This is a genomic window from Arthrobacter sp. IK3 (assembly GCF_051337705.1).
Taxonomy (GTDB): Bacteria; Actinomycetota; Actinomycetes; order Actinomycetales; family Micrococcaceae; genus Arthrobacter_B; species Arthrobacter_B koreensis.
In genome coordinates, this window is record NZ_JBPPSW010000001.1 from 448,323 (window position 1) to 546,150 (window position 97,828).

96 protein-coding genes (1 of these 96 running past the window's edge) are annotated in these 97,828 nt (G+C 65.4%); 75 read left to right on the forward strand and 21 right to left on the reverse strand.

Annotated features, from left to right (window positions below):
- The 7 genes from rplR to map all read left to right on the forward strand — a co-directional run.
- A protein-coding gene (gene rplR / locus ACSLGO_RS02160) for a 50S ribosomal protein L18 (RefSeq protein WP_091602676.1) crosses the window boundary here: on the forward strand, positions 1–132 show its final stretch. The gene continues 252 nt to the left of window position 1, outside the view; the window shows 132 of its 384 coding nt (coding positions 253–384); its start codon lies off the left edge, out of view; it ends in the stop codon at positions 130–132.
- 29 nt (positions 133–161) lie between these two features.
- A complete protein-coding gene (rpsE, locus tag ACSLGO_RS02165; RefSeq protein ID WP_176697540.1) occupies positions 162–836 on the forward strand; it encodes a 30S ribosomal protein S5 in 675 nt (224 codons plus the stop codon).
- On the forward strand, positions 836–1,048 hold the full coding sequence (gene rpmD, locus ACSLGO_RS02170; protein WP_091603746.1) for a 50S ribosomal protein L30: 213 nt from the start codon (positions 836–838) through the stop codon (positions 1,046–1,048). Before rpsE ends, rpmD begins: the two co-directional genes overlap by 1 nt.
- Position 1,049: 1 nt before the next feature.
- Complete coding sequence (gene rplO, locus ACSLGO_RS02175) at positions 1,050–1,505, forward strand: 50S ribosomal protein L15 (RefSeq protein ID WP_091602681.1); 456 nt, start codon at positions 1,050–1,052, stop codon at positions 1,503–1,505.
- 252 nt (positions 1,506–1,757) lie between these two features.
- Positions 1,758–3,071 (forward strand): preprotein translocase subunit SecY, encoded by a 1,314-nt coding sequence (gene secY, locus ACSLGO_RS02180; protein ID WP_377955339.1) that lies wholly within the window; start codon positions 1,758–1,760, stop codon positions 3,069–3,071.
- Positions 3,068–3,640 (forward strand): adenylate kinase, encoded by a 573-nt coding sequence (locus tag ACSLGO_RS02185; RefSeq protein WP_091602687.1) that lies wholly within the window; start codon positions 3,068–3,070, stop codon positions 3,638–3,640. The genes secY and ACSLGO_RS02185 overlap by 4 nt, the downstream gene beginning before the upstream one ends.
- A 20-nt stretch (positions 3,641–3,660) precedes the next feature.
- Positions 3,661–4,482 carry a type I methionyl aminopeptidase gene (map, locus tag ACSLGO_RS02190; protein ID WP_226802297.1) on the forward strand — a complete coding sequence of 274 codons (822 nt, stop codon included), beginning with the start codon at positions 3,661–3,663 and terminating at the stop codon, positions 4,480–4,482.
- On the opposite strand, the gene ACSLGO_RS02195 is transcribed toward map, so the two are convergent.
- Positions 4,460–5,380: a cytochrome c oxidase assembly protein gene (locus tag ACSLGO_RS02195; protein WP_436399787.1), complete on the reverse strand. Its 921-nt coding sequence runs from the start codon at positions 5,378–5,380 to the stop codon at positions 4,460–4,462. The two genes, map and ACSLGO_RS02195, sit on opposite strands and share 23 nt — an antisense overlap.
- Positions 5,380–5,847 (reverse strand): DUF2243 domain-containing protein, encoded by a 468-nt coding sequence (locus ACSLGO_RS02200; protein ID WP_263127421.1) that lies wholly within the window; start codon positions 5,845–5,847, stop codon positions 5,380–5,382. The genes ACSLGO_RS02195 and ACSLGO_RS02200 overlap by 1 nt, the downstream gene beginning before the upstream one ends.
- Before the next feature lie 191 nt (positions 5,848–6,038).
- Between ACSLGO_RS02200 and ACSLGO_RS02205 the strand changes: the two genes are divergently transcribed.
- The 14 genes from ACSLGO_RS02205 to glmM all read left to right on the forward strand — a co-directional run bounded on the left by ACSLGO_RS02205 (position 6,039) and on the right by glmM (position 17,837).
- The gene (locus ACSLGO_RS02205; RefSeq protein ID WP_436399788.1) at positions 6,039–7,031 is read left to right on the forward strand and encodes a carbohydrate ABC transporter permease; all 993 of its coding nucleotides are present in this window, start codon (positions 6,039–6,041) and stop codon (positions 7,029–7,031) included.
- Positions 7,028–7,963, forward strand: a complete 936-nt coding sequence (locus tag ACSLGO_RS02210; RefSeq protein ID WP_436399789.1) for a carbohydrate ABC transporter permease — start codon at positions 7,028–7,030, stop codon at positions 7,961–7,963. The genes ACSLGO_RS02205 and ACSLGO_RS02210 overlap by 4 nt, the downstream gene beginning before the upstream one ends.
- Before the next feature lie 74 nt (positions 7,964–8,037).
- Entirely contained in the window at positions 8,038–9,423 is a 1,386-nt protein-coding gene (locus ACSLGO_RS02215) for an ABC transporter substrate-binding protein (protein WP_091602701.1), read from the forward strand.
- Positions 9,420–10,169, forward strand: coding sequence for a glycerophosphodiester phosphodiesterase (locus tag ACSLGO_RS02220; RefSeq protein WP_386916992.1), 750 nt, complete (start codon positions 9,420–9,422; stop codon positions 10,167–10,169). The genes ACSLGO_RS02215 and ACSLGO_RS02220 overlap by 4 nt, the downstream gene beginning before the upstream one ends.
- 210 nt (positions 10,170–10,379) lie before the next feature.
- Positions 10,380–10,601: a translation initiation factor IF-1 gene (gene infA, locus ACSLGO_RS02225; protein WP_055239372.1), complete on the forward strand. Its 222-nt coding sequence runs from the start codon at positions 10,380–10,382 to the stop codon at positions 10,599–10,601.
- A gap of 72 nt (positions 10,602–10,673) precedes the next feature.
- Entirely contained in the window at positions 10,674–10,787 is a 114-nt protein-coding gene (rpmJ, locus tag ACSLGO_RS02230) for a 50S ribosomal protein L36 (protein WP_012397712.1), read from the forward strand.
- A 177-nt stretch (positions 10,788–10,964) separates the two neighbouring features.
- Positions 10,965–11,342, forward strand: a complete 378-nt coding sequence (rpsM, locus tag ACSLGO_RS02235; RefSeq protein WP_055239373.1) for a 30S ribosomal protein S13 — start codon at positions 10,965–10,967, stop codon at positions 11,340–11,342.
- 67 nt (positions 11,343–11,409) lie between these two features.
- Positions 11,410–11,811, forward strand: coding sequence for a 30S ribosomal protein S11 (gene rpsK / locus ACSLGO_RS02240; protein ID WP_055239374.1), 402 nt, complete (start codon positions 11,410–11,412; stop codon positions 11,809–11,811).
- Between the two features lie 183 nt (positions 11,812–11,994).
- Positions 11,995–13,005 (forward strand): DNA-directed RNA polymerase subunit alpha, encoded by a 1,011-nt coding sequence (locus tag ACSLGO_RS02245; RefSeq protein WP_055239375.1) that lies wholly within the window; start codon positions 11,995–11,997, stop codon positions 13,003–13,005.
- Positions 13,006–13,069: 64 nt separating this feature from the next.
- Positions 13,070–13,624: a 50S ribosomal protein L17 gene (gene rplQ / locus ACSLGO_RS02250; protein WP_263127408.1), complete on the forward strand. Its 555-nt coding sequence runs from the start codon at positions 13,070–13,072 to the stop codon at positions 13,622–13,624.
- Positions 13,625–13,661: 37 nt separating this feature from the next.
- On the forward strand, positions 13,662–14,591 hold the full coding sequence (locus ACSLGO_RS02255) for a tRNA pseudouridine synthase A (RefSeq protein WP_436399790.1): 930 nt from the start codon (positions 13,662–13,664) through the stop codon (positions 14,589–14,591).
- A 278-nt stretch (positions 14,592–14,869) separates the two neighbouring features.
- Positions 14,870–15,313 (forward strand): 50S ribosomal protein L13, encoded by a 444-nt coding sequence (gene rplM / locus ACSLGO_RS02260; RefSeq protein ID WP_055239378.1) that lies wholly within the window; start codon positions 14,870–14,872, stop codon positions 15,311–15,313.
- Between the two features lie 39 nt (positions 15,314–15,352).
- Positions 15,353–15,850: a 30S ribosomal protein S9 gene (gene rpsI / locus ACSLGO_RS02265; RefSeq protein ID WP_091602713.1), complete on the forward strand. Its 498-nt coding sequence runs from the start codon at positions 15,353–15,355 to the stop codon at positions 15,848–15,850.
- A gap of 616 nt (positions 15,851–16,466) precedes the next feature.
- A complete protein-coding gene (gene glmM, locus ACSLGO_RS02270) occupies positions 16,467–17,837 on the forward strand; it encodes a phosphoglucosamine mutase (protein WP_152273694.1) in 1,371 nt (456 codons plus the stop codon).
- A gap of 18 nt (positions 17,838–17,855) precedes the next feature.
- On the opposite strand, the gene mscL is transcribed toward glmM, so the two are convergent.
- Together mscL and coaA are read right to left on the reverse strand one after the other, a co-directional pair.
- Entirely contained in the window at positions 17,856–18,284 is a 429-nt protein-coding gene (gene mscL, locus ACSLGO_RS02275) for a large conductance mechanosensitive channel protein MscL (RefSeq protein WP_091602719.1), read from the reverse strand.
- A gap of 51 nt (positions 18,285–18,335) precedes the next feature.
- Positions 18,336–19,316 carry a type I pantothenate kinase gene (gene coaA, locus ACSLGO_RS02280; protein ID WP_263127402.1) on the reverse strand — a complete coding sequence of 327 codons (981 nt, stop codon included), beginning with the start codon at positions 19,314–19,316 and terminating at the stop codon, positions 18,336–18,338.
- A 114-nt stretch (positions 19,317–19,430) separates the two neighbouring features.
- On the opposite strand from coaA, the gene glmS reads away from it, so the two are divergent.
- The 18 genes from glmS (at position 19,431) to tsaD (ending at position 38,387) form a co-directional block, all read left to right on the forward strand.
- Entirely contained in the window at positions 19,431–21,308 is a 1,878-nt protein-coding gene (gene glmS, locus ACSLGO_RS02285; protein ID WP_091602725.1) for a glutamine--fructose-6-phosphate transaminase (isomerizing), read from the forward strand.
- 33 nt (positions 21,309–21,341) lie between these two features.
- Positions 21,342–21,692: a holo-ACP synthase gene (locus ACSLGO_RS02290; RefSeq protein WP_091602728.1), complete on the forward strand. Its 351-nt coding sequence runs from the start codon at positions 21,342–21,344 to the stop codon at positions 21,690–21,692.
- A 10-nt stretch (positions 21,693–21,702) separates the two neighbouring features.
- Positions 21,703–23,241: an NAD(P)H-hydrate dehydratase gene (locus ACSLGO_RS02295; RefSeq protein WP_386916987.1), complete on the forward strand. Its 1,539-nt coding sequence runs from the start codon at positions 21,703–21,705 to the stop codon at positions 23,239–23,241.
- A gap of 54 nt (positions 23,242–23,295) precedes the next feature.
- A complete protein-coding gene (gene glgX / locus ACSLGO_RS02300; protein WP_325785795.1) occupies positions 23,296–25,482 on the forward strand; it encodes a glycogen debranching protein GlgX in 2,187 nt (728 codons plus the stop codon).
- Positions 25,479–27,785 carry a malto-oligosyltrehalose synthase gene (treY, locus tag ACSLGO_RS02305; RefSeq protein WP_325785794.1) on the forward strand — a complete coding sequence of 769 codons (2,307 nt, stop codon included), beginning with the start codon at positions 25,479–25,481 and terminating at the stop codon, positions 27,783–27,785. The genes glgX and treY overlap by 4 nt, the downstream gene beginning before the upstream one ends.
- Positions 27,782–29,548, forward strand: coding sequence for a malto-oligosyltrehalose trehalohydrolase (treZ, locus tag ACSLGO_RS02310; protein ID WP_263127394.1), 1,767 nt, complete (start codon positions 27,782–27,784; stop codon positions 29,546–29,548). Before treY ends, treZ begins: the two co-directional genes overlap by 4 nt.
- A gap of 48 nt (positions 29,549–29,596) precedes the next feature.
- Positions 29,597–30,643: an L-glyceraldehyde 3-phosphate reductase gene (mgrA, locus tag ACSLGO_RS02315; protein ID WP_263127392.1), complete on the forward strand. Its 1,047-nt coding sequence runs from the start codon at positions 29,597–29,599 to the stop codon at positions 30,641–30,643.
- Positions 30,644–30,651: 8 nt separating this feature from the next.
- Entirely contained in the window at positions 30,652–31,158 is a 507-nt protein-coding gene (locus ACSLGO_RS02320; protein WP_436399791.1) for an N-acetyltransferase family protein, read from the forward strand.
- A 34-nt stretch (positions 31,159–31,192) separates the two neighbouring features.
- On the forward strand, positions 31,193–32,398 hold the full coding sequence (gene alr, locus ACSLGO_RS02325; RefSeq protein WP_436399792.1) for an alanine racemase: 1,206 nt from the start codon (positions 31,193–31,195) through the stop codon (positions 32,396–32,398).
- Entirely contained in the window at positions 32,395–32,937 is a 543-nt protein-coding gene (gene tsaE, locus ACSLGO_RS02330) for a tRNA (adenosine(37)-N6)-threonylcarbamoyltransferase complex ATPase subunit type 1 TsaE (protein WP_263127390.1), read from the forward strand. The genes alr and tsaE overlap by 4 nt, the downstream gene beginning before the upstream one ends.
- A gap of 91 nt (positions 32,938–33,028) precedes the next feature.
- Positions 33,029–33,343: a DUF6507 family protein gene (locus tag ACSLGO_RS02335; RefSeq protein ID WP_091602755.1), complete on the forward strand. Its 315-nt coding sequence runs from the start codon at positions 33,029–33,031 to the stop codon at positions 33,341–33,343.
- On the forward strand, positions 33,340–34,503 hold the full coding sequence (locus tag ACSLGO_RS02340) for a hypothetical protein (RefSeq protein ID WP_091602759.1): 1,164 nt from the start codon (positions 33,340–33,342) through the stop codon (positions 34,501–34,503). Before ACSLGO_RS02335 ends, ACSLGO_RS02340 begins: the two co-directional genes overlap by 4 nt.
- Complete coding sequence (locus ACSLGO_RS02345) at positions 34,482–34,823, forward strand: hypothetical protein (protein WP_091602762.1); 342 nt, start codon at positions 34,482–34,484, stop codon at positions 34,821–34,823. The genes ACSLGO_RS02340 and ACSLGO_RS02345 overlap by 22 nt, the downstream gene beginning before the upstream one ends.
- Positions 34,824–34,828: 5 nt before the next feature.
- Positions 34,829–35,269, forward strand: coding sequence for a hypothetical protein (locus ACSLGO_RS02350; protein ID WP_436399793.1), 441 nt, complete (start codon positions 34,829–34,831; stop codon positions 35,267–35,269).
- Positions 35,262–36,077, forward strand: coding sequence for a hypothetical protein (locus ACSLGO_RS02355; protein WP_436399794.1), 816 nt, complete (start codon positions 35,262–35,264; stop codon positions 36,075–36,077). Before ACSLGO_RS02350 ends, ACSLGO_RS02355 begins: the two co-directional genes overlap by 8 nt.
- Positions 36,078–36,139: 62 nt before the next feature.
- Positions 36,140–36,808 carry a tRNA (adenosine(37)-N6)-threonylcarbamoyltransferase complex dimerization subunit type 1 TsaB gene (gene tsaB / locus ACSLGO_RS02360; RefSeq protein WP_377955350.1) on the forward strand — a complete coding sequence of 223 codons (669 nt, stop codon included), beginning with the start codon at positions 36,140–36,142 and terminating at the stop codon, positions 36,806–36,808.
- 26 nt (positions 36,809–36,834) lie between these two features.
- The gene (gene rimI / locus ACSLGO_RS02365; protein ID WP_436399822.1) at positions 36,835–37,314 is read left to right on the forward strand and encodes a ribosomal protein S18-alanine N-acetyltransferase; all 480 of its coding nucleotides are present in this window, start codon (positions 36,835–36,837) and stop codon (positions 37,312–37,314) included.
- A complete protein-coding gene (gene tsaD, locus ACSLGO_RS02370) occupies positions 37,311–38,387 on the forward strand; it encodes a tRNA (adenosine(37)-N6)-threonylcarbamoyltransferase complex transferase subunit TsaD (protein WP_263129022.1) in 1,077 nt (358 codons plus the stop codon). The genes rimI and tsaD overlap by 4 nt, the downstream gene beginning before the upstream one ends.
- 615 nt (positions 38,388–39,002) lie before the next feature.
- Here tsaD and ACSLGO_RS02375 read toward each other — a convergent pair.
- Both ACSLGO_RS02375 and ACSLGO_RS02380 read right to left on the reverse strand, forming a co-directional pair.
- Positions 39,003–41,030 carry a DUF222 domain-containing protein gene (locus ACSLGO_RS02375; RefSeq protein ID WP_436399795.1) on the reverse strand — a complete coding sequence of 676 codons (2,028 nt, stop codon included), beginning with the start codon at positions 41,028–41,030 and terminating at the stop codon, positions 39,003–39,005.
- Positions 41,031–41,856: 826 nt separating this feature from the next.
- Entirely contained in the window at positions 41,857–43,005 is a 1,149-nt protein-coding gene (locus tag ACSLGO_RS02380) for a glutamate--cysteine ligase (RefSeq protein WP_091602779.1), read from the reverse strand.
- A 151-nt stretch (positions 43,006–43,156) separates the two neighbouring features.
- On the opposite strand from ACSLGO_RS02380, the gene ACSLGO_RS02385 reads away from it, so the two are divergent.
- Positions 43,157–43,969: a shikimate 5-dehydrogenase gene (locus ACSLGO_RS02385; RefSeq protein WP_436399796.1), complete on the forward strand. Its 813-nt coding sequence runs from the start codon at positions 43,157–43,159 to the stop codon at positions 43,967–43,969.
- Here the strand turns inward: ACSLGO_RS02385 and ACSLGO_RS02390 are convergent.
- Complete coding sequence (locus ACSLGO_RS02390; RefSeq protein WP_436399797.1) at positions 43,966–45,192, reverse strand: THUMP-like domain-containing protein; 1,227 nt, start codon at positions 45,190–45,192, stop codon at positions 43,966–43,968. The two genes, ACSLGO_RS02385 and ACSLGO_RS02390, sit on opposite strands and share 4 nt — an antisense overlap.
- Positions 45,193–45,303: 111 nt before the next feature.
- Between ACSLGO_RS02390 and ACSLGO_RS02395 the strand changes: the two genes are divergently transcribed.
- The 5 genes from ACSLGO_RS02395 (at position 45,304) to ACSLGO_RS02415 (ending at position 50,068) form a co-directional block, all read left to right on the forward strand.
- The gene (locus ACSLGO_RS02395; protein WP_436399798.1) at positions 45,304–46,452 is read left to right on the forward strand and encodes a MalY/PatB family protein; all 1,149 of its coding nucleotides are present in this window, start codon (positions 45,304–45,306) and stop codon (positions 46,450–46,452) included.
- A 116-nt stretch (positions 46,453–46,568) separates the two neighbouring features.
- Positions 46,569–46,931 carry a DUF6507 family protein gene (locus ACSLGO_RS02400; protein ID WP_091602790.1) on the forward strand — a complete coding sequence of 121 codons (363 nt, stop codon included), beginning with the start codon at positions 46,569–46,571 and terminating at the stop codon, positions 46,929–46,931.
- On the forward strand, positions 46,931–48,163 hold the full coding sequence (locus ACSLGO_RS02405) for a hypothetical protein (protein ID WP_436399799.1): 1,233 nt from the start codon (positions 46,931–46,933) through the stop codon (positions 48,161–48,163). Before ACSLGO_RS02400 ends, ACSLGO_RS02405 begins: the two co-directional genes overlap by 1 nt.
- Positions 48,164–48,257: 94 nt before the next feature.
- The gene (locus ACSLGO_RS02410; RefSeq protein ID WP_263127372.1) at positions 48,258–48,653 is read left to right on the forward strand and encodes a hypothetical protein; all 396 of its coding nucleotides are present in this window, start codon (positions 48,258–48,260) and stop codon (positions 48,651–48,653) included.
- On the forward strand, positions 48,650–50,068 hold the full coding sequence (locus tag ACSLGO_RS02415; RefSeq protein ID WP_436399800.1) for a hypothetical protein: 1,419 nt from the start codon (positions 48,650–48,652) through the stop codon (positions 50,066–50,068). Before ACSLGO_RS02410 ends, ACSLGO_RS02415 begins: the two co-directional genes overlap by 4 nt.
- 6 nt (positions 50,069–50,074) lie before the next feature.
- On the opposite strand, the gene ACSLGO_RS02420 is transcribed toward ACSLGO_RS02415, so the two are convergent.
- From ACSLGO_RS02420 to ACSLGO_RS02435, 4 genes are all read right to left on the reverse strand, one after another.
- Entirely contained in the window at positions 50,075–50,833 is a 759-nt protein-coding gene (locus ACSLGO_RS02420) for an iron ABC transporter ATP-binding protein (RefSeq protein ID WP_436399801.1), read from the reverse strand.
- Positions 50,830–51,810: an iron chelate uptake ABC transporter family permease subunit gene (locus ACSLGO_RS02425; protein WP_436399823.1), complete on the reverse strand. Its 981-nt coding sequence runs from the start codon at positions 51,808–51,810 to the stop codon at positions 50,830–50,832. The genes ACSLGO_RS02420 and ACSLGO_RS02425 overlap by 4 nt, the downstream gene beginning before the upstream one ends.
- Before the next feature lie 28 nt (positions 51,811–51,838).
- Positions 51,839–52,879 (reverse strand): ABC transporter permease, encoded by a 1,041-nt coding sequence (locus tag ACSLGO_RS02430; RefSeq protein WP_386885129.1) that lies wholly within the window; start codon positions 52,877–52,879, stop codon positions 51,839–51,841.
- 80 nt (positions 52,880–52,959) lie between these two features.
- On the reverse strand, positions 52,960–53,913 hold the full coding sequence (locus tag ACSLGO_RS02435) for a siderophore ABC transporter substrate-binding protein (protein WP_436399802.1): 954 nt from the start codon (positions 53,911–53,913) through the stop codon (positions 52,960–52,962).
- A 376-nt stretch (positions 53,914–54,289) separates the two neighbouring features.
- Between ACSLGO_RS02435 and groES the strand changes: the two genes are divergently transcribed.
- The 11 genes from groES to ACSLGO_RS02490 all read left to right on the forward strand — a co-directional run bounded on the left by groES (position 54,290) and on the right by ACSLGO_RS02490 (position 70,617).
- Complete coding sequence (gene groES, locus ACSLGO_RS02440; protein WP_055239413.1) at positions 54,290–54,586, forward strand: co-chaperone GroES; 297 nt, start codon at positions 54,290–54,292, stop codon at positions 54,584–54,586.
- A 71-nt stretch (positions 54,587–54,657) separates the two neighbouring features.
- Positions 54,658–56,268 carry a chaperonin GroEL gene (gene groL / locus ACSLGO_RS02445; RefSeq protein WP_091602814.1) on the forward strand — a complete coding sequence of 537 codons (1,611 nt, stop codon included), beginning with the start codon at positions 54,658–54,660 and terminating at the stop codon, positions 56,266–56,268.
- A gap of 160 nt (positions 56,269–56,428) precedes the next feature.
- Positions 56,429–58,519 (forward strand): acyltransferase family protein, encoded by a 2,091-nt coding sequence (locus ACSLGO_RS02450; RefSeq protein ID WP_436399803.1) that lies wholly within the window; start codon positions 56,429–56,431, stop codon positions 58,517–58,519.
- A gap of 114 nt (positions 58,520–58,633) precedes the next feature.
- The gene (guaB, locus tag ACSLGO_RS02455; protein ID WP_091602817.1) at positions 58,634–60,151 is read left to right on the forward strand and encodes an IMP dehydrogenase; all 1,518 of its coding nucleotides are present in this window, start codon (positions 58,634–58,636) and stop codon (positions 60,149–60,151) included.
- A 79-nt stretch (positions 60,152–60,230) separates the two neighbouring features.
- The gene (locus tag ACSLGO_RS02460; RefSeq protein WP_091602820.1) at positions 60,231–61,370 is read left to right on the forward strand and encodes a GuaB3 family IMP dehydrogenase-related protein; all 1,140 of its coding nucleotides are present in this window, start codon (positions 60,231–60,233) and stop codon (positions 61,368–61,370) included.
- 52 nt (positions 61,371–61,422) lie between these two features.
- A complete protein-coding gene (locus ACSLGO_RS02465; protein ID WP_091602823.1) occupies positions 61,423–63,144 on the forward strand; it encodes a glycerol-3-phosphate dehydrogenase/oxidase in 1,722 nt (573 codons plus the stop codon).
- A 16-nt stretch (positions 63,145–63,160) separates the two neighbouring features.
- On the forward strand, positions 63,161–63,652 hold the full coding sequence (locus ACSLGO_RS02470) for a PTS sugar transporter subunit IIA (RefSeq protein WP_091602826.1): 492 nt from the start codon (positions 63,161–63,163) through the stop codon (positions 63,650–63,652).
- 56 nt (positions 63,653–63,708) lie between these two features.
- On the forward strand, positions 63,709–64,521 hold the full coding sequence (locus tag ACSLGO_RS02475) for an SURF1 family protein (RefSeq protein ID WP_263127361.1): 813 nt from the start codon (positions 63,709–63,711) through the stop codon (positions 64,519–64,521).
- On the forward strand, positions 64,518–64,940 hold the full coding sequence (locus ACSLGO_RS02480; RefSeq protein ID WP_091602832.1) for a DUF3817 domain-containing protein: 423 nt from the start codon (positions 64,518–64,520) through the stop codon (positions 64,938–64,940). The genes ACSLGO_RS02475 and ACSLGO_RS02480 overlap by 4 nt, the downstream gene beginning before the upstream one ends.
- 73 nt (positions 64,941–65,013) lie before the next feature.
- Positions 65,014–66,603: a glutamine-hydrolyzing GMP synthase gene (guaA, locus tag ACSLGO_RS02485; RefSeq protein ID WP_152273671.1), complete on the forward strand. Its 1,590-nt coding sequence runs from the start codon at positions 65,014–65,016 to the stop codon at positions 66,601–66,603.
- 87 nt (positions 66,604–66,690) lie between these two features.
- A complete protein-coding gene (locus tag ACSLGO_RS02490) occupies positions 66,691–70,617 on the forward strand; it encodes an AAA family ATPase (RefSeq protein WP_436399804.1) in 3,927 nt (1,308 codons plus the stop codon).
- A gap of 398 nt (positions 70,618–71,015) precedes the next feature.
- Here the strand turns inward: ACSLGO_RS02490 and ACSLGO_RS02495 are convergent, their stop codons facing one another.
- From ACSLGO_RS02495 to ACSLGO_RS02505, 3 genes are all read right to left on the reverse strand, one after another.
- Positions 71,016–71,774 carry an SAF domain-containing protein gene (locus ACSLGO_RS02495; RefSeq protein WP_436399805.1) on the reverse strand — a complete coding sequence of 253 codons (759 nt, stop codon included), beginning with the start codon at positions 71,772–71,774 and terminating at the stop codon, positions 71,016–71,018.
- A 137-nt stretch (positions 71,775–71,911) separates the two neighbouring features.
- Positions 71,912–72,220 (reverse strand): FmdB family zinc ribbon protein, encoded by a 309-nt coding sequence (locus tag ACSLGO_RS02500; protein WP_377955613.1) that lies wholly within the window; start codon positions 72,218–72,220, stop codon positions 71,912–71,914.
- Between the two features lie 106 nt (positions 72,221–72,326).
- Positions 72,327–72,917, reverse strand: a complete 591-nt coding sequence (locus ACSLGO_RS02505; RefSeq protein WP_436399806.1) for a 5-formyltetrahydrofolate cyclo-ligase — start codon at positions 72,915–72,917, stop codon at positions 72,327–72,329.
- A 68-nt stretch (positions 72,918–72,985) separates the two neighbouring features.
- Here ACSLGO_RS02505 and galU point away from each other — a divergent pair, with 68 nt between their 5' ends.
- The 11 genes from galU to ACSLGO_RS02560 all read left to right on the forward strand — a co-directional run bounded on the left by galU (position 72,986) and on the right by ACSLGO_RS02560 (position 83,354).
- Positions 72,986–73,888: a UTP--glucose-1-phosphate uridylyltransferase GalU gene (gene galU / locus ACSLGO_RS02510; protein ID WP_091602851.1), complete on the forward strand. Its 903-nt coding sequence runs from the start codon at positions 72,986–72,988 to the stop codon at positions 73,886–73,888.
- Positions 73,889–73,892: 4 nt separating this feature from the next.
- Positions 73,893–74,510, forward strand: a complete 618-nt coding sequence (locus ACSLGO_RS02515; protein ID WP_263127350.1) for a GNAT family N-acetyltransferase — start codon at positions 73,893–73,895, stop codon at positions 74,508–74,510.
- Between the two features lie 94 nt (positions 74,511–74,604).
- Positions 74,605–75,549: a hypothetical protein gene (locus tag ACSLGO_RS02520; RefSeq protein ID WP_436399807.1), complete on the forward strand. Its 945-nt coding sequence runs from the start codon at positions 74,605–74,607 to the stop codon at positions 75,547–75,549.
- Positions 75,550–75,652: 103 nt separating this feature from the next.
- Complete coding sequence (locus ACSLGO_RS02525; protein WP_436399808.1) at positions 75,653–76,825, forward strand: phosphotransferase family protein; 1,173 nt, start codon at positions 75,653–75,655, stop codon at positions 76,823–76,825.
- Positions 76,826–76,896: 71 nt separating this feature from the next.
- The gene (locus ACSLGO_RS02530) at positions 76,897–77,820 is read left to right on the forward strand and encodes an N-acetylglucosamine kinase (protein ID WP_152273669.1); all 924 of its coding nucleotides are present in this window, start codon (positions 76,897–76,899) and stop codon (positions 77,818–77,820) included.
- Positions 77,817–78,278, forward strand: coding sequence for an NUDIX hydrolase (locus tag ACSLGO_RS02535; RefSeq protein ID WP_091602866.1), 462 nt, complete (start codon positions 77,817–77,819; stop codon positions 78,276–78,278). The genes ACSLGO_RS02530 and ACSLGO_RS02535 overlap by 4 nt, the downstream gene beginning before the upstream one ends.
- Positions 78,279–78,404: 126 nt before the next feature.
- A complete protein-coding gene (locus ACSLGO_RS02540) occupies positions 78,405–79,574 on the forward strand; it encodes an ABC transporter ATP-binding protein (protein ID WP_436399809.1) in 1,170 nt (389 codons plus the stop codon).
- A gap of 2 nt (positions 79,575–79,576) precedes the next feature.
- On the forward strand, positions 79,577–80,269 hold the full coding sequence (locus ACSLGO_RS02545; RefSeq protein ID WP_436399810.1) for an ABC transporter permease: 693 nt from the start codon (positions 79,577–79,579) through the stop codon (positions 80,267–80,269).
- Positions 80,269–81,018, forward strand: a complete 750-nt coding sequence (locus ACSLGO_RS02550; protein WP_386917618.1) for an ABC transporter permease — start codon at positions 80,269–80,271, stop codon at positions 81,016–81,018. The genes ACSLGO_RS02545 and ACSLGO_RS02550 overlap by 1 nt, the downstream gene beginning before the upstream one ends.
- The gene (locus ACSLGO_RS02555) at positions 81,015–81,983 is read left to right on the forward strand and encodes a glycine betaine ABC transporter substrate-binding protein (RefSeq protein WP_091602871.1); all 969 of its coding nucleotides are present in this window, start codon (positions 81,015–81,017) and stop codon (positions 81,981–81,983) included. Before ACSLGO_RS02550 ends, ACSLGO_RS02555 begins: the two co-directional genes overlap by 4 nt.
- Before the next feature lie 138 nt (positions 81,984–82,121).
- Positions 82,122–83,354, forward strand: a complete 1,233-nt coding sequence (locus tag ACSLGO_RS02560; RefSeq protein ID WP_091602874.1) for a pyridoxal phosphate-dependent aminotransferase — start codon at positions 82,122–82,124, stop codon at positions 83,352–83,354.
- A gap of 36 nt (positions 83,355–83,390) precedes the next feature.
- Here the strand turns inward: ACSLGO_RS02560 and ACSLGO_RS02565 are convergent, their stop codons facing one another.
- Complete coding sequence (locus ACSLGO_RS02565) at positions 83,391–83,615, reverse strand: exodeoxyribonuclease VII small subunit (protein WP_325787057.1); 225 nt, start codon at positions 83,613–83,615, stop codon at positions 83,391–83,393.
- Between the two features lie 26 nt (positions 83,616–83,641).
- Positions 83,642–84,913, reverse strand: coding sequence for an exodeoxyribonuclease VII large subunit (gene xseA, locus ACSLGO_RS02570; protein WP_152273664.1), 1,272 nt, complete (start codon positions 84,911–84,913; stop codon positions 83,642–83,644).
- Between the two features lie 184 nt (positions 84,914–85,097).
- Between xseA and ACSLGO_RS02575 the strand changes: the two genes are divergently transcribed.
- The 3 genes from ACSLGO_RS02575 to ychF all read left to right on the forward strand — a co-directional run bounded on the left by ACSLGO_RS02575 (position 85,098) and on the right by ychF (position 88,284).
- Positions 85,098–85,922: a hypothetical protein gene (locus tag ACSLGO_RS02575; protein ID WP_436399811.1), complete on the forward strand. Its 825-nt coding sequence runs from the start codon at positions 85,098–85,100 to the stop codon at positions 85,920–85,922.
- A gap of 58 nt (positions 85,923–85,980) precedes the next feature.
- Complete coding sequence (locus ACSLGO_RS02580) at positions 85,981–87,054, forward strand: 4-hydroxy-3-methylbut-2-enyl diphosphate reductase (protein WP_091602886.1); 1,074 nt, start codon at positions 85,981–85,983, stop codon at positions 87,052–87,054.
- A gap of 144 nt (positions 87,055–87,198) precedes the next feature.
- A complete protein-coding gene (gene ychF, locus ACSLGO_RS02585) occupies positions 87,199–88,284 on the forward strand; it encodes a redox-regulated ATPase YchF (protein WP_091602889.1) in 1,086 nt (361 codons plus the stop codon).
- Between the two features lie 9 nt (positions 88,285–88,293).
- Here the strand turns inward: ychF and ACSLGO_RS02590 are convergent, their stop codons facing one another.
- From ACSLGO_RS02590 to ACSLGO_RS02600, 3 genes are all read right to left on the reverse strand, one after another.
- The gene (locus ACSLGO_RS02590; RefSeq protein WP_386917614.1) at positions 88,294–89,070 is read right to left on the reverse strand and encodes a MerR family transcriptional regulator; all 777 of its coding nucleotides are present in this window, start codon (positions 89,068–89,070) and stop codon (positions 88,294–88,296) included.
- Positions 89,071–89,099: 29 nt separating this feature from the next.
- On the reverse strand, positions 89,100–90,008 hold the full coding sequence (locus ACSLGO_RS02595) for a DUF2268 domain-containing protein (protein ID WP_436399812.1): 909 nt from the start codon (positions 90,006–90,008) through the stop codon (positions 89,100–89,102).
- 196 nt (positions 90,009–90,204) lie between these two features.
- Positions 90,205–90,849, reverse strand: a complete 645-nt coding sequence (locus tag ACSLGO_RS02600; RefSeq protein WP_387004329.1) for an NAD(P)-dependent oxidoreductase — start codon at positions 90,847–90,849, stop codon at positions 90,205–90,207.
- A gap of 218 nt (positions 90,850–91,067) precedes the next feature.
- Between ACSLGO_RS02600 and ACSLGO_RS02605 the strand changes: the two genes are divergently transcribed.
- From ACSLGO_RS02605 to ACSLGO_RS02615, 3 genes are all read left to right on the forward strand, one after another.
- Positions 91,068–91,625, forward strand: a complete 558-nt coding sequence (locus ACSLGO_RS02605) for a dihydrofolate reductase family protein (RefSeq protein ID WP_387004332.1) — start codon at positions 91,068–91,070, stop codon at positions 91,623–91,625.
- Between the two features lie 35 nt (positions 91,626–91,660).
- Positions 91,661–92,794: a M24 family metallopeptidase gene (locus ACSLGO_RS02610; RefSeq protein ID WP_436399813.1), complete on the forward strand. Its 1,134-nt coding sequence runs from the start codon at positions 91,661–91,663 to the stop codon at positions 92,792–92,794.
- Positions 92,795–92,864: 70 nt separating this feature from the next.
- Positions 92,865–93,623 carry a hypothetical protein gene (locus tag ACSLGO_RS02615; protein ID WP_377955624.1) on the forward strand — a complete coding sequence of 253 codons (759 nt, stop codon included), beginning with the start codon at positions 92,865–92,867 and terminating at the stop codon, positions 93,621–93,623.
- Here ACSLGO_RS02615 and ACSLGO_RS02620 read toward each other — a convergent pair.
- Positions 93,620–94,189 (reverse strand): TetR/AcrR family transcriptional regulator, encoded by a 570-nt coding sequence (locus ACSLGO_RS02620; RefSeq protein ID WP_277665053.1) that lies wholly within the window; start codon positions 94,187–94,189, stop codon positions 93,620–93,622. The genes ACSLGO_RS02615 and ACSLGO_RS02620 overlap by 4 nt on opposite strands.
- Positions 94,190–94,280: 91 nt before the next feature.
- Here ACSLGO_RS02620 and ACSLGO_RS02625 point away from each other — a divergent pair, with 91 nt between their 5' ends.
- On the forward strand, positions 94,281–95,300 hold the full coding sequence (locus ACSLGO_RS02625) for a hypothetical protein (RefSeq protein WP_436399814.1): 1,020 nt from the start codon (positions 94,281–94,283) through the stop codon (positions 95,298–95,300).
- Between the two features lie 97 nt (positions 95,301–95,397).
- Here the strand turns inward: ACSLGO_RS02625 and ACSLGO_RS02630 are convergent, their stop codons facing one another.
- Positions 95,398–96,009, reverse strand: a complete 612-nt coding sequence (locus ACSLGO_RS02630; RefSeq protein ID WP_436399815.1) for an NAD(P)-dependent oxidoreductase — start codon at positions 96,007–96,009, stop codon at positions 95,398–95,400.
- 316 nt (positions 96,010–96,325) lie between these two features.
- On the opposite strand from ACSLGO_RS02630, the gene ACSLGO_RS02635 reads away from it, so the two are divergent.
- Positions 96,326–97,828, forward strand: a 1,503-nt coding sequence (locus ACSLGO_RS02635) for an ABC transporter family substrate-binding protein (protein ID WP_436399816.1), incomplete at its 3' end; no start/stop codon positions are given.

A 97,828-nucleotide genomic window follows, 5' to 3' on the forward strand; every position in this document is an offset into this window, starting at 1 on the left:
GGCGAGCTCGTTGCCGAACGTGCCAAGGCTGCTGGCGTCGAAGCCGTGGTATTTGACCGCGGCGGCAACCGCTACCACGGCCGCATCGCGGCTGTCGCAGACGGCGCACGCGAAGGTGGGCTGGCACTGTGACCGAGGCAAACAAGGAAAAGGAAAATCAGGTGACTGAAGCTACATCTGCTGAGGCAACTGAGACCAAGGAAACCGCTGCCGCAGGCAACGACGACCGCCGCGGCGGCCGCCGGGGCGAGCAGCGCTCTGACCGCGGAGGCCGTGACCGCGGCGGACGCGGCGGACGCGACGGCGGACGCAATGATGACAAGGACAAGTTCATTGAACGCGTCGTAACCATCAACCGCGTCGCCAAGGTGGTCAAGGGTGGTCGTCGCTTCAGCTTCACCGCCCTGGTTGTTGTCGGTGACGGCAACGGCATGGTCGGCGTTGGCTACGGCAAGGCAAAGGAAGTTCCCTCGGCTATCGCCAAGGCAGTCGAGGAAGCGAAGAAGTCCTTCTTCCGCGTTCCCCGCATTGCCGGCACCGTCCCGCACCTGGTGCAGGGCGAAGCAGCCGCAGGCGTCGTCCTGCTCCGTCCGGCTTCCCCGGGTACCGGTGTTATCGCCGGTGGTCCGGTTCGTGCCATCCTCGAGTGCGCCGGTATCCACGACGTGCTTTCCAAGTCGCTGGGTTCCTCCAACGCGATCAACATCGTGCACGCCACGGTTGACGCGCTGAAGCGCCTCGAAGAGCCCCAGGCCGTGGCTGCCCGCCGTGGCCTGCCGCTGGACGAAGTTGCTCCCGCAGCGATGATCCGCAACATGCAGAAGGCTGGTGCATGATGAGTACTCCGAAGCGCGTTGCCGTCAGCTCGGCACAGCTGGAAATCACCCAGATTAAGTCCACCATCGGTGGTAAGCAGAATCAGCGCGACACGCTGCGTTCACTCGGCCTGAAGCACATCGGCGACACCGTCGTCCGTACTGCTGATGCCGTGACCGTTGGCATGATCAACACGGTTCCGCACCTCGTGAAGGTTGAGGAGGCGAAGTAACATGGCCGAAGATAACAAGGCTCTGAAGGTCCACCACCTGCGTCCTGCTCCGGGTGCCAAGACGGCTAAGACCCGTGTTGGCCGCGGTGAAGGTTCCAAGGGCAAGACCGCTGGCCGCGGTACCAAGGGTACTGCCGCCCGCTACCAGGTCAAGGCCGGTTTCGCAGGCGGGCAGCTGCCGCTGCACATGCGCCTGCCGAAGCTGCGCGGCTTCAAGAACCCGTTCAAGGTCGAGTTCCAGGTTGTAAACCTGGACAAGATCTCCGAACTGTTCCCCGAAGGAGGCGAGGTCACCGTAGAGGCCCTCGTTGCCAAGGGTGCCGTGCGCAAGAACCAGCCCGTCAAGGTGCTGGGCACCGGTGACATCACCGTCAAGGTGGATGTCACGGCGGATGCGTTCTCTGCAAGCGCCGCTGAAAAGATCGCTGCAGCAGGCGGATCGACCACGGCGCTCTAAGCACCGTGTTCTTCCGCGCACTGACCGAGCTGCCGGTCCCGGGTTTCCCGGGTTCCGGCAGCCGGTTGTGCGCTAAGCCAGCATGACACTAAGCTCCCGGAAGGCCTCCAAACGGCCGGCCGGGGGCTTGGTGCCTTTAACGCTCCCGCCGCTGTTATGTTCAATAACGCAACAGCGGCCCTGAGCGGATAGACTCAGGTTTTGTTCGAGTCCCGCCGGGACTCATTTCCACACTTTTCTTCAGGAGGACGCTTGCTTAGCGCTATTGGCCGGGCTTTCCGGACGCCAGACCTGCGACGCAAGCTGTTGTTTACGCTGGGAATCATCACTATCTTCCGCATGGGTGCTTTTATCCCGGCCCCGGGTGTTGACTACGGCAATGTGCAGCAGTGCTTGGCTCTTGGTGCCACCTCGGGTGGCCTCTACGAGTTCGTTAACCTCTTCAGCGGCGGCGCCCTGCTGCAGGTCTCAGTCTTTGCCCTTGGCATCATGCCGTACATCACCGCCAGCATCATCGTTCAGCTGCTGCGCGTAGTGATCCCCCACTTCCAGGCACTCTACGAGGAAGGTCAGCAGGGGCAGTCCACGCTCACGCAGTACACCCGCTACCTGACCATCGCCCTTGGCCTGCTCAACGCGACCACCGTCGTCTCCCTGGCCCGCTCCGGCGCACTGTTCAACAACATGTGCTCCGTGCCGATCATCCCGGACGACAACATCATCACCATCCTGCTGCTGATCATCACCCTGACGGCCGGTACCGGCCTGATCATGTGGATGGGCGAGCTGGTGACCGAGAGGGGCGTCGGCAACGGCATGTCCCTGCTCATCTTCACCTCCATCGTCGCGAGCTTCCCCAGCGCCCTCGGCGCCATCCTGACCGCGCAGGGCTGGACCATCTTCCTCGGCGTGATTGCCATCGGCATTGTCACCGTCGCGCTCGTGATCTTTGTTGAGCAGTCCCAGCGCCGCGTCCCGGTCCAGTACGCCAAGCGCATGGTGGGCCGCCGCACCGTCGGCGGGACGAACACCTACATCCCGATCAAGGTCAACATGGCCGGCGTGATCCCCGTGATCTTCGCGTCCTCCATGCTCTACCTGCCGTCGCTGCTGGCCCAGTTCAACACTCCTTCGGATGGATCCGCTCCGCCGGAATGGGTGGTCTGGATCAACAATTACCTGACGTCAGGCGACCACCCGCTGTACATGGCCGTGTACTTCCTGATGATCGTGTTCTTCACGTACTTCTACGTGTCCATCACGTTCAACCCCGAGGAAGTCTCGGAAAACATGAAGAAGTACGGCGGGTTCATCCCCGGCATCCGTGCCGGCCGCCCCACCGCCGAATACCTGCAGTACGTGCTTTCCCGCATCACCCTGCCCGGCGCCATGTATTTGGGCATTGTTGCCCTCATTCCGCTGATTGCCCTGGTGCTGGTCGGGGCAAACCAGAACTTCCCGTTCGGCGGAACCTCGATCCTCATCATGGTTGGTGTGGGACTCGAGACGGTCAAACAAATTGACGCGCAGCTCCAGCAGCGTCACTACGAAGGGTTATTGCGATGACACGTCTGCTCATTATTGGGCCTCCAGGTGCCGGCAAGGGAACACAGGCAACACGTATCTCCGAACGGCTCGGTGTCAGCGCTATCTCCACCGGAGACATCTTCCGGCACAATGTGAAGAACCTGACTCCGCTTGGCATCGAAGCCAAGAAGTACATCGACGCCGGCAACTTCGTGCCCGACGAGGTCACCAACAACATGGTGCGCTCCCGGCTGCAGGAAGACGACGTCCAGGACGGATTCCTCCTTGACGGTTACCCGCGCACCGTGGCGCAGGTCGAGGAGCTTGATGACATCCTCGCTGCCGGCGGCGACAGCCTGGACGCCGTGCTCCTGCTGACCGCGGATGACGAGGAACTCGTGTCCCGGCTGCTGCGCCGGGCAGAAATCGAAGGCCGCACGGACGACAACGAAGAGGTCATCCGCCACCGGCTTGAGCTCTACAAGCAGCAGACCGCCGACGTCGTTGCCCGCTACGAGGACCGGGGCATCGTGACCCGGGTTGACGGCCTGGGAGACATCGACGAAGTCACCGAGCGCGTCATGCAGGCACTCAAGCAGACCAGCTAGATCAGATAGAAGGCGAGACGTTGGCCCAGCCGCGGATCCAGTACAAGACAAACGCGCAGATGCGCACCATGCGTGAGGCAGGCCTCGTGCTGATCAAGGCACTGGACGCGGCGGTCGCCGCTGCCCGTCCCGGCATCACCACGGCGGAGATCGACAAGGTCTTCGCCGCGGTGCTGGCCGAGGAGGGCGCGGCGTCGAACTTCCTGGGGTACTACGATTTCCCGGCCACCATCTGCACGTCGGTCAACGAGGAAGTAGTGCACGGGATCCCCGGAGGCAGGGTGCTGGCCGACGGCGACATCATCTCGATCGACGGCGGCGCTATTGTGGACGGCTGGCACTCCGACTCGGCGCGGACCGTCATTGTCGGTACTGCTGATCCGGAGGACCAGCGGCTCTCCGACGTCACCGAGACCGCCATGTGGCACGGCATCGCGGCCGCAGCCAAGGGCCGGTTTGTCGGAGACATCGGTGCCGCCATCGATGACTACGTAAGTTCCGTCCCGGGAAAGCCCCTCGGCATCCTCGAGGACTATGTGGGCCACGGCATCGGGTCCGAAATGCACCAGGCCCCGGACGTGCTGAACTACCGGACCAGCCACCGCGGTCCCAAGCTGAAGCCCGGGATGTGCCTGGCCATTGAACCAATGCTGGTTCGCGGCGGCATTGAAACAGTCACGCTGGAGGATGACTGGACCGTGGTAACCACAGACGGTGCCCGGTCCTGCCAGTGGGAGCACACGGTTGCCATCCATGACAAGGGAATCTGGGTGCTTACGGCTCCCGACGGCGGTGCCTCGCGGCTCGCGCCGCTGGGCGTCACGCCGGTCCCTGTTCCCTGACGCCGCTTCCTCCGGCCCCTGCACCGGAGGCCGGAGTGAAAGGCCCTTCCTGCCCGCCGGCTGGAGGGGCCTTTCGGCTGTCCGGGGCTTTGCCGGTGGCAGTCGAATGTGCAGGCACGGTCCCATGTCCGGATACCGCCGGTGCGGAAGGCCGCTGCGCCGGGTTCCGATACCACTGGTGGCAGAGGACGATCATGACGGCGATTTCCACGGCACCGCCGGCGTAGTACATGGCCATTGCACCGGCCTCGGCCTGATCAGCGGGAACTCCGGCAGGAGGCTGGGCGAACAGGGACTTCGCCAGGATGTTGTGCGCGGCAGCAGTGAGGACCAGGACGCCCGCCCGCAGCCGAAGGCCCGCCCGGTGCGGGTTCGGGTCCCGTCCAACCAGTGCCGCTGTCCAGAGGTATCCGGCCGCCACGAGATGGAAGGTGACGATCCAGTGCACGGGGGCGTGGGTGCGCATAGCGTCATAGAGCGGGGTTCGGAACATCAGGTACATGCCGCCGAGGTTGAGCGCGGCTGCGGTGAGCGGACTGGCGAGTATCCGGGCCGGAGGGCTGCGCAGGATCCGCACGGTGCGCAGGGCGGGAATCCGGTCCATGGACCGCAGCGCGAGTGTGACGGGGCGGGCGAGTACCAGCAGCAGCGGAGCAAGCATGCCGGCCACCACGTGGGTGAGCGCCAGCACCGCGAAGTTGCCGTGCGCGAGTGCCGGCAGGGGGCCCAGAACGGTGGACACGGCGAAGGCGATTCCCAGGACGAACATCGCGGTACGGTGCTTCGGCCAGCCGTGTGCCTTCGCCGAACAGGCGCCGGCCACGTAGGCGGCGGTTGCCGCGAGGGCAGGGACCAGGAAGAACACTTCGGCTGGGAAGGAGCCCGCGGAGTGGTCCATCAGCGCCGCGGGCGGTCCGTGCCGGTGCGGACCAGGAGGAGTGTCCCCGCACCAATCATGAGTACCGCGGCACTGTTCCAGGCCAGGTCATAGGGGAGCAGCTCGACGTCGTACCGGATCTGGTGCAGGGTCAGCAGCTTGTGCTGCACGGTTCCGTCGTAGAGCTGGAAGGCACCCGTTCCGAGGAGGACGGCTCCGGCCCATCGAGCCGGGAGGAGCACTCCACGGCGGCGGAGGTCGGCGAACAGGAAGAGACCCGCGACGACGGCGAACCATCCGAAGGCGTGGAAAAGGCCATCCGAGAACAGTCCCACGGATGCGGTGGACTTGTCGTAGAAGTGGTGCCACTGCAGCAGCTGGTGAAAGACCACCTCATCGACGAACGCGGCAATGCCGATACCCACCAGCACTCCGGAGACCACGTTCCTGCGGGCCGGCCTCAGTGCGTCTGCGTGTGGGGAGTTCATGGACCCGACCCTAGCAAAGGGGCTTCGAACTGCGCCCGCGTCACTAAGTGAACGCTCCCTTAACCCGTGTTAAAAGCACTTCCAACGGATGCTGAAGTCTTCGCTGCCGGGACGGTTTTGGAGCCTTTGAGGGGTTTCCGAAACCTACGCTGAAGGCGTCACCAAGCTCCCGACGAAGGTCCTTACCCGCTATGTCTTCAACTATCTTGTCCCCGCCGGGGCGGGGCCCCTCCGCGGGCCCGGGCATCACTCCTGCGGCGCCGGGCTCCCGGCATGGCCAGGCAAGGTCCCGGCTTGCCGGACGGCGCCGGCGCACATCAGCCAACTGGCTGCTCTTCGCCCTGCTGGCCGGTCCCAACATCGCCCTGCTGCTGGTCTTTACCTACAAGCCGCTGCTCCAGTCGCTGTACTACTCAACGCTCCAGTGGAATATCGGCTCGGCGATAGCGCGCCCGGTTGGCCTGCGGAATTACACCGACTGGTTCACGGCGCCCGGGACGGGGCAGATCATCATGGTCACCGTAGTCTTCACGCTCGCCACGGTGGGCGGCGGGATGGTCATCGGGCTTGCCCTCGCGTTGCTCCTGAACAGCAGGCTGAAGCTCAGGGGCGCGGCCCGCACCATCGTCGTCGCGCCCTACGTGCTTTCCGGCGTCGCCGTCGGGCTGCTGTGGCTGTTTGTGTTCGATCCGAATTTCGGCATCACTTCGGCGGTGCTGCAGGGAATCGGGCTGGCATCGCCCGACTGGTACAACGACCCGGGCTACGCACTGGCAATGGTCATCATCGTCTACCTCTGGAAAAACGTGGGCTATGTGGCCCTCATTTATCTGGCGGGCCTGCAGGCAATTCCCAGGGACCTGCTGGAAGCCGCGTCCCTGGACGGAGCAGGACGAATCCGGACCCTTGTGGGGATCACCCTTCCGCTGCTGGGGCCGACTACCTTTTTCCTCTCGGTGACGACGCTGCTCAGTTCGCTGCAGTCTTTCGACATCATCCAGGCGATGACCAAAGGCGGGCCCCTGGAAGGGACCACCACCATGATGTACCAGATCTACCAGCAGGGCTTCGTGGCCGGAACCGCCGGGTACTCGTCAGCCATCGCCACCATCCTGTTCCTGGTACTCCTCGCCGTGACGCTCCTGCAGCTGAAATTCGTCGAACGGAAGGTGCACTACTCGTGAGCACCAGAACGCCTCCGGCCCCGCAGCCCGCGCAGCCGCAGCCGGCGGAGCCGCCCGCGCTGTCCATGGCAGTACCGTCCAGGCGGCCATCACACGCGCCGGGCGGCCGCCCAACGCGACGCCCCCCGGTCGGCGGCTACCTGTGGATGCTCGCTGCCGTGGCGGTCATGATCCTGCCCCTGGTGTGGATGCTGCTGGCCAGCTTCAAGGAACCGGACGAAATCTACACGGTACCGATCCAGTGGCTGCCCTCCGGCTGGGACCTGTCCAACTATGCCCAGGCCCTGGAACGCGTGCCGTTTGGATCCTTCTTCGCCAACTCACTGTTCGTCACCCTCATCGGTGCCGGCCTGAAGATTGTCCTGGGCCTGACCACGGCCTATGCACTGGTTTTCGTGGACGTGCCCTTCAAGAAGGTGTTCTTCGCGGTGGTGGTCTTCGCCCTGCTTGTTCCGCAGCAGATCGTGATCATTCCCAACTACACCCTGGTGGCCGAGCTTGGCTGGCTCAACACCTACCAGGGCATCATCCTGCCCGGGCTGGCCAGCGCCTTCGGCACCTTCCTGTTCCGCCAGCACTTCCTCTCACTTCCGGCGTCAGTCATGGAGGCGGCGGTGCTCGACGGCGCCGGACACCTTCGCCGCCTGTTCCAGTTCGTGGTCCCGATGTCCGCGCCCACCATCGCCGCCGTAGCGCTGGTCTCGGTCGTCAACGAATGGAACGAGTACCTCTGGCCGCTGCTGGTTGTTGACCGGGCAGAAATGATGACGCTGCCCGTCGGACTGACGCTGCTGCAGAACAACGACGGCGTCACCAACTGGGGAGTGCTCATGGCCGGAACCGTCATGGTCACCGTCCCCGTCCTCGCCCTGTTTTTCGTCCTCCAGCGGCGGATCGTGTCCGGCCTGACCGCCGGCGCGGTGACCGGCTGACACAGCCGTCCGCTCTCTCCTCAAACCAACGCGCACCAAAACCCACCCGCTGTGCAAACCAATCGAAGGAAATCATGAAGAACCGCTTTGCCTCCATCCCCTCCGCGGGCACCTCCGCGGTCCCCGCCGGCCTCAGCCGCCGGAACATCCTCACCCTCGCCGGGATTCTCGGCGGTTCCGCCGCCCTGGCTGCCTGCGGCGGCCCGTCAACCGCCGGAACCGGGGGAGCGGTGGAAACGGCAGGGACCGACTGGGGCTCCATCACACCGGCAGACAGGATCACCTGGTGGTCCAACCACCCCGGAGCTTCGAAGCCCATTGAGGAGGAACTGATCCGCCGGTTCACTGCGGAGACCGGCATCGAGGTGGACCTGGTGACCGCGGGCGCGAACTACGACGAGGTTGCCCAGCGGTTCCAGGCTTCAGCCGGAACCAACAACGTTCCAGACCTCGTTGGCGCCAGCGACGTCTGGTGGTTCCGCTACATGATCAACGGGCAGATCCTTCCCGTTGACGATGTGGCTGCCCACCTGGGAATCGACACTGCCGACTACAACACCGGCCTGTACAACGACTACGAGTTCAACGGCAGCCACTGGGCATTCCCGTATGCCCGTTCCACCCCGCTGTTCTACTACAACCGCACCCTGTTCAAGGCCGCAGGGCTGCCCGACCGCGCACCCAAAACGTGGGACGAATACAACTCCTGGGCCCCGGACCTCGCGGCGGCCAACGGCGGTGCCGTTCCCATGGCACTCGGCTCGGACACCTCCTGGTCAGCCTGGTGGTTCTGCAACATCATGTGGGGACTCGGTGGGCAGTATTCCAAGGAATGGACGCTGACACTGGACGATCCCAAAACGCTCGAAGCCGGGGAATTCCTGCGCCGGATGATCCACCGCGATCAGACCGTTGCTGTTTCTGCCGCGGACTATGTCGCGGATTTCACGGCCGGCGTGAGCTCGTGCACCATTGCCTCCACGGGCTCCCTCAGCGGCATCCTGGAAGCGGCCAAGTTCGACGTCGGCACGGGGTTCCTGCCGGAAGGCCCGGCCGGCCCCGGATGCCCAACCGGAGGTACCGGCATCGCCATCGCGGCGGAAAAATCGCCTGAACAGCAGCTGGCAGCGGCGATGTTCCTCCAGTTCATCGGCGAACCCGAGCAAACTGCCTACTTCTCCGCGAATACCGGATACATGCCGGTTCGGACCTCGGCCGCGGACAGCGCCGAAATGCAGGCCGTCTACGCCAAGGCACCCCAGTTCCGCACCGCAGTGGACCAGCTCGCCACCACCCGGGTACAGGACTGGGCACGTTCGTTCGTCCCCTCAGGGGACCAGCACTTGACCACCGCCCTGGAGAAGATCATGCTTCAGGACACTCCCGCGGCGGACGCTTTCGCGGCTGCCTCGGATGCAATCGCCAAGTCCTTTGAACAGAACGTTGAGCCATACCTGTGAACCCGCTGAACATAGCTCACCGCGGCAACTCATGCTCCGCTCCCGAAAACACCTTGGCCGCGTTCGCTTCAGCGGCCGCAGCCGGGGCCGCGATGATCGAAACCGACCTGCAGCTCTGTGCGGACGGCAGCATCGTGCTGATCCACGATTCCACACTGGACCGCACCGCAGGCCGACACGGAAGGGTGGCGGAACTGGCCAGCGCCGAACTGCGCAGTGCAGATGCCGGCAGCTGGTTCTCCTCGGAATTCGCAGGGGAACGCATTCCCGGACTGGAGGACCTGGCGAAATTCGCCGCCGACGAGCCGGAGCTGCGCTGGCTGCTGGAGTTCAAGGGGGAGTGGACCCCGGATCAGGCTGGGACTGCGGCGCAGATCCTGAGGGACGCGGGAATCGCCGGCCGCTGCGTGCTCCAGAGCTTCTCCCGGAACACTGTCCAGAGCCTGCACGAAGCCGCACCGGACATCGGCCGCGGCCTGCTCATCACGGGTCCGCCGGAAAATGGGCGGGAAGCATTGCTCCTGGAATTCCTGGCTGAAACCGAAAGCTCATACTGCAATCCCCACGGCGGGGTGCTGCGGGAATCTCCGTCCCTGGTCCCGGTGCTGCAGGCCGCAGGCATCAAGGTCCTTGCCTGGACGCTGAATGAGCCGTGGCAGTGGGAGGAAGCGGCGAACGCGGGAGTGGACGGGATCATTACGGACCGGCCCGCAGAGCTTGCCGTCTGGGCCGGCCCTGCCGCATAAGCCGCTTTCACGCCTGCCGCAGCGTGAACCGGGAGGAGGGATTTAACTTAAGCGGGGGTGTGCCGTAGAGTTATCTGTTGGTTGTCTCTACATTCGTGCCCTTTTCCATCCAGCCCTACGCTGGCTGGAACGGTTCGGGGAGAGAGACCATCAAACACCAAAAACCGCTGTCCAAGGCAAATAAGGGCAGCACAGACGTTAGCGGAGGATATGGCCAAGAAAGACGGCGTCATAGAGATTGAGGGCTCGGTCAACGAAGCCCTGCCCAATGCGATGTTCCGCGTTGAGCTGGCCAACGGCCACATTGTGCTCGCACACATCTCGGGAAAGATGCGTCAACACTACATTCGCATCCTCCCCGGAGACCGCGTTGTGGTGGAACTTAGCCCGTACGACCTCACCCGGGGCCGTATCGTCTACCGCTACAAGTAACAACCAAGGCTCCGGTTCACTCCCTAAAGGAGGGGACTGGAGCTCAACCCTGCAACCACGCAAAGGAAAACCATGAAGGTCCAGCCGAGCGTCAAGCAGATCTGCGATAAGTGCAAGGTGATTCGCCGTAACGGCCGAGTCATGGTGATCTGCGAGAACCCGCGCCACAAGCAGCGCCAGGGCTAAATAGCGGCCACTGTTCCGGCCCGGTGCCGGAGCGCGCTCAGCCCACGCGTAGTAATTGAATATGAGCAGTACAGCGTCTGATACGCGTGACGCATACCCCCGGTACGGAGGCCGGGGACCTGGCAACAGGGACGTACTGCTTCAGACCTCCGGTAACACCAAAGGAGAACCGCCAATATGGCACGTCTCGCCGGCGTAGACATTCCCCGCGAAAAGCGGGTTGTCATTGCGCTTACCTACATCTACGGCGTGGGCAAGACCCGTGCAGAGCAGACCCTGGCAGAGACCGGCATCAGCCCGGACACTCGCGTCAAGGACCTCACCGATGCTGAACTCGTTCAGCTGCGTGACTACATCGAGGGCAACTTCAAGGTTGAGGGTGACCTCCGCCGCGAGGTAGCAGCCGACATCCGCCGCAAGGTCGAGATTGGCAGCTACCAGGGCATCCGCCACCGCCGCGGCATGCCTGTCCATGGCCAGCGCACCAAGACCAACGCTCGTACCCGCAAGGGCCCGAAGCGCACGGTTGCCGGTAAGAAGAAGGCCGGCCGCTAAATAACGCGGTCCAGGCCATGACCTGCACAGCCAGGTCACCTAAACCAAACTCTTTGTAGGAGAAGTAATGCCCCCCAAGACTCGTGGAGCGGTACGCAAGCCGCGTCGCAAGGATAAGAAGAATATCGCGCTGGGCCAGGCGCATATCAAGAGCACTTTCAACAACACCATCGTGTCCATCACGGACCCGACCGGTGCTGTCATCTCATGGGCTTCCGCCGGTGAGGTTGGCTTCAAGGGCTCCCGCAAGTCCACCCCGTTCGCTGCGCAGATGGCTGCCGAAGCCGCTGCCAAGCGTGCCCAGGAGCACGGCGTCCGCAAGGTCGACGTCTTCGTGAAGGGTCCGGGATCCGGACGCGAGACCGCGATCCGTTCGCTGCAGGCCACCGGCCTGGAAGTTGGCACCATCCAGGATGTCACCCCGAGCGCACACAACGGCTGCCGTCCCCCGAAGCGCCGCCGCGTCTAATTCGCATTCGTTGCCGGTGCCTGTGCCGCGCTTCGGTTTCCTGCCCAGCAGGGAACCGGACGCGGCACAGGCCCGGGTGCGAGGCTGCTAGCCGTCCAAGACGCGCGCGGGGTGTCCCCGTCGTCGTCGTTTCCACCATTTGTGTTGCGTCATATAGCGGACGCTCGCTGAAAGGAAATGCAAGTGCTCATTGCACAGCGCCCCACCCTCACTGAAGAAGTAGTAGCCGACAACCGCTCACGGTTCATCATCGAGCCGCTGGAGCCGGGCTTCGGCTACACGCTTGGCAACTCGCTTCGCCGTACGCTCCTTTCCTCCATCCCCGGTGCTGCCGTAACCAGCATCCGGATCGACGGAGTTCTGCATGAGTTCACCACCGTTCCGGGCGTTAAGGAAGATGTCACTGAGATCATCCTGAACGTCAAGAACCTCTCGGTGTCCTCCGAGCACGACGAGCCCGTCGTGGCCTACCTGCGCAAGCAGGGCCCCGGCGTCGTCACTGCCGCGGACATTGCTCCGCCGGCCGGCGTCGAGTTCCACAACCCGGATCTGCACATCGCCACCCTGAACTCGAAGGGCAAGTTCGAACTCGAACTGACCATCGAGCGTGGACGCGGCTATGTTTCCGCAAGCCAGAACAAGTCCGGCGACCAGGAGATCGGCCGTATTCCGGTTGACTCCATCTACTCGCCGGTCCTCAAGGTGACCTTCCGCGTGGAGGCCACCCGCGTCGAGCAGCGCACCGACTTCGACCGCCTGATCGTCGACGTCGAAACCAAGGACGCCATTGCACCGCGCGACGCTGTCGCCTCTGCCGGCACCACCCTGGTTGAGCTCTTCGGCCTGGCCCGTGAACTGAACACCGCAGCTGAAGGCATCGAAATTGGCCCGAGCCCGACGGATGCCGCACTGGCAGCCGACATGGCCCTGCCGATTGAGGACCTTGAGCTGACCGTGCGCTCCTACAACTGCCTCAAGCGCGAAGGCATCCACACCGTGGGTGAACTCGTAGCCCGCTCCGAGGCTGACCTGATGGACATTCGCAACTTCGGTGCGAAGTCCATCGACGAGGTGAAGGCGAAGCTGGTTGAACTGGGTCTGTCCCTGAAGGATTCCCCTCCCGGGTTTGATCTGGCCGCCCGCGCCGCAGCCATCGAAGAGGACGAGTCCGAGTTCTCGGACGACGAGCTCTAAACACGCAAAATCTTGCCGCCAGTGCCAAGGAGCACTGCGTGGCACCGTTTGAGGAGAAAATGTAATGCCTACACCCACCAAGGGTAAGCGCCTCGGAGGCAGCCCGGCTCACCAGCGCCTGATGCTGGCGAACCTGGCAGCCCAGCTGTTCGAGCACAAGCAGATCACCACCACGGTGACCAAGGCCAAGCGCCTGCGCCCGTACGCCGAGCGCCTGATCACCTTCGCCAAGCGTGGAGACCTGTCTTCCCGCCGCCGCGTCCTGGCACTGATCTCTGACAAGGGCCTCGTTCACGAGCTCTTCACCGAGATCGCCCCGGCCGTTGCCCAGCGCGACGGCGGCTACACCCGCATCACCAAGATCGGCAACCGCAAGGGCGACAACGCTCCCATGGCCGTCATCGAACTGGTGCTGGAGCCGCTTTCCGCTAAGCAGTCCGTCGTTGCAGAGGCTTCCACCGCTGCTGCCGCCGCTGCTCCGGCTCCGGTTGCAGAGTCCGCCGATTCGGCTGACTCCAGCGATTCCGCAGAGTCTGCCGATTCCGCAGAGTCCGCTGATTCGGCAGAGTCTGCAGACTCCGCTGACGAAGCTGCCGAGGAAACCGAAGAGAAGAAGTAATTCTCGGATTTCCCCGCCGTGCCCTTAATATTGGGGTATGACGATCGAGAGGCCCGCTGTCCCTAACCCGGACGGCGGGCCTCTTCGTGTTCGGCTCGACCTCTCCTACGACGGCGCCCCGTTCGCCGGCTGGGCAACGCAGCCCGGGCTGGTCACCGTCCAGGGAACACTTGAGACTGCGCTGGCGGTACTCTTCCGCCGCCCCGTGCGGGTCACGGTCGCAGGACGGACCGACGCCGGGGTGCATGCCCGAGGACAGGTGGTGCACTTCGACGCCACAGCCGGTGAATGGGCCGCCCTTGCCCGCAGCACCGACCTCCCGCCGGCCGAAGCGTTCAGGCGGCGCCTGCGCGGAGTCCTTAACCGGGAACTGACAGTGCCTCTCAGGGAAGCCGGTCTGTCCCGGAGGGCCGTGGAAGCCATGGCCGGTGCCATCGAAGTCCACCGGGCCTCGCTTGCCCCGGAAGGCTTCGACGCAAGGTTCTCGGCGCTGTGGCGCCGCTACAGCTACCGCATCGCGGACCGTCAGCAGGACTGGGACCCGCTGCAGCGCAGCATCACCCTCTGGCATAAGACCGAGCTGGATGAGGCGGCCATGAACGAAGCGGCATCGGGAGTGCTGGGCGTGCAGGATTTCCTTTCCTTCTGCAAACCTCGTGAACGCGCCACGACTATCCGTGAACTCCAGGAATTCACGTTCACCAGAGCACCTGACGGGATCCTCGAAGCGCGGCTGAAGGCTGATGCCTTCTGCCACAACATGGTGCGGTCCCTGATAGGGGGAGCGCTGCTGGTCGGGACAGGAGAGCGGCGTCCGGGCTGGCTGGCCGAGCGAATGTTCGCCAGGGTGCGGGACTCAAAGTCAAAGCTTGCTCCGCCGCATCCGCTGGTGCTCGAAGAAGTGAAGTACCCCGAAGAGGCTGAGCTCCGGGCGCGGGCGGAAACAACACGGGCGCTGAGGGAATAGAATGGTCCCAGGCAGTAGTGTGCCTGCCGGGACTTTGACCTGACCCGGCAAGCAGGCTATTGTTTATAGTCGTTGTGCGTGTCCTACCTCGATAGGCCTATGCCCACGGGAGCGGCTCAGTTGCAGAGCCACCTGGCCCCGGGGAGATAGCCGAGATCTCAGGACCACTGGTTAATTCAGTCCTCACCTGACCATCCGGTAACGCATAGAGAAGCTGCACTGCGTATGGCATCCATGCGCGGCGCGCCACCTAAGAAGAAGAAACGAAGGCAAAAACCGTGCGTACGTACACCCCGAAGCCCGGCGACATCAACCGCCAGTGGCACGTCATTGACGCCACCGACGTTGTCCTAGGCCGTCTTGCCAGCCAGACCGCAACACTGCTGCGCGGAAAGCACAAGCCGACCTTTGCTCCCCACATGGACATGGGCGATTTCGTCATCATCATCAACGCTGAGAAGGTTGCCCTGACCGGCGCCAAGCTCGAACAGAAGCGTGCCTACCGCCACTCGGGTTTCCCGGGCGGCCTGTCCTCCGTCAACTACGCCGAACTGTTGGAGAAGAACCCGGTGCGCGCAGTTGAGAAGGCCATCCGCGGCATGCTGCCCAAGAATTCCCTTGCTGCACAGCAGATGGGCAAGCTGAAGGTGTACAAGGGTGCCGAGCACCCGCACGCCGCACAGCAGCCCAAGACCTTCGAAATCACCCAGGTCGCCCAGTAGTTCTGGCCCGCCAACTAAGAAATTAATTCAAGGAGAATCGTGGCTCAGAACACTGAAGAGCTGAATGAAAACACCGAGGAGCTCACCAGCTACACCTCGGAAACCCCTGACGCTGCCGAATCGGCCGTCAAGGAGCGCCCGGCCCTGACCGTTGCAGGTTCCGCAGTTGGCCGCCGCAAGGAAGCAATCGCCCGCGTGCGCGTGGTCCCCGGCACCGGCAAGTGGATCGTCAACGGCCGCGAACTGGCTGACTACTTCCCGAACAAGCTGCACCAGCAGGAAGTCAACGAGCCGTTCAAGCTCCTCGACCTCGACGGCGCATACGACGTCATTGCCCGCATCCACGGCGGCGGCGCTTCCGGCCAGGCCGGCGCACTGCGTCTCGGTGTGGCTCGCTCGCTGAACGAGATCGACCGCGAGAACAACCGTCCGGCACTGAAGAAGGCCGGCTTCCTGACTCGTGACGCCCGCGTCATCGAGCGCAAGAAGGCTGGTCTCAAGAAGGCCCGCAAGGCGCCTCAGTACTCCAAGCGCTAATTCAGCGCTACCCAAAGGGCAGGCGCTGGAGCGCCTGCCCTTTGGGACCCTCGCGCCGAATTGGCGCTTGGCTCCACAAGCGCTGGATCGGCGGTGTGGGTGCTTGGCTCCACAAGCGCTGGATCGGCGGTGTGGGTGCTTGGCTTCACAAGCGCTGGCTTGGCGGTGTGGGTGCTTGGCTCCACAAGCGCTGGTTTGGCGGTGTGGGTGTTTGGCTCCCCAAGCGCTAATTCAGCGGTTGGAACCAGAGGGTTTATGCAGAAGGCCCCCGGCAGTTGCCGGGGGCCTTCTGCGTTCCTGGACAAGGGTCGCGAACGGGCACCAGAGAGTTCCTCACGGCGAGAAGGCTCTGGTGCGCCGGTAGGGCCGTGATGGGCGCCCATAGGCTCTCTGTGCCGCATCGGACAGTGGGCGCCGAAATACCAAGCCAGCGGGGGAACACCGGTTCTGCAGGGGACGAAATGCGGCCGCCTGACCCGGCGGAAGGCGCCCTGCGTTTCGCCGGGGGCGATAATGAGGTGGCAGAATAGGCGCGGGGGTTGCGCCTGAACCTCCGCCGGGCAGTCCCCACGTTCCCGGTTTTCCCTGGCGGCCGCATGCTTTAAGGACTTTTTCTATGACACGACTGTTCGGTACCGACGGGGTTCGGGGCCTGGCCAACGGACTCATTACCGCAGAGGTCGCCCTTGGCCTGGCGCAGGCCGCGGCAGTTGTGCTCGGACACCGCCAGGTGCCCAGCGGCAAACGTCCGGTCGCCGTCGTGGCCCGGGACCCGCGCATCAGCGGTGACTTCATCTCCGCGGCGGTCGAAGCGGGACTGGCGAGCTCCGGCGTGGACGTCTTCGACGCCGGCATCCTCCCTACTCCTGCTGCAGCGTTCCTGGTAGCGGACCTCGAGGCGGACTTCGGTGTCATGATCTCCGCCTCCCACAACGCCGCCCCGGACAACGGCATCAAGTTCCTGGCCCGCGGCGGACAGAAGCTCGACGACGCCCTGGAAGACGCCATCGAAGCCGAGATGCAGGAACCGAGCCTCCGGCCTACCGGAGCCGAAGTGGGCCGGATCAAGCGTTTCGCGGACGCCGAGGACCGGTACGTAGTGCACCTGCTGCAGACCCTTCCCAACCGGTTGGACGGCATCAAAGTGGTGCTTGACTGCGCGCACGGTGCCGCCAGCGGCTGCTCGCCCCAGGTCTTTGCCGACGCCGGCGCGGAGGTAGTCGTCATTGGTGCGGATCCCGACGGCGTGAACATCAACGACGGATACGGTTCCACGCATCTGGGAGCCCTGCAGGCTGCCGTCCTCGAACACGGAGCTGACCTCGGCATAGCCCACGACGGCGATGCGGACCGCTGCCTGGCCGTGGACGCCGAAGGCAGCATCGTGGACGGTGACCAGATCATGGCCATCATGGCCGTAGCCATGAAAGCGTCGGGAGAACTCAAGGACGACGCACTCGTAGCCACGGTCATGAGCAATCTCGGCCTCAAGCTGGCGCTGCGCGAGGCAGGCATCAGCATCCGTGAAACCGGTGTGGGGGACCGCTACGTGCTCGAAGCCATGCGCGAAGGCGGCTACAGCCTGGGCGGTGAGCAGTCCGGCCACGTCATCTTCTCCAAGTACGCCACAACCGGTGACGGCGTCCTGACCGGCCTGCAGCTGGCCGCGCAGGTAGCCAAGACCGGGCGCAGCCTCAAGCAGCTTGCCAGCATCATGGACAAGCTCCCGCAGGTCCTGATCAACGTCAAGAACGTGGACAAGACGGCAGCAGCCACCAATGACGCCGTCCGCCAGGCCGTCATCGATGCCCAGGAAAAGCTCGGGGAAACCGGCAGGGTCCTGCTGCGGCCTTCGGGAACGGAACCCCTGGTGCGCGTCATGGTGGAAGCTGCGGACATGGACACCGCGCAGGCCGTTGCGGCCAAGCTGGCCGCGGTCGTCGAAGCGAACCTCTCGCTGAAGGCCTCCGAAAGCGCCGCAGTCTAGCCCGTCCCGCCAGCGGTGCTAATGTTTGGGGCCGCCCGGTGACTGGACCGTCCCGTGCGGGGGCTGCGCCGTCAGCGCATCCCGGATCTCCGTCAGCAGCATGACCTGCGGGTCCGCACTCTCTTCGGGCGTGATCCCCAGCCGGCGGTTCCGGCGTTCAATCATCTTGTTCATCGGCAGCACGATCACGAAGTAAACGGCCGCTGCCACGAGCAGGAAGTTGACGACGGCGGTCAGCAGGACTCCAAACTGGATCTGGTTCCCGTTGAAATTCACGGCTGCGAAACTGTCGAAGTTCGGCGACCCGACCAGGCCGGAGATAAACGGCATCAGCACCGAGTTGACCAGTGCGTTCACCACGGTCGTAAAGGCAGCGCCGATGATGACGGCGACGGCCAGGTCCAGCACGTTGCCCTTCATGATGAAGTCTTTGAATCCCTTTAGCATTCCGCCAGCGTAACCGCCGGAGTGCCTCCCGCGCCGCCCCGACCCGACGTTTCAGGTCTTGCGCAGCAGCATGCGGCTGACCGAATGGTCCGCGTCCTTGGTCAGTACCAGCTGGGCGCGGCCGCGGGTCGGCAGTACGTTGGTCACCAGGTTGGGTTCGTTGATCCGCTTCCAGATGCCGAGGGCGGTCTCGCGGGCCTCATAATCCGTGAGAGCCGCATAGCGGTGGAAATAGGATGCCGGATTGGCGAAGGCACCGCTGCGCAGTGACTGGAAACGCTGCACATACCACTCCTCGATGTAGGAGGTGCGGGCATCTACGTAGATCGAGAAGTCGAAGAAGTCGCTCAGGGCTAGGCCGGAGCGGCCATCCGGGCGGGTGCGTGCCGGCGCCAGCACATTCAGTCCTTCGACGATGAGGACGTCAGGACGCCGCACCACGATTTCCGAGTCGGGAACAATGTCATAGGTGAGGTGTGAGTACCGCGGCGCCCGCACTTCCTCCGCCCCGGACTTGACGGCGCTGACGAAGCGCAGCAGGCGGCGGCGGTCGTAGCTTTCCGGGAATCCTTTGCGTTCCATGAGTCCGCGGCGCTTCAGCTCCGCGTTCGGGTACAGGAAGCCGTCGGTGGTGATCAGCTCAACGTTCGGGGTGTCCGGCCAGCGCCGCAGCATCTCCCGAAGCACGCGGGCTGTGGTGGACTTCCCGACGGCGACCGAACCTGCGACGCCGATGACGAAGGGTGTGCGCGTGGTCTGCTCGCCAAGGAAGGTTGTGGTGGCGCTGTGCAGCTTCCCGGCCGCTGCCACATAGAGGTTCAGCAAGCGGGAAAGCGGAAGGTAGACCTCCCGGACCTCGTCCAGGTTCAGCTGGTCACCCAGCCCCCGGAGGCGCGTGATGTCCTCCTGGTTCAGCGGGGATTCAATCTCGTGGGACAGGCGTGACCAGGTTTGGCGGTCCAGCTCAACGAACGGCGTGAAGTTGGTCTCATGGCCGTTGCCGGTCGCCGGCTTCGGAGTTGGTTCGCTCACTCTAGGAATTGTGCACTGCCCCGGCGGCCAATCCAAACGGAGCAGGCCCCTGTCCGGCACAGGGAAGCAGCGCTGTTTAGACCGGCAGCCGCTCGTGCCGGTAGTCTTAGCAGCATGTGTGGAATCGTAGGTTATACAGGCCGCCCGGGTGCCGCCGCAGCAGTAGGACACAGCGCCCTGGACGTTGTCATGGAGGGCCTGAAGCGCCTCGAATACCGCGGCTATGACTCGGCCGGCGTCGCTGTGCTGACTCCCGGGGGAGTCGATTCCCGGAAGAAGTCCGGCAAGCTGGCCAACCTGGTCGCTGAGCTGGAAGCTGCGCCCCTGCCGGAGGCAACCACCGGCATCGGCCACACCCGCTGGGCCACCCACGGCGGACCCACCGACGGCAACGCACACCCCCACCTCGCGGACAATGACCGCCTTGCGCTGATCCACAACGGAATCATCGAGAACTTCGCCGAGCTCAAGGCAGAGCTCCTGGCCGCCGGCGCCGTATTCCGCTCCGAAACCGACACCGAGGTAGCAGCGGCGCTGCTGGGCAGCATCTACGCAGGCGCCGGCAACAAGGACCTCGCCCTGAGCATGCAGCTTGCCTGCCAGCGGCTGGAAGGCGCCTTCACCCTCCTGGCCGTCCACGCCGATTCCCCGGACACCGTAGTGGCCGCACGCCGGAACTCTCCCCTCGTCGTCGGCCTCGGTGACGGCGAGAACTTCCTCGGTTCGGATGTGTCAGGCTTCATCGACTTCACCCGCCGTGCCGTGGAACTGGGCCAGGACCAGATCGTCACCATCACCCCGGACAGTGTTGAGATCACGGACTTCTTCGGGGCACCCGCAGAAGGTACCGAATTCGACGTGAACTGGGACGCTGCCGCGGCCGAGAAGGGCGGCTACGACTCCTTCATGGAAAAGGAGATCAATGACCAGCCCCAGGCCGTGGCAGATACCCTGCTGGGCCGCTCCGACGCGGACGGCCGGCTGACGCTGGACGAACTTCGGGTGAGCCCGGAGGAACTGAAGTCCATCAACAAGATCATGGTCCTGGCCTGCGGCACCTCCGCCTACGCAGGGCAGGTTGCCAAGTACGCCATTGAGCACTGGTGCCGGATTCCCGTTGAGGTCGAACTCAGCCATGAGTTCCGCTACCGGGATCCAATTGTTGACTCCAACACACTGATTGTTGCCATCTCCCAGTCAGGCGAGACCATGGACACCCTCATGGCCGTCCGCTACGCCAAGGAGCAGGGCGCCAAGGTGCTGGCCATCTGCAACACCAACGGCTCCACGATTCCGCGCGAAGCAGACGCTGTCCTGTACACGCACGCAGGACCCGAGATCGCCGTCGCCTCCACAAAGGCCTTCCTCGCCCAGATCACGGCCACCTACCTGCTGGGGCTGTACCTCGCGCAGATCCGCGGCAACAAGTTCCAGGGCGAAATCAAGGACATCCTCGCGGACCTCGCCAAGGTTCCGGCCAAGATCCAGCAGGTGCTGGACAGCGCCGAGGACATCAAGGAACTGGGCAAACTGATGGCGGATACGTCTTCGGTCCTGTTCCTGGGCCGCCACGTGGGCTTCCCCGTCGCCATGGAAGGTGCACTGAAGCTGAAGGAGCTGGCGTACATCCACGCTGAAGGCTTCGCCGCCGGCGAGCTGAAGCACGGGCCGATCGCACTGATCGAAGAAGGCCAGCCGGTTTTCGTGGTTGTTCCGTCGCCGCGCGGCCGGGACTCGCTGCACGCCAAGGTGGTCTCCAACATCCAGGAGATCCGTGCCCGCGGCGCCAAGACCATCGTGATTGCAGAAGAGGGCGACGACGCCGTCAAGGCCTACGCCGAGCACATCTTCTACGTGCCGGAGACCCCGACGCTGCTCGCTCCGCTGCTGACTACGGTTCCGCTGCAGATTTTCGCCTGCGTCCTGGCAACCGCCAAGGGATACGACGTCGATCAGCCGCGTAACCTGGCCAAGTCCGTCACCGTCGAATAAACAGCCGTCAGCCAAGGGACCAGGGGGAACACCATGATTGTCGGTATCGGAGTGGACGTGGTGGATGTCCCGCGGTTCGGACGCCAGCTTGAACGCACACCCGGCCTTCGGACCCGGCTGTTCGTACCGGCCGAACGGGAACTGAACCTGCGTTCCCTGGCGGCCAGGTTTGCCGCCAAGGAAGCCGTGGCCAAGGCACTCGGTGCACCGGCCGGCATGAACTGGCAGCACTGCCAGGTTGAACTGGATGCCGCCGGGGCGCCAAAAATCCGGGTCGAGGGCACGGTTGCCGCAGCGGCAGAAGCGCGCGGCGTCCGGGTTTGGCACCTGTCGCTGAGCCACGACGGCGACCTGGCCACTGCCATGGTGGTCGCAGAAGGCTAGTCTGGTACGCATGATCAGTGCGTACTCCGGGACCGCGGTCCGTGCCGCCGAGCGCCCCCTCCTGGATGCCGGCCAGGGCGCGGAGCTCATGCAGCGGGCAGCCCACGGACTCTTCTCATTCTGTGCCGCGCTGCTCAAGGAACGGCGCGGCCGGATCTACGGCGCATCCTGCGTAGTGCTTGCCGGGGCGGGCAACAACGGGGCAGACGCGCTCTATGCGGGAGCCCGGCTGCTGAAGCGGGGCTGCGCAACCACCGCCGTCCGCACCTCCTCCAGTGCGCATGCCGAGGCCCTGTCAGCGTTCCTTGCAGCAGGAGGCCGGGTGCTGGAGCTCAGCACGGACAAAACGGACGAAGCCCTGCAGCTCTGTCGAGCCGCGGACCTGGTCCTGGACGGCGTTCTCGGAACGGGCGGCAAGGGGGGCCTGCGTGGCCCGGCAGCCCACCTGGCCGCCCTGGCACCGGCGAGGCTGCGCCGCGGGCACGCGCCCGCCGTCGTCGCCTGCGACCTGCCCAGCGGCATTGATGCCGATACCGGGCAGGCGCCCGGACCATACCTGCAAGCGGATGCCACCGTGACGTTTGGCGCCGTGAAAACCGGACTCGTTGCCGGACCCGGCGCTGAAGCGGCCGGGCATATCGAGGTGGTGGACATTGGCATCACCCCGTACCTTGGCACGCCCGCCGTGAACCGCCTGCTTGCACCGGACATCGCAGCGCTGCTGCCACGTCCGGCGGCCGGGGACCAGAAATACAGCAGGGGCGTGCTCGGCATAGCGGCCGGATCGGATACCTATCCCGGGGCAGCGGTGCTTGCAACGGGCGCTGCCCTGGCCACCGGTACCGGAATGGTCCGGTACCTGGGTCCGGAACCGGTTCGCAGGCTCATCAACCAGGCGCATCCGGAGGCTGTCTGTTCGGACAGCACCGTCCCGCTCACACATGTCCAGGCCTGGGTCGCCGGGCCCGGCGCGGGTACGGACGAGGCGCAGCGCCGCCGCGCCGTCGATGCAATGGCGTCCGGGCTCCCCTGCGTTATCGACGCCGACGCACTCTCCGCCGTCGAGCCGGGGATGGGCGAGCAGGTGATCCTCACCCCGCATGCCGGCGAGCTGACCGCGCTGCTGAACCGGCTGGGCGAGGACACCGGCCGGGAATCGATCGAAGCCGATCCGCTCACCTGGGTGCGGAAAGCCGCCGCCCTGACCGGTGCGACAGTCCTGCTGAAGGGCTGGGCAACACTGGTAGCTGCCCCCGGCGGGCCTGTCTTTAGCCAGGCCGACGCGACGCCGTGGCTCGCCACGGCGGGCAGCGGCGATACCCTCTCCGGCATCCTCGGGGCGATGCTCTCCACCGCCCGGAAGTCCTCGCCGCATCCCGGCTGCTACGCCGCGGTGGCTGCGGCAGCGGCCAGCATCCACGGCCGGGCCGGGAAGCTCGCCGCCGAGCAGGGGCCGGTCCAGCCCTCGCTGCTTCCCGAGGCTATCCGCCGGGTGATCTCGGCCATGGAACAGTGGCGTCCCGGGCCCGGAGAAGCTGGCATACTGTAGAAAAGTAAGCAGGCATAGTATCTGCCTGCTACCCACCGCAGCGAGGAGCTTTGAATGGAAGTGTGGCCCGGAGATGCCTACCCGTTGGGAGCAACCTACGACGGAAACGGCACAAATTTCGCTCTGTACAGCGAAGTAGCGGATTCCGTAACCCTCTGCCTCTATGATGACGACGGCGCTGAAACATGCATTCCGCTCACCGAAGTGGATGGCTATGTGTGGCACTGCTATCTGCCTCATGTGGTTCCGGGGCAGAAGTACGGCTACCGCGTGGACGGACCGAACGACCCCGAACAGGGCAACCGCTGCAACCCCAACAAGCTGCTGCTGGATCCCTACGCCAAGGCCGTCTCCGGGCAGGTTGACTGGAACCAGTCCCTGTTCGGCTACAACTTCGGTGACGAAGACTCCCGTAATGACGAGGACTCGGCGCCCCACATGATGAAGGCCGTGGTGGTCAACCCGTTCTTCGACTGGGACGGAGACCGCCGTCCGCGCACTGAGTACCACCAGTCCGTCATCTACGAGGCCCACGTCAAGGGCCTGACCGAGATGCACCCCGAAATTCCCGAAGAGCAGCGCGGCACGTACGCAGGCATTGCGCACCCCGCCGTGATCGCCCATCTGGAGAAGCTGGGCGTGACCGCACTTGAGCTCATGCCGGTGCACCAGTTCGTGAACGATTCAACGCTGCAGGAGAAGGGCCTCTCCAACTACTGGGGCTACAACACCATCGGCTTCTTCGCCCCGCAGAACACCTACGGCTCCACCGGGGAGGACGGCCAGCAGGTCCAGGAGTTCAAGGCCATGGTCAAGGCCCTGCACGCGGCCGGCATCGAAGTGATCCTTGACGTGGTCTACAACCACACCGCTGAGGGCAACCACATGGGACCCACCCTTTCCTTCCGCGGCATCGACAACGCGGCCTACTACCGGCTGGTGGACGACGACAAGCGCTACTACATGGATTACACGGGCACCGGCAATTCCCTGAACGTCGGCAACCCGCACTCCCTGCAGCTGATCATGGACTCGCTGCGCTACTGGGTGACTGAAATGCACGTAGACGGATTCCGTTTCGACCTCGCTTCCACCCTGGCCCGTGAGTTCTATGACGTGGACAAGCTGTCCACGTTCTTCGAGCTGGTGCAGCAGGACCCGGTTGTCTCCCAGGTCAAGCTGATCGCCGAGCCGTGGGACATCGGGCCCGGCGGCTACCAGGTGGGCAACTTTCCGCCGCAGTGGACGGAATGGAACGGCAAGTACCGTGACACGGTTCGGGACTTCTGGCGCGGCGAACCGTCGACACTGGGTGAATTTGCCTCCCGCATCACCGGTTCGGCGGACCTCTACGAGTCCTCGGGGCGGCGTCCCGTTGCCTCCATCAACTTCGTCACGGCCCACGACGGGTTTACCCTGCGGGACCTGGTTTCCTACAACGAAAAGCACAACGAAGCCAACGGCGAAGACAACAACGACGGCGAGTCCCACAACCGTTCGTGGAACTGCGGCGTTGAAGGTCCCACGGATGACCCGGAGGTCCTGTCGCTGCGCGCCCGGCAGCAGCGCAACATCCTGGCAACGCTGCTGCTCTCCCAGGGTGTCCCGATGATTTCCCACGGTGACGAGCTCGGCCGGACCCAGAACGGCAACAACAACGGCTACGCCCAGGATTCCGAGCTGACCTGGATCAACTGGGACAACATGGACGCGCCGCTGATGGAATTCACCGCTGCGGTGAACCGGCTGCGCGCAGAACACCCAACGTTCCGCCGGCGCCGGTTCTTTGACGGCCGTCCGGTGGAGCGCGGGGAAGAAGACGTCCTTCCGGACATTGTCTGGCTCAATGAGGACGGATCGCCGATGAAGCCCGAGGACTGGGACAGCCAGCTGGGCCGTTCCCTGGGCGTCTTCCTCAACGGGCAGGGCATCCGCGGCAACGACCGCCGGGGCCAGCCGATCACGGATGACAGTTTCCTGCTGTACTTCAACGCGGATGATGACGCCGTAACCGTCACGCTTCCGCCGCAGGAGTACGGGGACCTCTGGGACCAGGTCATCGATACCGCAGGGCGGGGGGCTGACTCCGAACCCATCGGCAGCGACGGGAAGCTTGAGGTCGCCGCGAAGTCGATGGTCGTGCTGCGCGCCCACCGGCAGGAAGACGAAGTCCACGACCACTCAGTAGCGGCTTCCCTCGCGGTGCTGGCCGAAGCCAGGACCCGGGAGAGCGCCGTATGAGGGCCCCCCGCTCCACGTACCGGCTCCAGCTGCATGAGGGCTTCAGCCTGCACGACGCCGCGGCCCTGGTCCCGTACCTGAAGGACCTGGGCGCGGACTGGGTCTACCTCTCGCCGCTGCTTACGGCAGAGCGGGGATCCACGCACGGCTACGACGTCACGGATCCTTCCGCCGTTGACCCGGCACGCGGCGGCCCGGAAGGACTGCAGGCGCTGTCGGACGCAGCCCACCAGGCTGGCATGGGCGTGCTGGTGGACATTGTTCCCAACCACATGGGCGTCGCGACGCCGTCCGCCAACCGATGGTGGTGGTCGGTTCTCCAGGAAGGCCGCAGCTCCCGGTACGCCGAGGCTTTCGACATCGACTGGGACGCCGGAGCAGGGCGGCTGCGCCTGCCCGTGCTGGGAGAGAACAGCGACGCCCTGGACGAGCTGCGGATCGAGGACGGGGCGCTGCACTACTACGAGCAGACCTTCCCGATCGCCGAGGGAACGTACAGCCCCGGAGACACCGCCCGTGAAGTCCATGACCGCCAGCATTATGAACTGGTGAGCTGGCGCCGCGCCGATAATGAGCTCAACTACCGGCGGTTCTTCGGCGTGAATACCCTCGCCGGTGTGCGCGTGGAAGTTCCGTGGGTTTTCGAGGAAACCCACGCTGAGGTGGGCCGCTGGTTCCGCGAAGGGCTGGTCGACGGCCTGCGGATCGACCACCCGGACGGGTTGGCGGATCCGGCAGGGTACCTGGGCCAGCTCAGCGAACTGACCGGCGGCGCCTACGTCCTGGTGGAGAAGATCCTTGAGCCGGGGGAGAAGCTCCCCGAACGCTGGCCCGTCGCCGGGACCACCGGCTACGACGCGCTGGCCGAGGTGGACCGGCTGTTCGTGGACCCGCAGGCAGCGGGACTGCTCACGGACGCATCCGACGCCGAGCCCTACCGCCACATGATCCACGACACCAAGAGGGCCGTTGCCGACGGGCTGCTGCACTCCGAGGTCCAGCGGCTGGTGCGCCTGCTGCCCGAAGACTCCGGCCTGGATGCCGCGGTGGCCGCCGACGCGATTGCCGAGCTGCTCGCCTGCTTCCCCGTGTACCGGAGCTACCTTCCCGACGGCGCCGAGTACCTGGAAGAAGCAGTCCTGAACGCGCGGGTGCGGCGTCCAGATCTTGAACCCGCCCTGGATGTCCTGGTTCCGCTGCTGCGCGGCGGGGGCACTGGATCCGGACTGGATGAACTCCCGGTCCGGTTCCAGCAGACATCCGGCATGGTCATGGCCAAGGGAGTGGAGGACACCGCGTTTTACCGCTATTCCCGGCTGACGTCGCTGAACGAGGTAGGGGCGGATCCGTCCCTGTTTGCGCTGGAACCGCATGACCTGCACCTCGCCATGCTGGTGCGGCAGCAGGAAGCACCGCTGGCGATGACCACCCTGAGCACCCACGACACCAAGCGCAGCGAAGACACCCGGGCGCGGATCAGCGTCCTGTCCGAGATACCCCGGGAATGGACCGAAGCTGTGGCCACCCTTGGCGAACTCCTGCCCCTGGGCGACCGGCCGCTGGCGGACCTGGTGTGGCAGGCGCTCGCCGGAACCTGGCCGCTGGAACGCGAACGAGCCCACGCCTATGCAGAGAAGGCGGCCCGGGAAGCTGGCCAAAGCACTACCTGGACCGCACCGGATGAGGCCTTCGAGAAGCAGCTCCATGCGCTGGTGGACGGTGCCTGGGACCACCCCGAAGCCAACGCCGTCCTCTCCTCCGTCGTCGAGCGGATTACCTCGGCGGGGTGGTCCAACGCCCTCGGTGCGAAGCTGGTGCAGCTGACCATGCCCGGAGTCCCCGACGTCTACCAGGGCACGGAGCTGTGGGACCACTCCCTGGTGGACCCGGACAACCGTCGCCCGGTGGACTACTCCCTGCGTACCGCCGTCGCCGAAGCCGGGCAGGGTCAGCCCGGCCCGGTGGACGACTCGGGGGCGGCCAAGTTGCGCGTCACCCGTGAAGCACTGCGCCTGCGGCGGGAACAGCCGGAACTCTTCAGCGGCTATTCGGCGCTGGGCAGTGAAGGACCGGCCGCGGAACACGTCTTCGGATTTGACCGCGGCGGCGCCCTCTCCCTGGTCACCAGGCTTCCCCTGGGGCTGGCGTCCGCAGGCGGCTGGCGGGGCACGACCGTCCAGCTCCCGCAGGGCAACTACACCGACCGTCTAAGCGGCAAGAGCCATAAGGGAGGAAGCGTGGAAGCTGAAGAGCTGTTCGAGCACTACCCCGTGGCCCTGCTGGTCCGCCAGGAGGCATCATGAGCAGAACGTTCAGTGTTTGGGCTCCGCGGGCACAGTCCATGAGGCTCCTCGCTGACGGACGCGAGGTGCCCATGGGAGCCGGAACCGGGGGATGGTGGCATGCCGACCATGCCCGGGACACGGAGACGGCCGGCACTGAGATCGACTACGGCTACCTCATTGATGACGCCACCACCCCGGTGCCGGATCCGCGTTCGCGCCGGCAGCCCGACGGCGTCCACGGCCTCTCCCGGACTTTCGATCCTTCCAGGTTCCAGTGGACGGACTCCGGCTGGGTCTCGCCCGGTATGGCCGGGGGAGCGATCTACGAACTGCACATTGGAACCTTCACTCCCGAGGGCACCCTGGACGCCGCCGCTGGGAAGCTTGACTACCTGGCGGACCTGGGCGTGCAGTATGTGGAGCTGATGCCGGTCAACGCCTTCAACGGCACCCACAACTGGGGTTACGACGGCGTGCTGTGGTACGCGGTCCACGAAGCCTACGGCGGGCCGGAGGCATACCAGCGCTTTGTTGACGCCGCGCATTCCCACGGGATCGGCGTCATTCAGGACGTTGTCTACAACCACCTCGGTCCCAGCGGGAACTATCTGCCGCTGTTCGGTCCTTACCTGCAGCAGGGCAGCGCCAATTCGTGGGGCGATTCGATCAACCTTGACGGTCCGCATTCGGACCCGGTCCGCGAGTACATCCTGGACAACGTGGAGATGTGGTTCCGTGACTACCACGTTGACGGCCTGCGCCTGGACGCAGTCCATGCCCTACGTGACGAGCGTGCCCTCCACATCCTGGAGGAAATGGCTGCCCTGACCGACGACCTCTCCGCGGACCTGGGCGGAACCCTGTTCCTGATCGCTGAGTCGGACCTGAACAATCCCCGTCTGATCACGCCCAGGCACCTCAACGGCTACGGGATTGCGGGCCAGTGGTCCGACGACTTCCACCACGCGGTGCACACGAACCTCACCGCCGAAACGCAGGGGTACTACGCGGACTTCGATTCCCTCGACGCCATTGCGAGGGTCATCACCAACGGCTACTTCCATGACGGCAGCTTCTCCTCCTTCCGGCAGCGCAGCCACGGCCGGCCGCTGGACACGTCCGTGATTACTCCGCGTCAGCTGGTGGTTGCGGTGCAGAACCATGACCAGATCGGCAACCGGGCGGCCGGAGACCGGAACACGGCTGTCCTGGGCTATGACCAGCTGGCGCTCGCCGCCGTCCTGAACCTCTCGTCGTCGAACACTCCCATGATCTTCATGGGTGAGGAGTTCGGGGCGTCCACCCCCTGGCAGTTCTTCACGTCCCATCCGGAAGAAGCACTGGGAACGGCTACGGCTGAGGGGCGGCTCGCTGAGTTCGCGCGGATGGGCTGGGACCCGTCCCTGGTTCCCGACCCCCAGGATCCCGAGACGTTCATCCGCTCAAAACTGGACTGGTCCGAAGTCGGCAATGACGGGCATGCCAGGCTGCACCGGCTCTACCGCGACCTGTTGGCGCTGCGCCGGACAGTGCCGGAACTGACTGAACCCGATTTCCGGAATATCAGCGTGGACTTTGACGAGATATCGCGGTGGCTGACCATTCACCGCGGGGGCGTCGTCGTCGCCCTGAATTTCGCTGACTCTCCGCGCGAACTGCCCATTCCCGTGAGCGGAAGTGTGCGGGTCCTGCTGGAGACCGCGCCGCTGTCGACATACGACGGCGGCGTGGAACTTCCTGGCTACGGCGCGGCGATCCTCACCGGGAGCGGCCAGGACTGACGACGCCGCTTCCTCGATTCGCGGCGGCAGCGGTGGCAGGATGGAGCCATGACTTTTACTCCCGCGGAAGACCGTTACGAATCCATGCCGTACCGCCGTGTTGGCCGCAGCGGACTGCACTTGCCGGCCGTGTCGCTTGGCCTGTGGCACAACTTCGGAGATGACGTAGCGTTCGAGACCCAGCGCTCCATCCTGCGCCGGGCCTTCGACCTTGGAGTCACGCACTTCGACCTGGCCAACAACTACGGTCCGCCGTACGGCAGCGCAGAAACCAACTTCGGCCGCCATATGAAGGACGACTTCCGGCCCTTCCGGGACGAACTCATCATTTCCAGCAAGGCCGGATATGACATGTGGCCGGGGCCCTACGGAAACTGGGGCTCCCGGAAATACCTCCTGGCGAGCCTGGACCAGTCACTTGAACGCATGGGACTGGACTATGTGGACATTTTCTACAGCCACCGTCCGGACCCGGACACACCGCTCGAGGAGACCATGGGCGCGCTCGACACCGCGGTGCGTTCGGGCCGGGCACTGTACGCCGGTATCTCGTCCTACTCTGCGGAGAAGACCATCGAGGCTGCGCGCATCCTCCGGGAGATGGGCACGCCGCTGCTGATCCACCAGCCCTCCTACTCCATGCTGAACCGGTGGGTGGAACAGGGCGAGCCGAACCTGTTCCAAGCCCTTGAAGAGACCGGCGCAGGGTCCATCGCCTTCTCGCCGCTCGCGCAGGGCCTGCTGACGAACAAATACCTCGGCGGCGTGCCGGAGAACTCCCGCGCCGCAGCCGGAAAGTCACTCGACCCGTCGCAGCTCTCCGACGAAAACCTGGACCGGGTACGCGGATTGAACCGCATCGCCGAGTCCCGCGGACAGACGCTGGCACAGATGGCGATCGCGTGGGTACTGCGTACCCAGCGCAACGGTACCGCCATCACGTCCGCGCTGGTGGGCGCTTCCAGCGTCAAGCAGCTCGAAGACAGCCTGGCGGCAGTCCGGAAGCTGGATTTCACGGACTCGGAGCTCGCGGAGATTGACACCTTTGCGCAGGACTCGGATATCAATCTCTGGGCTGCAGCCCTCGACGCCTGAGCCACGCCTTGGGTATCAGCATCCGGGAAGCCGAAGAAGGGGATTGGCCGGGCATCTGGACAGTCATGGAGCCAATCGTGCGGGACGGGGGAACCTACTGCTGGAACCGGGACCTGACGGAGGAAGAAGCACGGGCCGTTTGGCTTGAACCCCGCCCGGCGCACATCTTCGTGGCGGAGGAAGCCGGGCAGGTCCTCGGAACGGCCCAGCTTCACCCCAACCGTGCCGGTGCCGGCAGCCATGTGGCCAACGCATCCTTTATGACTGCCGGGTGGGCGAGCGGCCGTGGAATCGCTCGGGCGCTCGCCGCCCACGTGCTGGAGCAGGCTGAGGCGCAGGGGTACCGTGCCATGCAGTTCAACGCCGTGGTCCAGACAAACACGCGGGCTGTGGCGCTGTGGCAGTCCCTGGGGTTCGGGATCCTCACCACAGTTCCGGAAGCGTTCGCCCATCCAATTCACGGGTTTACCGGCCTGCACATCATGCACAAGCACCTCGCGGAGACCGGCCTGTGATTTCCTGCCGGGCGCGCAGTGAAAGAATGGACCCGTGAATTACCTCGAAACTGTCCCCGCGGCGGAGCGCAGCGCCGTCGTCGATCTCGCCGCTATCCGGCACAATGTCCGCCATCTTGCCGAAATCGCCAAGCCCGCCCGCCTCATGGCCGTGGTGAAGGCCGATGCCTACGGACACGGGGCGCTGGAGGTTGCCCGCGCCGCGATCGACGCCGGAGCCTCCTGGCTGGGGACGGCACACATTTCCGAAGCGCTGGCCCTGCGCACGGCGGGAATCACCGCGCCCGTGCTGGCCTGGCTGCACACCGCGGACAGTGACTTCTCCGCGGCCATCGCCGCGAATATCGACATTGGTGTTTCGGGCTGGGAGCTTGAAGCCGTAGTGGCAGCTGCCCGTGAATTGGAGGTACCGGCGCGGGTGCACCTGAAGATCGACACCGGGCTGGGACGCAACGGCTGTCCCGAAGAGCTGTGGGAGTCCTTCGTCGGTGCCGCGCTGGCGTACCAGGAAGACGGCCTGCTGCGGGTGGTGGGCATCTTCTCCCACCTTGCAGTGGCGGACGAGCCGCGCAGGCAGGAAACCGACCAGCAGCTGCAGAGGTTCCGCGAGGCCGTGGCAGTGGCGGAGGACGCAGGGGTGGACCACGAGGTGCGCCACATTGCGAACACTCCCGCGGTCCTCTCCCGCCCGGATTCGCACTTCGACCTGGTTCGGGTGGGACTGGGCATGTTCGGGCTGTCCCCGTTCCCGGGCCAAAGCGCGCAGGAGCTCGGACTCGTCCCGGCCATGACCCTCAAGACCACCATCGCCAACTGCAAGGAAGTCCCTGCCGGGCAGGGAGTTTCCTACGGGCTGCACTACCGCACCGCCGAACCCACAACCCTGGCCCTTGTGCCGGTGGGATATGCGGACGGGATTCCCCGCGTCGCCACGGGCGGCCCCGTGATGGTTGACGGCGAGGTCTTTCCGGTAGTCGGCCGCATCGCCATGGACCAGATGGTGATCGACGTGGGCCGCACTGGCGTGGCCGGCACTGCGGATACGTTCCTGGGCAAGGAAGCAGTTCTCTTTGGGCCGTCCGGTTACCCGAGCGTTGACGAGTGGGCCCAGGCCAGCGGCTCGATCAACTACGAGATCATCACCCGGATTAGCGGCCGAGTGACCCGGAGCTACATCGACTCGGGGGCCGCTGAATCCGCCGTGAGCCTTGACCCGGACGCTGAAGCGGCGCTGCCGTGAATGCCGCCGAAGCTCCGGCGTGGGAGCAGAAGTACACCACTTCCAGCGCGGCGCAGACGCAGGAACTCGCCCGCACGCTCGGCGGCGAGCTGCGCGCAGGCGACCTGCTTCTCCTGACCGGGGAACTTGGTGCAGGCAAGACCACCTTTACGCAGGGCCTCGGCGAGGGTCTTGGCGTGCGCCCGGGAATTATTTCCCCAACCTTCGTGCTCGTGCGGATCCATCCGGCGCTGGGTGCCGGTCCGGATCTGGTGCACGTGGACGCCTACCGGCTCGGGTCGGCCGCGGAGATCGACGACATCGATCTTGAAAACACCATGGATTCGTCCGTAACGGTGGTGGAGTGGGGGCATGGCCTGGTGGAGCACCTCGCCGAGAGCCGCCTCGAAATCACCCTGCAGCGTGCCACCGGGGGAGAAGCGGCCGGAGCCGGCGAACTGGTCACGGACTTCTCGGCGGAGGACGACGACGAGGAGCGGTCCATCCGGATCGCCGGGTATGGTCCGCGCTGGGCCACAGCCCCTGGGCTGGCTTCCTAACCTCCGGGCGATGGGTACTTCTCCCCATCGCGGGTGCGTCCGGGCCCCGGATACGATAAACCGCAACCGGATATCGCTTTGGGGGAGGGACATGGCCAGCTGGAACATTGACCTGGCATCGGCACGATCCGTGGTGAACCGCACCGCCGAGGAAGCCGCTAACCTGGCCGACGCGGCGAAAAGCCTGCAGGACGCAGCCGAAGGGGCGCAGGCCGCCGCGCGCAGCGCCGTCGTCGGTGATGCACTGAAAGCAGCGTACGAGCAGTACGCTGCCCTCCTGATCGCCAACGCGAGGAGCCGCGCTGAGACCGCCTGCTCGTCCCTCCACCAGGCACTGGACGCTTATCGGGACGCCGACCTCGAGATGGCCGCCCGCGCCCAGGCAAACGCGGCGGAGGTTGGATGACCGCCGTGGATTTCTCCTCGCTCCCCGATTTCGCGGAGGCCGGGGAGCTTGAACGCCAGGCAGACCTGATTGCTGCCGCCGGGACGGATGCTTCCGGTACCGCCACTGCCAGCCGGGAAATCTGGCTGGGGCTGGGTGCGGTCTACAGTGCGCCGGAAGCGGAGGCAGCCTACGGGGCCTTCGACAAGGTCCAGTCATTCGGGAACGAGGCCGAAACTGTCACGGGCCTGATCCGCACAGCACTGGTGGAATTTGCCGCGGATGCCAGGGCCCTCAGGCAGCAGGCGAGCGACCTGGTTTCGCTTTCCGGCCAGTGCACGCCCCAGCCGGACGCAGACCCGGAAAGCCGGGAAGCGGAGGTGGCCTCCCTTCAGCTGCAGGTTCAGGAGCTATGCCGAAAATACGCGGAAGCAGAGGCCCGGTGCGCCGGCTCGATCCGCGCGGCGTCGGGACTGCTGCCGGACAGCGGAATCCTGGGCAGTACCGGATTTGGTACCACCACCTCCCTGGCGGACACCGTGCTGGAGCACGTTCATCAGTCCCAGTTGCATGTTCGCCGGACCGTGGATGTCAGCGGCGACCTTGCCGCGGAACTGCGCCTGGAGAACATTCCCTACGAAGTGGTGGACGGAGGTGTGCGCTATACCCGGTCTCCATCCGGCATCCTGATTCCCGTTGAACGCTCGGTAGACCTGACCCGTGTCCCGTTCCCGGATGACGGCTTCGCCCGTCCGGGCCCTGAGCTGCGGCTCAATGCCGAAGCAGCGACCCCTCCGGCCTGGGCGCGCTGGGGCGGGCGCGGACTTTTTGTCCTGGACGCCGGAATAACCGCATGGGACCAGGGCAGCGAACAGTACAACGCGGACCGGATTGAGCATCCGGACTGGACCCCCGGCCAGCGGGCCCTGTCCGTCACGGAGAACGTTGCGATTGTTGGAGGCGCATCCCTGGCTGCCGGTGCCGGAGGCGCCTGGGCAGGAGCGAAGGCCGGCGCCGTCGTCGGCGGGGTAGTTGGCAGCTGGATCCCCGTGGTGGGAACGGCGGCCGGCGCTGTTGCCGGCGGTATTGTGGGTGGCATTGCCGGCGGCATCATTGGCAGCGGCGTCGGAGAAAAGATAGGAAAGAAGGCCAAGGACCTATGGGATTCATTCTGGGGCTGATCCTCGGCCTCGTGGTGCTCGCCATGGGATGGCGCGCCTACACCGGACGCTGGCGCACATGGCTGGGGCATCCGGGCCTCCTTCCGAAGGTCAAGGCTTATCCCGCCCTTGGCATGCTTTACGGCGGCGTTGGGTTGCTGACCGGAACTCTGCTGTGGGACGTGGACGGCGACTCCCTGCCCCGGCCCCTCCTGGGAGTGCTGCTGGTGCTTATGCTGGGAGGAATCTGGACCTTCCTCATGAGCCTGGTTTGGCTCCCGCGCTTTATGCTGCCCCGATGGGTCAAAATGGCCGAGAACGCGAAGGCCCGGGCAGCGTGAACCCGGTGGACGTCATTACTGTCGATTCTGTGTCGATGCAGGTTCCGCCCGGATGGGAAGCCAGCCGCCAAAACGGTGAGGCGCTGGTCCTGGCACCGGCAACCGGAGGGTTCCGGCCCAACCTGACCCTGCGCACACGCCCGTTTGAGGGGACGGCAGGCCGGGCAGCAACCCAGGAGGCAGCCGGCGTACTCGCCGCCCTCGAATCTCCCCAGGTGCTGAGCTGGAATCTCTGGCCGTACAGCGGCGCCGAAGGCCGCTGGATCGAGTACACCTACGAAACTCCCGAAGCCGTCCTGCACGTCCAGCAGTGGTTCCACCTCCGGGACGGCTTGCTGACCACCTGCACAGCCACATGCCGTACTTCACAGCTTCCGGCCTATGACCAGGCCTTCTCGGTCATGGCGGGCAGCATCCAGGCACAGGACGGAACAAGGGATGGATGACTTCCCCGCGGCAGAACCGCGACTTGAGCCTTTCGCCTCACAGCAGGCAGGCGAACCGCTGGAAGCCCTGTCCGGGCTGGCAGTGACGCAGGATTTCCGGTCCAAGGGCCCGTGGCTCTCACCGGCCGCCCAGGATGTCCTCCTCCTGCTGGGCAGGGGCGACAAACTGGGGCGCTTCGGCCTAGGTACCGCACAGGAAGGCCTAGAAGAACTTGAGGCCACCGGGCTGGTGACGGGCAGGGGCCGTCTCACGGCCGAAGGCCGGCTGGTCGCTTCGCCTCTAGACGGCACGTCAGGCAGCGTGCAGTTCGCAGCGGCCTGCGGCGGACAAAAGTCTGCGTTCTACGGCGCGCTGGGAAGCGAGGGCGTCCTCGTGCTGGCCGGACCGTCGTGTGCCAGGCTGCGGATGGGGGACCAGGGTGATCCGGGCCGGCGCCAGGTCGATTTCTTGTCCCTCGACCAGTTTTTCCCAGCGCTCGCAGCATGGCTGGGCCTGGGACCTTCGTGGCTCCTGGACGCGGAAGTATCGATCTCCCCGGAGGCAGTCCAGGCACGGATGTCCGGTGCATCCGGTGCGGAGGTTCCCCTCCCTGAGAAGGCGGACGCCGCGGTACGGCACATGTGGGAGCAGGAGTGGTTCATCTGGCAGCAGGTTGATGGACGCACTGACCTTCAAACCGGTATCCAGGCGAGGCCTGCAGGAACGTGGCAGCTGGTGAACAGTGAGAGGGGGCTGCTGCTGAAGCCTTGGCCCTCGGCGCAGGCATACAGGGGCCTGCTGCAGACGGTCAGCGCCGAGCTGGCCTGACCGTTTGTCCGGCCGCTGCCCTCCCGCACGGGAGCCGCGGGCGACGGCGTAAACTGAACACCGTGCTTATCCTCGCCATCGACACCTCTGCCATAGCCAGTGCGGCACTTCTCAACGGTGAGGGTGAAACGCTCGCGTCCTTCGCCACCGAGGACACCAGGTCCCATGCCGAGGTTCTGGCGCCGGGTATCCAGAGGCTCCTCAGCGACGCCGGTGTCTCCGGGAATCAGGTCGATGCGATCGTCACGGGTGTGGGCCCCGGCCCGTTTACCGGGCTGCGGTCGGGCATAGCCACCGCGCGTACCCTTGCTTTCGCCTGGAACAAGCCGCTGCACGGCGTCATGAGCCTGGACGCCATTGCAGTGGACGCTGCCCTGGACGCGTGGCGCGCCGGAGTGGATGAGTTCGTTGTGGCTACGGATGCCCGGCGCAAAGAGGTTTACTGGGCGCGCTACCGCAGTACCGGCGGCACCGCCGAACTCCTCGACGGGCCGGATGTTTCTGCCCCGTCTGAGGTTCCGGATGTGCCGGCCTATGGTGCAGGTGCAGGACTGTATCCGGAGGAGCTGCGCACGGTGCAGGACTTTGCTGCAGCCCAGCCGACGGCTGAAGCGCTGGGCCGCACCGCCGTCGTGCGTTTGGTCCGGGGACTGGAGCTGCTTCCGGACCTGCCGCTCTATCTTCGCGAATCCGATGCCAAGGTGCCCGGTCCCCGGAAGCGGGCGCTGTGATCGGGCAGCCTGCCGTGATCCGGGCGATGACCGAGGACGATATCCCGGCAGTGGATGCGCTGGAAAAGGCGATGTTCCCGGTTGATGCGTGGCCCACCGAGATGTTCTACGACGAACTGCGACAGCGCGCTACCCGTTCGTACTATGTTGCCGAGGATCCTGACGGCACGGTGATTGGGTATGCCGGGCTGATGTGCGTACTGCCCATCGCGGATGTGCAGACCATTGCCGTCGACTCAGCCCATGAGGGTGCCGGTACAGGGTCCAGGCTGCTTGCCACTCTTGTGGATGAGGCGAAGCAGCGGGGTGCAGATGACGTGCTTCTCGAAGTGCGTGCTGACAATCCCCGGGCGCAGCGGCTTTACCGCTGGTTTGGCTTTGAACAGATCCACGTCCGTCCGAGGTACTACCGGGACGGAGCGGATGCCTTGATTATGCGTCTGGAGCTTTCCACCTGGGAAGGTGCTCCGGTGCGCGAATCCAACCCTGTGAAGGACGTCCAATGAACCGCACCGAACCACTGGTGCTTGGCATCGAATCCTCCTGCGATGAAACCGGTGTCGGTATTGTCCGCGGCGACACGCTGCTGACCAATGCCGTGTCCTCCTCGATGGAGGAGCATGTCCGTTTTGGCGGTGTCATTCCGGAGATCGCCTCGCGTGCACATCTGGACGCTTTTGTTCCGACCCTGCGCCAGGCCCTGGATGAGGCCGGTGTAACGCTGGAGGACATCGATGCGATTGCTGTCACCTCCGGCCCCGGCCTTGCCGGTGCCTTGATGGTTGGTGTTTGCGCTGCTAAGGCCCTGGCTGTGGCTACGGGCAAACCGCTGTATGCGATCAACCATCTGGTGGCCCATGTGGGTGTTGGTGTTCTCGATGGCGGCAAGCTTCCGGAAAACCTTGGTGCCCTGCTTGTTTCGGGCGGGCATACAGAGATTCTTCGTGTCGGGTCCCTGACAGCGGATGTCCAGCTGCTTGGGTCGACCATTGATGATGCTGCCGGTGAGGCGTATGACAAGGTTGCCCGGATTCTGGGTCTTGGGTATCCCGGTGGCCCGGCAATCGACAGGCTTGCCCGCCAGGGGAACCCGAAGGCTATCCGGTTCCCCCGCGGACTGACCCAGCCGAAGTACATGGGTACGGCCGAGGCTCCGGGTCCGCACCGGTATGACTGGTCCTTTTCCGGTTTGAAGACTGCTGTTGCCCGGTGTGTGGAGCAGTATGAGGCTGCCGGGCAGGAGCTTCCTGTTGCGGATATTGCTGCGTCCTTCCAGGAGGCGGTTGTGGATGTCATTACGTCCAAGGCTGTTCTCGCCTGTACTGAGCAGGGGATTACGAACCTTCTGCTGGGTGGCGGTGTTGCTGCGAACTCCCGGCTTCGTGAGCTGACCGCCGAGCGTTGTGCTGCTGCCGGAATTTCGCTTCGGGTGCCTCCCATCCGTCTGTGTACCGATAACGGTGCAATGGTTGCTGCCCTGGGTTCGCAGATCGTCATGGCTGGCGGCGAACCTTCCGGTGTGGATTTCACCCCGGATCCTTCCCAGCCTGTGACCAGCATTCAGCTTCCTGCTGCGTAGCAGGGTAGGGGCTAGACCCCAGCCGCGGCTCGGTTAGGCGCCGGTTTGGTGAGGGGGCTCACGCAGCCGCCGGGTCGGGGGACCGGGCTCATTTAGCCGCTGGCTCGGTTAGGCGTCGGGTCGGGGGACCGGGCTCACGCAGCCACCGGCCCAGTGGCCGGGTGAGCGCGGCCGCCGTCTCACGCAGCTGCCGTCTCACGCAGCCGCCAGCTCCGCGACCCGGCTCACCCCGCCACCGGTTGGGCGACCGGGCTCACCCCGCCACCGGTTGGGCGACCGGGTAAGCACAGTCGCCGGGCAGGCATGGCCGGGCAGGACAGGGCTCACGCAGCCGCCAGCTCATTTAGGCGCCTCGGCATGGCCGGTCGCTGGCCGGGCCGTCTTCCGGGCTACACCCTGGCCGCGCTTCCGGAGGGCTCGCAGGACCGGCACCGGACTGACTCCCGTCGAACAGGGATCCCACGTAGACAAATATCTCGGACCCGAGTTACAACCGGCTGGTACCCAGTTCCCTGTCATTCACCCTCGTGGAGATCCGTCCCTCCGTCCCTCCGTCCCTCCGTCCCTCTGTCCCTCTGTCCGGTCGTGTACCGCCTTCTACCGGACGGTCTCCGGCTAGAAGGGCGGCGGATCATCCTCCGGCGACGGCGACGGCGACGGCGGATGCGGGTGACGCCGTTGTTCCGGAGCCCGCGTGGTCGGTTGTAACTCAGCCTGTTGAGACTCAGGCTGTTGGTACTCCGCGTGCTGGTACTCCGCGTGCTGGTACTCAAGAGTCGGACCGGTTGCGTAGGTTCGTCCGGTGGGTGAGTGCCATTCGATGGTTCCTGGTTCGGGTTGGCGTGCTGTCCAGTGGTCGAGGGTTTTGAACCGGTGGTGCTTAGGACAGAGGTGTTCCAGATTCGCGTGATCCGTGGGCCCGCCGCGGGAGAAGGGCTTGGTGTGATCGATCTCCGCGTGCGTGACGCTCACGGAGCAGCCGGGGAACCTGCACCTCCCGTCCCGTGCCTGAAGCCAGCGTTTGAGTCCAGCCGGGATCCGCCGTGTTCGTCCAACGTTCAGGATCTCTCCCGTGCTGGGGTCCTGGATCAGGGGTGTCCAGCGCAGGGCGTCGAGAATCATGGCCCGCGCTGTTTCTGCACTGATCGGTCCGTAGCCGTTGAGTTCTGCGGGGTTCTCGTCGAGTCCGGCGAGGGTGTCGGCGTTGATGAGGACCATGACCTCGGTGCGGACTTTGGAGCGGCTTCGTTGCCGGTGCCGTTCGGCACGGCGGGGACGCGTGGCTTCCTGGCCGGGGCTTCTGCGCGGGGCAGCGGGTGCTTCCGTGGGGCTTTCCTGGCCGGAGCCGGATCGGGAACCCGCGTCAGCGCGGGAATCGGAGTCAGCATGAGGGCCAGGGGCGGTGCTGGTACCCGAGCCGTCGCCGGAGGAGGACCCTTTGCCGGGGTGGGGCCTGTGGCCGGGGTGGGTGCCGGAGCCGGGGTAGGGCCCGCGGCCGGAGCCAGTGCCAGGGCTGGAAATGATGCTGGGACTGCTATCCGTACCAGTGGCGGACAAAGTTTCCTCGGCGGCGCTAGAAGGCGGAGAGCCTTTGCCTGACGCAAAGTCACCTGCATCGGGAGGACTGTCAGCTGCTGGATCGCCCCCGAGAAGCAGTTCGGTGAGGACGTCCGTGCGGAGCTGGTCCATGGTGCGGGGGTCCCCGGCATGTTTGCCGGCTTTCGCTGCACCGGTCAGGGCGGCGAACATGGCCTGGCCTTTTTCTGCGGCGATGATCGCGCTGAGGCAGGACATGCCATCTGGCAGGGGTTGGAAGCTGACGCGTCGTTTGTCTTTGGCCTGGCGGTGCCGGACGGGGATCAGGTCCGGGAACCGTGATTCCCGCAGCCGTCGGGCACGGCGGCCGAATCCGGCAGCGGTCCTTCCCTCGGCTGCCGCGAGCAGATCGCGTTCGAACGCACCCCGGACGGTGAGCCCGGCTCCGGGCGCGGGATCACGGGGGCCGTCCCCGTCAGCCTGCTCGTTCGATCCGTGGTCGCTGGTAGGTCCGGGTTGCGCGTCCTGGTTTTCGAGTCCGAGGTCCAGTTGGCCGGGTTCCCCGTCACCCGGTGCGCCGGGGCCAACTGGTGCGGGAGCACTACCGGGAGCGCGACCGGGGGCGCTGCCGGCGGCTGGTTCTTCGAGGATGTCGGTGGGGAGGTTGTGGGTTTCGTCCAGGATGATGCGGGCGTGCTGGAGGGCGATTTTCCCTTCGGCCAGACGGGCGAGAGTCTGTGGTGCGTCGGTGCAGAGCCGGGTGGATTCGCTGATGAGCTGCATGGCGGTCATGTGGGGGATGTTCAGTGCGGTGGAGGCTTCGGCTGCTGCGAGGCTCATGGCCAGTGCTGGTTCTTCGCGTCCGGATGCCTCGGTGATGTCCCTGGCGAAGAGTACTTCCAGGCGGGCGGCTACGCGGGCCTGCTGGGCCTGGGCCCAGGAGATGAGTATGCCCAGGCGCTGCAGCGTGGAGACGGTTTCGTCGTAGCCGAGGGTTTCGGGTCCGCGGAGGGATAGCTGTCCGGTGAATCCCTCGGGCAGCGGATCGGGATCGGTTGTGTCTGTCGGCCCGGGCTCGGCATGGAAGACAGAAACCGTGGGGAGCACAGCGCCGCGGTGCGGCTTTGGTGAGTCCCTTCCATCAGGGCCTCCCGAGCCACCCGGGCCTCCGGTGGCGCCGGAACTGCCGGGGCTGCCGGGGCTGCCGGCGTCGCCCAAGCTGCCTGGACGGGCGGGGCCGCCAGGGCCACCCGAGCCACCCGAACCGCCTGGGCCACCCGGGCCGCCGATACCATCCGATCGCCCGGGACCGGGGATAAAAAAGGAGCCGGCAGAATCTCGTCCTGGTTCCGCACCCGGAGCACCGTCCTGTTCCCGGTCAGCTGACCGGGAAAACGGGGTGCCCGAGGAACGGTTCATACCCCAAGGCTCTCAGCTGCCACTGACATTCCGAGGCCAAAATCGGCCCTTTTCAGACCACAGGATTACCGGTGAATTGCCTGCTTTTTGCAACGTCCGGCGTCAGCACTTACGGGCCAAAGCAGAAGGGGGGGGGAGCAGGACCGCACCTGCCAAGCCCCGGGGGGCTTATCTCCAGCCCGCGCCTTGCTCAGGCCCCCAGACTCCAGACACCGCTCCGGCTTAGCTCCAGCCTGCCCCAGCCCCGCCATCGGTCATGGACCGCAACGCGTAAGAATGAGAACGGCCAGGCTCCCAGCCCCGCCATCGGTCATGGACCGCAAGGCGTAAGAATGAGAACGGCCAGGCTCCCAGCCCCGCCATCGGTCATGGACCGCAAGGCGTAAGAATGAGAACGGCCAGGCTCCCAGCCCCGCCATCGGTCACGGACCGCAACGCGTAAGAAACACCGGGCCGCACTCGGAAGCCCAGGCGTAACTCCCACGGAGGTGTGAAAGGCCCAGCGGAATGACAGCTAGGCCTCACCGCGAAGCTGCGCGACGCCGTCGTGCACCACTGCGCGCAGGTCGCCGCCGTTGGCCTCCGCAACACGGCGCTGCCGCTGGTAGCCGGCACCGCGCTCGATGATGCCCGCAACATCGGCCAGTTCGGCACTGCAGCCAAGCTTCTCGGCAACCGGAGCAAGACGCGGAAGAACGTCCTCGAGGAGGTGTTCGGTGACGAGCTTTTCGTTGCCGGCAGCATCGAGAATGATGATGGCATCGAGCCCGTAGCGGGCAGCACGCCATTTGTTCTCCTGCACATGCCACGGAGGCATGGTCGGAATCGTTCCGCCATTGTCCAGGATGGTGGAGAACTCGTCGACAAGGCACTGGGTCAGCGCAGCAATGGCCCCGATGTCCGTAGCCGTGGAAAGCCCGTCGCAGACACGCAGCTCGATGGTTCCAAGCGCAGGAACCGGACGGATATCCCAGCGGATCTCACTGATCGAATCGATGACACCCGTGGTGAACATGTCCTGCACGTACGACTCATACTCGTGCCAGGAACGGAACTGGAACGGCAGCCCGGCCGTAGGGAGCTGCTGGAACATCAGGGCACGCTGGGAGGCATACCCCGTGTCCTCACCGGACCAGAACGGAGATGACGCTGACAACGCCTGGAAATGCGGGAAGTAGTTCACCAGGCCGTCGAGGACCGGAAGCGCCTTGTCCCGTGAATCCAGGCCGACGTGGACGTGGACACCGTAGATGAGCATCTGCTGGCCCCACCACTGGGTGCGGTCAATGAGCTTGGCATAACGTTCCTTGTCCGTCACCGGCTGGGAACGCGGCGCGGCAAAGGGGTGGGTCCCGGCGCAAAACAGCTCCACACCCATGTCATCCGTGACCCGGCGGACGGCTGCCATTGAACGCGCCAGGTCAGCTTTGGCTTCGGCCACGGTAGTGCAGATTCCGGTCACCAGCTCAACCGTGTTCTCCAGCAGTTCCTGCTTGATGTGCGGGTGCTCGTCATCCGGGCTGAGGCTGGGATCGTTGGCGTTCACCGCCCGCAGGACTTCGTCGGCTACTGAGAGCAGCTCACCGGATTCCCGGTCGACCAGCGCCAGTTCCCACTCGACCCCCAGGGTCGACTGCGGTGAAGCTGCGAACTCAATATCCAATACGTCTCCTGCTGTGCGCTGCGAAAGTCAGATTCTCCGGTACCGCACCATTGCGTTCTTAGAGCTGACTTCAATCGTAGCCCGGACACCGGCCTGTTCAGTTCCGCTGCCAAAGCTCCGTCCGGCGTCCTCCGCACGCCATAATGGACCAATGCCGATCCTGAACAAAGACATGACCCTGTGCATCTCCCTGGCCGCCCGCCCGAGCAACATCGGCACCCGGTTCCACAATTACCTGTACGAGCAGCTGGGCCTGAACTACGTCTATAAGGCATTCGCGCCGGCGGACCTGGCCCAGGCGGTAGCAGGGATCCGTGGCCTGCCCATCCGCGGCGCCGCCGTCTCCATGCCCTACAAGGAGGAGGTCATTGCGCTGGTGGACCGTATGGATCCCTCCGCGGCGGCGATCGATTCAGTGAACACCATCGTGAACGACGACGGCGTGCTCACCGCCTACAACACTGACTACCTCGCGATCGCACGGCTGCTGGCAGACCACGAGGTCCCGGCGTCCAGCTCGGTGCTGCTGCGCGGCTCCGGCGGAATGGCCAAGGCCGTCGCAGCGGCGCTGCGTGATGCCGGCTTCGCAGACGTCACCATCGTGGCCCGCAACGAAGCCACCGGCCGGTCGCTGGCTGACCTCTACGGCTTCCACTGGGCTCCGGAACCCGGTGAGGCAACCGCTGATCTGCTCATCAACGTGACGCCGCTGGGCATGGCAGGGCCCGACGAGGACGCCCAGTCCTTCGACGACGAAACCATCGCGGCCGCAGAGACGGTGTTCGACGTCGTCGCCCTTCCGTCTGAAACCCCGCTGATCCGTGCCGCCCGGGGTGCGGGCAAAAAGGTCATCACCGGCGCCGAAGTCATCGCGATCCAGGCAGAGGAACAGTTCGTCCTCTACACCGGGGTCCGTCCCACACCGGAGCAGGTGCGCGAAGCCAGCGAGTTCTCGCGCAGCTAGCCGTCCACCGCAGATGGCACCGGCTCGACGACGATTGCCACGCGGTCCTCACCAATCCGGGTGAGGACCAGGGTGGCCTTGTTCGGGCCCTTGCCCGATCCGGTGAGGAGCTGCTTGCGCAGTTCCTCGGGCGTCACGGCCATACCGCGCTTCTTGATGTCCAAGACCCCGATGCCTTGGGCACGGACCCAGGCTTTCAGGGCCTTGACGTTGTAGGGCCGAACCTCCAAGATCCGGTAAGCCCGTGCGAACGGCGTCTCCATTCGGTGCGGAGCGGCTATGTAGGCGATCTGCGGGTCCAGCAGATGCCCGCCCAGGGAACGCGCGACGTCGGCGACCAGGCCCGCGCGGATGACCGCGCCGTCGGGCTCGTAGAGATAGCCCTCCGCCGGACCGACCTGCACGTCCTGGGCACCGGGGACATAGTCCTCGTGCGAGGTCAGCTCCGCGGCACCGTTGGCACCAATGACCAGTGCTGCCCGGCGGATACCGGGGCGGCGCAGCTCGTTGAACCACAGCGTGGCCTCGGTAACGTCGCCGCCCACAGACACCCACTGGACTTCGCAGTTCGCCGGAATCGACTCGTGCGGGATGCCCGGCCCGAGCTTCACGCCCACCGGCATACCGCGCTCGGCGAGGGATTCAACGAAGGACAGCGGAGGTGAGAAGGCTTCCGGGTCGAAGATGCGGGAGGTTCCCGACGTCGACGTCGTGCGCCGCGCGGGATCCAGCCACACGGCGTCGATCCCGGTCAGGTCAAAGGACTCAGCGTCCCCCTGCACTACCTTCGCTTCCGGCCACGGCATCAGGTTGATGGTTGCCACGGCTGCAGTGATTTCATCAAGCTCGACGGCGGTGACCTGGCGGTCCAGCGTGGCCAGGGCCAGCGAGTCGGCGCCGATGCCACAGCCCAGGTCGGCTACCTTTTCCAAGCCCGCTTCCTGGTAGCGCTGGGCATGCAGCGCCGCAACATTCAGCCGGGTGGCCTGCTCGAGACCGGCCGGGGTGAAGAGCATGTGTTCGGCGAACGGCCCGAACTTTGCGCGGGCTTTCATCCGCAGCTTCGCCTGGGTGAGGACGGCGGCGACGAGCTCGGGGGAGTGCCCGGCCTTGCGCAGGTCGGTGTTGAGCTTCAGGGACTCGGACTCCAGATACGGGCCAAGGGAATTGAGCAGGGCCCAGCCTTCGGGGGTCAGGACATGGGCAAGGGAAGTGTCGGGCATGGATACAAGCCTAGTTCTTCGGACACAGGGCGGGTGAGGCGGCGACGGCGCTGCTTGGCACCCGCGCTGCCACTGGGCGACCGTCCGGCCGCGACCGGGTATCTTGGGGCCATGACTGAGCTGGCTGTAGATCCCCTTGATGTCCTCCGCCTCCGCACCAGCGCCAAGTGGCGCGCCTATCCCGGCGACGTGCTGCCGATGTTCGTAGCGGAAATGGACTTCCCGCTGGCCCCGCCCGTGGCCCGCGCGATGATCGAACGGATCCAAGCGTCCGACGTCGGCTACGTTTCCGGGCCCGGTCCGGTGGGCCCGGCGTTCGCGGACTTCGCGCAGCGGCGCTGGAACTGGGAAGTGGACCCGGAGGACGTGCGGACCACCACAGACGTGAGCGTCGCCATCGTGGAAACTCTCCGGCAGGTGCTTGAGCCGGGGGACGAAGTCATCATCACCCCGCCGGTGTATCCGCCGTTCTTCGATCTTCCGCTGGAGGCGGGCGGCAAGGTCCGTGAGGTACCGCTGCTGCAGGACGATGCCGGGTGGTCCCTGGACCTGGACGGACTCGAGACTGCCTTCTCCGGGGGTGCCCGCGCGCTGCTGCTGTGCAATCCGCACAACCCGCTGGGCCTGGTGCACCCGAAGGAAACGCTCGACGCCGTCGCCCGCCTCGCTGCGAAGTACGGCGCCACGGTGGTCAGCGACGAAATCCATGCCCCGCTGGTCTATTCTCCGGAGACCTTCACTCCCTTCCTGTCGGTGTCAGATGAAGCACGGACCCATGGTGTCTGCGTGACAGCGGCCAGCAAGGGGTGGAACATTGCCGGCTCGAAGTGTGCCCTGATGATCGCCTCAACCCCTGAAACCCGGCTGCTGCTGGATGAGATGCCGGAGGAAGTAGGTTTCCGCACCTCGATCCTCGGCCTGCACGGCACAGCGGCCGCATATGCCGACGGCGAGGAGTGGCTCGACGGCGTGCTGGCAGTCCTGGCCTCCAACCGGGAACTTCTCCGCGAGCTGCTGGCAGCAGAACTGCCGGGAGTGGGATACCGGATGCCGGACGCGAGCTATCTGGCTTGGCTGGATATGCGTGCACTGGGCTGGGGGACGGACCCGGGGGAGTACGCCCTGGAGAAGGCCCGGGTAGCGCTGGAACCCGGACTGAAATTCGGGACGGCCGGGGCAGGGCATGTCCGGTTGAACTTTGGCTGCGCACCGGAGGTCCTTGAGGAAGCTATCCACAGATTGAGCGCAGCCAGATCCTAACTGCCTGGAAACCCGTACGCTCTCCGGAAAAGGAGCACGAAGCCGCCGGGGAGAGGACTCCCGAATCGGCGGCAGCCGGCTCCCACACGGACGTACGAGGGGTACTAGGAGGCGGCATGCCGTTGAACGGATACAGCGTCAATCCCGAGGGCTGCGCCGCCATCCTCATCCAGGTGGAGGAAGACGAGACCAGGCACGCAGCACTGTCCGCACTGCGGGAAGGCATGGATTCAGCGCAGTCCGCCTGTGGGGACGGTTCCGGGACCGTGGCGCAGGCGCTCGCCGAGGTCTGGCAGGACACTATGAGCCTGCAGATAGAGGCCGCGGAGGAACGCATTCACAACGCGGCCGAAGGCGTCCGGAAAGCCGTGTCCATTCTTGCGGGCGCGGACCAGGACATGGCCGAAACAGCGAAGTCCAGCCTCGCTGAGCTTCAGGCCGGAATCCTTTGGGAACCTCAACTGGACAGGGCCAGCTGATGCCGATCGAGACATCCAGTCTCCGTGGCTGGTGTTCGCCGGACGCGGTGGAGAGCGCGGCACCAGCAGTGAAACGGGGCGGGGATGCGTATCTCCAGAGTGTTGAACGGGCCGGGGACACCTGGAAGCAGCTCGGATCGCACTACGCCGGGGACGGCTCTGCCGAGATGATCAGTTCGTATCGGAACGTGTTGCCTAACGCCGGAATGCTCGCGGACACAGCCCAGGCTGTCAGCACGGCGCTGACGGAATTCGCCGATGGAATTCGTTTCCTTCACATCCGGCGGACGGCGCTCCTGGAACGAGTGGAAGCCGCAAACCTGCGCGCTGCGCAAGAGCAAGAGTCCGTCTGCCGTGCGGAGCCGGCATACACACCGCGGCCGGCAGCCACGGCGGACCTGCTGCTGCCGGCCGAAGTGGCGGGGCTGGCCGCCCAATACCGGGCACTGGAAGAGCAAACTAGCGAAAAACTTCGATCCGCTTTTCGAGGTGACGGTTGGTTCCTGGACGCCGCCACGAGTATCCCCGCGACGGTTCTCTATGGGGCAGCAGGCACAGGCATAAACGCCACTCAGGTTCGGCAGGCAGATCTTAGGGATACGCGGCCCGGGCTGTTGTTCCGCCCATACCAAACTGCAGTGCAACGTATGCGCATGGCGAGGGGGCGCTGGAAAACTGAACTGAGACCGACAGCCGTCTTTAGTTTTGACCTTCGCCCGAAAGTCTCCAGGGATTTCTACAACCATTCGAGCTGGTACCGCAACCGGGTCAGGGCGAATCCATCGAACTGGGTGTTGCCGGACAGGTTGAAAGACCTTGGCTCGGCAGCGAAAGGGCTCAAGATCGGTGGCAGCGGTGTACTCACCGCTGTTACAGCGGGATTCACCGTTGCCGACGAGCGGAAGGACGCCTACAACGAATTGCTGCAGGCGAACCCGGGGTGGAGCAAGGAGGAACTCGACCGGCGGGCAAACATCGAGGGCGGGATCAAGGGCGGCACCAAGGCGGGCATCGACCTTGGAGCAGCTGGCGCCGGTGCGCTCATCGGTACCGCAATCGGCGGCCCGGCAGGCACCTTGGTGGGCGCCGGAATCGGAATCGGAATCTCCGTGGTTACGTCTATCGAGTTCGATTTCCTGGGCGGCCGCACACTGAAAGATGTTGCAGCCGACGGCGTCTGGGACGCCGTAAACAGTTTGGCGACGGGTTGGAACAAACTCTTTGGCGGTTGACTCTTACTGAAATGGAATACGAATGCGCAGGATGAGAAAGCCTGAGTGCATGACGGCACCGCATGACCGGGCGTAGCGAACGTGGAGGTCCAACATGGAAACCAACTACTGGGCGTTCTTCGCGTTCATGCTGCCCTTTGGCCTGGTCGTCTTTACCGGTGGTGTCCTGGTTTATACAAGGAAGTTTGTTGGGCTGCTGATCCTGGATAGGTTCATGCCGGGAAAACCTTCACTGGCCACCACCTTCTTAGGGGCGTGGCTCCTTCTTATGGCCCCGCAACACTTCGTGAATGAAAGCGGCATTGTTGCGCTGATCATGCCCTACAGTGCGCTTCTTCTCGCCTGTCTCGCCATCGGTCTCATGGGCTGGTACTGGATGCCCAAGTTCCTCCAACCCAAGTGGATGAAAGAAGGAGACAAACTCGAGGCCCGCGGGGAAGACCGGTTTGTAAAGGACTTTTACGATTCGGACGGGAGGCTGAAAGAGTGACGAATGCTGCCGGCATCAGCTACGAACGGCTGCGCGGTTTCCGGATTCTCCGCCCGGGTGACTGGGAATTGGCTGAGTGCCCCGGAAACATGATTGCCGTGGCACATCCGCCTGTACCCTCGGGGATCTTCCGCCCCAATATGGTCCTGCGATGGGCACCCGCAAACGGGATCTCCCTCACCAGGTATGCGACCGCAGCGCTGGCCTCAACCATGCAGACAGCACAGCAGGTCCGCATCATCGCCCACGAGGCCTGGCCGATGAACGGTCCCGAAGGTCCCGTCAGCGGCCGGCGACAGCGCTTCGTGCACCAGATGGATCAGCACCCGGTCTGCGTCGACCGCTGGCTCTGGATCGCGGGCAACCGGATATGCGAGGCGACGGCAAGCTACACCGCTGACCAGCTAGTCGGAATGAAGCTGCTGTTCGAACAGATGATCAAGGACTTGAAGATCGAAGCCGGAGGTGATGTCGGGGAGAGCCAGGAACGCAGTCTCATGGACACCATCGCGCCCACAGAGCCGCGCCTGGACCTACAGGCCACACGGCTGGCCGGAGAGGACCGCGAGGATCTTGCCGTGCTTGCAGCGGCCCAGCCGTACCGGGAACCGCCACTTCTCCTGCCCATCCGCGCCCTGGAGCTCATGGACAGCCTGGCGGAACGGAACCGCCTGGGAAGGTTCCAGCGCAAGGGGCCGGAACTCGCGGTGCTGCAGAATGCAGGTTTGCTTGACGCAGACAGCAGCCTGACGCAGGCAGGTACCGGCTTCGTGGCACCGTTACGCAGCTCGGACGCGGCATTCAGCGTCACAGCGGCCGACGCACAAGGGGGCGCCATTCTCCAGGCGTGGATAGGCGGCGGCCTCGGCAGGGTGACGGCGGAACCGTCGCGTTTCTCCGCGTCGTCCGGGCGTGTACAGGGGCCTGATGACCTGGCAGTTCAGGTGCTTCAGGCCAACGCCGTCCCTCAAGCGATAGCGGACTGGCTGGGCTTCTCACCGGCATGGAGCATTGCGCATGAACCGGTGGTCCTGACGACGGACCAGTACGAAGCGAGGATGAAGTCCCAGGAGGCAGAAGCCCCGGAAAGCCTGGGAGAGGCGGCCAAGCGCATGTGGGAACAACCCTGGACCGAATGGGAAATCGTTGAGGAGTGGACAGGCGGCTGGTTCGCGTTCGTGAACGCAGGAAGGGCCGGCCATTACCGGCTGGGTCCGGTGGACGAACGTCCGGGCGAGGCCGGTTTGCTGATGCTGGAGCCGGTGTCTTCCGCCGCTGTCTGGGACACTCTAGTGCGGTTCATCCACGCTGCCGTTGAAGGAACCCCGCTCTGGATCCCGGAGCTGCCGGGCTTCGATGACCGGCCGGCAGACGGCAGAGCCCCGGAAGGCAAGGTCTGGGAAGCGTACGGCTAGGCAGCCCTAGGCGAAGTACACGCCGATCCGGTTGCCCTCGATCTCCTCGATCCGGATATCGATCTCGTAGATGTCCTTCAGGACCTCAGGCTGCATGATCGCCGACGGCGGTCCCTGATGGAGCAGCTTGCCGTCTGCCATGGCAATGATGTCGTCCGAGTAGCAGGACGCGAAGTTGATGTCGTGGATGACCAGGACAACGGTCTTGCCCAGCTCATCGGTGAGCCGGCGCAGCAGCCGCATCATCTCCACGGAGTGCTTCATGTCCAGGTTGTTCAGCGGCTCATCCAGCAGCAGGTAATCCGTGTCCTGCGCCAGCACCATGGCGATGAACGCACGCTGGCGCTGGCCGCCGGAAAGCTCGTCGACAAAGCGGTCGGCCAGCTCAGTGAGGTCCAGGAAGGCCATGGCATGCTCGATCTTTTCCCGGCACGCCGCCGTCGGGCGCCCCCCGTTGTGCGGATACCGGCCGAATCCGACCAGGTCGCGGACCGTCAGCCGGACGGTGAGGTGGTTGTCCTGGCGGAGGATAGCCATCTTCCGGGCCAGGTCCTTGCCCGGTGCGGCAGAGACGTCCAGGCCGTCCACGGTGACCGAACCGGCGTCGGACTTCAGCAGGCGGCTGATGATTGAAAGCAGCGTGGACTTGCCGGCTCCGTTCGGACCGATGATGGAGGTGACGCCGCCTCCCTTGATGTGGCAGCTCACCCCGTCCACTACCGGGGTGGAGCCGTAGGTCTTGGTGACGCCGTTGACCTGGATCATTTAAGGGAGCCTTTCAGGAGCAGAATCAGGAACACGATTCCGCCAACGAATTCAATGACAATGCTCAGCGCGGTATCGAAAGCGAAGATGCGTTCAAGGACCAGCTGGCCGCCTACCAGCGCAATGATGCCCAGCAGCACGGCGATGGGAACCACGGCCTTGTGGGAGAAGTGGGAGCACAGCTGGTAGGCCAGTGATGCCACCAGCAGGCCGAAGAAGGTCACCGGGCCAACCAGTGCGGTGGAGACGGCAACCAGGACCGAGCAGATCACCAGCACACCGGTCACGGAACGCTTGTGGTTCACGCCCAGGTTGATGGAGGTATCCCGTCCCAGGGACATCACATCGAGGGAGTGCCGCATCCGCCAGGCCGGAACGCTGACGATTGCGACGGCAATCAGCGAGTAACCCAGCAGTGCGCCGTCGACATTATTAAAGGACGCGAAGAACAGGTCCTGCAGGATGATGAACTCGCTGGGCTCGATGAGGCGCTGCAGCAGGGAGGACATGCCGCGGAACATCGTGCCCAGCACAATTCCCACCAGCAGCATCAGGTGCAGGGACTTGCCCCCGCCGGTGAACAGCCACCGGTAGAGCAGGAAGGAGAAGCCCACCATCAGGGCGACTTCCATCCCGTAGCGCAGCGGCTCGGACATGGAAAGAACCAGTCCGCCGCCGAAGGTGAATACCAGGACGGTCTGGATCAGCACGTACAGGGCATCGAAACCCATGATGGACGGCGTCAGGATCCGGTTCGCGGTCACGGTCTGGAACAGGACGGTGGAAACCCCGACGGCGTAGGCCACCAGGATCATCGACCCCACCTTGATGGCGCGGCGCGGCAGGACATAGCCGAGGTTTCCGCGCAGCTCGATGGTCATAAAGACGGCGACGAGCGCCGCGGCAATGACGGAGAGGGCAATGATCCAGAAGCGGGGGGAGAGGTTCCGTACGGGACGGCGGCGCTGGACCGTCATTGCCGAAGGCAGGACGCTGGTGGGTGAGCTAGGCACGGGCGGAGCGCTTTCTCAGGAGCAGGTAGAGGAACAGGACGCTGCCCACGGCGGCAACAATCACGCCCACGGGGATTTCGTAGGGGTAGCGGATGGTCCGGCCGATGATGTCGCACACAAGCACAAAGCCCGCACCGAAAATCGCGACCCAGGGGATGGCCCGGCGGACGTTGTCTCCTACCAGGAGGGAGACAAGGTTGGGCACGATGAGACCCAGGAACGGGACCGAACCCACACTGACCACGACGACGGCGCTGATCAGGGACACGATGATCAGGCCGAGGGTCATCACGCGGTTGTAGTTCAGACCGAGGTTGGTGGTGAACTCCTGTCCCATGCCGGCGACCGTAAACCTGTCTGCGGCGAGGAAACCGATCAGCGTCAGCGCGCCGACGATCCAGAGCAGCTCATACCGTCCGCGCAGGACGCCGGAGAAGTCCCCGGTCATCCAGGAATTCAGCGTCTGGAGCAGGTCGAACCGGTACGCGAAGAAGGTGGTGACGGCAGCGATGACGCCGCCGAGCATGATGCCCACAAGGGGGACGATCAAGGTATTGCGCAGCGGGATGCGGCGCAGGATCAGCAGGAAGAGTGCGGTTCCGGCGACGGCAAAAAGGGTGGCCGTGGACATTTTCATGAACAGCGAGGCTCCGGGAATCAGGACCGTCACCACGAGGATGCCAAGGGACGCGGACTCGATCGTTCCCACTGTGGAGGGTTCAACGAATTTGTTCCGCGCCATGAGCTGCATGATCAGCCCGGCCACGCTCAGTGCCATGCCGGCAAGGATGATGCTCAGTGTCCGCGGCACCCGGCTGACCCAGAAAATCGTCCAGGCGTGCTCGTCGCCGGCCAGCAGCGAGGAGAGGGAAACGTCGCTGACGCCCACGAACATGCTGACGACGGCGAGCACCAGGACGGCGGTGCCGCCCAGGACCAGCATGGCTGCCGGGCCGGGGACCCGGCGTCGTGGTCCGGGTACGGCAGCGGTCCCGGCAGGAGCCGGAGCTGAGGGGCTGATCTGTGTTGTCATGGGGGTTCCGTCTCCCCCGCCGGCCGGGGCCGCCCGAAGGCGGTCCCGGCCGGCGAGGATCTAGCAGGTACGAAGGACGGTTAGGAAATGCCGTCCTGGACAGCGCTGACCATGGCGTCAACGTTGTTCAGGCCGTAGCCCACCAGGTACCAGCTGGAGGAATCGAGCATGGTGATGCGGTCATTCTTGGCGGCCTTGGTGCCCATGACGAGTTCGTTGTCCAGGACTGCGGAGGCAACTTCGCCTGCGTTTCCGACTGCGACGTCGCGGTCAATGACGAACAGGTTGTCCGGGTTGATCTCCGCGACGTACTCGAAGGAGACGGATTCGCCGTGCTGTGCTTCGGACTTGATGTCAGCGGCGGTGGCAATGCCCAGGACGTCGTGGATCAGGCCGAAGCGCGAACCTGCGCCGTAGGCGGTCATTTCGCCGCCGCTGGTCATGATGATCAGGCCGTTGCCGGCGTCGGCCGCGGTGGCCTTGGTTTCTTCGACCTTGGAGTCAAGGGCGGCGAGTTTCTCATCGACTTCGGCTTCCTTGCCGAAGATCTCACCGATGATTTCGGTGTTGGAGATGAAGGAATTCCACGGATCCGCAGCGTCGGTGCTGAGGTTGATCGTGGGGGCAATCTTGGAGAACTCTTCGTAGGAGTCTGCGGTGCGGCCGGACATGATGATCAGGTCCGGAGCGCCGGCACTGATGGCCTCGAAGTCCGGTTCCTTCATGCTGCCGATCTTGGCGTAGTCATCCGAGCCGTACTTGGAAAGGCTTTCGGGGTAGTTCGCGGCCGGAACGCCGTCCACCTCGATGCCCAGGGCGTCGAGTGTGTCCAGGGCGCCGAGGTCGAAGGTGTAGACGACCTCCGGGTTCACGGGAACCTCAGTGGTGCCCTGGGTGTGCTCCACGGTAACGGTGGTCGGCTCTGCCGATGCAGGTTCGGCGGCGGCGTCGGTCTCCGAGCCGCAGGCGCTGACGGCGAGCAGGGAAACCAGGGCGGTTCCGGCAAGCAGCCGGGACTTAAGGGTGGTCTTCACTTTGGGGGTGCTCCAGATGATCTCTTCGGTTTGGCCTGCCGGGGGATGCCTCCACCATTAGGTCACAAAATCGTTTGCTAATTTTGCGCGCCTCTGAAAACTATCTTGTTAGGCAAGGCTAAGCAACTTAGATGTCGCCCGGGCAGTAACGTGCGAACGCCCGCTCGGGAGCCGGTCCCGGACGGCAGAGAATTATCTTGCGGCCTTTGTTGGCACTCGCCTTGACCGAGTGCTAACCGTTGCATAAAGTCGGAGCTAGCACTCCCCTTGTGAGGGTGCTAATTCCTGAGGGAAGCGCCCACCGGCACCCGCGACGACGGCAAGCGCCTACCGACGGTCCACAAACCCGTTAGTAACTAAGCAAAGGAGAGCCCGAGTGTCGGTCTCTATTAAGCCCCTTGAGGATCGCATCGTTGTTCGCCCGCTCGAAGCTGAGCAGACCACGGCTTCCGGCCTGGTTATCCCGGACACCGCCAAGGAAAAGCCCCAGGAAGGTGAAGTCGTAGCAGTCGGCCCCGGCCGCGTTGACGACAACGGCAACCGTGTGCCGATCGATGTTGCTGAGGGCGACGTCGTCATCTACTCGAAGTACGGCGGAACCGAGGTCAAGCAGGGCGGCCAGGAATACCTGGTGCTCTCCGCACGCGACGTGCTGGCCATCGTCGTCAAGTAAGTCTTTGAAGACCCCGGCCAGATTCGGCCGGGGTCTTCTTTTGTAGATGTAGTTCTCGAAAGGACACGCACATGGCAAAGCAGTTGGAGTTCAACGACTCCGCCCGTCGTTCACTGGAAGCCGGTGTCGACAAGCTCGCCAACACCGTCAAAGTCACCCTCGGCCCGCGCGGCCGCAATGTGGTGCTCGCCAAGACCTGGGGCGCACCCACCATCACCAACGACGGCGTCACGATCGCCCGCGAGGTCGAACTCGACGATCCGTATGAGAACCTTGGCGCCCAGCTGGCCAAGGAAGTTGCCACCAAGACCAACGATGTTGCCGGCGACGGCACCACCACCGCAACGGTCCTGGCCCAGGCACTGGTCAAGGAAGGCCTGCGCAACGTAGCCGCAGGCGCCGCTCCCGGCGCACTGAAGCACGGCATCGAAACCGCTGTTGAAGCAGTTGCCGCACGCCTGCTGGAGAACGCCAAGGAAGTTGAAGGCAACCAGGTTGCGCACGTGGCAGCCATCTCCGCCCAGAGCGAGGAAGTTGGCCAGCTGCTGGCCGAAGCTTTCGACAAGGTCGGCAAGGACGGCGTCATCACCATCGAGGAATCTTCCTCGACGTCCACCGAACTGGTCATCACCGAAGGCATGCAGTTCGACAAGGGCTACCTCTCGCCCTACTTCGTCACGGACGCCGAGCGCCAGGAAGCCGTTCTCGAAGATGCGCTCATCCTGATCAACTCCGGCAAGATCTCCTCGGTCGCCGAGTTCCTGCCGCTGCTGGAAAAGGCACTGCAGGCCTCCAAGCCGCTGTTCATCATTGCCGAAGACGTGGACGGCGAAGCCCTCTCCACCCTGGTGGTCAACAAGATCCGCGGCACCCTGAACGTTGTTGCGGTCAAGGCGCCGGGCTTCGGCGACCGCCGCAAGGCCATGATGCAGGACATCGCCACCCTCACCGGCGCCCAGGTTGTATCCCCGGACCTCGGCCTGAAGCTGGACCAGGTTGGCCTGGAGGTGCTGGGCTCCGCCCGCCGGATCACCGTCACCAAGGACAACACCACGATTGTGGACGGCGCCGGCTCCGAAGCCGACGTTGCGGACCGCGTAGCGCAGATCCGTGCCGAAGTTGAGCGCACCGATTCCGACTGGGACCGCGAGAAGCTCCAGGAGCGCCTCGCGAAGCTCTCCGGCGGCATCGGCGTGATCAAGGTTGGTGCTGCAACCGAGGTTGAGCTGAAGGAGAAGAAGCACCGTATCGAGGACGCCGTGTCCTCCACGCGTGCTGCCCTGGAAGAGGGAATTGTCGCCGGCGGCGGTTCCGCGCTGGTGCACGCTTCCCACGCCCTGGATACCGATTCCGAGGTGGCAAAGCTCGACGGCGACGCCGCCACTGCCGTAGGCCTGGTCCGCCGTGCGCTGGCCCAGCCGCTGCGCTGGATCGCCGAGAACGCAGGTGCCGAGGGCATGGTCGTCGTGTCCAAGGTGGGCGAGCTGGAAGTCAACAACGGCTTCAACGCCGCCACGGGCGAATACGTCAACCTGATCGAGGCCGGCGTCATTGACCCGGTCAAGGTCACCCGCTCCGCACTGCGGAACGCCGCGTCCATTGCCGCGCTGGTCCTGACCACCGAGGCACTCGTCGTCGAAAAGCCGACTGACGAGGAAGATGAGCACGGCCACAGCCACTAACTTTCGGCTGGCCCAGGGCCCCGTCAGACGCGGATTTTCTCCGCGGCTGGCGGGGCCTTTGCCCTTTCCTGGAGCTGCTGCAGGGCCGCCGGATTCAGGCTTCGCGGGGTTCGGCCGGTAAACTCGTGCGGTATTTGCCGCTTTGAAAGGACACCAGCAAGTGTCAGCATCCGTGCAGCACGCTGCCGCTTCGGACTTCCCGCAGGCCCCTGCCCCGCGCGCCGCGGAACGGCGCTACCGCCCCGAAGTCCAGGGGCTGCGCGCTCTCGCCGTGGTGCTGGTGGTTATCTATCACGTCTGGCTCGGCAGGGTTTCCGGGGGAGTGGACGTGTTCCTGCTGATCTCCGCGTTCCTGCTGACCGGCTCCTTCGTCCGGAAGGCCGAAAGCGGAAAGACACTGGCCCTGGGCCGGTACTGGCTGCACCTGTTCAAGCGGCTGCTGCCCGCCGTCGCCGTCGTCCTGCTGGCAGTGCTCGCCGCTGCCGCGGCGCTCCTGCCGGCCAGTGCCCGCCAGGACCTGATTGGACAGACCTGGTCCTCGCTGTTCTATTTCCAGAACTGGACTCTGGCCAATAATGCGGTGGACTACCTGGCAGCAGACCACAGTGCGGCCAGCCCGCTGCAGCACTTCTGGTCCCTGTCCATCCAGGGCCAGGTCTTTGTCCTCTGGCCGCTGATCTTCGCGGCAGCCCTCCCGGTCTCCAGGCTGGCGGGCAGGAGCTACCGGTCCGTGCTGGCGGTAGTCTTCACCGCCGTGTTCGCGGTGTCCCTGGCGTACTCCGTCTGGCAGACCGGAACCAACCAGGCCTATGCCTACTTCGACACCCGGACCAGGCTCTGGGAGTTCGCCCTGGGTTCCCTGCTGGCGCTGGCCCTGCCGTACCTCCGCCTGGGCCACCGGGCCCGCATCCTGATCGGGTGGACCGGCGTGATCGCCATGCTCAGCTGCGGCATCATCCTTCAGGTCCAGCAGCAGTTCCCCGGGTACCTCGCACTCTGGCCCACGCTGGCTGCGGCCATGGTGATCGCTGCCGGAGACACGGGCAGCCGGATCGGAGCGGACCGGCTGCTGAAGGCCGGGCCGCTGGTGAGGCTGGGGGACAATTCCTACGCCCTGTACCTGTGGCACTGGCCGGTGCTGGTTTTCTGGCTGATTGCCTCCAAACAGCAGAACGCCGGGCTGGTGGACGGCGCCGTCGTCATTGCGGTTTCGCTGCTGTTGGCTGTACTGACCACCAAACTGGTGGAAGGGCCGCTGCGCGGCTGGTCCTGGCCGCAGGTCTCCGCATGGCGCTCGGCAGTGGTGCTGGCAGCTTCCTTCGCCCTCGTTGCCGCGCCGCTGGCCGGCTGGCAGGAACGCGTGGATGCGCAGGCAGAAGCCGTGCGGCTGCAGTCCATTGCGGACAATCCGGGCGCGCTGTCCCTGGATCCTGATTATGAAACCGTCTCCTCCACCCAGGCCCTCGTCAAGCCGGCGCCGTCAGAGATGGACCAGGAATGGGCACAGCTGGACGAGGCGTGCGGGGAGGCCGCGGCGCCGGAGGCCGGCAGTGTCCTGGAAGGGCACTGCAAGCAGATCGGTACTGCCGAAGGATCGCAGAAGACCATCGTGGTGCTGGGAGATTCCCATGCCATGCAGTGGACCGCGGCCCTCGGCCCGGTGGCGCGCGCCAACGACTGGCACGTGGTCACTGTCCTAAAGATGGGTTGCCGGTACGGAGCCGAAGACCCTGAACGGTCCGAAGAGTGCAATGCCTTCAACCAGGCCGCGGGGGAGTACGTCCTGGACCTCATGCCGGACGCGGTGTTCACCGTCGCGTCCCTCACGCAGGAATCGAGTCCGGATGAAACCCTGGGCGGCGGCTACGACGACGGCGTCCGCCCCTTCACCGAGGCTGGCATCCAGGTCCTGGCCATGCGGGACAACCCGCGGTTCGAGTTCGACATGTTCAAGTGCCTTGAATCCAACGGCTTCGACGTGCGGGCCTGCCACGTGCCCCGCAGCCAGCTGCTCGCGGAAGTTTCGCCGCTGGAAGGACTAGAGGCCCGGATACCCGGCGTGCGCGTGCTGGATTTGAGCGACCAGTTCTGTTTCGATGACGCCTGCCCGGGGATCATCGGCAACGTGATTGTCTACAAGGACCATGACCACCTGAACCGGACCTACATGGAGACCACGTCCCATGTCCTCGCGGAACGCATCCTGGCCGCCACCGGCTGGGAAGGCGTCACAGTGCCCGGAACCACATAGCTCAAAGGGCCCCAAGGAATAGGGAGGGGTACCGGTTTCGTTCTACGATTAGATAAACGCGGGCGTGTTGTCCCAGCCACCCCACAAATCTCCGGTCCCGAAAGAGGCGCGCACTTGAGCCAGCAGTCCCCAGAACACGATCCGTTCGGCTTCGTCGGACTTACCTATGACGACGTCCTTCTGCTGCCCGGCCCCACGGATGTCATCCCTTCAGAGGCAGACACCAGCTCCCGCCTGACCAAGCGCATCACCGTACAGACACCCCTGCTCTCCGCTGCAATGGACACCGTCACCGAGTCCCGCATGGCCATCGCCATGGCCCGCCACGGCGGCCTCGGCGTGATCCACCGCAACCTTTCCATTGCGGACCAGGCCGAGCACGTGGACCGGGTCAAGCGCAGCGAATCCGGCATGATCACCAACCCGGTGACCATCGACCCGGACGCCACGCTCCAGGAACTCGATGACCTCTGCGCGCACTTCCGCGTCTCCGGCCTGCCGGTCGTGGACCCGCAGAACAAGCTGCTGGGAATCGTGACCAACCGCGACACCCGTTTCATTCCGCGCTCCGAGTACGCCACCCGCAAGGTGGGGGAAGTTATGACCCGGATGCCGCTCATCACCGGCCGGGTGGGCATCTCCCCGGAGGAGACCGTTGAGCTCCTGGGCAAGAACCGGATCGAGAAGCTGCCGCTGGTCGACGACGAGGGCCACCTTCAGGGCCTGATCACCGTCAAGGACTTCGATAAGGCCGAGCAGTACCCGTTCGCCACCAAGGATGACGAAGGCCGGCTGCGCGTCGGTGCCGCCGTCGGCTTCTTCGGCGACGGCTACGAGCGCGCCATGGCCCTCGTTGACGCCGGCGTGGACGTCCTGGTGGTGGACACCGCCAACGGCCACAGCGCCGGTGTGCTGGAAATGATCACCCGCCTCAAGAAGGACCCCGCTGCTGCCCACGTGGACATCATCGGCGGGCAGGCAGCTACCCGTGAAGGCGCCCAGGCGCTGATCGACGCCGGTGCTGACGCCATCAAGGTTGGCGTTGGCCCGGGCTCCATCTGCACCACCCGCGTGGTTGCCGGCGTCGGCGTACCGCAGGTCACCGCGATCTACGAAGCCGCCAAGGCTGCGATTCCCGCCGGTGTTCCGGTCATTGCCGACGGCGGGCTGCAGTACTCCGGCGACATCGGCAAGGCAATCGTTGCCGGCGCGGACACCGTGATGCTCGGCGGGCTGCTGGCAGGTTCTGCCGAAAGCCCCGGAGACCTGGTCTTCGTGAACGGCAAGCAGTTCAAGACCTACCGGGGCATGGGCTCGCTGGGCGCCATGCAGACGCGCGGCAAGAACACCTCCTACTCCAAGGACCGTTACTTCCAGGCCGATGTGCCCAGCGACGAGAAGCTGATCCCCGAAGGCATCGAAGGCCAGGTGCCGTACCGTGGCCCGCTGTCCGCCGTCGCGCACCAGCTCGTAGGCGGCCTGCGCCAGACCATGTTCTACACGGGCGCGCACACCATCGCCGAGCTCAAGGCCAAGGGCCGCTTCGTCCGGATCACCCCGGCCGGTCTGAAGGAATCCCACCCGCACGACATCATGATGACCGCCGAAGCGCCGAACTACGGTCGCCGCTAAGCATGAAGACTCCAGGAGCAGGCACCGTCCCCACCGGAACGGTGCCTGCTTCTTTTAACGACTGGGATAACCTAGAGCAGTGACTAACGAGATTGAGATCGGCCGTGGCAAGCGTGGGCGCAGAGCCTACTCCCTGGATGACGTAGCGATTGTGCCCTCCCGGCGCACCCGTGATCCCCAGGACGTCTCGGTCAACTGGCAGATAGATGCCTACCAGTTCGAAATGCCAGTCATCGGCGCCCCGATGGACTCCGTGATGTCCCCGGCAACCGCCATCGCGCTGGGCCGGCTGGGCGGACTGGGCGTCCTGAACCTTGAGGGCCTGTGGACCCGTTACGAGGATCCGCAGCCCATCCTGGACGAAATCGCCGTCCTCAGCGAAGAGAACTTCAATCCCTCGGCCACCCGCAGGCTGCAGGAGATCTACACCGCGCCGATCCAGGCCGAGCTGATCACCTCCCGCCTGGCCGAAATGCGCGAGGCCGGCGTCACCGTAGCCGGCTCGCTCACGCCGCAGCGCACCCAGGAGTTCTACAAGACCGTCCTCGCCGCCGGCGTGGACATCTTCGTGATCCGCGGAACCACCGTTTCCGCCGAGCACGTCTCCAAGAACGTTGAACCGCTGAACCTCAAGCAGTTCATTTACGAACTCGACGTCCCCGTCATCGTTGGCGGTGCCGCCGGCTACACCCCGGCGCTGCACCTCATGCGCACCGGCGCTGCCGGCGTCCTCGTCGGCTTCGGCGGCGGAGCGACGACGACGACGCGGCGTGCCCTGGGCATCCACGCTCCCATGGCCACTGCGATCTCAGACATCGCCGAAGCCCGCCGGGACTACATGGATGAGTCCGGCGGCCGGTACGTGCACGTGATCGCCGACGGCGGCATGGGTACCAGCGGCGACATCATCAAGGCCATTGCCATGGGTGCGGACGCCGTCATGCTCGGCTCCGCGCTTGCCCGCGCCGAGGAAGCACCCGGACGCGGCTGGCACTGGGGACAGGAAGCCCACCACAGCGAACTGCCCCGCGGCGACAGGGTCCACCTGGACACCGTTGCCCCCCTGAAGGAAGTCCTGTGGGGCCCCTCGCACCACACCAACGGAACCTCCAACCTGATGGGGGCCCTGAGGCGGGCAATGGCCACTACCGGATACTCTGACCTCAAGGCGTTCCAGCGCATCGATGTGCTGGTATCGCCATACCTTTACAACACCTGAGCACGTCCAACCCCGCCACCCCAGGGGCACGCTTCAGAGAGGAACCTAGACCATGGCAACAGATGCACTCAGTCCGGAATACCGCGAAGAAGCCCTGCAGAAACTGCGTTCCACGTCGGCCCCCGGCGGCGAACTGGACGTCCTGATTGTCGGCGGCGGGGTGGTGGGCGCCGGCGCTGCACTGGACGCCGTCACCCGCGGCTTGAAGGTGGGCATGGTGGAAGCCCGGGACTGGGCCTCCGGAACGTCCTCACGTTCCTCCAAGCTCATCCACGGCGGCCTGCGCTACCTCGAAATGCTGGACTTCGCCCTGGTCCAGGAAGCCCTGAAGGAGCGCGGCCTGCTGCTGCAGCGCATCGCCCCGCACCTGGTGAAGCCGGTGCCCTTCCTGTACCCGCTGACCAAGCGCTTCGTGGAACGGCCCTACGTCGGTGCCGGTATCTTCCTCTATGACACGCTGGGCATGACCTCGGGCAACTCCCGCGGCGTACCCATGCAGAAGCACCTGACCCGGCGGGGGACCCTGCGCGCGGCCCCCAGCCTGAAGGATGACGCCATGATCGGCTCCATCCGCTACTACGACGGCCAGGTGGACGACGCCCGCTACGTGGCCAACATGGTCCGCACCGCGGTGCACTACGGCGCCACCGCCGTGAACCGGCTCTCCGTCGTCGACTTCCTCCGTGAGGGGGAGCGTGTGGTGGGAGCCCGCGTCCGGGACCAGGAGACCGGCGAAGAGTTCGACATCGCCGCCAGCCAGGTGGTCAACGCCACCGGCGTGTGGACGGACGAAACCCAGGCCATGGTGACCGACCGCGGCCAGCTGAAGGTGCGCGCTTCCAAGGGCATCCACCTGGTGGTTCCCCGGGACCGCATCCAGTCCACCGTGGGCATGATCCTGCGCACCGAAAAGTCCGTGCTCTTCGTGATCCCGTGGGGACGCCACTGGATCATCGGAACCACGGATACCGACTGGAACCTGGACAAGTCCCACCCGGCGGCAACCTCCGCGGACATCGACTACCTGCTTGAACACGTCAACCGCGTGCTGAAGCGCCCGCTGACCCGCGAAGACGTTGAAGGCGTCTACGCCGGCCTGCGTCCGTTGCTGGCGGGGGAGAACGACTCAACGGCCAAGCTCTCCCGCGAACACGTCGTCGCGCACCCCGTGCCCGGCCTGGTGGTCGTGGCCGGCGGCAAGTGGACCACGTACCGCGTCATGGCCAAGGACGCCGTGGATGAAGCTGCCCGGGCGCTGGATGAGAAGGTGCCGGAATCCTGCACGCAGACCATCCCGCTGCTGGGCGCCGTCGGCTACAAGGCCGCCTGGAACAGGCGCCACCGCACCGCCGACGAATACGGCATCCACGTAGTGCGCGTGGAGCACTTGCTGAACCGTTACGGATCCCTTGCCGGTGAAGTCCTGGACCTCATCAAGGCGAATCCGGAACTTGGCGAACCGCTTCCCGGTGCGGACGACTACCTCGGTGCCGAAGTGGTTTACGCCACCACGCACGAGGGTGCCCGCCACATCGAGGACGTGCTTGCACGCCGTACCCGGATCTCGATCGAGTCCTGGGACCGCGGCGTTTCCGCCGCCCCGGTAGTCGCGGAGCTGATGGCACCCATCCTCGGCTGGGACGACGCCCGGGTTGAGGAAGAGGTCCGCCACTACCTCGCCCGTGTCGAAGCGGAACGGCTCAGCCAGGAACAGCCCGACGACGTCTCCGCCGACGCTGCACGCCTGGCTGTCCAGGACATCGCCCCGCGCTGAACCGGAGCACCGACGCATGAGTGAACTCAGCCTGAACGCGTCCGGCGCCGTCCTTACCGAGCCGGAAATGGTCATCCTGGAAATGGAGGCCAAGGACAGGGACGACGCCGCCGCGCAGCTGGCGGAGCGGATGTATGCCCAGGGCCGGCTGCTGGACCTGGATGGCTTCCTTAAGGACGTCACCGCCCGGGAGCACCAGATGGCTACGGGACTGCCCGGGGGCATCGGACTGCCCCACGCCCGCAGCAAGCACGTGGTGAAGACCTCGATCGCGGTGGGAGTCTGCAGGTACGGGCACAGCGTGGATTTCGGCGCCTCCGACGGACCCGCAACGGTAGTGCTGCTGATCGCTACGCCGGCGGCAGCCTATTCGGAGCACCTGGAGGTTCTGGCCACGCTGGCCCGGTCCCTGTTCCGGCCGGCTTTTCGGGAATCCCTGCGCCGCGCGCAGGACCCGGAGGTCCTGGCTGAACTCATCAATTCCTCGCTGGTGTTCTTCGACCACTGAGCAGCCCCGGAGGCGCCCATTGGGTTTTCTACACGACTACGAAGTACCGTTAAGCCGTGCTTAAGACTGCCCTGAAACCACGCTGGATCGCAGGACTCCTGTTTGCCCTGGCCATATCCACCGTGTTTGTGCTGCTCTCCGAGTGGCAGTTCTCGGCAGCCGAAAGTGAGGGCCCGCCGCCTGCCGAGGACACCGAAGTGGTTCGTCCCCTGACCGAGGTCTTCACTCCCGGCGGACCGCTGTACGGCACCCAGGCTGACCAGATGGTCACCTTCAGCGGATCCTTCGACCCCGAGGACCAGGTCCTCATCGACAACCGGCTGCTGGATGGCAAAGAGGGCTACTGGGTAGTCACCGCGTTCGACGTCGACGGCGCTCCGCAGGACGCCTCGATTCCCGTGGTTCGCGGCTGGGCCGAAGAAGCAGACGACGCGGGAACCGCTCCCGAGGGCGACGTCACCATTACCGGCCGGCTGCTGCCGCCGGAAGCCCCGGTTGCCGGACCGGTGCCCGCGGGCACCGTCGCCGCACTGTCCAGCGCCGAACTGGGCAACATCTGGGACAAGCCGCTGTACTCCGCGTTCGTCACGGCGCATGAGACGACGGTGGACGGAACTCCGGCAGATACCGGGCTGCAGACCGTCACCGTGGATCCCCAGCCGCAGGAAACCACCATCAACTGGCTGAACATCTTCTATGCCGTCGAATGGGTAGTCTTCGCCGGATTCTCCGTCTTCCTGTGGTGGCGGCTGCTGGCTGATTCATACCAGCGCAGCCTCGAAGAGGACGAGTACGAGGACGACGATGATGAAGACGAGGACGAGTATGACGAAGAACCAGGCACAACGAGCAGTGAGGTAAAGAATTGAGCGACCCCGCAGTGACCCGGCCGCCCCGCCCCAAGAAGAAGAAGCGCCGCTTCGGAGGCACCCACGCGCAGATCCGGACAGCCCTGGCCTTCTACAAGGTCTCATCCTGGGTAACGGGTATCTTCCTGCTGCTGCTCGTGGCCGAAATGGTCATGAAGTACATGCTCCAGATCCCACCCGTGATTGTAGGCGGCCTGAACCTCTACACAGCCGTGCTCATTGCGCACGGCTGGCTGTACGTGGTGTACCTCTTCGCTGACTTCCGCCTCTGGCAGCTGATGCGCTGGCCGTTCTCGAAGTTCATTGTGATTGCCCTGGGCGGCGTGGTGCCGTTCCTGTCCTTCATCGTGGAAGCACGCACCCACAAGCAGGTTCTCGCGGAACTCGCTGCCCACCCGGAAGCCGCCAAGCGCTACTAGGCGCCTTCGGGGGGGGGAGGCGGCAAGCCGCCCAAGGTGCGGGCGGTGCACTGTGGCGACTATCCTTGAAACCGTGACTAATCCCGCGACTGCTCCCATTGAAGAGCGCCCCGTCCTGGTTGTGGACTACGGTGCCCAGTACGCCCAGCTGATTGCCCGGCGCGTACGCGAAGCCGACGTCTACTCCGAGGTCGTGCCGCACACTTACAGCACCCAGGAACTCCTGGCCAAGAACCCCGCAGCGATCATCCTCTCCGGTGGACCTTCCAGCGTGTACGCCGAAGGTGCGCCCAAGGTGGATCCCGAACTGTTCGACGCCGGCGTGCCGGTGTTCGGCATCTGCTACGGCTTCCAGGCCATGGCCGCGGCCCTCGGCGGCAAGGTCGCCGAGACTGGCCTGCGCGAATACGGCTCCACCGATGCCGCCGCAGTAAACGGCTCCCGTTCAATCCTTGAAGGGACGCCGGAACACCAGAACACGTGGATGAGTCACGGTGACAGTGTCCAGGAAGCCCCCGAGGGCTTCGAGGTCCTCGCGAGCACCGCAGGCGCCCCCGTTGCCGCATTCGCGAACGAGGAAAAGAAGCTCTACGGCGTCCAGTGGCACCCGGAGGTCAAGCACTCGGCCCACGGCCAGCAGGTGCTTGAAAACTTCCTGTTCAAGGGTGCACGGCTGGACCGCAGCTGGACCACCGGCAACATTGTCGAAGAACAGGTCGAGCGTATCCGCCAGCAGATCGGTTCCTCCCGCGTCATCTGCGGCCTGTCCGGAGGCGTGGACTCCGCTGTGGCCGCGGCCTTGGTGCAGCGTGCGGTCGGCGACCAGCTGACCTGCGTTTTCGTGGACCACGGACTGCTGCGCGAAGGCGAAGCCGAGCAGGTTGAACGTGACTACGTCGCCGCAACCGGCGTCAAGCTTTACGTCGCCAACGAGCAGGAGCGCTTCCTGAACGCCCTAGCCGGCGTCACGGACCCGGAGACCAAGCGGAAGATCATTGGCCGCGAATTCATCCGGGCCTTCGAAGAAGCCGAACGCGCCATCATGGCCGAAGCCAATGCCGCCGGAGAACCGATCCGGTTCCTGGTGCAGGGCACCCTGTACCCCGACGTCGTCGAATCCGGCGGCGGTGAAGGCGCAGCGAACATCAAGAGCCACCACAACGTGGGCGGCCTGCCGGAGGACATGCAGTTCGAACTCGTTGAGCCGCTTCGCCTGTTGTTCAAGGACGAAGTCCGTGCCGTGGGACGCGAACTCGGCCTGCCCGCCGAGATCGTTGGCCGCCAGCCGTTCCCCGGCCCCGGACTGGGTATCCGCATCATCGGGGAAGTGACCAAGGACCGCCTTGACCTGCTCCGCCGCGCAGATGCCATTGCCCGTGCCGAGCTCACCGCGGCCGGCCTGGACGAGGAAGTCTGGCAGATGCCGGTTGTCCTGCTGGCCGATGTCCGCAGCGTAGGCGTCCAGGGCGACGGCCGCACCTACGGCCACCCGATCGTGCTGCGTCCGGTCTCCAGTGAAGACGCCATGACGGCGGACTGGTCGCGCCTGCCGTACGACCTGCTGGCCCGGATCTCCAACCGCATTACCAACGAGGTGGACGGCGTGAACCGAGTGGTGCTGGACGTCACCAGCAAGCCGCCGGGAACCATCGAGTGGGAGTAGCATCGTAGAGCGCGGGGGACGGCTGAACAGCCGTCCCCCGCGTTGCTATCCGGAGCTATTCGGGCAATTGACGATAGCTTGGAAGGTATGCCAGTTTGGTCGAGATCGTCGCGCGGAAGTGCAGGAAAGAGGGCATCAGTGTCTGAGCAGAATCCCGGGGACAGCGCCTCGGACTTCCTGCTGCCGTGGCTGGCCGGGCTTGGCCAGCACGCCGGGTCGGACACGCTGCTGCATTTCACGGTCACGCCGGAAAACAGCATCGACCTGACCCACGCCCACCCCTCCGGGCTTGCCCAGCTGCTTGCCGGGAGGAAAACCAGGCTCTCAACCCTGCTGCGCGACGCGGACCACTACAGCACCGCAATGCGGGCCGCCAGGGCGCTGCGGGCCAAGATCTACGAACTCGGCTCCGACCGCGGGATCGACGTTGGCTATCTCGCCGCAGGCACCGCATCCTGGCGCTACGCCTCTGACGAAGCCCTGCGCCCCGAATCCCTGACCGCACCGGTACTGCTGACCGCCGTCAGCCTGACCGTGCATGCTTCCCAGGACGACTACGAGCTCCAGCTCACCGGCAAGGCCGAGCTGAACCCCGCCTTCATCCGCCACCTCGAAAACCAGCAGGGCCTGGAGGTCGACGCCGAATCCCTGGCGCGGCTGGCCTACGGCACGGCCCGGTTTGATCCGCACCCGGTGCTGGAACGGCTGCGCGGCCTCACCGACGGCGTGCGGGGCATGAACATCGAGCACCGCCTGCTCGTCTCCACCTTTGCGGACCTGCCGGACCTCTCCGAAGACACGGCCCTGGACCCTTCCCATCCCATCCTCCGGGCACTGATGGACGCAGCCGTGGACGGCAGCGCAGAGGTAGCCGAACCCGCGGACCCGGGACTGCCGCCCCTGGATGACCGCGCACCGGCGTCCGAGCTCCTGGTACTGGACGCAGACCGCGAGCAGCAGGACGTGCTGGACCTCGCCGGAGCCGGAAACTCGCTGGTGGTTTCGGCTCCTCCGGGGACCGGCCAAACGCAAACCGCCGTCAATGCGGCCGCTGCCCTGGTGAACGCCGGCAAGTCCGTGCTCGTCGTTGCTGAACGCCGCGGAACCCTGAACGAATTCGTATCCGCGCTGGAGAACCTCAACCTCGGTTCGCTGGTGCTGCAGCTCGGAGCAGGGCTCGGCGAAGAGGCCCTGCGGGACCGTCTGGTCCGCGCCATCGTGCGGAACGAGAAGGCTGCTGAGCCGAACCTCGGCAACCTGCACAAGGTTCTCCAGGAAAGCCGCCACCAGCTGCGGGACCACGTGAAGTCCCTGCACAACGTCCGGCAGCGCTGGGGATGCTCTCCCTACCAGGCCATGCAGTCCCTGGCCGAACTGACCTCGCTGACGCCCGCCCCGGCAACCACCGTACGGCTCAAGCGCAGCGTCCTGGACAGCATCACGGACCGCACCGAGCTGACCGGCCGCCTGCGCCGCGCCGCTGAACTGGGCAGCTTCTCCCGTGCCGCCATCTCAAGCCCCTGGTTCGGTGCCAAACTGTTGAACCGCAAGGAAACCGAGGCAGCGCACAGGCTCACCGAGGAACTGGCCGAAGCGCTGCCGCTGCTGCGCGCCCGCGTGCAGGAAGTCGCCGAGCATTCGCAGATTCGGCTGGGTGAGACCTTCGCGCAGTGGGGCGAGCAGCTCGAGCTGCTGGTCGCCGTCCGCGAGAGCCTGGACAAGTTCACTCCGGACATCTTCGACCGTCCCGTTACCGACCTGATTTCCGCTACGGCCTCCTCGTCGTGGCGTCGTGAGCACGGGGTGGACATGAGTTCCATGACCCGTTCGCGGCTGCGCCGGGTGGCCAAGGAGTACATCCGCCCCGGCGTGCACATCGCAGACCTGCACACCTCCCTGGTACAGGTGCAGCAGCAGCGCGGCATCTGGACCCGCTACGCCACTACCCAGCGGCACCCCTCCGTTCCCACCGGACTCGCCGACCTGAACCGGACCTACCTTGGGGTCAAGGAGCAGCTGGATGAGCTGACCCGCATCCTGGCCGGAACCCCGGACAAACCGAACCTCGCAGACCAGTCGCTGGATGACCTGGAAAAGAAGCTGCGTGCCCTCGCCGGGGACAAGGAAACCCTGGAGACCCTTCCCGAGCGCACCCTCCTCGTGGACGAGATGCGCGGACAGGGCCTCGGCGAACTGCTCGATGACCTTGAAGCGCGGGAAGTGACGCCGCGGCAGGTCGGCTATGAGCTGGAACTGGCCTGGTGGCAGTCTGCCCTCGAAGCCATGATCAGCGGCGACGATTACCTGGCAATGTCCGACGGCGACAGCCTGCGCCGGCTGGAAGCCGAATACCGCCTGGCCGACAACGCGCACATCACCTCTGGTGCTTCGCGGCTGCGCTGGGACCTTGCACGGCGCTGGCGCGAGGGGATCAAGTCCCGCCCCAAGGATGCAGCGAAGCTCCGCGACGTCATCAAGACCGGCCCCCTCACGGTGGATTCCCTCTCCGGGCAGTCCGACGAGCTGGTCTCCTCCCTGCTCCCGGTGTGGGCCGCAAGCCCCCTGCTGCTGCCGATGATGCTTCCGGGATCCCGGCGGTTCGACGCCGTGATCATCCTCGATGCCGAGTCCATGAGCCTGCAGGCCGCCGTGCCGGCGATCGCCCGCGCAGGGCAGGTGCTTGCCTTCGGTGACGGAAACCTGGGCGGACCCCGCCCGTTCACCATCAACATTGAGCAGCCTCAGGCAGGCTCCGGCGCGGACGAACTGCCCAGTGCCTTTGACGCCCTTGCCCGCATCCTCCCTGTCCGCAGCCTCTCTACGGTCTACCGCGGAACCGACAAGCACCTGCTCAAGCAGCTCTCCGAAGAGTTCTACGACGGACAGCTCGCCTGGGTGCCGCGCGGAGACGAAGTGGCCACAGGGGAGCGGCCGCTCACGGTGGAGTACCTCGCGGACGGCACCGGCATGCCCAGCGCAGACCAGGAGGGCGTTGAGAGCGTCTCGGCCGAGGTCAACCGGGTTGTGGACCTGGTCTTCGAGCACGTACGGCGCCGGCCCAGCCAGTCCCTGGCAGTCATCACGGCCAGCCCGCGTCATGCCGTCCGGGTGGCGGAAGCTATCCGCGTGCAGATGGCGAACTTCCCGTGGGCAGCGGATTTCTTCGCTCCCGGAGCCGAATCCTTCCGGGTGGTCCCGGCCGACCGCGCCGCCGGCCTGGTCCGGGACGCAGTGATCTTCTCGCTCGGTTTCGGAAGGACCCCGCATGGGCGGGCACTGCACAACTTCGGCCTGCTCTCCGAGCCCGGTGGACGAGGACGGTTCGTCAACGCGATGACCCGTGCCCGTTACCGGCTTCACGTGCTGACGTGTTTCCAGCCCTCGGACCTCGACGAATCGCGGCTGGGCCACGGAGCGCGAGACTTCTACCAGCTCCTGGTGCGTGAACTCGACGGCGGGCCCGTGCAGCCTGCCGCTGACCGCCCGGCCGGCAACTCAATCATGGCGGACGACCCGCTGGTGGCGGACCTGGTGGGAAGGCTGCGGTCGCGGGGCGCCGAGGTCTGGGACCACTACGACGACGTCATCGACATTGTGGCTACTGTCCGGCGTTCCGCGGATGCGGATCCAGCTGTTCCCATGGCCATCGAGTCTGACGGAACTGCCCGGTACCGGGGAATGAGCGTACGGGAGCGCAGCCGGCTGCGTCCCCAGCTGCTCGAACGGCTCGGCTGGCGCTACATGCCGCTGTGGACCATCGAAGTATTTACCGATCCCGCCACCTGTGCGGACCTGGTGGGCCGCTACCTGGGCCTGCCGTCTCCGGCCCCCGAGCCTGAGCCCATCCGTGAAGTACACGCGGCAGCTGCGCAGGCAACCGTGGTGCCGCACGGCAGCACACGGATCCGTCCGCGTTCAGAGGAACAAACCAATCCGGGCATCCGGGCCGCGGCGGCAGCTGCGGCCGGCGGAATCGACAGGCAGCATGAACCAGGAACAGAACAGCCCTCCTGACGCGGGATCCGGCACTGGAGCGCAGGCGCACGGTGAAAGCCAGGGACAGGAGAAGGCGAATCGGCCTGCGGCCGACGGGAGCAGCAAACGCCGCTCCCGGCGAAGCACCTCGGCGCCCACCAGGCTGAAGCAGGCGGCGCAGCTGTTACACACGGCACCTGCCGTCCCCCAGCCCGCGGTCGCCAAGCCATCCGGTGACGGATCCGCCACCGGCGCATCCGCACCCGTTGACGAAGCGGGGGCCCTGCCGCAGACCGCCGCAGAAGACGACCCCCGTGCTTGGGGGGACTCTCCTGAGGACGGCTCCGCCTGGCTTCTTGAACAGCGTCCGCCGCACTGGGGGTAGCTGTGCCGGAGGATCCGGACCGCCACCGGCCAGGAATCCAGCCGGCCCCAGGCTAGGGGCCCGGACCCGGCACGCCCTTCGGGACGAAGTAGAGTCCGCCGCGGGCTGAGGCGACGGTCAGCTCAGGGGCGGCGGCTGCCGGGGCTGCGACCACAACGAGTTGTTCATCAGCCGCTGCGGTTGTCCCCGGCCATGACGTAGTCCCGCTGTCCGTGCCGGTAATCCGCAGCACGGGCACGCCGGAGGCGAGGACAACCGGTGGGCCCGCGCCGTCGAACCCCTCTTCCGGAGCCGCCACCACGTCTACCAGGCTTCCAGGCGAGAGCAGCCGTGCCGCGGCCGGATCCGCCGGTCGAAGGGGAAGGGCAGCGGTTCCCGCCGGGGACCCGGTCAGCAGTCCGTCGCCGACCAGGACAGTTTCGCTGACCAGGCCGCCGCCGCGCACCGGCACCGCAAGTTGCCTGCCCACCGCCGTTTGAGCTTCATGGAAAGCCCCGGGCGGTACGGCTCGGGGCGGCAGGCTGATCATCCGAAGATCCCGCTGCGCGATGACATGGCCGGCGGGCAGGTCCCCTGCGGCTGCGGCAACGAGTGCTGTCGCGGGGTCCGGGGGCAGCAGCGCCTCGACTGCTATGCCCGCAGCTGCAGCAGCCAGCAAACCAGCGAGAAGCCGCCGGCGCCGAACCAGGAACCGGCGAAACCTTCCCCTGGGGTGTCCGGTGCCGGGACGCAGGGAAGGAGTTTTGGAACCGGGCGCCCGGGGGCTGTCCCGCCTGCCGGGAACGCGGCCGAGCCGCAGTTTGCTGAACATGCGGCAACGCTAGGCGCGGCAGGGAACTGCGGAAAGCCGGGCGACTGGGGCCGGGTACAACAAAGGCGCCCCGGGCTCCTGTGGAGGAGCGGGACGCCTTCCTGCCGGGCCGCCGCGAACGGGAACCGGAAACGTGACTAACTGGCGGCGGGTGCCGCCGCAGATGATGCCGCGGCCGAAGATGCGGCCGGAGCAGCCTTGGGCGATTCCTTGGCCGTTTCCTTGGCGGGCGCATCCTTGGAAGGGGCAGCCGGAACAGTGGATGCCGCATCGCGTGAATCCGTGCGGTAGAAGCCGGAGCCCTTGAAAACCACACCCACGCTGTTGAACTTCTTGCGCAGGTTGCCGCCGCACTCGGGGCAGACGGTCAGGCTGTCATCGGTGAAGGACTGCTGGATATCGAACGCGTGACCGCAATCCTTGCAGGCATAGGCATACGTGGGCACTCTTACTCCTCCTGAAGGGCGAAAGGAAGGCCTCAGCAGTGTCGCTGTCCGCCGAAGCAGCGGAAGGATTGGCACTCTGCGGCCTAGAGTGCTAAGTATACACCTCTCAGCGGGCTACCCGCGTATAACCGCCGGGGCGCAGGACCCCGTCCACCGGTACGTCCAGGGCATCAGCGGGAAGGCTTCCCGCAGGGACGAACTCATGATCGTGGACCACGGCAACTACCGGTGCCGCGCCGCCGGCCGCCCGGTACCTGGTCAGGAAGCGGTCATAATAGCCACCGCCCTTGCCCATCCTTGTTCCGTCTTCGGAGACGGCCAGTGCCGGAATGAGCAGCAGATTCAGTTCCATGATTTCGGGAAGGTTCCACCGGGGCCCGGCAGGTTCCGGAATCCCCGGAAAGAGGCCGGGAACCAGTGCTGCACCGGGAGTCCACGGACACCAGGACAGCTGGTGCCCCGGTTCACAGACCGGAACCACAACGGTGTGGCCGGCGTCCGCCAGCGCCCCGAGCAGTGCCGAAGTGTCCGGCTCGGTTCCCGCGGAGAGATAGCAGCTGACCATGGAGCCCGGTTCGAGGCCCTGGAGCAGGGGTGCCGCCGCGTCGGCAAGCTGCTGCGCAGACTCCCCGCCGCGCAGCTCCCGGCGCTTTTGCTTGAAACGGCTGCGGACCTGTTCCTTCATGTCGTCGGTCATTGACCTATTGTGCCTGCCGCGAGGGTACATTTGGCGCGCTGAGCGTTCACTTAGGTACTCTTACCGTCATGACCTCACGCCCTAAGATCACCAAAGCCGTAATTCCCGCCGCCGGCCTGGGTACGCGCTTCCTTCCGGCCACCAAGGCCATGCCGAAGGAAATGCTTCCGGTGGTGGACAAGCCGGCCATCCAGTACGTCGTAGAAGAGGCCGTCAACGCCGGCATGCCGGACATCCTGATGATCACCGGCCGCAACAAGCGTTCCCTCGAGGACCACTTCGACCGGGTTCCCTTCATCGAGCAGACCCTGAAGGACAAGGGCGACGACGAGAAGCTTGCCCTGGTCCGGGAGTCTTCCGAACTGGGCGAGATCCACTACCTGCGCCAGGGCGATCCGAAGGGCCTTGGCCACGCGGTCCTGCGCGCCAAGCTGCATATCGGTGATGACCCGTTTGCCGTCCTGCTCGGTGACGACCTGATTGACGCCCGCGATCCGCTGCTGGAAACCATGGTGGAAGTCCAGGCCAAGACGGGCGGCTCCGTTGTCGCCCTCATCGAGGTTGAACCGGACCAGATCAGCGCTTACGGCTGCGCCGACATCTCCGTCATCGAGGGTGAAGACTACGTCCGCGTCAACAAGCTCGTGGAGAAGCCCGACGCGGCGGATGCGCCGTCGAACCTCGCCGTTATTGGCCGCTACGTCCTGCACCCCTCCGTTTTCGGCGTCCTGGAAGAAACCGGCCCCGGCCGGGGCGGCGAAATCCAGCTCACCGACGCACTCCAGACCCTCGCGGGAACCGAAGGTGAAGGCGGCGGCGTGTACGGCGTCGTCTTCCGCGGCCGCCGCTACGACACCGGTGACAAGCTCAGCTACCTCAAGGCTGTTGTCACCCTTGCCTCCGAGCGCGAAGACCTCGGCCCGGACCTGCGTGCCTGGCTGAAGGACTTCAACACCTCCGACGAAGGCTAACTCCGTGCTGGGGTCGGCGATCTGGCCGGTGACGCTGGAAAGCGGCGACCTCATCCTCCGGCCGATCCGCTACCGCGACCGCACCGAATGGAATTCGGTGCGGTCGCGCAATGCCCGCTGGATTGGGCCGTGGGAAGCCACGAATCCGCTGCCCGGCGGTGTCCTGCCGTCCTACGCAGGGATGGTCCGCAGCCTCAACCAGCAGGCGCGCCAGGACACAGCCCTGCCGTTCGTGATCACTGAACGCCAGGCCGGAGTGCGCAGTTCCCCGGCGATCGTGGGACAGCTGACGGTTTCCTCCATTCTCTGGGGCTCCGCCCGTATGGCGACGCTAGGCTACTGGGTGGACGAGGCACGTGCCGGCCGGGGCATCGCACCGACAGCGGTTGCGCTGGCCACCGACCACTGCTTCCGGGTCCTGGGGCTGCACCGGATGGAAATCAACATCCGTCCGGAAAACATGCCCAGCAGGCGCGTCGTCGAGAAACTTGGCTTCCGCGAAGAAGGCCTGCGGCGCCGCTACCTCCACATTGCGGGGCAGTGGGCTGACCACCTCAGTTTCGCCCTCACCGCGGAGGAAGTTCCGGAAGGGCTGCTGTCCCGCTTGCCTTCAGCCCGCTGACCTCGGGTTTTGCGCTGGATTTCCTCCTGACGTGATTCGACACACCCCTTTCCAATCCCGCGTCCGGTGAGGGTTTTCTTCTACGGTCGTAGTTGTGGACTTCCCTCTTAACAGCTCTTTGGTCCTGACGGCAGCCGTCGGGCTCTGGATGCTGTGGGTCGCCCCTCAGTACCTGCACGGAAAGCAGGTGCCTGCACAGTCTTCCGGACGTGCCGGCACCGCCGAACGCGCGCCCAGCAGTGCCGCCACCGAACCGGACCCGAGTTCTCAGGGGAACACCATGTACAACACCAGCACCGGCGCCCAGCACACGCCGCACCTGAGAGCGGGCTCCGGCACCCCTGCCGAAGATCATCCGGCTGCTGCTCCCGGCCCCCTGAAGATCCGCTACGGACGGCTGTTCCTCGCCGTCGTGGGGCTGGTCTGCGTCTTCGCGGTGGTTGGCGGCGGCGCAGCCGCACTGTTCGGCGCCGTCTCCGGCTGGATCCCTGCCGGCGCTGCCCTCGGTGCGGCTGCCTCCGTGGTTTCGCTGCGCGGCCTCGCCGTCCGTGACAAGCGTGAACGCCGGGTCCGGCGTGCTGCCGCTGCCGCTGCCGCCACACAGGATGCCGCTCCGAAGGGTCCGCTGCGCAGCAACCCGAAGGCTGACACGGTGTTCGACGCCGCCGGCACTGACGCGGATCGCCCGGCTGATCTTCCCGCAGCTGCAGACACTGTCGTTCCCGCGGCTCCGCAGCCGAAGCCCGTTCCGCGGCTGACCGCACAGGAGCTGCGCGCCGCGGCACTGGCCGAAGCGGCGAAGAGCGCCGAAGCGTCTTCCTGGGAGCCCGTGGCGGTTCCAAAACCGACCTATGTGGACGCTCCGGCGGCGCCCCGACCGGCACCGGCGCCGCTTGCTGTTCCCGCTTCACCGAAGCCCGTCCTGAAGACCCCCATCCGTCCGGTTGCCGCTCCGGCACCGGGCAGCACCGCGATCGAGCCCCGGACCGCCACCGGGATCCTGAATCTGGACGACGTCCTCCAGCGCCGCCGGGCCTAGCACCCGCGCAGTGTGCCCAGGTGGAGGCAGGCAGGCAGGCCGTCCATCCTCCGGCCGGAACCTGAGGCAGGTGCCCCCGCGGATACTGCTCGAAGGGGCTGGGATGGCTGTTCCGCTGGCCGAGCTCCTGGCTTCGCGGCGACTTGTCCTGGACTCGTGGGTTCACGAGCGCACCTTTGACCGCCCCGGTGCCGGTGCGACGGCGCTCTACCAGGTGCGCGCCATCGACCCCGCGGGACTTCCGCTCACCCTCCACACAGGAGCGACCACCTCCCAGGCTGCTGCTGCCGGGCCGGTGCTGCGGACTTCCCTCGCTGGTGTTCCCCTGTTCCTCTGGCTGCACCCCAATGACCCATTACTCCCGGACCTGGCATGGGCCCTTTCGGCGGTCGGAATGGCACGGATGCTCTTCGGCTCCGCAGACGCGGATCGCGTGGAGCTGACGGTTATTGGCTACCGCCCCCTGCGGCGTGCGGTTGTCCACGCGGTGCTCGGGCGCAGGGAGGCATACGTCAAGGTGGTGCTGCCCACCCACGCCGAAGGCCTGCGGCACCGGCACCAGCTGCTGGCAGGGTCCGCGGTGCCCGCCGCCGCGCTGCTGGCTGGAGCCGAAGGCCGCAGCGCCGTCGTGCTTTCCCCGCTCCGGGGAAGGCCGCTGCTTTCCGGGCTGGCAGACGGCACCAGTACCATCACGGCAGCGGACCTTCTCCGCATCCTTGACTCCCTTCCCGCGACGGCGCTGGAACTGCAGCGCCGTCCGGCGTGGGCAGAGCGTGCACGGGCCTACGGGCGGGCCGCCACATCGGTCCTGCCACAGGACACACAGCGAATTCGCAGTATCTCCCGCGGCGTCGAATCGATGGTGGAAGGCCTCGATCCGGGACCCGTTGTCCCTGTACACGGTGACTTCTACGAAGGAAACCTGCTGGCGGCGGACGGCAGGATCACCGGAGTCCTGGACGTAGACGGCATGGGGCCCGGACACCGCGTCGATGACCTGGCCTGTTTCCTGGGGCATCTGGAGGTGCTCGCCTGGCTGTCGCCGGAGTCATCCCTGCCGGGCAGGGTGGCGGAATACCGGCCGGGTTTCGAAGCCGCTGCGGAAGCGGCAGGCAGCTCTGCCGCGGCGCTCAATGCCCGGGCGGCCGGAGTGGCGCTCAGCCTTGTCCCCGGCGCCAGGGAAGGCCGGAAGCATGACAGGCAGTCCAACGCGGCGCTGCGGCTGGCCGCCGCCGAAGGACTGCTGGACCTGGCCCGCCGGAGCCACGGCGCCTGATCAGCCCCGTCCACTGCGTCAAATGGCCGCCCAATATCCGGTGAAGCACCTCACCTGCGTAGGCTAAAGGAATGCAATCGAGCACCAGCGCATCCAGCCCCAGCCCCGGCACGTCCATCACGGCGATCGGCCTCGACATTGGCGGCACCAAGACCCACGGAATCCGGCTGGAGGGACAGGCCGCAGTGGCAGAAGCGGTCAGTGGAAGCGCAAACGTCCAGAATGTTTCACGCGAGCAGGCGCGGTGCAATCTGGCGGAGATTTTTGCTGCGCTGGGCACCCACGGCATCACCCGCGTCATTGCGGGGTCCGGGGGAGTGGACACGGAGCAGGATGCGGCCGCACTCAGGGAACTGATCCTGGAACACGTCCCCGGAGCAGACGTGACCGTTGTCCATGACACCCGCCTGATCCTCGCCGCCGGAGAAGCTCCGGACGGGATCGGCCTCATAGCAGGAACCGGATCCGTTGCCTGGGGCATGGCACCGGACGGCACGCAGGCACGGTCCGGTGGCTGGGGCTACCTCCTCGGAGACGAAGGCAGTGCCTACTGGATTGGCCGGGAAGCCGTCCGCCACACGCTGCGCCTGCATGACCTGGGACAGGAACCGGACCGGTTGGCAGCAGAGCTGCTGCTCGCCGTCGGCGTCGAAGCCCCGGACGCGCTGATTGCACGGTTCCATGCGGACACCGGCCGCCGCTACTGGGCCTCCATGGCCCGGGTGGTCTTCGACGCGGCCCAGGAGGGCCACGCACCCAGCCGCAGCATCATTGCCACAGCCGCCCGCGACCTCGCGTCCCTGGTGGCCGACGTCGCAGCGAGGCTGGGCATCAGCGGCCCGGTGGTGGTGGGCGGCGGAATCGGGGTGCACCAGCCGCTGCTCCAGGAACTGCTTCTGGCCGGCCTGTCCGCCCGCGGACTGGGCGACATCCGCTTCCTCAGCCAGGACCCCGTATTCGGCGTGCGGTACCTCCTGCAGGGCGAAACAGCATGAGCGAGCGCGGTTTCGATGTCCGGGTTGGCGCCTATGCCGTAGTGGTCCGGGACGGGCAGATCCTGCTTGCGCACTGGAACCAGCACGGCAACTCCGCCTGGACGCTGCCCGGCGGCGGACTCGAATACGGAGAGGACGCTCCCACCGCTGCGGTACGCGAGGTCCTCGAAGAAACCGGCTTCACCGTGGAACTGCAGGACCTGCTGGGTGTGGACAGCCACTTTGTTCCCGCCGAGCGCCGGATGCGCGGTGAGGGACGGATGCTCCACGCGCTGCGGGTGATCTACCGGGCCCGGGTTACCGGAGGCAGCCTGGTGAACGAAGCGGCGGGCAGTACCGACGAGGCAGCCTGGTTCCCGCTTGCGGAAGTGACGGGTCTGGAAAGGGTGGGTTTGGTGGATGTGGCGCTGAAACTACTCGAAGCCGCGCCCGACGGCGGTACGGCGCCCCTACGCTAGGGGCGTAAACCAAGCATCCGCTGGACTCAGGTGCCGGAAACCACATAGCTTAATTCCACGGCTTGTCAGCATACTGCCGTTTCTTGCCCGTATGCGAGACCGTCGCACCCAACCACGGAGGCAGCCATGTCCATTCCGGACGCCACAGAGGCTCGGCAGGATTCCGCCGAGCCCATGATCCGCTTCCGCGGCGTGACCAAGTCATACGGGGACACGGAGTCCGCCGCCGTGGAGAATCTCTCCCTGGACATCGCCAGGGGAGCCATCACCGTATTCGTGGGTCCTTCCGGCTGCGGCAAGACGACGTCCCTGCGCATGATCAACCGGATGGTTGAACCGACATCCGGCACCATCCATGTTGACGGCAAGGACGCAGCGGGGATCACGCCTTCCGCGCTGCGCCGCTCCATGGGATACGTCATGCAGTCCTCGGGACTGCTCCCGCACCGCTCGGTCCTGGACAACATTGCCACCGTCCCCCGCCTCAACGGAGTCCCGCGGAAGCGGGCCCGTGAGCGGGCGGCGGAACTGCTCGACGTCGTGGGCCTGGACCCAGCCATGGGCAAGCGCTACCCCGCGCAGCTTTCCGGCGGCCAGCAGCAGCGCGTAGGTGTGGCCCGCGCCCTGGCTGCGGACCCTCCGGTGCTGCTGATGGATGAACCGTTCAGCGCCGTCGACCCCGTGGTCCGCAGCGAACTGCAGCAGGAGCTGCTGCGGCTGCAGCGGGACCTCGCCAAGACCATCGTGTTTGTCACCCATGACATAGATGAAGCGACAATCCTGGGCGACAAGGTCGCCGTCTTCGCCGTCGGCGGCCGCCTGGCCCAGTACGACAGCCCGGAAGGAATCCTGCGCGCTCCGGTTGACGACTTCGTCGCCGGCTTCGTGGGACGGGACCGCGGTTTCCGGCACCTGGGCTTCCAGCCCGGCGCAGGGGTTCCTGTGCATCCCGTCCAAACCCTGGACCCGGCTGAGCTGGCGGATCCCGCCGTTCCGGTTCAGGGCGGCTGGGCGCTGGCGGTTGACGACGGCGGACGGCCGCTGGGCTGGGTGCCGGCCAGCAGCCGGGAAACGGTCACCTCACCGGGCCAGCTGGTGCCCGGCGGATCACTCCACCGCCGTGGCGAGAGCCTGCGCAGCGCCCTCGACGCGGCGCTGTCCTCCCCGTCGGGACTCGGCGTCGTCGTGGATGACAACGGAGCCGCCGCGGGCATTGTCCGCGCCGGAGAAATCTTTGAACTGATCGAGGCTGCCCGGCTGCGCCGCGGCAAGGCACTGCACGGTTCGGCGGTCTGAGCATGGACTGGTTCTGGTCCAACACGGAGATGATCTCCCGGCTGACCGCACTGCACCTGTTCCAGGCCGTGGTGCCGCTGCTGCTGGGCCTGCTGATCGCCGTGCCGCTGGCACAGTTCGCCCGGCTGCACCGGTTTGCCGGGGGAGCGATCCTGGGGTCCTCGGCGATCCTCTACACGATTCCGTCCCTGGCCCTCTTCGTCCTGCTGCCGGTGATCCTCGGAACCCGGGTCCTGGACATCACCAACGTGGTGGTGGCACTCACGATCTACGCCGTCGCCCTGCTGGTGCGCTCCACCGTGGATGCGTTGAACTCGGTGGACGACGACGTCCGGCAGGCCGCCACGGCCATGGGCTACCGTCCGCTGCGGCGATTTTTCGCCGTGGACCTGCCGCTGTCCCTGCCCGTCCTCTTCGCCGGCCTGCGGGTGATCTCGGTGTCCAACATGTCCCTGGTGAGCGTGGGAGCGCTGTTGGGCATCGACAGCCTCGGCCGGCTGTTTATGGACGGCCTGTACCGGAACTTCCCCACCGAAATCGTGATCGGCATAGCGCTGATCCTGCTCCTGGCCCTCGTGCTGGACCTGGTCCTGGTGCTGGCCCAGCGTCTCCTCACCCCCTGGAGCCGGGCCGTGAGGCGCGGCGGACCAAAGCTGCCGCTCAACACGGTTGAGGCACGGACGGCGGCCGGCTGATGGATTACTCATCTGACAACGTCCTGGTCCAGATGTTCGAGTGGCTGACCGCCGAGAGTTCCTGGACCGGCACGGGCAGCATTCCGCAGCGGATCCTGGAGCACCTTGGCTACACCGCGCTGGCCGTCGGAATCGCCGCCCTGATTGCCGTGCCGCTGGGACTCTACATCGGGCACACGGGCCGCGGGCGCGTCGTCGTCGTTTCCGGAGCGGGGATCCTGCGCGCCCTGCCAACGCTGGGGCTGGTTTTCCTCTTTGTGCTGCTGGCCGGGATCGGGCTGATGCCGCCCATCTGGGCGCTGGTGCTGCTGGCCATTCCGCCCCTGCTGGCAGGAGTCTATGCCGGGATCTCTTCCGTGGACCGCACCGTCGTGGACGCAGCGCGGGCCATGGGCATGACCGAGCTCCAGATCCTTTTCCGGGTTGAACTGCCCAACGGATTCAAGGTCCTCTTCGGCGGATTCCGCGCCGCCGTGCTGCAGGTGCTGGCCACTGTCTCGGTGGTCGCGTTCATCTCCCTGGGCGGGCTGGGCGTGTACCTGATCGAGGGAACCCAGCTGCGGGACAACGGGCGCCTCTTCGGAGGCGCGCTGCTGATCGCGCTGCTGGCCCTCGCCGTTGATTTGGTGCTGGCGGCCGTCCAGCGCCTCGCTCTTTCGCCGGGGCTGCGCAGCAGAACCCGGAAACCGGCCAACCACCGCCGCCGTCAGCCATCCCCTGCCGGCCTCGCAGAAGGAACAACAGCATGAGAACTCTTACCCGTCCGGGCACCCGGAAAACCCTCACCGGTGCCGCAGGCCTCACCACGGTCCTGATGCTCGCCGCATGCGGCGCCAATTCGGATCCGCAGAGCGTTGAGTCATCCTCCGCGCCCACCGGCGTCGAAGACTCGGCGACCCTGGTTGTGGGTTCGGCCGACTTCCCCGAATCCCAGATCATCGCCGAGATCTACGCCGGCGCCCTGAACGCCGAAGGCATCCAGGCCAGCACGCAGCCCGGCATCGGTTCACGCGAGATCTACTACCGTGCACTGGAAGACGGATCCGTCCAGGTCATTCCGGACTACACCGGAAACCTGCTGCTCTTCGCGGACACCGAAGCCACTGCACAGTCCGCCGAAGAGATCATGGACGCGCTTCCGGATGCCTTGAAGGAAGAGTCGCCGGACATGAACATTGCGGTGCTGGACCCCGCCAAGGCTGAAAGCAAGGATGCCCTGGTAGTCACGCAGGCGACCGCCGAGAAGTACAGCCTGACCTCCCTGGAGGATCTGGCCAAGGTCTGCGGAGAAATCACCATCGGCGCACCCACCACCTTCCAGGAACGCGCCTACGGCCTGCCCGGCCTGAAGGAAAAGTACGGCTGCGAGCCGGCCGGCTTCGAAGCCATCAACGACGGCGGCGGCGAGGCCACCCTGCAGGCACTGCTGACCGATAAGGTCCAGGCAGCTGACATCTACACCACCACGCCCTCCATCGAGGAGAACTCCCTGGTAGTGCTCGAGGACCCGAAGAACAACTTCATCGCCCAGCAGGTTGTCCCGCTGGTCAACCTGGATGCCGTCAGCTCCGAAGCCCAGGACGTGCTCAACAGCATCTCCGCTGTGCTGACCACCGAAGACCTGATCTCCCTGAACCAGGCAGTCTCCGGGGACCAGAAGCAGGATCCCAAGGACGCGGCCAAGGCCTGGCTGGAAGAAAAGGGCCTCGCCTAGGGTTCTTCCGTCCCGGATAGGTCCCTCACTTCCACCGAGAGGCCAGTTACGGCTCCAATCGTCCGCGAAAGGAGCCGTAACTGGCCTCTCGGCGTAGTGGTTGGGGAGGGACGGAGGCGGTTATGGCATTCTGTGTAGATGGCCGAATTCACCCAGTCCCAAAAGCTCCATAACGTCCTCTATGACATCCGCGGGCCGCTCCTTGAGCACGCGCAGCGCATGGAGGCGGCGGGACAGCGAATCCTGAAGCTCAACATCGGCAACCCCGCCCCGTTCGGGTTCGAGGCGCCGGAAGCGATCCTGGTGGACATGATCCGCCACCTGCCCACAGCCCAGGGGTACAGCGATTCCCGCGGCATCTTCTCCGCACGCACGGCCGTTGTCCAGTACTACCAGGGCCGCGGCATCCAGAACATCGACGTCGATGACGTGTACCTGGGCAACGGCGTCAGCGAACTGATCACGATGTCCCTGCAGGCGCTGCTGGACACCGGCGACGAAATCCTGGTGCCAACCCCGGACTACCCGCTGTGGACCGCCTCGGTGTCCCTGGCCGGCGGCACCGCCGTGCACTACCTCTGCGACGAGGAGAACCACTGGTGGCCGGACATCGCCGACATGGAAGAGCGGATCACGCCGCGCACCAAGGGCATTGTGCTCATCAACCCGAACAACCCCACCGGTGCGGTGTACCCCGAACACGTGCTGCGCCAGATCGTGGACCTGGCCCGGAAGCACGGCCTGATCATCTTTGCCGATGAGATCTACGAAAAGATCCTGTACGACGGCGCGGTGCACATCAACGCGGCCTCCCTCACCGGGGACGACGTCCTTTGCCTGACTTTCAGCGGCCTGTCCAAGGCCTACCGGATTGCCGGGTTCCGCAGCGGCTGGATGACGATTTCCGGCCCGAAGCGTGCGGCCGCGGACTACATCGAGGGCATCAACCTGCTGGCCAACATGCGCCTGTGCGCCAACGTTCCGGCCCAGCACGCCATCCAGACCGCGCTTGGCGGCTACCAGAGCATCAACGACCTGATCCTGCCCGGCGGCCGGCTTAAGGCGCAGCGCGATCTTGCCTACAAGATGCTCAATGACATTCCGGGCGTCAGCGTCGAAAACGCCGAGGGTGCGCTGTACCTCTTCCCGAAGCTGGATCCCGAGGCCTACCCGATCGAATCCGACGAGATGTTCGCGCTGGACCTGCTCAAGCAGCAGAAGATCCTGGTCTCGCACGGCACGGCGTTCAACTGGATCCGTCCTGACCATTTCCGGATGGTGACGCTTCCGGCACTCGAGGACATCGAGGACGCCATCTCCCGCCTGGCGGAGTTCCTTAGCACCTACAAGCCCGGTACCTCCAAGCCGTAACCTTCGGTCCTGCTGCCGCCCCGCGGCAGCAGGACGTCAGGCTTCGCGGGCTGCGCGGGCAGCCTCGAGGCGCTCCCGGGCGCCCTCGAGCCAGGAATCGCAGCGGGTGGCCAGCGCCTCACCCCGCTCCCAGAGAGCGAGTGACTCCTCGAGACTCGCTCCGCCGGCCTCCAGCCGGGTTACCACGGCCACGAGCTCGTCGCGTGCCTGCTCGTAGCTCATGGCCTCGATGTCGGCCGGGAGTGCTGCTGCTTCATTCATGGTGTTCTCCTCCAATGGAAAGTCGGTTAGCGGTGTCCGGTGGCAACGGCGCCGAGCTCCCCGGCGGCCACCCGGATGCGCAGCTGGGCGTCGGTCTCAACTTCCGCGGCGTCCCGGACAACGGAGCCGTCTGCGAGCTGCACCACGGCGTAGCCCCGGTCCAGGGTCTTCTGCGGTGAGAGTGAGCGGACCTGCGCGCGGAGGTAGCTGATCTTGTCTGCATCGCGCCGGACCTCGGACCGCATCGCCGAGAACGCACGGTCCCGGAGCCGTGCCACGTCCTCGGCCCGGGAAGCGAGCATGGTTTCCGGGGCGGAGAGGACCGGGCGGGTGCGGATGTGGGCCAGCCGGTCTGTTTCCCGGCTGAGCATGAGCTCCATGATCCGGCGCAGCTGCGAGCGTGCCGTGCCGATCCGCGAGAGTTCCTCGCCGACGTCGGGCACAACGCGCTTCGCCGCGTCCGTGGGAGTTGACGCGCGGAGGTCCGCTACCTCGTCCAGCAGCGGACGGTCAGCCTCGTGGCCGATGGCGCTGACCACTGGAGTCTGCGCAGCGGCAACCGCCCGGATCAGATCTTCATGGCTGAACGGCAGCAGGTCCTCCAAAGACCCGCCGCCGCGCGCAATGACAATCACGTCCACTTCCGGCATGGCATCGAGGGAAGCGAGGGCCCGGGTCACTTCGGCGACGGCGTTCACGCCCTGGACCGCAACCTCCCGGACCTCGAATTCAACGGCGGGCCAGCGCAGTGCAGCGTTGCGCATGACGTCCTTCATGGCATCCGAGTTACGGCCCGTGATGAGCCCAATCCGGCCGGGGAGCAGCGGCAGCCGCTGCTTGCGGGCTGCCGCGAACAGACCCTCGGCGGCGAGTGCCTGGCGAAGGCGTTCGATCCGGGCCAGCAGGTCTCCCAGGCCCACGGGCCGGATGTCCCTGGTCTGCATGGACAGCCGGCCGGTCTTCACGTAGAAGTCCGGCTTGATCAGTGCCACCACCCGGGCGCCGCGCTCCAGTGGCAGCTCCAGGCGGTTCATGACCGTGCTCCACACCGTCAGGGACAGGGACACCTCGGCATCGACGTCGCGCAGGGTAATGAAGGAGGCATTCGAACGGCGGTTCAATTCAATGACCTGGCCCTCAACCCACGCCGCCGGTGCGCGATCAATGTAGGCCTTCAGGTTCTTGGACAGCAGCGCCAGGGGCCACGGATTCTCCGGGGAGGTCAGGGCTGCCGTGGGCGCGAGGGCGTTTCCGGTATCCGTCTGGTCCGGATCCTGTGCTCCTGCGGCATTCTGCATGTTTCGAACTCCTGTTGGTCCAGCGCCAGGCCGGTCCTTTGCGGCGCCGGTCCTAAGGTTATTGTCTATCAGGTGCCTGGGACACATCGTGTCCGCTGCTCCCGGACCGTGGACAACGGTCTTCGGGCCAGGCCCTTGTGTCCCTGCCGGGCTGCCCGGCTCCGCGGAAAAGATTTGGGAAACTATGCGCACTTTCGGTTCGGCAATCCTGGTCCTTCTAGCACTCGTGCTCTCCGGGGCCGCAGTAGGCAGCGCCTGGCTGGCGCAGAACGTCGTATCCGCGCAGGGATTCGCCCAGCTTGCCCAGCCGCTGGGTGAAGACGAACCGTTCCAGGCCCAGCTGTCCACAGCGGTAGCGTCCCAGGCGAGTGCAGCGGTGACCGACGGCCTGCCGGACGGGCTGGTTTCCCTGGTCGAACCAATCATTGAGCGGGTGGTTTCCGGGTTCCAGGATGCGCCGGGCTACCCCGAGGCCTGGACCCAGACGCTGGAGCGTTCCCACACCGCTACATTCGATTCCGGGACGCCCACCCTGGACCTCGGCCCGCTCCTGACCCTCGTCAACGCACAGATCGCCGGTGAAATCGGTACCGAACCGGCTGACGCAGGGGAGCGGCTGCTGACGGTTTCCGGCCAGGACCGCAGTGCAGAACTTGAAACCCTGGTGCGCTTTGCCGATTCCTGGCCGCTGCTGGCCGCCGCTGCCGTGCTCGCCGCCCTGCTCGGACTGCTTGTTGCACGACGCCGCTCCACGACGCTCGCGCTGACCGGTGCGGGCCTCGCTATGCTCGCCGGAGTCCTGTGGCTGGCCTCGGGAGCGGCCGGACGGGTTGTGGAGGGACAGACGCCTGCGAACCCGGTAGCTTCGACGTTCGTGGACGGTTTGGTTCCTCTTGCGCAGGCGAGCTTCCAGTCCTGGCTGCTGGTGCTGCTGATCGGCGGGGGAGTGGCCTTTGTCCTGGGACTGGTGCTTCGCCTGGCGGCCGGATCCCGCCGGGATGTGCGCTGACAGCGGACGTGCCAGTTCCGGCTCGGGGGTCCGTCCCCCTACCGGCTAGCATGGAGTCATGACCAGCACAGCCGTTTCCGTGCCGATGCCCACCGTGCCACGCCGCCGCCGGAGCCCCGAAGAGGTTGCTGCCGCTGCGCCGGTGTCCGGAGCGCGCCGGGTCCTGCTCGCGGCGCCGCGAGGCTACTGCGCCGGCGTCGACCGTGCCGTCATCGCCGTCGAAAAGGCGCTGGAACACTACGGCCCGCCCGTCTACGTGCGCAAGCAGATCGTGCACAACCTGCACGTCGTCAGCACGCTGGAAGAACGCGGCGCCATCTTCGTCGATGAGACGGACGAGGTGCCGGAAGGCTCCCTGCTGATCTTCTCCGCCCACGGCGTCTCTCCCGCCGTCGTGCAGTCCGCGGAGGACCGCGGCCTGCGCACCATCGACGCCACCTGCCCGCTGGTGACCAAGGTCCACCGGGAAGCCGTGCGCTTTGCCCGGGATGACTTCGACATCCTGCTCATCGGACACGAGGGACACGAGGAAGTCGAAGGCACCTACGGGGAGGCGCCGGACCACATGCAGATCGTCAACGGACCCGAGGACGTAGACAAGATCGAGGTCCGGGACCCGGATAAGCTCATCTGGCTTTCGCAGACCACACTGTCCGTGGACGAAACCATGACCACGGTGAAGCTGCTGCGGGAGAAGTTCCCGAACCTGCAGGATCCGCCCAGCGACGACATTTGCTACGCCACCTCCAACCGCCAGGCCGCGATCAAGAAGATTGCGCCGGATGCGGACCTGGTGATTGTGGTTGGTTCCGCCAACTCCTCGAACTCCGTGCGGCTGGTTGAGGTGGCGCTGGAATACGGTGCCAAGGCCTCCTACCGCGTTGACTTCGCCAACCAGGTGGACGAGTCATGGTTCGAAGGCGTCTCGACCGTGGGCGTCACATCCGGTGCCTCCGTTCCGGAGAACCTGGTCCAGGACGTGCTGAACCTGCTGGCCGAATACGGCTACGGGGACGTGGAGGAAGTGGTGACGGCGGAAGAGGACATCATCTTCTCCCTGCCCAAGGAAATTCGCGCCACGCTCAAGGCCATGGGGGACTCCTCCCGGGGCCTCGGTGGCCGCCGCTCCTAGGTCCGCCCGTTCCCCTCACCATCCATATGACAGAAACTGCACGTATCGAAGCTGAAACGTGCAGTTTCTGCCATGTCGATGCGGGGGAGCCGCGGAAATCGCCCCGGTTCGGCTCAGCCGGGCTGCCCCGGTAAGATTTCTACCGTGGCTCTTACTATTGGCATCGTCGGCCTGCCCAACGTCGGCAAATCAACCCTGTTCAATGCGCTGACCCGCAACAACGTTCTGGCGGCGAACTACCCGTTCGCTACGATCGAGCCGAATGTCGGCGTCGTATCCCTGCCGGACCCGCGGCTTGCCAAGCTTGCCGAGATCTTCGGTTCAGCCCGCATCCTGCCCGCAACCGTGTCCTTTGTGGACATTGCCGGCATCGTGAAGGGTGCCTCCGAAGGTGAAGGCCTGGGCAACCAGTTCCTCGCCAACATCCGAGAAGCCGAGGCCATCGCCCAGGTTATCCGCGTCTTCGACGATCCCGACGTTGTCCATGTGGACGGCAAGGTTGATCCCCGCTCGGACATGGAGACCATCAACACCGAACTGATCCTCGCGGACCTCCAGACCCTGGAGAAGGCCATCCCGCGCGTGGAGAAGGAAGTCAAGATCAAGAAGCGCGACGCCGCGCAGCTGGCTGCCATGCAGGCCGCCCAGGCTGTGCTCGAGCGCGGAGACACGATCTTCTCCTCCATCGAGAAGGACAAGCTGGACATGGACCAGCTGCGCGAACTGAGCCTGCTGACCGCCAAGCCGTTCATCTACGTCTTCAACGTTGACGACGCCGTGCTGTCCAACCCGGACCGCCAGGCTGAGCTGCGCGAACTCGTTGCCCCCGCCGACGCCATCTTCCTCGACGCGAAGCTCGAAGCCGACCTGGTGGAGCTTGACGAAGAAGAAGCCCGCGAAATGCTGGAGATGAGCGGACAGGAAGAGTCCGGCCTGGACAAGCTGGCCCGCGTTGGTTTCCACACCCTCGGCCTGCAGACCTACCTCACCGCCGGTCCCAAGGAAACCCGCGCCTGGACCATCCACCGCGGCGACACCGCCCCCCAGGCTGCCGGCGTCATCCACACCGACTTTCAGCGCGGCTTCATCAAGGCCGAAGTTGTCTCCTTCGACGATCTGGTTGAGGCCGGCTCAATGGCCGAGGCCAAGGCCCACGGCAAGGTCCGGATTGAAGGCAAGGACTACGTGATGGCCGACGGCGACGTGGTGGAGTTCCGCTTCAACGTGTAGAGCTGGAGGTCATCCGGGCTTACCGGAGTTTCCCACGTGAAGTCGCAGCGCGTTCGCAGCGAACCTTGCGGCTTCCGCGGTTCCGAAGACGACATGGAAGTCAGGGTTTGACTCGTACTGAGTTGCGAGGCCCCGGACCATGTCAACAGACTTCGCAGTATCTCCCGCGTGGGTAGGAGTTCCTGGGATCTCCCTGAACCACTCCATGTGGGCTGCGGCGTGATCTTGCGCTGTGGCGGAGTCTGGTTCGTCGCCTTCCTCCTGAATCACACGCCACCGGGCCAGTAGGGCCTCGGCTCTGGCCTTCCACTCCTTCTGCTGCTGGATCGATTTACCGTGCCACCACTGATTCGATGCATCGAATGCGCCGCGTCCCCAGCGCTTGACAACCTCAGTCTCATATCGGTCATTGAACCCCTCGAGCATGACATCCATGCGAGGTTTGCGGCCTTCACGACGCATTGACAACGTGTGTTCCACCGCGTTGATGCGTCGATTCAGGGAGGCGCGTTCCCTCGCGAGATGCTCCATATGCCCGGTGAGTGCTTCCATTTCGGCCTCAGGAGTTGCGGCTGCATCCAGTACGTCCGCGATATCCGACAGGGGCATGCCCGTCTCTCGCAGCAAGAGGATCCGCTGTAGGCGGGAGACCGCGTCGAGCCCGTAGTAGCGATAACCGTTGGATCCGACGCGGTCGGGGTCGAGTAGTCCGATCTGATGGTAGTGACGCAGCGTGCGCCCGCTGATGCCTGCGCGCTCAGCCAGCTCCCGCACGGTCCACTCCACGGACTGCCTCCCGTTCGTTGTCGTAGTCCTCAGTCTTCCCGGTTGAGGCCCAAGCCCAGCTGAGGCGCGGCGACGCGCAAAACCTCATCCGCTGGCGCGGCAATGCTCTGCGCCGCGGTAGCTCCCACAGTATCGAGGTAGGCGCGCACCAGTCTTATGCCGGCTGCGTAGCCGGCGCCGGTAGGTAGCCCAGCTGGCGCTGCGCCGAGGAGACGTGCGCTCGCGTCGCCATGCACCCACGCTGTGAAGTTCTGCATACCTGTGATGTGTAGCCCGCTTGCGACCCTTGCAAGGACATCGTCGTCATTGTGAGTGCTCTCGCTGACGAAGTGCGTGTACCCCCGGTCGCCGAATAGTTCCGCAGCGAATACGTCTGCAAGTCCTTCTGAGATGACCTGTTCGCCAACGGTGACAGTTATCGGATCCCATACGACACCGCCCGGCGAGTACCGCACATTGTGGTGCAGCTCATGGACGGCAATCGCTTCGAGGCGTTCCAGAACCTGGGGCGTAGGCCAGACGGTGATCGCGATGTAACCGCTGATTCCTCCGAATGCGGACAGTCCCTGGACTTCGTCGAAGAAGTGCGCGTTGGCGGGATCGCCCAAGACGAGAAGCACCTGGAGGTCTGGTACCTCGATGTCCGGGGCGGCTGCCCGGAGTGCTGCGGCCCCGGATTCGAGTGCCATGGCGATGCGGTTCCAGGCGTCTGCCTCGATGAGGCGTTCGAGACCTTCCTGGATGGGTTCGATTGTGCCCTTCCAATCGAAGCCGAAGTTCTGGCGGTGCACCGTGGCCATGTCCACCCCTCCCGGGATGAAGTGGTACATCCCAGCCAGGGGAGACCAGATGTCGCGCACCAAGTCGGCACGGTCGTCGGGGGCCGCCGCGAGCACTCGGCGCATGCTCGTTGCGCTGTCGATCACTGAAACAGTCATAAGACGAGACGGTAAACCTTGCCGTTACGGCAAGGTCCAACCCCGGAAGCACGAACATCTCCAGGGGCCGTATCGAATTGGGAACGTCGTCGAGTTCCGCTTCGACGTCTAGCGTCCATAGCGTGAGGAAGGCCCGGGATGCTGTGCATCCCGGGCCTTCGCCGCTCAGGAGGATGGTACTCCCTGCTGGGCGGTGTCAGTGCCCCACAGTAAACCGCTGCCGCGGGTGTGCGTGGTTGTCGATTTCGTCTACGAAGGCGAGAGCGAAGTCGGTGCCGGAGATCTCCGAAGAACCATCGTCTTTGGTCACCAGGACGTCACCGCCGGTCCGGTAAGAGCCGGTGGTTTCGCCCGGTGCAAAAGCGCCGAAGAGGGCCGCCGGGCTCACATAGAACCAGTCGAGGTCCTCCGGTGCCTGACGCATTGCTTCAAGGACCTCGGCATGGGACAGGGCCTCGGGCTTCCAGTCGTCGAGGAAGTCGGGAGTGTCGACCAGCCGCGGACCACCTTCCGCGACCAGTGAGGAGCCCGCACCGCCAACGAAAGCAAGGCGCGCGCCGTTGGAGCGCGCGGAGTCGATCAACGCCGGGACATACGTTGTGAGGGGAGCACCGTCGACGTCGGCTCCGTGCACAGCCACAACGAGGACATCGGCGTCGGCCGCTGCTGCGGTGACCACGTCCGGGGAAGCCAAGGAACCGGTGCGGTACTCGACTCCGGGGAGCGGCTGTTCCGGTGCATTGCGGGAGTAGGAGATCACCTCGTGCCCTCGTGAGACCGCCTCTCGGGCGATGTTTCCGCCGGCATAACCGGTGCCGCCGAAGATAACTACTCGTGCCATGTGCGTTTCTCCTTGCAGTAGGGAGCCGGCGATGCCCCGGCGAAGATGGAACCTGCTGCGGATCCCGCCTATTCCCCGAACCCGGTATCGATCCGGCACCGTCCGCCCGGCGGGAACGCAGCCGGCCGCCGGCCCACCCCACCGGCCTTTGCAGTGAATGGGCGGGTCGATCCCGCAAACGGATTGCCCCCGGGACCGGGCAGCCGGACAATCGCTCCATGGGCTCCCTGACTTTCAGCTACAACGTCACCCTGGACGGCTGCGTAGACCATCAGGAGGGAATCGCCGACGACGAGACCCATACGCATTACACCCGGCTTTTGGACGAGTCCGGAGCCATGCTCTGGGGCCGCACCACGTACGAGCTAATGGAGAGCTACTGGCCGCTCGTTGCACGGGGAGAGGTCGAGGCGCCGCCGACAATCCGCGAGTGGGCGCTGACGCTGGAGGACAAACCCAAATACGTAGCGTCGGCGACGCGCAGCCACTTCCCGTGGAACAACAGCCACCTGCTTGAAGGCGACCTGGGCACGGCGGTGCAGGAGCTCAAAGACCAAACGCCCGACGGCGTCCTCCTTGGCAGCGGCAAACTCGCCTCGGCGCTGGACCGGCTGGACCTCATTGACGACTACAGGTTCCTGGTCCACCCGATGATCACCGGGCATGGCCCCACCCTCTATGGAGGCCTTCTCGACAGCACTCGCCGCCTGGAACTGATTTCTGCCGAACCGATGGGCAACGGGGCGGTCTCCGTACACTACCGCCGGGCTGCCTGAGCGGAGCGGCAGTAGCCAAAGGAAGGGAAGAGTCCATGAGTGAACAACCCGGCGGCCCGCCTCCGTTTACCGCCGATGATTTCGCGCAGCGGCTGCGGCGGGCAGCAGAAACAGCCGGCAGAGCCGGACTGGACGGCCTCCTGGTCACTCCGGGCCCGGACCTGCTGTACCTCACCGGGTATGCACCTGTTGCCATCACCGAGCGCATCACCATGCTGGTGGTACCGGCAGATGGTGAGCCCCGCCTGCTGGTTCCGAAGCTCGAACGGCCGGACGCGGAAGCGGCCCCCGCCGGCTCCAACCTTGGGATTGTGGACTGGACCGACGGAAGCGATCCCTACGCCGCAGCGGCCTCCCTCCTGGGCAGAGACGGCCGTTATGCGATCTCCGACTCCGCCTGGGCCATGCATCTGCTCGGGCTGCAGGACCACGTGCCCGGTGCCTCGTATGTCTCCATGACCACGGCGCTGCCCATGCTTCGGGCCATCAAGGACGCTGATGAGATTGACGGGCTGGCTGCGGCGGGTGCGGCCGCTGATTTGGCCTATGAGGAGATCGTGAAAGTGCAGTTCGCGGGGCGCAGCGAGAACGACGTCGGGGCGGAGCTGGCCCGGCTGCTCCGCCGGTTCGGCCACTCACAGGTGGATTTCACGGTTGTGGGTTCCGGGCCAAACGGCGCCAACCCGCACCACGAAATCGGCCCCCGGATCATTGGGGAGGGGGACATGGTGGTGCTCGATTTCGGCGGGCTCAAAGACGGCTACGGGTCGGACACCACACGCACCGTTCACGTCGGGGAGCCAGCTGCCAAAGAACGGGAAGTACACGGCGTCGTACGCCGGGCACAGCAGGCAGCATTCGAGGCCGTGCGTCCCGGCGTGGAATGCCAGGAGATCGACCGGGTTGCTCGGGCTGTCATCACTGAAGCCGGATACGGCGAGTACTTTATTCACCGCGTCGGGCATGGAATCGGACTGACGACGCACGAGCCGCCTTACATGGTCGAGGGAGAAACCCAGATCCTGGAACCCGGCATGTGCTTCTCGATCGAACCCGGAATCTACCTTCCGGGCCAGTTTGGCGTCCGTATCGAGGACATCGTGACCGTCGTCCCCGACGGTGGACGGCGGTTGAACCAGACTCCTCACCGGATGCAGATCGTCCATTAGCTGACAATCGTCCCGCCTTACGGGCCGCACCCGTTTGACCCTGACAATCCGCTGCTGTGAGGATCAGGGAATGGGGGAAACAACAACGGCCGGCAGCATGAGCATTTTCTCGTTCCACCTCGCGCACCTGCCGCGGCTTACCGCCGCCGCAATCCTGCTGCGCCCGCCCAAAGTGCAGGGACTGGTTCACTGCGAGGTGTTCGCCGGCATGGAGCTGGGCGCACCAATCGTTTCGGCCCGCAGGATGCAGCTCAAGCGCACTGCGGTGTTCGCGGAGTGGGAGGACGAACAGTCCCTGATCGCTTTCCTGGCGGAGAATCCGCTGGGCCGCAAGCTCGAGAAAGGCTGGCACGTCAGAATGAGGTTCCTGCGCCGCTGGGGTGCGGTCTGCGAGTTCTCCGGCTTGCCGGAATCGGCAGAACCAGCCAACCCGCACGAGCCCGTAGTGGCAGTAACCCTCGCGCGGCTGCGCCTTCCAGAGCTGCCCCGCTTTATTCACTGGGGGCGGCCGGTGGAAAGCCAAATCCGTGACCACCCGGAAGCAGCGCTCGCCCTGGCGGGCATCCGCCTGCCACGGACTGTTTCCACGTTCTCCATCTGGACCAGCACCCGGGCCATGACCGGAATGGTGTCCGGCCGGGACGGCGGGAAGACGGGACGCCGCCACGCACGGGCGATGGCTGAACGCGAACGCCGGGACTTCCACCACGAGTTCACTACGCTGCGCTTTCGCCCTTTGTCCGAGCACGGAAGCTGGGAGGGCCGCTCGCGGTACATGCCGTCGGCCAACGGCACGGCAGGCCCGCGGAACAGCAGCCCGGCCGACTAGCTCACGCCCAGGCTCCAGTGCAGGTATGCCTCGGCAAGCTGCTCCGGTACACCGGGGGCAGCGCCGCGGATAGGGGAGACCTGGGGGCGGGTGATGGTCGCGACGGCAACAATCACGTCCAGCGCCGTAAGGTTCCCCCGAACAGCCCGGTGCCGTCTGAGTTCCGCAAGCACATTGTTGAGGGCATCCAGGGCAGGCTGCTGGACCTGTGCCAGGGGCGCGGAGTCCAGATCCCGGGCGGCGCCTGCCTGGAGCGCCAGCCCGTCCGTCAGCGCCCCCAGCTTCATTGACATCAGGCTGGACAGCAGGTTCTTCCAGGCACCGGACGGGTCTGCATCCAGGCCTGTCCGGGCCCGCTCCACGGCGCCAATGATCTGTTCCACCATGTCCTGGACTACGGCCCGGACAAGGTCCTCCCGGGACGGGAAGTTCCGGTACAGAGTGGCGATGCCGACGCCGCCGGCAGCCGCCACGGCTTCGAGGGCGACGTCCCCGCCCCGTTCCGCGAAGACGTGCTTGGCGTGCTCAATGATGTTCTGCCTTCGGCGTGCGGCATCAGCCCTCATTCGTTCTCCTTCAATTTGACCCCCAGTCTAAACCGGAGGAATATCTTCCGGTAGAAGCGGAGGAAATTCCTCCGCAACAGAAGGATTCTCCATGACCGCCGAAACCCGGGAAACGGGTTCCCACCGCAAGCACGCAGCAATCTGGGCAGGGCTCACCGTCGGCCTCTCCGTCATCCTCCTGGCCCTGCTGATGCTCTTCATCTCTCCCTCCCTCCTCTCCGGGCCCCGCGACTTGGGCCTGGGCGTGGTAGGCGCCGAGCATCAGGCCGAGTCGATTGCCGCAACCCTGGAAGAACAGTCCCCGGGTGCGTTCGTCGTCGAGCCCTATAACAGTGCTCCAGAGCTGGAACAGGCAATCCGCGAACGCAGCATTGTGGGAGGCATCGACTTCTCGCCGCCGGACATGAGGGTCTACGTGGCAAGTGCAGGATCGACTGCAGTCTCCGGAACCATCAGCAACGTCGGGACCGCCATAGCCGGAGGCACGCACCGTAGCGTCGAGATTATCGACGTCGTTCCCCTGCCCTCGGCCGACCCGACCGGTGTTGGCATCGGCGGACTTGCCTTCCCGCTGGTGTTCGGCGGCATCGTGCCGGCAGTGGCGTTCCGCTCCATGCTCGCAGGCAAGCGCTGGTGGATTTTCGCGGGCCTCACCGGCTTTTCAGTCGCCGGCGGATTCGTCGTTGCGGCTGTCCTCAAATACCTCTTCGGCAGCATCGAAGGCCCGCTGGTCCCGGTTGCCGCCAGCGTCGCTCTCGGCATTGCTGCACTGGCACTGCCGCTGGCGGGCCTCAACGAGTGCTTCGGCACCAAGGGCTTTACCATTGCCGCCATGTCCATGATGTTTGTGGGCAATCCGTTTGCGGGCATAGCCACCAGCGCCCAGTGGCTCCCCGCCGGCGTCGCACTGATCGGACAGCTGCTTCCGCCGGGAGCCGCAGGCACGCTGGTCCGCTCGGTGGCTTATTTCGACGGCGCCGGCGGATTAGGCGCCGCCCTGACCCTGGCTGTATGGGTGCTCGCGGGGATCGCGCTGTGGTTCGCGGGCCCGCGTATTAAGGATGCACGGGCCGGGAAAACACCGCTGCCGCAGTCGGCGGCGGCGGGCTAGGGACGCGGGCTGCGCCTGAGCTGGGAACAGGGGTCTGCCCCAAGCCAAGCGGGCCGCGCCCTACCCAGGCAGGCGCCAACCCAGGCAGGCGGGCTGCCTAACTGCTAACGCCCACGGCTTTGCCGATGGAAGCCGGATCTTCGAGCAGGCCAAGCATGCATTCGGCCAGATCGGCGCGGGGAATCGAGCCGCGGAGGGTTCCGCTGTCCCCGGTTTCCAAGGCCTGCCAGGAACCGGCCGGTTCCTTGTTGGTCAGGCCCGTTGGCCGCACGATCGTCCAGTCCAGGCCGGAGCCCTGCACGGCAGCTTCCTGCTCGTTGTGGTCTGCGAGCGGCTTGGCCAGTGCCACTTTCATCGCTATCCGAAGCGGGGCCGGCATGAGGGAGCCGGAGTCCCCGGCGCCCAGGGAAGACTGGACCATCAGCCGCTGCACGCCCTGCTCCTTCATGGCATCAATGACCGTGCGCGTGACGGCTGCCCGGTGCCTGGGGTTCCCTTTCGAGCCGCCCACCGTAACGACGACGGCGTCCGCACCGGCAACGGCTGCCGCCGCGGCGGCCGGACTTCCGGCGTCCCCGGTCAGCAGGCGTACGCCTCCGGGGCCCTGACCACTGCGGGAAAGCACCGTGACTTCGTGGCCCGCAGCCTGTGCCAGGGATGCCAGCTGGGCGCCGGTTCCCTTCGAGCCGCCAATAATCGTGAGCTTCACAAGAGTCCTCCGGGACGTGGATGGGGACCGGTTCATGTCCCAGCTGCAATTTTACTGCCCGATGAAAGCCCTTCCCGAGTGTGTGCGGGGGCACAATAGCGCCTTCAATAGCATCAGACCAGAGGAGTTGTCGTAATGATAATTTTCAGGTTGCAAACGTGTAACAACCGTGTCGCGTCGGGAACCAAGTTACGGGCCGGTAGCGGTCCGCGGTCTACTCTCTTAGTCATATGCGACGAGGCACGCAGGATCTGCGCTGTCCGTGATTCCGGTAATCCCGCCGGAGACAATGACGCACTGAGAAATAGGAGGCGGAATGCGTTTTGCACGTATTTCCAAAGCAGTGGGTGTGGCAGCTGTAGCTGCCCTCGCGCTGAGCGCCTGTGCAGCGAATCAGGGGACCACCGACGGCGGTTCAACTGACAGCGAGAGCACCGGCGGTTCTGTCCGCGTTGTGGAGGTTAACGCCTTCAGCTCGTTCAACAGCAACACGGCGAACGGCAACGTAGATATCAACGGCAAGATCGCGTACGCCACGCACTCCGGGTTCAACTACATCACCGATGAACTCAAGGTTGAGCCGCTGGAAGACTTCGGCACCTACGAAAAGGTGTCCGACGATCCCCTGACGGTCAAGTACACCGTCAATGAGGGCGTCAACTGGTCCGACGGCGAGCCTGTCGACGCCGATGACCTCATGCTCCTCTGGGCCGTCAACTCCGGCCACTTCAACGACGCCACCCTGAACGAAGAGGGCGAGACCGTTTCCGGTACCACCTACTTCGACTACGCGGGCGACACCTCAGGACTGAGCCTGACCGACGTTCCCGAAATCGGCGACGACGGACGCTCCATCACCATGACCTACTCCGAGCCCTTCGCGGACTGGGAAATTGCCTTTGGTGCCATGACCGACGGCGGCGTCCAGACCCCGGCGCACGTTGTTGCCGAGAAGGCCGGCCTGGCCGACGGCGACGCGCTGATCGAACTGATCCAGAACACGCCCGCGGGCGACCCGGCAAACCCGGCTCCCGTGAACGAAGAGCTGAAGGCTGTTGCCGACTTCTGGAACACCGGCTTCGACACGAAGTCCCTGCCCTCGGACGCTTCCCTGTACCTCTCCAACGGTCCGTTCATTGTCTCGGCGATCGATCCCGAGAACTCCATGACCCTGACCCGCAACGAGGACTACAACTGGGGTCCCGAGCCCAAGATCGACGAGATCATTGTCCGCTACATCGGCGATGCTCCCGCTCAGGTCCAGGCTCTGAAGAACGGTGAAGTGGACATCATTGCTCCGCAGGCCTCGGCCGACACCGTGGATCAGCTCGAAGCCATTGATGGTGTAACCATCAACTCCGGCAACCAGCTCTCCTACGACCACGTTGACCTTAACTACACCGGCGTCTTCGCTGACCAGAATGTGCGCACCGCGTTCATGAAGGTCATCCCGCGCCAGGCGATCGTTGACTCGATCGTGAAGAAGCTCAACCCGGATGCAGCCCCGCTGGACTCGGAGATCTTCCTCTCTGACCAGGACGGCTACGAAGACTCCGCAGCCAACAACGGCTCCTCCGAATTCGCCGAGGTTGACGTTGAAGGCGCCAAGGAACTGCTGGCTGGTGCCACCCCTGAAGTACGCATCATGTACAACAAGGACAACCCCAACCGCTCTGACGCCTACACCCTGATTGCACAGTCCGCCTCCGAGGCCGGCTTCAAGGTCGTCGACGGCGGCCTGGGCGCCTCTGACTGGGGCTCCGCCCTGGGCACCGGCACCTACGACGCATCCATCTTCGGCTGGATCAACTCGGGTGTT

Excerpts from the sequence above, each read along its gene's own strand:
- infA (WP_055239372.1), top strand. The coding sequence starts at position 10,380 with ATGGCCAAGAAAGACGGCGTCATAGAGATTGAGGGCTCGGTCAACGAA.
- ACSLGO_RS02495 (WP_436399805.1), bottom strand. The coding sequence starts at position 71,774 with ATGTTCAGCAAACTGCGGCTCGGCCGCGTTCCCGGCAGGCGGGACAGC.
- ACSLGO_RS02465 (WP_091602823.1), top strand. The coding sequence starts at position 61,423 with ATGGCAACAGATGCACTCAGTCCGGAATACCGCGAAGAAGCCCTGCAG.
- ACSLGO_RS02535 (WP_091602866.1), top strand. The coding sequence starts at position 77,817 with ATGAGCGAGCGCGGTTTCGATGTCCGGGTTGGCGCCTATGCCGTAGTG.
- rpmD (WP_091603746.1), top strand. The coding sequence starts at position 836 with ATGAGTACTCCGAAGCGCGTTGCCGTCAGCTCGGCACAGCTGGAAATC.
- ACSLGO_RS02295 (WP_386916987.1), top strand. The coding sequence starts at position 21,703 with ATGATCAGTGCGTACTCCGGGACCGCGGTCCGTGCCGCCGAGCGCCCC.
- glmS (WP_091602725.1), top strand. The coding sequence starts at position 19,431 with ATGTGTGGAATCGTAGGTTATACAGGCCGCCCGGGTGCCGCCGCAGCA.
- ACSLGO_RS02505 (WP_436399806.1), bottom strand. The coding sequence starts at position 72,917 with ATGACCGACGACATGAAGGAACAGGTCCGCAGCCGTTTCAAGCAAAAG.
- ACSLGO_RS02595 (WP_436399812.1), bottom strand. The coding sequence starts at position 90,008 with ATGACTGTTTCAGTGATCGACAGCGCAACGAGCATGCGCCGAGTGCTC.
- rpsK (WP_055239374.1), top strand. The coding sequence starts at position 11,410 with ATGCCCCCCAAGACTCGTGGAGCGGTACGCAAGCCGCGTCGCAAGGAT.
- ACSLGO_RS02255 (WP_436399790.1), top strand. The coding sequence starts at position 13,662 with ATGACGATCGAGAGGCCCGCTGTCCCTAACCCGGACGGCGGGCCTCTT.
- rimI (WP_436399822.1), top strand. The coding sequence starts at position 36,835 with ATGACCGAGGACGATATCCCGGCAGTGGATGCGCTGGAAAAGGCGATG.
- treY (WP_325785794.1), top strand. The coding sequence starts at position 25,479 with ATGAGGGCCCCCCGCTCCACGTACCGGCTCCAGCTGCATGAGGGCTTC.
- ACSLGO_RS02400 (WP_091602790.1), top strand. The coding sequence starts at position 46,569 with ATGCCGTTGAACGGATACAGCGTCAATCCCGAGGGCTGCGCCGCCATC.
- ACSLGO_RS02195 (WP_436399787.1), bottom strand. The coding sequence starts at position 5,380 with ATGGACCACTCCGCGGGCTCCTTCCCAGCCGAAGTGTTCTTCCTGGTC.
- ACSLGO_RS02470 (WP_091602826.1), top strand. The coding sequence starts at position 63,161 with ATGAGTGAACTCAGCCTGAACGCGTCCGGCGCCGTCCTTACCGAGCCG.
- treZ (WP_263127394.1), top strand. The coding sequence starts at position 27,782 with ATGAGCAGAACGTTCAGTGTTTGGGCTCCGCGGGCACAGTCCATGAGG.
- ACSLGO_RS02185 (WP_091602687.1), top strand. The coding sequence starts at position 3,068 with ATGACACGTCTGCTCATTATTGGGCCTCCAGGTGCCGGCAAGGGAACA.
- groL (WP_091602814.1), top strand. The coding sequence starts at position 54,658 with ATGGCAAAGCAGTTGGAGTTCAACGACTCCGCCCGTCGTTCACTGGAA.
- ACSLGO_RS02345 (WP_091602762.1), top strand. The coding sequence starts at position 34,482 with ATGGGATTCATTCTGGGGCTGATCCTCGGCCTCGTGGTGCTCGCCATG.
- ACSLGO_RS02430 (WP_386885129.1), bottom strand. The coding sequence starts at position 52,879 with ATGACAACACAGATCAGCCCCTCAGCTCCGGCTCCTGCCGGGACCGCT.
- ACSLGO_RS02420 (WP_436399801.1), bottom strand. The coding sequence starts at position 50,833 with ATGATCCAGGTCAACGGCGTCACCAAGACCTACGGCTCCACCCCGGTA.
- ACSLGO_RS02405 (WP_436399799.1), top strand. The coding sequence starts at position 46,931 with ATGCCGATCGAGACATCCAGTCTCCGTGGCTGGTGTTCGCCGGACGCG.
- xseA (WP_152273664.1), bottom strand. The coding sequence starts at position 84,913 with ATGCAGAATGCCGCAGGAGCACAGGATCCGGACCAGACGGATACCGGA.
- glmM (WP_152273694.1), top strand. The coding sequence starts at position 16,467 with ATGACACGACTGTTCGGTACCGACGGGGTTCGGGGCCTGGCCAACGGA.
- ACSLGO_RS02555 (WP_091602871.1), top strand. The coding sequence starts at position 81,015 with ATGAGAACTCTTACCCGTCCGGGCACCCGGAAAACCCTCACCGGTGCC.
- ACSLGO_RS02200 (WP_263127421.1), bottom strand. The coding sequence starts at position 5,847 with ATGAACTCCCCACACGCAGACGCACTGAGGCCGGCCCGCAGGAACGTG.
- ACSLGO_RS02215 (WP_091602701.1), top strand. The coding sequence starts at position 8,038 with ATGAAGAACCGCTTTGCCTCCATCCCCTCCGCGGGCACCTCCGCGGTC.
- ACSLGO_RS02385 (WP_436399796.1), top strand. The coding sequence starts at position 43,157 with ATGCCGATCCTGAACAAAGACATGACCCTGTGCATCTCCCTGGCCGCC.
- rpsM (WP_055239373.1), top strand. The coding sequence starts at position 10,965 with ATGGCACGTCTCGCCGGCGTAGACATTCCCCGCGAAAAGCGGGTTGTC.
- ACSLGO_RS02410 (WP_263127372.1), top strand. The coding sequence starts at position 48,258 with ATGGAAACCAACTACTGGGCGTTCTTCGCGTTCATGCTGCCCTTTGGC.
- rpmJ (WP_012397712.1), top strand. The coding sequence starts at position 10,674 with ATGAAGGTCCAGCCGAGCGTCAAGCAGATCTGCGATAAGTGCAAGGTG.
- ACSLGO_RS02610 (WP_436399813.1), top strand. The coding sequence starts at position 91,661 with ATGAGTGAACAACCCGGCGGCCCGCCTCCGTTTACCGCCGATGATTTC.
- ACSLGO_RS02575 (WP_436399811.1), top strand. The coding sequence starts at position 85,098 with ATGCGCACTTTCGGTTCGGCAATCCTGGTCCTTCTAGCACTCGTGCTC.
- ACSLGO_RS02335 (WP_091602755.1), top strand. The coding sequence starts at position 33,029 with ATGGCCAGCTGGAACATTGACCTGGCATCGGCACGATCCGTGGTGAAC.
- ACSLGO_RS02395 (WP_436399798.1), top strand. The coding sequence starts at position 45,304 with ATGACTGAGCTGGCTGTAGATCCCCTTGATGTCCTCCGCCTCCGCACC.
- glgX (WP_325785795.1), top strand. The coding sequence starts at position 23,296 with ATGGAAGTGTGGCCCGGAGATGCCTACCCGTTGGGAGCAACCTACGAC.
- ACSLGO_RS02580 (WP_091602886.1), top strand. The coding sequence starts at position 85,981 with ATGACCAGCACAGCCGTTTCCGTGCCGATGCCCACCGTGCCACGCCGC.
- ACSLGO_RS02490 (WP_436399804.1), top strand. The coding sequence starts at position 66,691 with ATGCCAGTTTGGTCGAGATCGTCGCGCGGAAGTGCAGGAAAGAGGGCA.
- ACSLGO_RS02550 (WP_386917618.1), top strand. The coding sequence starts at position 80,269 with ATGGATTACTCATCTGACAACGTCCTGGTCCAGATGTTCGAGTGGCTG.
- ACSLGO_RS02525 (WP_436399808.1), top strand. The coding sequence starts at position 75,653 with ATGGCTGTTCCGCTGGCCGAGCTCCTGGCTTCGCGGCGACTTGTCCTG.
- ACSLGO_RS02625 (WP_436399814.1), top strand. The coding sequence starts at position 94,281 with ATGACCGCCGAAACCCGGGAAACGGGTTCCCACCGCAAGCACGCAGCA.
- ACSLGO_RS02290 (WP_091602728.1), top strand. The coding sequence starts at position 21,342 with ATGATTGTCGGTATCGGAGTGGACGTGGTGGATGTCCCGCGGTTCGGA.
- ACSLGO_RS02615 (WP_377955624.1), top strand. The coding sequence starts at position 92,865 with ATGGGGGAAACAACAACGGCCGGCAGCATGAGCATTTTCTCGTTCCAC.
- ACSLGO_RS02540 (WP_436399809.1), top strand. The coding sequence starts at position 78,405 with ATGTCCATTCCGGACGCCACAGAGGCTCGGCAGGATTCCGCCGAGCCC.
- ACSLGO_RS02205 (WP_436399788.1), top strand. The coding sequence starts at position 6,039 with ATGTCTTCAACTATCTTGTCCCCGCCGGGGCGGGGCCCCTCCGCGGGC.
- ACSLGO_RS02390 (WP_436399797.1), bottom strand. The coding sequence starts at position 45,192 with ATGCCCGACACTTCCCTTGCCCATGTCCTGACCCCCGAAGGCTGGGCC.
- ACSLGO_RS02565 (WP_325787057.1), bottom strand. The coding sequence starts at position 83,615 with ATGAATGAAGCAGCAGCACTCCCGGCCGACATCGAGGCCATGAGCTAC.
- ACSLGO_RS02620 (WP_277665053.1), bottom strand. The coding sequence starts at position 94,189 with ATGAGGGCTGATGCCGCACGCCGAAGGCAGAACATCATTGAGCACGCC.
- ACSLGO_RS02340 (WP_091602759.1), top strand. The coding sequence starts at position 33,340 with ATGACCGCCGTGGATTTCTCCTCGCTCCCCGATTTCGCGGAGGCCGGG.
- ACSLGO_RS02425 (WP_436399823.1), bottom strand. The coding sequence starts at position 51,810 with ATGACGGTCCAGCGCCGCCGTCCCGTACGGAACCTCTCCCCCCGCTTC.
- rplQ (WP_263127408.1), top strand. The coding sequence starts at position 13,070 with ATGCCTACACCCACCAAGGGTAAGCGCCTCGGAGGCAGCCCGGCTCAC.
- ACSLGO_RS02600 (WP_387004329.1), bottom strand. The coding sequence starts at position 90,849 with ATGGCACGAGTAGTTATCTTCGGCGGCACCGGTTATGCCGGCGGAAAC.
- galU (WP_091602851.1), top strand. The coding sequence starts at position 72,986 with ATGACCTCACGCCCTAAGATCACCAAAGCCGTAATTCCCGCCGCCGGC.
- ACSLGO_RS02605 (WP_387004332.1), top strand. The coding sequence starts at position 91,068 with ATGGGCTCCCTGACTTTCAGCTACAACGTCACCCTGGACGGCTGCGTA.
- mscL (WP_091602719.1), bottom strand. The coding sequence starts at position 18,284 with ATGCTAAAGGGATTCAAAGACTTCATCATGAAGGGCAACGTGCTGGAC.
- rplO (WP_091602681.1), top strand. The coding sequence starts at position 1,050 with ATGGCCGAAGATAACAAGGCTCTGAAGGTCCACCACCTGCGTCCTGCT.
- ACSLGO_RS02560 (WP_091602874.1), top strand. The coding sequence starts at position 82,122 with ATGGCCGAATTCACCCAGTCCCAAAAGCTCCATAACGTCCTCTATGAC.
- ACSLGO_RS02355 (WP_436399794.1), top strand. The coding sequence starts at position 35,262 with ATGGATGACTTCCCCGCGGCAGAACCGCGACTTGAGCCTTTCGCCTCA.
- ACSLGO_RS02545 (WP_436399810.1), top strand. The coding sequence starts at position 79,577 with ATGGACTGGTTCTGGTCCAACACGGAGATGATCTCCCGGCTGACCGCA.
- ACSLGO_RS02530 (WP_152273669.1), top strand. The coding sequence starts at position 76,897 with ATGCAATCGAGCACCAGCGCATCCAGCCCCAGCCCCGGCACGTCCATC.
- mgrA (WP_263127392.1), top strand. The coding sequence starts at position 29,597 with ATGACTTTTACTCCCGCGGAAGACCGTTACGAATCCATGCCGTACCGC.
- tsaD (WP_263129022.1), top strand. The coding sequence starts at position 37,311 with ATGAACCGCACCGAACCACTGGTGCTTGGCATCGAATCCTCCTGCGAT.